This is a genomic window from Anaerobacillus sp. 1_MG-2023 (assembly GCF_030547345.1).
GTDB classification, from domain to species: Bacteria; Bacillota; Bacilli; order Bacillales; family Guptibacillaceae; genus Guptibacillus; species Guptibacillus hwajinpoensis_B.
In genome coordinates this window covers 169,622-284,964 of record NZ_JAUORD010000005.1, presented here as the reverse complement: position 1 = coordinate 284,964, position 115,343 = coordinate 169,622, and the positions used below count along the sequence as shown (strand labels likewise).

103 protein-coding genes, 4 tRNA genes, 1 pseudogene and 1 riboswitch (1 of these 109 cut by a window edge) are annotated in these 115,343 nt (G+C 40.1%); of the genes and pseudogenes, 83 read left to right on the top strand and 25 right to left on the bottom strand.

The genetic code is table 11. The features are described from left to right. Positions 1–123: 123 nt before the first annotated feature. The gene (dnaA, locus tag Q4550_RS11600) at positions 124–1,476 is read right to left on the bottom strand and encodes a chromosomal replication initiator protein DnaA (protein ID WP_194218140.1); all 1,353 of its coding nucleotides are present in this window, start codon (positions 1,474–1,476) and stop codon (positions 124–126) included. Between the two features lie 736 nt (positions 1,477–2,212). Between dnaA and rpmH the strand changes: the two genes are divergently transcribed. The 13 genes from rpmH to Q4550_RS11535 all read left to right on the top strand — a co-directional run bounded on the left by rpmH (position 2,213) and on the right by Q4550_RS11535 (position 13,469). Next, on the top strand, positions 2,213–2,347 hold the full coding sequence (gene rpmH / locus Q4550_RS11595; RefSeq protein ID WP_048311109.1) for a 50S ribosomal protein L34: 135 nt from the start codon (positions 2,213–2,215) through the stop codon (positions 2,345–2,347). A 68-nt stretch (positions 2,348–2,415) separates the two neighbouring features. Beyond that, positions 2,416–2,799, top strand: a complete 384-nt coding sequence (rnpA, locus tag Q4550_RS11590) for a ribonuclease P protein component (RefSeq protein WP_370314433.1) — start codon at positions 2,416–2,418, stop codon at positions 2,797–2,799. Continuing rightward, on the top strand, positions 2,796–3,017 hold the full coding sequence (gene yidD, locus Q4550_RS11585) for a membrane protein insertion efficiency factor YidD (RefSeq protein ID WP_194218142.1): 222 nt from the start codon (positions 2,796–2,798) through the stop codon (positions 3,015–3,017). The genes rnpA and yidD overlap by 4 nt, the downstream gene beginning before the upstream one ends. A 57-nt stretch (positions 3,018–3,074) precedes the next feature. Further along, positions 3,075–3,842 carry a YidC family membrane integrase SpoIIIJ gene (spoIIIJ, locus tag Q4550_RS11580; RefSeq protein ID WP_303532812.1) on the top strand — a complete coding sequence of 256 codons (768 nt, stop codon included), beginning with the start codon at positions 3,075–3,077 and terminating at the stop codon, positions 3,840–3,842. Further along, positions 3,839–4,459 carry an RNA-binding cell elongation regulator Jag/EloR gene (gene jag, locus Q4550_RS11575; RefSeq protein WP_194218144.1) on the top strand — a complete coding sequence of 207 codons (621 nt, stop codon included), beginning with the start codon at positions 3,839–3,841 and terminating at the stop codon, positions 4,457–4,459. The genes spoIIIJ and jag overlap by 4 nt, the downstream gene beginning before the upstream one ends. Positions 4,460–4,746: 287 nt before the next feature. Then, a complete protein-coding gene (mnmE, locus tag Q4550_RS11570) occupies positions 4,747–6,123 on the top strand; it encodes a tRNA uridine-5-carboxymethylaminomethyl(34) synthesis GTPase MnmE (protein WP_303532811.1) in 1,377 nt (458 codons plus the stop codon). Positions 6,124–6,147: 24 nt separating this feature from the next. Further along, positions 6,148–8,031, top strand: coding sequence for a tRNA uridine-5-carboxymethylaminomethyl(34) synthesis enzyme MnmG (gene mnmG / locus Q4550_RS11565; RefSeq protein WP_303532810.1), 1,884 nt, complete (start codon positions 6,148–6,150; stop codon positions 8,029–8,031). Positions 8,032–8,049: 18 nt separating this feature from the next. Next, a complete protein-coding gene (gene rsmG, locus Q4550_RS11560; RefSeq protein ID WP_303532809.1) occupies positions 8,050–8,763 on the top strand; it encodes a 16S rRNA (guanine(527)-N(7))-methyltransferase RsmG in 714 nt (237 codons plus the stop codon). Between the two features lie 118 nt (positions 8,764–8,881). Further along, positions 8,882–9,721, top strand: coding sequence for a nucleoid occlusion protein (noc, locus tag Q4550_RS11555; RefSeq protein WP_194218148.1), 840 nt, complete (start codon positions 8,882–8,884; stop codon positions 9,719–9,721). A gap of 169 nt (positions 9,722–9,890) precedes the next feature. After that, positions 9,891–10,676 (top strand): ParA family protein, encoded by a 786-nt coding sequence (locus Q4550_RS11550; protein ID WP_371017943.1) that lies wholly within the window; start codon positions 9,891–9,893, stop codon positions 10,674–10,676. Continuing rightward, on the top strand, positions 10,669–11,517 hold the full coding sequence (locus Q4550_RS11545; RefSeq protein WP_303532805.1) for a ParB/RepB/Spo0J family partition protein: 849 nt from the start codon (positions 10,669–10,671) through the stop codon (positions 11,515–11,517). Before Q4550_RS11550 ends, Q4550_RS11545 begins: the two co-directional genes overlap by 8 nt. Before the next feature lie 76 nt (positions 11,518–11,593). After that, complete coding sequence (locus tag Q4550_RS11540) at positions 11,594–12,742, top strand: aminotransferase class V-fold PLP-dependent enzyme (protein WP_303532804.1); 1,149 nt, start codon at positions 11,594–11,596, stop codon at positions 12,740–12,742. Between the two features lie 13 nt (positions 12,743–12,755). Beyond that, positions 12,756–13,469 carry a DUF554 domain-containing protein gene (locus Q4550_RS11535; RefSeq protein ID WP_303532803.1) on the top strand — a complete coding sequence of 238 codons (714 nt, stop codon included), beginning with the start codon at positions 12,756–12,758 and terminating at the stop codon, positions 13,467–13,469. A 135-nt stretch (positions 13,470–13,604) separates the two neighbouring features. On the opposite strand, the gene yyaC is transcribed toward Q4550_RS11535, so the two are convergent. Further along, complete coding sequence (gene yyaC, locus Q4550_RS11530) at positions 13,605–14,234, bottom strand: spore protease YyaC (protein WP_303532802.1); 630 nt, start codon at positions 14,232–14,234, stop codon at positions 13,605–13,607. A gap of 125 nt (positions 14,235–14,359) precedes the next feature. On the opposite strand from yyaC, the gene Q4550_RS11525 reads away from it, so the two are divergent. The 27 genes from Q4550_RS11525 to rlmH all read left to right on the top strand — a co-directional run bounded on the left by Q4550_RS11525 (position 14,360) and on the right by rlmH (position 37,541). Next, the gene (locus Q4550_RS11525) at positions 14,360–15,382 is read left to right on the top strand and encodes a YkvI family membrane protein (protein ID WP_303532800.1); all 1,023 of its coding nucleotides are present in this window, start codon (positions 14,360–14,362) and stop codon (positions 15,380–15,382) included. 25 nt (positions 15,383–15,407) lie between these two features. Next, on the top strand, positions 15,408–16,292 hold the full coding sequence (locus tag Q4550_RS11520) for a mechanosensitive ion channel family protein (RefSeq protein WP_371017940.1): 885 nt from the start codon (positions 15,408–15,410) through the stop codon (positions 16,290–16,292). Between the two features lie 16 nt (positions 16,293–16,308). Next, complete coding sequence (locus Q4550_RS11515) at positions 16,309–16,506, top strand: DUF951 domain-containing protein (RefSeq protein ID WP_194218156.1); 198 nt, start codon at positions 16,309–16,311, stop codon at positions 16,504–16,506. 195 nt (positions 16,507–16,701) lie between these two features. After that, positions 16,702–17,802 (top strand): redox-regulated ATPase YchF, encoded by a 1,101-nt coding sequence (gene ychF, locus Q4550_RS11510; RefSeq protein WP_303532798.1) that lies wholly within the window; start codon positions 16,702–16,704, stop codon positions 17,800–17,802. A gap of 229 nt (positions 17,803–18,031) precedes the next feature. Next, complete coding sequence (gene rpsF, locus Q4550_RS11505) at positions 18,032–18,328, top strand: 30S ribosomal protein S6 (RefSeq protein ID WP_194218158.1); 297 nt, start codon at positions 18,032–18,034, stop codon at positions 18,326–18,328. A 26-nt stretch (positions 18,329–18,354) separates the two neighbouring features. Further along, positions 18,355–18,867, top strand: a complete 513-nt coding sequence (gene ssb / locus Q4550_RS11500; RefSeq protein WP_194218159.1) for a single-stranded DNA-binding protein — start codon at positions 18,355–18,357, stop codon at positions 18,865–18,867. A gap of 63 nt (positions 18,868–18,930) precedes the next feature. Beyond that, positions 18,931–19,167 (top strand): 30S ribosomal protein S18, encoded by a 237-nt coding sequence (rpsR, locus tag Q4550_RS11495; protein WP_048311135.1) that lies wholly within the window; start codon positions 18,931–18,933, stop codon positions 19,165–19,167. Between the two features lie 155 nt (positions 19,168–19,322). Then, positions 19,323–19,622, top strand: coding sequence for an HPr family phosphocarrier protein (locus Q4550_RS11490; RefSeq protein ID WP_194218160.1), 300 nt, complete (start codon positions 19,323–19,325; stop codon positions 19,620–19,622). A gap of 603 nt (positions 19,623–20,225) precedes the next feature. Beyond that, positions 20,226–21,152 (top strand): YybS family protein, encoded by a 927-nt coding sequence (locus tag Q4550_RS11485; protein WP_303532794.1) that lies wholly within the window; start codon positions 20,226–20,228, stop codon positions 21,150–21,152. A gap of 15 nt (positions 21,153–21,167) precedes the next feature. Continuing rightward, on the top strand, positions 21,168–23,144 hold the full coding sequence (locus tag Q4550_RS11480; protein ID WP_194218162.1) for a DHH family phosphoesterase: 1,977 nt from the start codon (positions 21,168–21,170) through the stop codon (positions 23,142–23,144). Continuing rightward, positions 23,141–23,584, top strand: a complete 444-nt coding sequence (rplI, locus tag Q4550_RS11475; protein ID WP_194218163.1) for a 50S ribosomal protein L9 — start codon at positions 23,141–23,143, stop codon at positions 23,582–23,584. Before Q4550_RS11480 ends, rplI begins: the two co-directional genes overlap by 4 nt. A gap of 48 nt (positions 23,585–23,632) precedes the next feature. Beyond that, positions 23,633–24,994: a replicative DNA helicase gene (gene dnaB, locus Q4550_RS11470; RefSeq protein WP_194218164.1), complete on the top strand. Its 1,362-nt coding sequence runs from the start codon at positions 23,633–23,635 to the stop codon at positions 24,992–24,994. Between the two features lie 244 nt (positions 24,995–25,238). Continuing rightward, positions 25,239–26,525, top strand: coding sequence for an adenylosuccinate synthase (locus tag Q4550_RS11465; RefSeq protein WP_194218165.1), 1,287 nt, complete (start codon positions 25,239–25,241; stop codon positions 26,523–26,525). A gap of 128 nt (positions 26,526–26,653) precedes the next feature. Next, positions 26,654–27,091: a PilZ domain-containing protein gene (locus tag Q4550_RS11460; RefSeq protein ID WP_303532791.1), complete on the top strand. Its 438-nt coding sequence runs from the start codon at positions 26,654–26,656 to the stop codon at positions 27,089–27,091. A gap of 118 nt (positions 27,092–27,209) precedes the next feature. Further along, positions 27,210–27,285, top strand: a tRNA-Lys gene (locus Q4550_RS11455). Between the two features lie 30 nt (positions 27,286–27,315). Then, positions 27,316–27,392 (top strand) — tRNA-Met (locus Q4550_RS11450). Between the two features lie 119 nt (positions 27,393–27,511). Continuing rightward, positions 27,512–27,587 (top strand) — tRNA-Asp (locus Q4550_RS11445). A 178-nt stretch (positions 27,588–27,765) separates the two neighbouring features. After that, positions 27,766–27,841, top strand: a tRNA-Phe gene (locus tag Q4550_RS11440). A gap of 291 nt (positions 27,842–28,132) precedes the next feature. Next, the gene (locus Q4550_RS11435; RefSeq protein ID WP_303532789.1) at positions 28,133–29,539 is read left to right on the top strand and encodes a peptidoglycan DD-metalloendopeptidase family protein; all 1,407 of its coding nucleotides are present in this window, start codon (positions 28,133–28,135) and stop codon (positions 29,537–29,539) included. A gap of 268 nt (positions 29,540–29,807) precedes the next feature. Next, positions 29,808–30,515: a response regulator YycF gene (gene yycF / locus Q4550_RS11430; protein WP_098445599.1), complete on the top strand. Its 708-nt coding sequence runs from the start codon at positions 29,808–29,810 to the stop codon at positions 30,513–30,515. Between the two features lie 7 nt (positions 30,516–30,522). After that, entirely contained in the window at positions 30,523–32,325 is a 1,803-nt protein-coding gene (gene walK, locus Q4550_RS11425) for a cell wall metabolism sensor histidine kinase WalK (RefSeq protein WP_194218168.1), read from the top strand. A gap of 2 nt (positions 32,326–32,327) precedes the next feature. Continuing rightward, positions 32,328–33,713, top strand: a complete 1,386-nt coding sequence (locus Q4550_RS11420) for a YycH family regulatory protein (protein WP_303532844.1) — start codon at positions 32,328–32,330, stop codon at positions 33,711–33,713. Further along, positions 33,700–34,602 carry a two-component system regulatory protein YycI gene (locus Q4550_RS11415; protein ID WP_303532784.1) on the top strand — a complete coding sequence of 301 codons (903 nt, stop codon included), beginning with the start codon at positions 33,700–33,702 and terminating at the stop codon, positions 34,600–34,602. Before Q4550_RS11420 ends, Q4550_RS11415 begins: the two co-directional genes overlap by 14 nt. 14 nt (positions 34,603–34,616) lie before the next feature. Next, positions 34,617–35,411 (top strand): MBL fold metallo-hydrolase, encoded by a 795-nt coding sequence (locus tag Q4550_RS11410; RefSeq protein WP_303532783.1) that lies wholly within the window; start codon positions 34,617–34,619, stop codon positions 35,409–35,411. Positions 35,412–35,495: 84 nt separating this feature from the next. Next, positions 35,496–36,707 (top strand): S1C family serine protease, encoded by a 1,212-nt coding sequence (locus Q4550_RS11405; protein WP_371017936.1) that lies wholly within the window; start codon positions 35,496–35,498, stop codon positions 36,705–36,707. An 81-nt stretch (positions 36,708–36,788) separates the two neighbouring features. Continuing rightward, positions 36,789–36,953, top strand: coding sequence for a CxxH/CxxC protein (locus Q4550_RS11400; protein ID WP_226615923.1), 165 nt, complete (start codon positions 36,789–36,791; stop codon positions 36,951–36,953). A gap of 108 nt (positions 36,954–37,061) precedes the next feature. Further along, positions 37,062–37,541: a 23S rRNA (pseudouridine(1915)-N(3))-methyltransferase RlmH gene (rlmH, locus tag Q4550_RS11395; protein ID WP_303532781.1), complete on the top strand. Its 480-nt coding sequence runs from the start codon at positions 37,062–37,064 to the stop codon at positions 37,539–37,541. Between the two features lie 204 nt (positions 37,542–37,745). Here the strand turns inward: rlmH and Q4550_RS11390 are convergent, their stop codons facing one another. Further along, entirely contained in the window at positions 37,746–39,191 is a 1,446-nt protein-coding gene (locus Q4550_RS11390) for a DEAD/DEAH box helicase (RefSeq protein WP_303532778.1), read from the bottom strand. Positions 39,192–39,587: 396 nt separating this feature from the next. Continuing rightward, positions 39,588–40,586 (bottom strand): tRNA dihydrouridine synthase, encoded by a 999-nt coding sequence (locus Q4550_RS11385; RefSeq protein ID WP_303532776.1) that lies wholly within the window; start codon positions 40,584–40,586, stop codon positions 39,588–39,590. A gap of 576 nt (positions 40,587–41,162) precedes the next feature. Between Q4550_RS11385 and mqo the strand changes: the two genes are divergently transcribed. The 4 genes from mqo (at position 41,163) to Q4550_RS11365 (ending at position 45,451) form a co-directional block, all read left to right on the top strand. Further along, on the top strand, positions 41,163–42,725 hold the full coding sequence (gene mqo, locus Q4550_RS11380) for a malate dehydrogenase (quinone) (protein WP_303532775.1): 1,563 nt from the start codon (positions 41,163–41,165) through the stop codon (positions 42,723–42,725). A gap of 210 nt (positions 42,726–42,935) precedes the next feature. After that, positions 42,936–43,196 carry a DUF4190 domain-containing protein gene (locus Q4550_RS11375; protein ID WP_194218179.1) on the top strand — a complete coding sequence of 87 codons (261 nt, stop codon included), beginning with the start codon at positions 42,936–42,938 and terminating at the stop codon, positions 43,194–43,196. A gap of 491 nt (positions 43,197–43,687) precedes the next feature. Continuing rightward, a complete protein-coding gene (locus Q4550_RS11370; RefSeq protein WP_194218180.1) occupies positions 43,688–44,875 on the top strand; it encodes a ParM/StbA family protein in 1,188 nt (395 codons plus the stop codon). A 12-nt stretch (positions 44,876–44,887) separates the two neighbouring features. After that, entirely contained in the window at positions 44,888–45,451 is a 564-nt protein-coding gene (locus Q4550_RS11365) for a hypothetical protein (protein WP_303532770.1), read from the top strand. Between the two features lie 46 nt (positions 45,452–45,497). Here the strand turns inward: Q4550_RS11365 and nagE are convergent, their stop codons facing one another. Beyond that, positions 45,498–47,363 carry an N-acetylglucosamine-specific PTS transporter subunit IIBC gene (gene nagE, locus Q4550_RS11360; RefSeq protein ID WP_194218182.1) on the bottom strand — a complete coding sequence of 622 codons (1,866 nt, stop codon included), beginning with the start codon at positions 47,361–47,363 and terminating at the stop codon, positions 45,498–45,500. 185 nt (positions 47,364–47,548) lie between these two features. Between nagE and nagA the strand changes: the two genes are divergently transcribed. Genes nagA through Q4550_RS11340 form a run of 4 tightly spaced genes read left to right on the top strand, consistent with a single transcriptional unit; the run spans position 47,549 to position 50,978 of the window. Then, on the top strand, positions 47,549–48,748 hold the full coding sequence (nagA, locus tag Q4550_RS11355; protein ID WP_483298560.1) for an N-acetylglucosamine-6-phosphate deacetylase: 1,200 nt from the start codon (positions 47,549–47,551) through the stop codon (positions 48,746–48,748). Beyond that, positions 48,735–49,469, top strand: a complete 735-nt coding sequence (gene nagB, locus Q4550_RS11350; RefSeq protein WP_303532768.1) for a glucosamine-6-phosphate deaminase — start codon at positions 48,735–48,737, stop codon at positions 49,467–49,469. Before nagA ends, nagB begins: the two co-directional genes overlap by 14 nt. A gap of 15 nt (positions 49,470–49,484) precedes the next feature. After that, positions 49,485–50,207, top strand: a complete 723-nt coding sequence (locus Q4550_RS11345; RefSeq protein ID WP_303532766.1) for a GntR family transcriptional regulator — start codon at positions 49,485–49,487, stop codon at positions 50,205–50,207. A gap of 21 nt (positions 50,208–50,228) precedes the next feature. Then, the gene (locus Q4550_RS11340; protein WP_303532764.1) at positions 50,229–50,978 is read left to right on the top strand and encodes an SIS domain-containing protein; all 750 of its coding nucleotides are present in this window, start codon (positions 50,229–50,231) and stop codon (positions 50,976–50,978) included. 423 nt (positions 50,979–51,401) lie between these two features. Here Q4550_RS11340 and liaG read toward each other — a convergent pair whose 3' ends face one another. Then, entirely contained in the window at positions 51,402–52,256 is an 855-nt protein-coding gene (gene liaG / locus Q4550_RS11335; protein WP_303532763.1) for a LiaG family protein, read from the bottom strand. 138 nt (positions 52,257–52,394) lie between these two features. On the opposite strand from liaG, the gene Q4550_RS11330 reads away from it, so the two are divergent. Continuing rightward, positions 52,395–52,625, top strand: coding sequence for an excisionase family DNA-binding protein (locus tag Q4550_RS11330; RefSeq protein ID WP_303532761.1), 231 nt, complete (start codon positions 52,395–52,397; stop codon positions 52,623–52,625). 48 nt (positions 52,626–52,673) lie between these two features. On the opposite strand, the gene Q4550_RS11325 is transcribed toward Q4550_RS11330, so the two are convergent. Together Q4550_RS11325 and Q4550_RS11320 are read right to left on the bottom strand one after the other, a co-directional pair. Then, positions 52,674–53,042, bottom strand: coding sequence for a VOC family protein (locus Q4550_RS11325; protein WP_303532760.1), 369 nt, complete (start codon positions 53,040–53,042; stop codon positions 52,674–52,676). Between the two features lie 265 nt (positions 53,043–53,307). Continuing rightward, a complete protein-coding gene (locus tag Q4550_RS11320; protein WP_303532757.1) occupies positions 53,308–54,762 on the bottom strand; it encodes a phospholipase D family protein in 1,455 nt (484 codons plus the stop codon). A gap of 165 nt (positions 54,763–54,927) precedes the next feature. Here Q4550_RS11320 and Q4550_RS11315 point away from each other — a divergent pair, with 165 nt between their 5' ends. The 3 genes from Q4550_RS11315 (at position 54,928) to Q4550_RS11305 (ending at position 59,037) form a co-directional block, all read left to right on the top strand. Next, the gene (locus Q4550_RS11315; RefSeq protein WP_303532754.1) at positions 54,928–56,454 is read left to right on the top strand and encodes an RQC-minor-2 family DNA-binding protein; all 1,527 of its coding nucleotides are present in this window, start codon (positions 54,928–54,930) and stop codon (positions 56,452–56,454) included. Between the two features lie 160 nt (positions 56,455–56,614). Further along, complete coding sequence (locus Q4550_RS11310) at positions 56,615–57,409, top strand: ABC transporter ATP-binding protein (RefSeq protein WP_303532752.1); 795 nt, start codon at positions 56,615–56,617, stop codon at positions 57,407–57,409. Then, on the top strand, positions 57,406–59,037 hold the full coding sequence (locus Q4550_RS11305; RefSeq protein WP_303532750.1) for a hypothetical protein: 1,632 nt from the start codon (positions 57,406–57,408) through the stop codon (positions 59,035–59,037). Before Q4550_RS11310 ends, Q4550_RS11305 begins: the two co-directional genes overlap by 4 nt. Positions 59,038–59,118: 81 nt before the next feature. Here the strand turns inward: Q4550_RS11305 and Q4550_RS11300 are convergent, their stop codons facing one another. Both Q4550_RS11300 and Q4550_RS11295 read right to left on the bottom strand, forming a co-directional pair. Next, positions 59,119–60,453 carry an MFS transporter gene (locus Q4550_RS11300; protein ID WP_303532749.1) on the bottom strand — a complete coding sequence of 445 codons (1,335 nt, stop codon included), beginning with the start codon at positions 60,451–60,453 and terminating at the stop codon, positions 59,119–59,121. 86 nt (positions 60,454–60,539) lie between these two features. Beyond that, a complete protein-coding gene (locus tag Q4550_RS11295; RefSeq protein ID WP_303532748.1) occupies positions 60,540–60,662 on the bottom strand; it encodes a hypothetical protein in 123 nt (40 codons plus the stop codon). A gap of 134 nt (positions 60,663–60,796) precedes the next feature. On the opposite strand from Q4550_RS11295, the gene Q4550_RS11290 reads away from it, so the two are divergent. Both Q4550_RS11290 and Q4550_RS11285 read left to right on the top strand, forming a co-directional pair. Continuing rightward, positions 60,797–61,993, top strand: coding sequence for a class I SAM-dependent rRNA methyltransferase (locus Q4550_RS11290; RefSeq protein WP_303532746.1), 1,197 nt, complete (start codon positions 60,797–60,799; stop codon positions 61,991–61,993). Between the two features lie 77 nt (positions 61,994–62,070). After that, the gene (locus Q4550_RS11285; protein WP_303532744.1) at positions 62,071–62,688 is read left to right on the top strand and encodes an NAD(P)-dependent oxidoreductase; all 618 of its coding nucleotides are present in this window, start codon (positions 62,071–62,073) and stop codon (positions 62,686–62,688) included. A gap of 34 nt (positions 62,689–62,722) precedes the next feature. Here the strand turns inward: Q4550_RS11285 and Q4550_RS11280 are convergent, their stop codons facing one another. From Q4550_RS11280 to Q4550_RS11270, 3 genes are read right to left on the bottom strand one after another with little or no spacing between them, the layout of a single operon-like run. Beyond that, the gene (locus Q4550_RS11280; protein WP_303532742.1) at positions 62,723–63,937 is read right to left on the bottom strand and encodes an iron-containing alcohol dehydrogenase; all 1,215 of its coding nucleotides are present in this window, start codon (positions 63,935–63,937) and stop codon (positions 62,723–62,725) included. An 18-nt stretch (positions 63,938–63,955) separates the two neighbouring features. Beyond that, on the bottom strand, positions 63,956–65,482 hold the full coding sequence (locus tag Q4550_RS11275) for an aldehyde dehydrogenase family protein (protein WP_303532741.1): 1,527 nt from the start codon (positions 65,480–65,482) through the stop codon (positions 63,956–63,958). Positions 65,483–65,500: 18 nt separating this feature from the next. Further along, complete coding sequence (locus Q4550_RS11270) at positions 65,501–66,391, bottom strand: R2-like ligand-binding oxidase (protein WP_303532740.1); 891 nt, start codon at positions 66,389–66,391, stop codon at positions 65,501–65,503. Positions 66,392–66,526: 135 nt separating this feature from the next. On the opposite strand from Q4550_RS11270, the gene Q4550_RS11265 reads away from it, so the two are divergent. The 3 genes from Q4550_RS11265 (at position 66,527) to Q4550_RS11255 (ending at position 69,884) form a co-directional block, all read left to right on the top strand. Then, on the top strand, positions 66,527–67,222 hold the full coding sequence (locus tag Q4550_RS11265; protein ID WP_303532739.1) for a helix-turn-helix domain-containing protein: 696 nt from the start codon (positions 66,527–66,529) through the stop codon (positions 67,220–67,222). Positions 67,223–67,324: 102 nt separating this feature from the next. Then, positions 67,325–69,595, top strand: a complete 2,271-nt coding sequence (locus Q4550_RS11260) for a molybdopterin-dependent oxidoreductase (protein WP_303532738.1) — start codon at positions 67,325–67,327, stop codon at positions 69,593–69,595. Next, entirely contained in the window at positions 69,567–69,884 is a 318-nt protein-coding gene (locus Q4550_RS11255; RefSeq protein ID WP_194218201.1) for a DUF1330 domain-containing protein, read from the top strand. Before Q4550_RS11260 ends, Q4550_RS11255 begins: the two co-directional genes overlap by 29 nt. Before the next feature lie 42 nt (positions 69,885–69,926). Here Q4550_RS11255 and Q4550_RS11250 read toward each other — a convergent pair whose 3' ends face one another. Next, complete coding sequence (locus tag Q4550_RS11250) at positions 69,927–71,039, bottom strand: NADH-dependent flavin oxidoreductase (RefSeq protein ID WP_303532843.1); 1,113 nt, start codon at positions 71,037–71,039, stop codon at positions 69,927–69,929. A 153-nt stretch (positions 71,040–71,192) separates the two neighbouring features. Then, positions 71,193–72,050: a MurR/RpiR family transcriptional regulator gene (locus Q4550_RS11245; protein ID WP_194218202.1), complete on the bottom strand. Its 858-nt coding sequence runs from the start codon at positions 72,048–72,050 to the stop codon at positions 71,193–71,195. A 154-nt stretch (positions 72,051–72,204) separates the two neighbouring features. Here Q4550_RS11245 and gnd point away from each other — a divergent pair, with 154 nt between their 5' ends. Both gnd and gntK read left to right on the top strand, forming a co-directional pair. After that, positions 72,205–73,104, top strand: a complete 900-nt coding sequence (gnd, locus tag Q4550_RS11240) for a phosphogluconate dehydrogenase (NAD(+)-dependent, decarboxylating) (RefSeq protein ID WP_303532733.1) — start codon at positions 72,205–72,207, stop codon at positions 73,102–73,104. A gap of 208 nt (positions 73,105–73,312) precedes the next feature. Beyond that, positions 73,313–74,845, top strand: coding sequence for a gluconokinase (gene gntK, locus Q4550_RS11235; protein ID WP_303532841.1), 1,533 nt, complete (start codon positions 73,313–73,315; stop codon positions 74,843–74,845). Positions 74,846–75,028: 183 nt separating this feature from the next. Here gntK and Q4550_RS11230 read toward each other — a convergent pair whose 3' ends face one another. Then, entirely contained in the window at positions 75,029–75,514 is a 486-nt protein-coding gene (locus tag Q4550_RS11230; protein WP_194218204.1) for a CarD family transcriptional regulator, read from the bottom strand. Between the two features lie 172 nt (positions 75,515–75,686). On the opposite strand from Q4550_RS11230, the gene Q4550_RS11225 reads away from it, so the two are divergent. Together Q4550_RS11225 and Q4550_RS11220 are read left to right on the top strand one after the other, a co-directional pair. After that, a complete protein-coding gene (locus Q4550_RS11225) occupies positions 75,687–76,658 on the top strand; it encodes a Gfo/Idh/MocA family protein (RefSeq protein WP_303532731.1) in 972 nt (323 codons plus the stop codon). A gap of 66 nt (positions 76,659–76,724) precedes the next feature. Then, positions 76,725–77,888 (top strand): iron-containing alcohol dehydrogenase, encoded by a 1,164-nt coding sequence (locus Q4550_RS11220; protein WP_303532730.1) that lies wholly within the window; start codon positions 76,725–76,727, stop codon positions 77,886–77,888. A gap of 47 nt (positions 77,889–77,935) precedes the next feature. Here Q4550_RS11220 and ade read toward each other — a convergent pair whose 3' ends face one another. Then, complete coding sequence (gene ade / locus Q4550_RS11215) at positions 77,936–79,651, bottom strand: adenine deaminase (protein WP_303532728.1); 1,716 nt, start codon at positions 79,649–79,651, stop codon at positions 77,936–77,938. A gap of 40 nt (positions 79,652–79,691) precedes the next feature. Then, a riboswitch (purine riboswitch) is annotated at positions 79,692–79,793 on the bottom strand. A gap of 209 nt (positions 79,794–80,002) precedes the next feature. Here ade and Q4550_RS11210 point away from each other — a divergent pair. The 5 genes from Q4550_RS11210 to Q4550_RS11190 all read left to right on the top strand — a co-directional run bounded on the left by Q4550_RS11210 (position 80,003) and on the right by Q4550_RS11190 (position 87,945). Next, positions 80,003–81,664 (top strand): glycoside hydrolase family 13 protein, encoded by a 1,662-nt coding sequence (locus Q4550_RS11210; RefSeq protein ID WP_303532727.1) that lies wholly within the window; start codon positions 80,003–80,005, stop codon positions 81,662–81,664. Positions 81,665–81,880: 216 nt separating this feature from the next. Beyond that, positions 81,881–82,363: a hypothetical protein gene (locus Q4550_RS11205; protein WP_303532726.1), complete on the top strand. Its 483-nt coding sequence runs from the start codon at positions 81,881–81,883 to the stop codon at positions 82,361–82,363. Between the two features lie 105 nt (positions 82,364–82,468). After that, complete coding sequence (locus Q4550_RS11200; protein ID WP_303532725.1) at positions 82,469–83,377, top strand: HD domain-containing phosphohydrolase; 909 nt, start codon at positions 82,469–82,471, stop codon at positions 83,375–83,377. A gap of 162 nt (positions 83,378–83,539) precedes the next feature. Beyond that, positions 83,540–85,702 (top strand): DNA topoisomerase III, encoded by a 2,163-nt coding sequence (locus Q4550_RS11195; RefSeq protein WP_303532724.1) that lies wholly within the window; start codon positions 83,540–83,542, stop codon positions 85,700–85,702. 350 nt (positions 85,703–86,052) lie between these two features. After that, a complete protein-coding gene (locus tag Q4550_RS11190; RefSeq protein WP_303532723.1) occupies positions 86,053–87,945 on the top strand; it encodes a cation:proton antiporter in 1,893 nt (630 codons plus the stop codon). Positions 87,946–88,027: 82 nt separating this feature from the next. Here Q4550_RS11190 and Q4550_RS11185 read toward each other — a convergent pair whose 3' ends face one another. Then, on the bottom strand, positions 88,028–89,104 hold the full coding sequence (locus Q4550_RS11185) for a CotH kinase family protein (RefSeq protein ID WP_303532722.1): 1,077 nt from the start codon (positions 89,102–89,104) through the stop codon (positions 88,028–88,030). A 232-nt stretch (positions 89,105–89,336) separates the two neighbouring features. Between Q4550_RS11185 and Q4550_RS11180 the strand changes: the two genes are divergently transcribed. Both Q4550_RS11180 and Q4550_RS11175 read left to right on the top strand, forming a co-directional pair. After that, positions 89,337–89,693, top strand: coding sequence for a hypothetical protein (locus Q4550_RS11180; RefSeq protein ID WP_303532721.1), 357 nt, complete (start codon positions 89,337–89,339; stop codon positions 89,691–89,693). Positions 89,694–89,781: 88 nt separating this feature from the next. After that, positions 89,782–91,113, top strand: coding sequence for an NAD(P)/FAD-dependent oxidoreductase (locus tag Q4550_RS11175; RefSeq protein ID WP_303532719.1), 1,332 nt, complete (start codon positions 89,782–89,784; stop codon positions 91,111–91,113). Between the two features lie 39 nt (positions 91,114–91,152). Here Q4550_RS11175 and Q4550_RS11170 read toward each other — a convergent pair whose 3' ends face one another. Continuing rightward, positions 91,153–92,550, bottom strand: a complete 1,398-nt coding sequence (locus Q4550_RS11170) for an MFS transporter (protein WP_303532717.1) — start codon at positions 92,548–92,550, stop codon at positions 91,153–91,155. 228 nt (positions 92,551–92,778) lie between these two features. On the opposite strand from Q4550_RS11170, the gene Q4550_RS11165 reads away from it, so the two are divergent. The 3 genes from Q4550_RS11165 (at position 92,779) to Q4550_RS11155 (ending at position 96,851) form a co-directional block, all read left to right on the top strand. Beyond that, complete coding sequence (locus Q4550_RS11165; protein ID WP_303532716.1) at positions 92,779–93,768, top strand: LacI family DNA-binding transcriptional regulator; 990 nt, start codon at positions 92,779–92,781, stop codon at positions 93,766–93,768. Positions 93,769–93,944: 176 nt separating this feature from the next. Continuing rightward, positions 93,945–95,339 carry a sucrose-specific PTS transporter subunit IIBC gene (locus Q4550_RS11160; protein ID WP_303532715.1) on the top strand — a complete coding sequence of 465 codons (1,395 nt, stop codon included), beginning with the start codon at positions 93,945–93,947 and terminating at the stop codon, positions 95,337–95,339. Between the two features lie 66 nt (positions 95,340–95,405). Continuing rightward, positions 95,406–96,851 (top strand): sucrose-6-phosphate hydrolase, encoded by a 1,446-nt coding sequence (locus tag Q4550_RS11155; protein WP_303532713.1) that lies wholly within the window; start codon positions 95,406–95,408, stop codon positions 96,849–96,851. A gap of 59 nt (positions 96,852–96,910) precedes the next feature. Here the strand turns inward: Q4550_RS11155 and Q4550_RS24470 are convergent. After that, positions 96,911–97,057 (bottom strand): annotated as a pseudogene (locus Q4550_RS24470) (SDR family oxidoreductase); the annotation flags it as partial. 436 nt (positions 97,058–97,493) lie between these two features. On the opposite strand from Q4550_RS24470, the gene qoxA reads away from it, so the two are divergent. The 4 genes from qoxA to qoxD are packed head-to-tail and all read left to right on the top strand — an operon-like array spanning position 97,494 to position 101,341. Beyond that, positions 97,494–98,429 (top strand): cytochrome aa3 quinol oxidase subunit II, encoded by a 936-nt coding sequence (gene qoxA, locus Q4550_RS11150; RefSeq protein ID WP_303532839.1) that lies wholly within the window; start codon positions 97,494–97,496, stop codon positions 98,427–98,429. Between the two features lie 17 nt (positions 98,430–98,446). Beyond that, positions 98,447–100,390 (top strand): cytochrome aa3 quinol oxidase subunit I, encoded by a 1,944-nt coding sequence (gene qoxB / locus Q4550_RS11145; protein ID WP_303532711.1) that lies wholly within the window; start codon positions 98,447–98,449, stop codon positions 100,388–100,390. Between the two features lie 14 nt (positions 100,391–100,404). After that, on the top strand, positions 100,405–101,013 hold the full coding sequence (gene qoxC, locus Q4550_RS11140) for a cytochrome aa3 quinol oxidase subunit III (protein WP_303532709.1): 609 nt from the start codon (positions 100,405–100,407) through the stop codon (positions 101,011–101,013). 1 nt (position 101,014) lies between these two features. Next, the gene (gene qoxD / locus Q4550_RS11135) at positions 101,015–101,341 is read left to right on the top strand and encodes a cytochrome aa3 quinol oxidase subunit IV (protein ID WP_303532708.1); all 327 of its coding nucleotides are present in this window, start codon (positions 101,015–101,017) and stop codon (positions 101,339–101,341) included. A gap of 93 nt (positions 101,342–101,434) precedes the next feature. Here qoxD and Q4550_RS11130 read toward each other — a convergent pair whose 3' ends face one another. Continuing rightward, complete coding sequence (locus Q4550_RS11130) at positions 101,435–101,719, bottom strand: spore morphogenesis/germination protein YwcE (protein WP_303532705.1); 285 nt, start codon at positions 101,717–101,719, stop codon at positions 101,435–101,437. 180 nt (positions 101,720–101,899) lie between these two features. Between Q4550_RS11130 and Q4550_RS11125 the strand changes: the two genes are divergently transcribed. From Q4550_RS11125 to Q4550_RS11115, 3 genes are all read left to right on the top strand, one after another. Beyond that, on the top strand, positions 101,900–102,481 hold the full coding sequence (locus Q4550_RS11125) for a hypothetical protein (RefSeq protein WP_303532704.1): 582 nt from the start codon (positions 101,900–101,902) through the stop codon (positions 102,479–102,481). 15 nt (positions 102,482–102,496) lie between these two features. After that, positions 102,497–103,672, top strand: coding sequence for a GNAT family N-acetyltransferase (locus Q4550_RS11120; protein WP_303532703.1), 1,176 nt, complete (start codon positions 102,497–102,499; stop codon positions 103,670–103,672). 309 nt (positions 103,673–103,981) lie between these two features. Then, positions 103,982–105,319, top strand: a complete 1,338-nt coding sequence (locus Q4550_RS11115; protein ID WP_303532702.1) for an SGNH/GDSL hydrolase family protein — start codon at positions 103,982–103,984, stop codon at positions 105,317–105,319. A 93-nt stretch (positions 105,320–105,412) separates the two neighbouring features. Here the strand turns inward: Q4550_RS11115 and Q4550_RS11110 are convergent, their stop codons facing one another. Next, on the bottom strand, positions 105,413–106,135 hold the full coding sequence (locus Q4550_RS11110) for a 3-ketoacyl-ACP reductase (protein ID WP_303532700.1): 723 nt from the start codon (positions 106,133–106,135) through the stop codon (positions 105,413–105,415). Positions 106,136–106,335: 200 nt separating this feature from the next. Here Q4550_RS11110 and Q4550_RS11105 point away from each other — a divergent pair, with 200 nt between their 5' ends. After that, the gene (locus Q4550_RS11105) at positions 106,336–107,760 is read left to right on the top strand and encodes an aldehyde dehydrogenase family protein (protein WP_283153259.1); all 1,425 of its coding nucleotides are present in this window, start codon (positions 106,336–106,338) and stop codon (positions 107,758–107,760) included. A gap of 198 nt (positions 107,761–107,958) precedes the next feature. Next, complete coding sequence (locus tag Q4550_RS11100) at positions 107,959–108,126, top strand: hypothetical protein (RefSeq protein WP_303532697.1); 168 nt, start codon at positions 107,959–107,961, stop codon at positions 108,124–108,126. 254 nt (positions 108,127–108,380) lie between these two features. On the opposite strand, the gene Q4550_RS11095 is transcribed toward Q4550_RS11100, so the two are convergent. From Q4550_RS11095 to Q4550_RS11085, 3 genes are read right to left on the bottom strand one after another with little or no spacing between them, the layout of a single operon-like run. Then, complete coding sequence (locus Q4550_RS11095; protein WP_303532696.1) at positions 108,381–109,760, bottom strand: PTS ascorbate transporter subunit IIC; 1,380 nt, start codon at positions 109,758–109,760, stop codon at positions 108,381–108,383. A gap of 4 nt (positions 109,761–109,764) precedes the next feature. Further along, the gene (locus Q4550_RS11090) at positions 109,765–110,040 is read right to left on the bottom strand and encodes a PTS sugar transporter subunit IIB (RefSeq protein ID WP_160918338.1); all 276 of its coding nucleotides are present in this window, start codon (positions 110,038–110,040) and stop codon (positions 109,765–109,767) included. Positions 110,041–110,054: 14 nt separating this feature from the next. Beyond that, entirely contained in the window at positions 110,055–112,160 is a 2,106-nt protein-coding gene (locus Q4550_RS11085) for a BglG family transcription antiterminator (protein ID WP_303532694.1), read from the bottom strand. 365 nt (positions 112,161–112,525) lie between these two features. Between Q4550_RS11085 and Q4550_RS11080 the strand changes: the two genes are divergently transcribed. From Q4550_RS11080 to Q4550_RS11070, 3 genes are all read left to right on the top strand, one after another. Beyond that, positions 112,526–113,563, top strand: a complete 1,038-nt coding sequence (locus Q4550_RS11080; RefSeq protein WP_303532693.1) for an aldose epimerase family protein — start codon at positions 112,526–112,528, stop codon at positions 113,561–113,563. Between the two features lie 311 nt (positions 113,564–113,874). After that, positions 113,875–114,783, top strand: a complete 909-nt coding sequence (locus Q4550_RS11075) for a DUF6612 family protein (protein ID WP_303532691.1) — start codon at positions 113,875–113,877, stop codon at positions 114,781–114,783. A 72-nt stretch (positions 114,784–114,855) separates the two neighbouring features. Further along, positions 114,856–115,343 carry the 5' portion of a class D sortase gene (locus Q4550_RS11070; RefSeq protein ID WP_303532690.1) on the top strand. Its footprint extends 145 nt past the window's final position, so only the first 488 of its 633 coding nucleotides appear in the window; it begins with the start codon at positions 114,856–114,858; its stop codon lies beyond the right edge, outside the window.

Here is a 115,343-nt window from a genome sequence, read left to right as displayed (position 1 = left end):
GCTGTGAATGTGTGGATAAGTGTTGGTGAACCTATATCACGTAAGTTATCCACCTGTGGATAGTGTGTTAGTAACTCTGGATAATTGTACACACTCTATCAACTAATATCCACAAAAAGGTGACTACCCATTTTTCAGCTGCTCTACTATATCTTGAAGTTTCTTCTGAAATGCTTGATCAGAATCCACTAGTTTTGAAATCTTCTCATGAGCGTGGATCACAGTTGTGTGATCTCGACCTCCAAATTCTTCCCCAATCTTCGGAAGAGAAAAATCGGTCAGTTCTCTTGATAGATACATCGCGATTTGACGTGGAAAAGCGACTGATTTCGTTCTCTTTTTAGCCGCAAAGTCTTCTAGTTTTACTGAGAAGTGATCACCTATAACATTTTGAATATCATGGATGGTGATGACTCTAGGTTTTGATGATGGAATAATATTTTTTAGAGCTTCAGCTGCTAAGTCCGCATTCATGTCTTGATTAATTAGTGAAGAATAGGCGACCACTCGAATAAGAGCACCTTCTAGTTCGCGGATGTTCGTATCAATCTGGTTAGCGATATAGAGCATCACTTCATTTGGGATATCTAGACCTTCAGCTTTCGCTTTTTTTCTAAGAATCGCAATTCTTGTTTCAAGATCAGGAGGCGTAATATCAGTAATTAATCCCCATTCGAAACGTGATCGTAGCCTGTCCTCTAGCGTTGGTATTTCCTTAGGTGGTCGATCACTTGAAATCACAATTTGCTTACTTTCTTCATGAAGCGCATTAAATGTGTGGAAGAATTCCTCTTGGGTTTGTTCTTTACCAGCTAGAAATTGAATATCATCAATCAGTAGCACGTCTACATTTCGATATTTATTGCGAAAATTTACGGTCTTGTTATCGCGAATGGAGTTAATAAACTCATTAGTAAACTTCTCGGATGATAAATAAACCACTTTTGCATTCGGATTATGCTCAATGACATAGTGACCAATTGCATGCATCAAGTGTGTTTTTCCTAGGCCAACACCCCCGTATATAAATAAAGGATTATAAGCTTTAGCTGGCGCTTCAGCCACTGCCAGGGAAGCTGCATGAGCAAAACGGTTCCCGGATCCAATAACGAAAGTATCAAACGTATATTTGGAATTTAGCACGCTCTGTGGATGTTCTTCCTGAGCGGGATTTGCTTTTGGTTTTTTCTTCATAGATTGTTCAAGATCCAAATCAGTATCGGACTGATTCTGGGGAATAATGAACTTTGCTTTGAGTTCACTGCCTGTTAGCTCAAGTAACGTTTCCGTTATTAAACTTGAATATCTAGATTCGAGCCAGTCTCTAGCGAACTCGTTGGGGGCAGTAATGATAATGGTGTCGCCTTCCATTCTGTTAGCAGAAGTGGACTTTAACCAGGTTTCGAAACTCGGCTTACTTAATTTTTTTTCGATTTCGGATAATGCCTGTTGCCAGAGATCCGTGATGTTATCCAACGAAGTCCCTCCTTTTGTTCAAAAGTAAATAAAATTAATATCATGAGCTTAGTTCGGGCCTCTGAATGATTCTAATCATCAGACCGGGTGACATTGTAACAGACCCTTATGTTTTTTTACCAAAATAAAAACAGGCTGTATTCGCTGACGATAGTCGCCTAATGTGCCAACGTACAACCTTTGTACAATGATTTGAATATTCATGAATAATTATACTGTCCACAATATCGAAGTGGATCATATAATATAGAAGAAAGTCGAATTATTGACTGTGTTCACATGGTTGTGGACATAAAGAATAACATACCTGAATAACTGTCCACATAATTATCCACAGACTGTGGACTCTTTTAAATCCACTCTAGCTTATTCACGAGTTAAAACACAAATATCATAACAAAAGAATAGCGTGTTTGCAATGTTTTTCGGGAGGTTATCCACAGAGGACATATCTTGTGGATCAAAACTGTCCACAGCACTAGATTTTGTGTAGAACCTGTCGATAAGTGATGTGAATAAGTGAAAAGTGTCGAAATGAGTTATCCACACAGGTGTTTTTAGAGGTTTGTAAATGATTTGATCAATCTTTATTTGGTGGAGATCATCGTAGATTTAAATGATTGCTTTTAGTGAAAGTGTGTTTGATATTTTAATTAAACTTGACAATTCCCCATGTCTTTTCTTATAATTACTTGGACTGTCTTTATACAGTTTATCCTCAGGGAGGTGTAATAGAATGAAAAGAACGTTTCAACCAAACACACGTAAACGTAAAAAAGTTCACGGTTTCCGTGCACGTATGAGCTCAGCTAACGGACGTAAAGTTCTTGCTCGTCGTCGCCGTAAAGGTAGAAAAGTATTGTCTGCATAGACCACTGATCATCAGTGGTCTTTTTTTAAGATAAGGTTTATAATATGCTTATCCAAGTAACACTGGGAGTGTGCGGATTGAATAGCAACTACCGGATTAAAAAGAATTCTGAGTTTCAGAACGTTTTTAAAAATGGAAACTCAACTGCAAACAGACAATTTGTTGTGTATGTATTAAAGCGAAATGATCAGCCTCAATTTCGATTAGGTCTTTCAGTAAGTAAGAGGATCGGCAATGCTGTGACACGAAATCGTGTGAAGCGACTTGTGAAAGAATCATTCCATCAGCTGTCAGATCAAATCAAATTTCCTTACGATTTTGTCGTAATTGCAAGAAAGCCTACTTCAGAGATGAGTTTCGAGGAAGTGAAGAGCAGTTTAACTCATGTGCTTAATAGAGCACGTGTATTGAGAGGTGCGAAACAAGTTAGCAAAGGAAGGGATTCTAAATGAAGAAAGTGGCTTTGATGCTAATTCGCGTCTATCAGAAGTTTATTTCTCCATTAACTCCCCCATCTTGCCGTTTTTACCCATCCTGTTCTCATTACAGTTTCGAATCTTACCAGAAGCATGGATTTATTAAGGGCTCCTGGTTGACGGTTAAAAGAATTTCAAAGTGCCACCCCTTTCATCCTGGCGGTTTTGATCCTGTACCGGATAAAAGGGACTAGTGGTATGCTTTTACTACATAAATCATTGTCGAGATATGATTGCAAGGAGGATGAAGCGTGAGGAAAAAAATAACCCTCGCATTTCTATTGATTGGTCTCGTTGCGGTCCTTTCAGGATGTAACATTAACGAGCCGATTGATGCAGAAAGCACGGGATTTTGGAGCGAATACATTGTATATCCGCTTTCCGCAGTCTTAACATTTTTCGCTGATTTGACTGGTGATGGAAATTATGGACTGTCTATTATTATTGTTACGATTTTAATTCGACTTCTATTACTTCCATTGATGATCAAACAAACGAGAAGTTCAAAAGCGATGCAGGAACTGCAGCCAGAAATGCAGAAACTTAAAGAAAAGTACAGTAGTAAAGACCAGAAGACGCAACAGCAGCTTCAGCAAGAAACAATGCAGCTTTTTCAACAGAATGGTGTTAATCCGCTTGCAGGTTGTCTACCGATCTTAGTGCAAATGCCGATTCTTTTAGGTTTTTACCATGCTATTATGCGTACACAAGCAATCGAAACACATACTTTCCTCTGGTTTAGCCTTGGCTCTCCAGATATTATTCTGGCAGTCACTGCTGGTATTACAACCTTCATTCAGCAGAAAATCATGATGGGTAGCGGTGGAACGGTGCAGCCTCAAATGAAGATGCTTCTATACGTTATGCCAATTATGATTATTGTCTTTGCTATTAACTTCCCTGCAGCACTAGCGCTATATTGGGTTGTAGGTAATATCTTTATGATTGCGCAAACTTACTTTATTACGAAACCTACCATTAAAACCGCTGATACGAATACGGGGGGAGCGAAGAAGTGAGAAGCGTTACGGTAACGGGAAAAACGATTGAAGACGCCATTCAAAATGCGCTGAATCAAATCGGGACTGTTCAAGAGAATGTTAATATTGAAGTGTTAGAAGAGCCTAAAAAAGGATTTTTAGGTTTTGGAGGAAGGCCCGCCCGCATCAAAGTAAGCGAGAAACCTGACATCATAGAGCAAACAAGGGCTTTTTTAGAAAAAGTCATTAGCAATATGGGAGTAGAAGCCAGTATAGAAGGTAGAAGAGAGGATCGCGATCTTTATTTTACTCTATCTGGTGAAAAAATTGCGATATTGATAGGGAAACGCGGCCAAACTCTTAATTCTTTGCAATATTTGACAAATCTTGCCGCGAATCGATTTTCTGACCGATTTGTCCGGGTAGTACTCGATGCTGAGAACTACCGTGAACGACGTGAAGAGACGCTAAGAAAGTTAGCCGATCGTCTTGCAGACAAAGCGATGGTTACGAAAAAGGATATACAGCTAGAACCGATGCCGTCGTTAGAACGTAAGGTAATTCACCTTTATTTGAAAGAAAAGAAGGGGATTTCCACTCACTCAGATGGAAAAGATCCACATCGTCGTGTGGTTATTGTTCCACGTAATAAATGATATGAAACCTTCGGGCACATTGCCCGAAGGTTTTTTTGAGGAAAGATTGGGTTTTCTTTACTAGAAAGCTCCATTCTTTTCACCCTTCTTAGGCTGGTTATAGGGGAAGCAAACTTATTTCTTTTTTTATGAAAATGGGTTACACTAAAAGGTATTGTGGATTAGTCTGTAGCTTTAAGATATGAAGTTATCCACTGTGGATAATTGGTTAAACTAATACTAGCTTATATCATATAGAAAACTTAAATAAATAGAACAAAGAAGTGTGATTAGAGAGGTGAATAACTTTGGAATATGAAACGATTGCTGCGATATCGACTCCAATGGGAGAAGGGGCGATTGCGATTGTCCGACTTAGTGGTTCAGAGGCGGTTACGATAGCTGATCGGCTATATAAGGGCAAACAGGCGTTAGAATCCGTTGATTCTCATACGATTCATTATGGTCATTTGATTGATCCTGATACTGACCAGGTTGCTGAAGAAGTGATGGTTTCGATTATGAAAGGGCCCCGGACATTTACGAGAGAGGATATTGTCGAAATCAACTGTCACGGAGGACTGGTCTCTGTAAACCGTGTGCTTGAGTTGGTTTTGCGTAGTGGTGCACGCCTTGCAGAGCCAGGTGAATTCACTAAACGAGCTTTCTTGAATGGTCGAATTGACTTATCGCAAGCAGAGGCTGTTATTGATTTGATTCGAGCAAAAACGGATCGAGCAATGAATGTTGCGTTAAATCAAATGGAGGGCCGCTTATCGACGCTGATTGCTACCTTGAGACAGCAACTCCTTGAGACAGTTGCTCATGTTGAAGTGAACATTGATTACCCTGAATATGATGCAGAAGAAGTGACGCAAGATCTTTTAGCCACGCAATTGAAGCAGGTGGCTAAGGAAATTGAAGGGATTCTAATTACAGCACGCCAGGGAAAAATTTTGCGTGAAGGTTTATCTACTGTTATCGTGGGACGGCCAAACGTTGGGAAATCGTCCTTGTTGAATAGTCTTGTTCACGAAAATAAGGCAATTGTGACAGACGTTCCTGGTACAACCCGAGATGTTATTGAGGAATATGTTAATGTAAGAGGCGTGCCTTTAAGATTAGTGGATACAGCGGGAATTCGAGAAACGGAAGATCTCGTTGAGCGAATAGGTGTTGAACGTTCACGTGAACGCTTGAAACAAGCTGATCTCATCTTGCTTGTGCTTAATTATAATGATGAGTTGACGCATGAAGATGAGAAATTGTTCGAAGCGGTAAAAGGCATGGATGTTATTGTTATCGTGAATAAAACAGATCTAGAAGAGAAACTAGATTTAACTAAGGTAAGAGAATTAGCAGAAGAGCATCCAATGATTACAACTTCATTAAAACATGAACAAGGCGTTAATGAGCTTGAACAATCCATCTCTGAACTGTTCTTTGCAGGTGAAGTAGAGTCACAGGATTTAACATATGTATCTAATTCACGTCATATTGCTTTGTTAGAACAATCGCGAAGAACGCTTGATGATGCGTTAAGCGCTGTTGAAGCAGGAATGCCGGTTGATATGGTACAAATTGATATTACTCGAACGTGGGAAATTCTTGGAGAGATTATTGGTGATACGGTATCTGAGAGTTTGATCGATCAGTTATTTTCACAGTTTTGTCTTGGGAAATAAGATGATAAAAGGAGGAATACGGCAATGGGTTATAAAGCCGATTCTTATGATGTTATAGTCGTCGGAGCAGGTCATGCCGGTGTGGAAGCGGGACTCGCTTCAGCAAGAATGGGTGCGAAAACACTCATGCTTACACTTAACTTAGACTCTGTCGCTTTTATGCCATGTAACCCAAGTGTAGGAGGTCCTGCAAAGGGAATTGTTGTGCGGGAAATTGATGCACTTGGTGGAGAAATGGGACGAAATATAGATAAAACGCATATTCAAATGCGTATGTTAAATACAGGTAAGGGGCCTGCTGTACGTGCATTGCGTGCACAGGCTGATAAAGTACTATACCAAAGTGAAATGAAAAGAACCATTGAAGAACAGGATAACCTTACGCTCTTACAGGGAATGGTTGAAAAGCTAATCGTTGAGGATGGCGTCTGCAAAGGAGTTATTACGAAAACGGGTGCAGAGTTCGAGGCAAAATCTGTTGTGCTAACAACTGGTACGTTCATGCGCGGTCGCGTTATTATTGGAGATCTTTCATATGAAAGTGGCCCTAATAACATGCAGCCTTCCGTTAATTTGTCGCACCATTTGGAGGAATTGGGCTTCGAGATGGTTCGTTTTAAGACAGGAACTCCTCCGCGTGTAAATAATAAATCTATTGATTATAGTAAAACTGAAATTCAGCCCGGCGATGAAAAACCGCGTGCATTTTCATATGAAACAACAGAATTTATTACAGACCAGCTGCCGTGTTGGTTAACTTATACGGGTGAAGCAACGCATAAGCTCATCAATGATAACTTGCATCGATCTCCAATGTATTCAGGTATGATTGAAGGGACAGGCCCAAGGTATTGCCCATCAATTGAAGATAAAATTGTTCGCTTTAATGATAAGCCCCGTCACCAAATTTTCCTTGAACCAGAAGGACGCAATACGAAGGAAGTATATGTGCAGGGTCTTTCAACAAGCCTTCCAGAGGATTTGCAGCAACAAATTCTCAAAACCGTACCTGGTCTTGAAAATGTTGAAATGATGCGTGCAGGCTATGCCATCGAATATGATGTTATTGTTCCGACCCAATTGTGGCCATCACTTGAAACAAAAACAGTGAAAAACCTCTTTACTGCAGGACAATTAAACGGTACTTCAGGATATGAAGAGGCAGCAGGTCAAGGAATCATGTCTGGTATTAATGCTGCAAGGAATGCACAGGAGCGTGAAGCGGTGATTCTGGACCGTTCTCAAGGGTACATTGGCGTAATGATCGATGACCTTGTGACGAAAGGAACCAACGAGCCTTATCGTCTATTAACATCACGTGCAGAATATCGTCTTCTTCTTCGTCATGATAATGCAGATTTAAGACTAACAGAACTCGGTTATGACATCGGCATGATTCCTAAAGAACGCTATGACCGTTTCCTTGCTAAAAAAGAAATGATTGAGCAAGAAATGAAGCGTCTTGCGAAAATTGTGATTAAACCAGGCGAGCAGGTTAATGATGTTCTTCCGGAGAATAGTACTGAATTGAAGGAAGCTATTCATGCAGCTAATTTATTGAAAAGACCAGAAGTAACTTATCAAGAGATTCATCAACTAGCACCAGCAGACTTTGAAATTCCAGAAGATGTTTCAGAACAAGTTGAGATTCAGATTAAATATAGCGGCTATATTAATAAAAGTCTTCAACAAGTGGAACGTATGAAGAAAATGGATGAAAAGAAAATTCCTGAAGGCATAGATTATTATGCGATTGGTGGTATTGCGACTGAAGCGAAGCAAAAACTTGATGAGGTTCGCCCTCTTTCAATTGGTCAAGCTTCGCGTGTATCAGGAGTTAATCCAGCTGATGTATCGATCTTACTTGTGTATATCGAACAGGGGAAAATCGCTAAAATTGCAAAATAATGTACTAGTGGAGGGTCTATGAACGAGCAACAGTTTCAGGAGTTGTTAGAGGAGAAAGGGATTACTCTTTCTCCTGAACAGCTTCAACAATTTCAAACATACTATGAAATTCTAGTTGAATGGAACGAGAAAATGAATTTGACAGCTATCACTGATAAAGAGGAAGTCTACGAAAAGCACTTCTTTGATTCAATCATGGCTGCGTTCTCATTTGATTTCTCTTCTAACTATCATATTTGCGATGTGGGAGCGGGCGCGGGTTTTCCAAGTTTGCCTATTAAAATTTGCTTTCCACATTTAAGCATCACTATTGTCGATTCACTTAACAAAAGAATCGGTTTCTTAGAACACCTTTCGTCAAAACTAAAGCTAACAAATGTTTCATTTTATCATGACCGTGCTGAATTATTTGGTAAAAACAAAGATCATCGTGAAAAGTATGATGTTGTCACTGCAAGAGCCGTTGCAAGACTTTCTGTCCTTGGTGAGTTGTGTCTTCCTCTCGTTAAACCAAACGGTTATTTTGTTGCGCTAAAAGGCCCAGGTGTAGAGGATGAATTAGAGTCTGGTAAACAGGCGATTAAGCTTCTTGGTGGAGAAGTTGTGAAACGAGATACGCTAACATTACCTAAAGAAAAGAGTGAGCGTAATATCGTTACAATTAAAAAAATCAAAACAACTCCAAAAAAATATCCAAGAAAGCCAGGCACACCAAATAAAAATCCTTTATAATAAAGATGGACTGCATTTGAACGGATAGGTGTTTCACATGGAACGCTGCTACGACGGAAGGAATTCGGTTTTGAAGCAGCGAATCAGTTAAGGAGTCGATTAAAGGTGGTGTTAGGCGATGAAGCATACGTTTTCACGTCTTTTCGGTTTGAACGATGAAAAAAGCGAGACGATGGAAGCAGAACAAGAGGAAGTGAAACAGCTTCTTGTTGAGGATATTATCCCAAACCGTTTCCAGCCTCGAACAATTTTTATAGATGAGAGAATTACTGAACTATCTCAGACGATAAAGACCCATGGAGTTATTCAGCCGATCGTGGTTCGAGAACGTGAAGGTAAGTATGAAATTATTGCCGGGGAAAGACGCTGGAGAGCAGTGAAAAAGCTAGGTTGGGAGCGAATTCCTGCCATTATTAAGGAATTTAACGATTCTCAAACAGCCTCTATTGCGCTTATCGAGAACCTGCAGCGTGAAGAGCTAACTGCTGTTGAAGAAGCTATGGCATATGCCCAGCTTATTGAGCTGCATGATTTAACTCAGGAGAGCCTCGCTCAGCGACTTGGCAAAGGGCAATCTACTATTGCGAATAAGCTTAGATTACTGAAGCTCCCCGAGCCTGTTCAACGAGCGCTTCTCGAGAAAAAAATTACGGAGAGACACGCTCGTGCTTTGATTCCACTTAAGAATCCTGAGAATCAAGTAAAAGTTCTCACAGAAGTTCTTGAAAGACAATGGAATGTGAAGCAGACGGAAGAACGTGTTGTTCGTATGCTAGAAGGCACTGTACCGAAACCGAAGCCTAGAAAAAAATCGGTTAGTAAAGATATGAGGTTGGCTGTAAATACGATCCGTCAATCGCTTGATATGGTAACTGAGACTGGTCTAACGATTGATACAGATGAAGAAGACCATGACGAATACTATCAATTTACGATCCGAATACCTAAAAAGAAGTAAACTCATCCAAACTGGATGAGTTTTTTTGTACATTTAATACGTAAAATAGGTAGTACTAACTTCAAATGTGCTGAGCTGTTTTCTGTTTGTATCTCTTTCAGGGAGGAAATGGAATTTTATTGAGAATACCGTCCGGCTAATAACAAACGTGATAAACTAGAAAGAAAGAATGGTTGGAGAATGGGGTGACATCTTGGTGAATATTGTTGCTGTAGCAAATCAAAAAGGCGGAGTGGGAAAGACGACCACTTCAGTGAATGTAAGTGCCTGTCTCGCCTATCTTGGTAAAAGGGTCTTGCTTGTTGACATTGATCCTCAGGGGAATGCAACAAGTGGCGTTGGGATTGAGAAAGGCGATATTGAAAAATGTGTGTATAACATCCTCGTAGATGACCTAGATGCTGGAGACATTATTCAGGAGACGATTGTTGAGAATTTGCACGTTATTCCTTCTACAATTCAGCTTGCAGGAGCAGAGATCGAACTTGTTCCCACCATTTCCCGGGAAGTAAGATTGAAAAGGGCGCTAAATAAAGTTGAAAAAAACTATGATTATATTATAATTGATTGTCCTCCATCGTTGGGGTTATTAACAATAAATGCTCTTACAGCTGCAGATGCAGTGCTTATTCCTGTCCAATGCGAATACTATGCACTTGAAGGACTAAGTCAGTTACTTAATACAGTACGACTCGTCCAAAAGCATTTAAATACAGAATTAAAGATTGAAGGAGTACTGTTAACGATGCTTGATGCAAGGACAAACCTTGGTATTCAAGTGATTGAAGAAGTTAAAAAGTACTTCCAAGAAAAAGTCTATCGAGTGATCATACCAAGGAATGTACGTTTAAGTGAGGCACCAAGTCATGGGAAGCCAATCATTGTCTATGATCCAAAATCTCGAGGGGCTGAATGCTATTTAGAACTTGCAAAGGAAGTGTTAGTCAATGACTAATCGTGGTTTGGGTAAGGGAATTAACGCCTTTTTCCCTTCCCAAAATGAGAACGAGACTGTGAGAGATATTCCCGTTAATGAGCTTCGTCCTAACCCTTATCAACCGAGAAAGAAGTTTAGTACTGAAGCGATTGAAGAATTAAGTGCTTCGATTCAAACTTTCGGTGTCCTCCAGCCATTAATCGTTCGTCAAAGCATTAAAGGTTATGAAATTGTTGTAGGTGAGCGGAGGTATAGGGCTTCTTTAGAAGCAGGTCTTACAACCGTTCCAGCTGTTGTGAAAGATTTAACAGACCGAAAAATGATGGAAATTGCCTTAATTGAAAACTTGCAGCGTGAGAATCTAAATCCGATTGAAGAGGCGCTTGCTTACCAAAAACTGATGGAAGAAACAGATGTGACACAGGAAGAATTGTCAAAACGCTTGGGTAAAAGTAGACCGCATCTCGCTAATTTCCTTCGTCTTTTACAGTTACCTTCTGAAGTACAGGAGTATATATCAGAAGGAAAGCTCACGATGGGGCATGGGCGGGCGATACTTGGATTAAAAAATAAAGAAGCTAGAAAGCCACTTGCGGATCGAGTTCTTAAGGAGAAATTAAACGTTCGACAGCTAGAGAAGTTAATTACGGAATTGAATCAGAACGTTTCACGTGAAACAAAGAGAAAAGAGAAGTCAGATCCGTTTCTTAAGGAAAAGGAAGATCACCTTCGTGAGCGATTTGGAACGTCGGTTTCAATTAAAAGAATGAAGAAAAAAGGTAAAATAGAGATTGAGTTTTTCTCAGAAGAAGATCTAAATCGCATATTAGAAGTGTTAGAGAAAGAAGATAATAAATAAAAGCATAAACTGACATTCAGTTTATGCTTTTATTCTAGCTTAGTAGAATTTGAAACGAACTTAATGGGGTGGTAATGTGATTTATCTTGATCAAGCGGCAACGTCCTTTCCTAAGCCGCCTGAAGTTGTTCAGGCTATGACTGAGTGTATGACCGAATACGCGGCAAATCCAGGTCGTGGTGGACATGCTTTATCCAAGCGCGCTGATAACATGATTGTACAAGCACGTGAACAGCTGGCTGATTTCTTTGGCTTTGACCAACCTGAACGCGTTTGTTTTACTGCAAACGCTACAGCAGCTCTTAATCAGGCAATAAAAGGTTTTTCCTTCAATGAAGGGGATCATGTATTAACCACTTCTTATGAACACAACTCAGTACGTCGTCCTTTAGAATATATGAAGAAAACTTCAGGAATTGAAGTGGATTATATTAATCTGGAGACGACTGAGGAATTTGATGTCGAGGCATTCTGCAATGCCCTACGACCTTCTACAAAAATGATTGTTGTTTCACATGGCTCTAATCTAACTGGTACAATTATTCCTATCGATGAGATTGGAAAAATAGCCAGAGAACATGGAATCACGTTTCTCGTAGATGCCTCCCAAACAGCTGGTATTATTCCTATTCATATGGAGCAAATGAGCGTTGATCTATTGGCTTTCCCAGGCCATAAAGGTTTACTTGGTCCGCAGGGTACAGGTGTACTAATTGTTAGCAAAGCGGTTGAGCTTAATCCTATATATCATGGCGGTACGGGGAGTAGTTCTGAGTTGGTTGATCAGCCATTAAAATACCCTGAACGGCTTGAGAGCGGAACCGTCAATACACCAGGAATTTCCGGGTTATTAGCAGGTCTCAATGCAGTGAAGAAAATGGGTCTTCATAAAATAAGAATGCATGAACTGCATTTAACTAAGCATCTAATAAATGGATTAAAAGAAATTAATTATGTGAAGGTGTATGGACCTAATAAAGAACGCCTTGGAGTTATCCCTTTTACTATTGAAGGAATTGATGCTCAGGAAATTGCAATTATACTTGATCAGCATTACGAGATTGCAGTAAGAGCAGGCCTACACTGTACTCCACTTGGACATGAAACGATCGGAACGAGCACTACTGGAGCGGTACGATTAAGTGTTGGACCTTATAATACAATTGATGAAATTAATAAAACCATCCAAGCAGTAGAAGAAATTGTTGAGGGGTACTTTGGCTGAGGAGATGTAGGAAATGGTATTATTAGGAACAGTTGTGAATGGTGCAGCCATTATTGCAGGTACGTTGATTGGCACGGTTAGCAGTCGCATCCCTGAACAAACGAAAACGACAATTATGCAGGGACTAGCTTTAGTTGTTTCTGTTATCGGACTACAAATGGCCATGAAAAGCGAGCAATTCTTAATTGTTATTGGCAGTCTAGTGCTGGGCGGTATACTAGGTGAGTATTGGAATCTAGAAGGAAAGCTGAATGATTTAGGGAAGTGGATTGAGAGAAAAACTGGTGCTGCTTCGGAAGGCAGCGTAGCTCAAGCTTTTGTAACAGCTACACTCGTTTACGTTGTTGGTGCTATGGCTATTCTTGGGGCACTTGATAGCGGCCTACGAAATGATCACTCAATATTATTTACAAAGTCTTTAATAGATGGTTTTACTGCAATTATGTTTACAGCAACGCTAGGTTATGGTGTATTGTTTTCAGCAATACCCGTCATGCTGTATCAGGGAGTTCTTGCTCTCTTTGCTGCACAGATAAACCAGTTTGTCCCCCAAGCCCTTCTCGATGCGTTTATTGCCGAGGTAACTTCTGCAGGAGGCATTATGATTCTAGCAATTGGATTGAACTTGCTCGGCATTGTTAAAATTCGAGTAGCTAACTTTCTCCCAGCTTTATTAATTGCAGCTATTCTTGTCTCAAGTTTGTATCTCATGCCTTTGATGTTTTAGAGTGGGATTATTTATTCAGTTTTTGTTAAGCAGTCAAAAATCAAGAAACCACACGATCTAGTAACAGAGATCTATATTAAAAAGTCCCGTACTCTGGTTTTGTAAATGACCAGGATACGGGTCTTTTTGTCGACGTTATGGAAGTTGAAGAAGGTCATCTCCCCAATTTAAGGCATTGTTCTTCTTAAGTGACATATTTGATCCATATGCTTCAATAGATTGATGAAGACTTATAGCCATAATATCAGCCATTTTCATAACTAAATTTAATCGTGTATTTTGCAAAACAAAGTATTCCATGAATCCACTAACATTCACGATCCCTGTTAAATGAATATCCCCAACTTCTGGGAGCTCTTTTTTAACTCCCGCACCTGGCTTCACAGGGCCCTCTCCTGCCGTAATAATTCCAACAGAGTGAAGACGTCCGAGACAAGCATCAATTCCGATAATAAATGGACGAGTGTGAGTCTGTTCAATTGATGTCATCACTTCATTTAAATTCACAGCATGAACTGGTGACTCAAGCGTACCGTATACTGTTGCTTTTGGTTGAAGGTGCTGCAATTTGCTTCCAACAAGCGGGCCTAAAGCGTCTCCCGTTGAACGATCCGTTCCGATGCAAACGATCACGATTGAATCTGTTCTTTTCGTTGGCAGCAGAAGCGAAATCCTCTCACTAAGTGTTTCTATAGCAAGATCATCCTCATGATGGATTCGATATGCAGCAGGTTTTTTTTGAAAAAACTTGTCTCGAAGATTCATAGGATTCTCTCCTTTGTAATAGTAGTAACAGTATACGGAATTTTGACGTGATCTATACATACAAGATCATTTCTGCCGTGGATTTTACTTCAATCGTATATCGAGTAAGACGAGGAGGGAATGCCATGATAAGCGGTGGAATGAAATGGTTGTTTCTTATATTAGGAACGATGATTGGTGCAGGCTATGCATCCGGGAGAGAACTGTGGCAATTTTTTGGTCATGAAAGCGTACTGGCTATCATTTTATTTACGGTAATGTTTTCGATTTGTTGTTATGTGATTATGAAAATAAGTTATGAAACGAAATCGACTCATTATTTGCCGATTTTAGAACGACTTGTGGGCAAAAAGTTAACCGGAATCTATGATTTACTCATTATCCTGTATTTGTTTACAACAACGATTGTAATGTTCGCGGGTGGTGGGGCAACGATGGAAGTGGTACATCTGCCGTATTGGTTAGGTATTTGTATTCTTGCTGTATTGGTCATTATCCTTTTCTTCTGGGATATCAATGGGATGTTATCAATGAATGCCATTATTCTTCCTTTGCTTATTATTCTCTTACTTTCAGTACTTGGATTGTTCATTCACTCGAATCCGTCAGCTATGCTTTTCAATTGGACAAAACAAGCAAACTGGCCAGCGGCTTTTACGTTCACAGCGCTCAATATTTTACCACTCGTCGCAGTCCTTTCAGCCGTCGGTCATCAAATTAAGCATAAAGGAGAAATTTGGATAGCGAGCGTTGGAAGTGGATTGATTCTCGGGGGAGTGTCTTTTCTTTATAATCAATCACTCATACAGGTGGCTCATGACCTTCTTTTATACGAGATCCCATTGTTTGCGATCTTAAAAACGTATCCGTACTATATGATTTTGATTATGTCTGTCTTACTATGGTTAGCCATATACACCACAGCTGTAAGTGGAGTCTTTGGTCTTACATCGAGATTTAGAGATTTGCTTGGTCTTCCTCTATGGATAGTCGCTTTTATTATTGTCATGATTATGCTTCCGTTTACTGCGTTTGGTTTTTCTACATTAATTGCTTTTTTATACCCTCTGTACGGCGTGCTTAATCTCTATATTTTAGCATCTATCTTGATTTTCCCAGTTCTTAAACGGTATGATTTGTTATCATAGTACTAAAAACTGGGAGGTATGTGGATTGGATTGGTTCGATTCTTTGTGGACGCCTACATATGAGTATTTATCCAATCGTGAGCTTTGGGGGAATATGGTCAAAAGTGCACTTACTATTTTAGCTATTTTAATCGGTACATGGATTTTTTTGCGAATAGCAAAATCAGCATTAGGTCAGATTTTCTCCATTCGTTTAAAAAGCCCCCTCCGGTTATCGGAACGTAGAGAAGCGACTCTCATAAGGTTGATTGAGAATGTTCTAACCTATGTTACTTATTTTGTTGCACTAGTTATGATTTTGAGTGAATTTGGCGTAGACGTTCGGACACTAATTGCTGGAGCCGGAGTGGTGGGTCTTGCTGTAGGTTTCGGGGCACAGAACCTTGTTCGTGATGTTATTACAGGTTTCTTTATTATTTTCGAAAAACAGTTTTCTGTTGGTGATTATGTCCGTATCTCTAGTGTAGAAGGATTTGTTGAAGAAATTGGACTACGCGTTACGAAAATTAAAAGTTGGACAGGAGAACTTCATATCCTACCGAATGGTAACATTAATCAAGTAACGAATTATTCTATTCATAACAGTATTGCTGTTGTTGATGTGAATATTGCGTATGAAGAACATATACAAGAAGCCGAGAAAGTAATCATTGATTTAATGGACGAGCTGTATGAGCAGTTTGATGCTATGATTGTGAAACCGGAATATCTTGGAGTCCAGCATTTAGGACAATCAGAAGTAGTTCTTCGTATTATCTCAGAAGTGCATCCAATGGAGCACTGGGTCATAGGGCGAGAAATCCGAAAAGCGGTTAAACAACGTTTTGATGAAATAGGTATTGAAATTGCTCTACCACGCGTTGTCATGTATCAGCGAGATGAGCAAGGTGAAGTGAAAGAAAAAGCATAAAGGGGGGGGAATCCTTATGTCTGATAAAGAATTTGGCTTGAATGACATTGTCGAAATGAAAAAAGCGCATCCGTGTGGAGAAAATCGTTGGAAAGTAATTCGAATGGGAGCAGATATCCGAATCAAGTGTCTCGGATGTGACCATAGTGTGATGCTTCCAAGAAAAGAATTCTCTAGAAAATTGAAAAAAGTTCTTGAGCATGCAGAATCTTGACCGTCCATTTTGGGCGGTCATTTTAATTATAGAGAAAGGGGGATGCTTGTTTTTTTGCTTTGTGATCTCTATAATTGGTAAGGTATGTCGTTCGTTGAACAAGATGATCAAAAAAGTCTATTTATGGCTCATTTAGCCATCTTTATTTTTATAAAAATCGCCTTCTAAGGCAGATACTTTAAAGGAGTGACCGAGATGGCATTAACCACCGGTATTGTAGGACTTCCGAATGTTGGGAAGTCAACTTTATTTAACGCAATTACACAGGCAGGAGCAGAGTCAGCTAACTATCCGTTCTGTACAATTGATCCGAACGTTGGAATTGTAGAAGTTCCAGATGAGCGTCTTCAAAAGCTAACTGAGCTTGTAAATCCAAAGAAGACTGTACCAACAGCTTTTGAATTTACAGATATTGCTGGGATTGTTAAAGGGGCAAGTAAAGGCGAAGGCCTAGGAAACAAGTTTCTTTCTCATATTCGTCAAGTAGATGCAATTTCTCAAGTTGTTCGCTGTTTCGATGATGAGAATATTACCCACGTTTCTGGTAAAGTAGATCCCATTTCTGATATTGAAACGATTAACCTTGAGCTAGTCCTTGCAGACCTTGAATCAGTAGAAAAGCGCATCGCCCGTGTTCAGAAAATGGCGAAGCAAAAAGATAAGGAAGCGCTAGCAGAATTTAACGTTCTCACAAAGCTTAAGGAAGCATTCGAAGAAGAACAGCCTGCTCGAAGCGTAGAGCTAACGGAAGAAGAAGAGAAAATTGTTTACGGCTATCATCTATTAACGAAAAAGCCTGTTCTTTACGTAGCAAACGTTGACGAAGATGATCTTCTGGACCCAACTGATAATGAATATGTATCTAAAGTTCGTGAATATGCTGCAAAAGAAGGCGCAGAAGTTATCGTTGTTTGTGCGAAGATAGAATCCGAACTCGCTGAACTTGAAGGCGAAGAAAAAGATGCATTTCTTGAAGACATCGGAATCTCTGAGCCGGGATTGAATAAATTAATTCGCGCTTCCTATGACCTTCTTGGACTAGCTACTTACTTCACAGCTGGTGAGCAAGAAGTTCGTGCGTGGACATTCCGTCTTGGAATGAAAGCTCCACAAGCAGCTGGTATTATCCATACTGACTTCGAACGTGGTTTTATCCGCGCGGAAATTGTAGCTTATGATGACCTAGTTGAAGCTGGGACAATGGCTATCGCGAAAGAAAAAGGAAAAGTTCGTCTTGAAGGAAAAGAGTATATTGTAAAAGACGGAGACGTGATCCATTTCCGCTTTAACGTTTAAGATATAGGGTCTTTTCTAAAAGATTGTTGTTTTGAAAGGGGTTTGTATAAAAATCCATACGTAGCTGATTGAAGCGGAAATTAACCAGTCTATAGATTCAATTTCTACGGGACTTGCTAATAAAGAATTAATTTGGTATAATCTAAAGCTGTGAGTAATTATCTTTGTATACTTACTCCTTGCTCTTAATTACCATTGAGAGCCGTTAGACCAAAAGGAGGTGAACGGAATGCGTAACTACGAAATTATGTACATTATCCGTCCAAACATTGAAGAGGATGCACAGAAAGCTCTTGTTGAGCGTTTCAACGGAATCCTTACAGACAATGGTGCGGAAATTAATGAAACTAAAGAAATGGGTAAGAAGCGTCTTGCTTATGAAATCGAGAATTTCAACAGCGGGATCTACATGCTTCTTAACATTAACAGTAATACTGAAGCGATTGAAGAGTTCAGCCGTTTGATGAAAATCAACGACGATGTTCTTCGTTTCATGACGATCAACCTAGAAGAAGCTAAAAAGTAATTGTTTTATAAATAGGAGGGGTTCTGATGCTGAATCGCGTCGTATTAGTTGGACGTTTAACAAAAGACCCTGAATTGCGTTATACCCCTAGTGGCGTAGCGGTTGCGAACTTTACACTAGCTGTAAATCGCCCGTTTACGAATCAGCAGGGAGACCGCGAAGCTGATTTTATCAACATTGTTGTATGGCGCAGACAGGCAGAAAACGCAGCCAATTTCTTGAAAAAAGGCAGCCTTGCTGGTGTAGATGGACGAGTTCAGACTCGCTCTTACGATAATAGCCAGGGACAGCGTGTGTTTGTGACAGAAGTGATGGCTGAAAGCGTCCAATTTCTCGAGCCTAAAGGTGCAAACCAGGGCGGTGGCGGAAGCGGCAACAGTAGCAACTACGGTGGCGGCAACCAAAACAGAGAAACCGGCGGTTACGGGAATCAGAACCAAAATCGTGATAACAACCGTGATCACTCCAATTTTGGAGATGACCCGTTTGCGAGCGATGGCAAGCCGATCGACATTTCAGATGATGACTTGCCGTTCTAATACTCTCTGTTTCGAGCGGTGAAAACAGAGATCGAATTTTAAATGCAAAGGAGGTAACTACCCATGGCAAGACCAGGTGGACGCAGAGGTCGTCGTAAAAAGGTTTGTTTCTTCACAGTAAACAAAATCACTTACATCGACTATAAAGATACAGATCTTCTTAAGCGTTTCGTATCTGAGCGTGGAAAAATTCTTCCACGTCGTGTAACAGGTACTAGCGCTAAATATCAACGTCAATTGACTCGTGCGGTTAAACGCGCTCGTCAAATGGCTTTACTACCATACGTACTTGGTGAGTAAGTCTAAAAACAGTGGGACATTGTCCCACTGTTTTTTTCTATACAAGTTTATTCTGAAATAATGTTTTTTACATTGTTGGAGAATAAGTGGTTTATGACTTCACATATTGAGGGAATAAGAACCTTACAAGAGATCTGTAAGGAGGAACCACAATAATGAAGAATGTGGAAACAACAACAATTAATCTGACAGAGCAGCTTAGTATGAACTCCCTTATGGCATTCGTAAAAAAAGCGAAGTCGTTTAACAGTCACGTGTCACTTTATCGTAATGGTCATAGCATTAACGCAAAGAACTTAACAAGCGTAATAACGTTCAATCTTACGGTGAAAGAAAATGACTCACTTCTTCTTATTGCTGACGGTGAGGATGCTACCGAAGCATCTATGCAATTAGAAGAATGGCTTCAAAATGAAATGGATAGCGCAAAAGAAGAGACTTTATCTCTTATGTAATACATAGTAGGCTGTTGAGAAAACAGCCTTTTCTTAATGCTTACTATTCAAATTAATGAAACATTTGCTGAAACGGGCAGAAATTCTTACAATGTAGTAAGGGGATTTCGACCCGTTTTTTTGAATTTCATAAGAGGTAGTTTATTGTATTCGTGTAAATACTGGTATCGTAGGGCGTGAGACTTAATGTAGATTTATTTAGTAGTCGAACGTTATCGTTCGCTTTACTGATCTAGCTGCAGTGGCCAGTCTCTCGATCACTTCACCTTTTCCTCTGAACACAAAGACCGTGTTCAAATGAAAAGGTTCCAGTGCTTGTCGAGCCTAATCGCCCACTTCCGCTTTACTGATCTAGCTGCAGTGGGCAGGTCCTCGAGTCGCTTCAACCTTTCATCCGAACACAAAGACCGTGTTCAAATGAAAGGTCTCCAGCGCTTGTCGGACCTAATCGCCCACTTCCGCTTTATTGATCTAGCTGCGCGGGCCAAATCCTTCGGCTGTTTCGCCCAATCGAATGAGGCAAAAAGCGCCTCAGTCTCTATGGGCTCCAACAGCTTGCGGATTTTAGCAGGCCCGCTCCGCTTTACTGAAAAGGAGTTAATGATGAAGAATCGTGCTGTTGTACCGTTAGTTGAAGGGGCTGCGCTTGCGGCTGTGTTTGCTGTTTTATTTTTGGTAACGATGTATGTACCCGTTGTTGGTGTCATTACTTTATGGGCTCTTCCAGTGCCGTTCATTTTAATGGTAGTTCGGAATGGGTTGAAGAGTGGATTGGTGATGTGGGCCGTCACTATTGTTATTGGGGTATTAACAGCTGGTATACCTTCGTTTGCTTTTACCTTAGTATTTAGTCTTGGTGGTTTAACTGCAGGGTACTTATATTATCTTCGTAAATCTGCGCTTGCTGTTTTACTTGGAAGTACCATTGCTTATGTTGTTGGTTTGGTTATCATTTTCGTTTCAAGTATTTTACTTATTGGTCAAAATCCAGCAGATTTATCTATGGAAATGATGAATCAATCTTTTCAACAGGCTGAGTCAATGGCGAAAGCTTTAGGAGGGAATTCGGATCAAATTGCTCAGGCTAGGGAGCAAATTAGTTTAATTCGATATCTTATCCCAACTGTTCTTGTATTAATGGGGGCAGTTATTGCGCTTATATCTCAACTTATTTCAGTGCCGATTTTAAAGAGGGTAGGGAATTTTCATCCACCAGTCTTTCCACCAATCCGAGAATGGTCATTTCCGAAGAGTTTTTTATGGTATTATTTAGTTGTTACTATTGTTATGATGGTAGGATTAGAAGAAGGATCTGCTGTATTTGTTGCATCCATTAACGTTTACTTAATACTCAACGCACTGATATTTGTTCAGGGGCTTGCAGTCATTTACTTTTTTAGCCATCAAAAGGGATGGCCCATCGTCGTGCCAATTCTGTTAACGGTTCTTGGCTTCGCACTAACATCATTTATTGTTATTATTGGAATAATTGATCTTGGTTTCGAATTGCGAAGGAGAATGAAATCATAGGTAGGAGCTGAAAGTATGCCAAAGTTTTTAACGAAACGGTGGCATGGTTATCATGTGGTAGCCTTGTTCGTCATTTCCATCCTGTTTATCGGCATCATCACCTATTACAACTGGATATTAGGGGTTGGAAGCGTAGTGGTCATGACGCTTCTTGTTTATACAGCGATTCGAGCTGAATCTTTATTTCAAGCTGCACTCAGGGATTATGTATCAACTCTGTCTCACCGTGTGAAGAAGGTGGGAGACGAGGCTCTGATGGAAATGCCTTTTGGAATATTGCTGTATGATGAGGATTATCACATCGAATGGACCAATCCATATTTGCCTATCATGATGGAGAAAGAGCAATTGATAGGACTTTCGTTGAATGATATATCGGAGCAAATTATTCCCTTTTTGAAGTCAGAAGCGAATGAAGAAATTTTAACGATCCATGATCGTAAGTACAAAACTTATTTCAAACAAGAAGAAAGACTTCTCTATTTCTTCGATGTGAGTGAAAAGGTAGAAATACAACGTCTTTATAGCGAAGAAAAAACGGTTGTTGGGATTGTTTATCTGGATAACTATGAAGAAGTAACCCAGGGACTGGGCGATCAGGTGCGTAGTAACTTAAACAGCTCTGTTACCTCGATTCTGAATAACTGGGCTGATGAGCAGGGAATATTCTTGAAGCGAAGTTCATCTGAGAAATTCTTTGCTGTATTAAACCAAAAGATCCTTCAGGATTTGGAGAAAAATAAATTCTCTATCCTTGATGAGGTGCGTGAAGCTACTTCGAAAGAGAACATTTCCATTACATTGAGTATTGGTATTGGTAGTGGTCACAGTACACTTACGGAACTTGGTCAATTAGCTCAGTCTAGTCTTGATTTAGCGCTTGGACGTGGTGGTGACCAGGTGGCGATTAAGCAGACAACCGGGAAAGTGAAGTTCTATGGAGGAAAGACCAATCCGATTGAAAAGCGGACAAGGGTTCGAGCACGAGTTATTTCTCACGCTTTAAGAGAACTTGTACTGGATAGTGATCAAGTCATTATTATGGGGCACAAAAATCCTGATATGGATTCCATCGGTGCTTCGATAGGTATATTAAAAGTAGCACAGGCCAATGGAAAAGAAGGTTCTATCGTTTTTGATCAAAATCAGCGGACAAGTGGTGTCTCAAGATTAATGGAAGAGATTGAAGGGAATGACCAACTTTGGGCTCGCTTTATTGATCCTGAAGATGCGCTCGAGAATTGTACACCGAATACGCTTCTAGTTGTCGTCGATACCCATAAACCTTCTCTTGTAATGGAAGAGCGCCTTTTACAAAAGCTTGATCATGTGGTCGTCATTGATCATCATAGACGTGGAGAAGAGTTTATTGAAGATCCAGTTCTTGTTTATATGGAGCCATATGCATCTTCTACAGCTGAACTTGTAACGGAACTCTTTGAATACCAGCCGAAAAGGCTCAAAATGGATATTATGGAAGCAACAGCTCTTTTGGCAGGGATTATTGTGGATACAAAAAGCTTTACGCTTAGAACCGGTTCTAGAACGTTTGACGCTGCATCCTATTTAAGGGCACATGGAGCTGATACTGTTCTTGTACAGGAATTTCTACGAGAAGACATTGCACAGTATATTAGGAGAGCCAGAATTATAGAGAAATCGCACATATATCGAAGCGGTATTGCGATTGCACTCGGTGAAAGAGATCAAACTTACGATCAAGTATTGATTGCACAAGCCGCAGACACGCTCTTATCAATGAGCGGCGTAATTGCTTCTTTCGTTATTTCGAAACGAACTGATGGTAAAATTAGCATTAGCGCAAGATCGCTTGGTGATGTTAATGTTCAGATTATAATGGAAGGCCTTAATGGCGGTGGACATTTAACCAATGCTGCGACGCAAATTGATTCTGGATCAATCGAAGAAGCAGAAGAATTGCTTAAGGAAACAATTGATAACTATTTGGAAGGGAGCGAAGATGAATCATGAAAGTGATTTTCTTAGAAGATGTAAAAGGTAAAGGTAAAAAAGGCGAAGTGAAAAATGTGGCAGACGGTTATGCTCGTAACCATCTGTTGAAGAATAATCTAGCTCTAGAAGCAAATAATGCAAATATGAAAACCTTAAAAGCAAAACAGCGCAGTGATGATAAAAAGGCTCAGGAAGAGCTTGATGAGGCAAAAGCGCTGAAAGAAACAATCGAAAGCCTTGAAGTTGAATTGGAAACAAAATCTGGTGAAGGCGGCCGTTTATTTGGATCCATTACAAGTAAAAATATTGCTGAAGAACTGAAAAAGCACGACATCAAAGTGGATAAACGTAAAATCGAGCTTGATGAACCAATCCGTTCACTGGGATACACGAATGTACCCATTAAATTGCACCATGATGTAACAGCAACTGTTAAAGTACATGTGGTAGAGCAATAATAGGTGATCACGGGTGGAAAATAGCGAAATGCTCAGGGGGAAAACAACATGAGTGATTTATTTGCTGATCGTACGCCACCTCAAAATATAGAAGCTGAACAAGCGGTAATCGGTGCTGTTTTCTTAGAAATTGATGCACTCACAACAGCAACGGAAGTATTGCAGCCAGAAGACTTTTATAGAGCGGCACATCAGAAGATTTTCTCTGTCATGATTGATCTCTCCGAGAAGGGTGAGCCTGTCGATCTTGTCACGGTTACATCAGAGCTGCAGGACCTTAAAATTCTTGAAGAAATTGGTGGAGTATCTTACCTAAGTGATCTGGCTAATTCAGTTCCTACGGCTGCGAACGTTGAGTATTATTCTAAAATTGTAGAAGAGAAATCAATCTTAAGAAGACTTATTCGCGCCGCCACAGATATAGCTTCTGATGGCTATGCGAAAGAAAATGAGATTGAAAACCTTCTATCAGAAGCTGAGAAATCCATTATGGAGGTTTCTCAGCGAAAGAATACAGGAGCTTTTATATCTATTAAAGATGTTCTTGTAACTGCCTATGATAATATTGAAATGCTACAAAACAGTACTGAAGATATTACAGGCATTCCTACAGGATTTTCTGAGCTTGATCGAATGACCGCAGGCTTTCAACGAAATGACTTGATCATTGTTGCAGCAAGACCTTCTGTAGGTAAGACAGCTTTTGCTCTTAACATTGCTCAAAACGTCGCTACGAAGACGGATGAAAATGTTGCGATCTTTAGTCTTGAGATGGGTGCTGAACAGCTTGTTATGCGTATGCTCTGTGCGGAAGGGAATATTGATGCACAACGTCTTCGAACAGGTGGACTGACAGGAGATGACTGGCAGAAGCTGACGATGGCTATGGGGAGTCTTTCAAATGCCGGTATTTATATCGATGATACTCCTGGTATTCGAGTTGGTGATATTCGTGCTAAATGTCGACGCTTGAAGCAGGAGAAGGGCCTTGGCATGATTCTAATTGATTATATGCAGCTTATACGTGGTAATGGATCTGGGGAGAACAGACAACAAGAAGTTTCCGAAATATCGAGGTCCTTAAAAGGCATAGCACGTGAACTTGAAGTACCTCTCATTTCACTATCACAGCTCTCTCGTGGAGTTGAGTCGAGACAGGATAAAAGACCAATGATGTCTGATATACGTGAATCTGGAAGTATTGAGCAGGATGCTGATATTGTCGCGTTCTTATACCGAGATGATTATTATGATAAGGAATCGGAAAATAAAAACATTATTGAAATTATTATTGCAAAGCAGCGAAATGGTCCAGTTGGAACAGTAGAGCTTGCGTTTGTGAAAGAATACAATAAATTCGTTAACCTGGAAAGGCGTCATGATGAAGGTGACATGCCACCAGGTGCCTAAAAAAGCCTCTTTTATGAGGCTTTTTTATTATAGTTCACAAAAATGAGCATAATAAAAGCACTACATTTGTCTTATTTTTATTCGAAGGGAATAACTAAATAACGAACATAATTATATTTATTTATATAATTGTTCGGGTTTGTTGACTTACAACCATCAAATTGGTACACTTACCCTGGGTTTTTTAAAAAAAGAAGTATGCTTCTTGATGAATTAATCGTAGGAAGCATCTGGAGGTGCTCAAATGCCATCAGTAGTTGTGGTAGGAACACAGTGGGGCGATGAAGGTAAAGGAAAGATTACGGATTACCTCTCGGAAAATGCAGAAGTTGTCGCTCGTTATCAGGGTGGAAACAATGCAGGACATACAATTGTATTTAATGATACGAAGTACAAACTTCACTTGATTCCATCAGGAATTTTTTATGACGATAAAATTTGTGTCATTGGAAACGGAATGGTTGTTGATCCAAAAGCTGTTCTTGAAGAACTTGCCTATTTACATGAACGCAATATTAATACAGATAACCTGCGCATTAGCAATCGCGCACATGTTATTCTTCCTTACCACTTGAAGCTTGATGTCGTGGAAGAAGAGTACAAAGGCGAAAATAAAATTGGCACAACGAAAAAAGGAATTGGCCCAGCATATATGGACAAAGCTGCAAGAGTGGGAATCCGTATTTGTGATCTTCTTGACAGAGAAGTATTTGAAGAGAAGCTGGAGCGTAACCTAACTGATAAAAATCGTCTTCTAGAGAAAATGTATGAAGTTGAAGGCTTTAAAAAAGAAGATATTCTTGAAGAATACTACGAGTACGGCCAAAAGATTGCAAAGTATGTTGTAGATACTTCGGTGGTCCTTAATGATGCCATTGATGAAGGGCGTCGTGTTCTATTTGAAGGTGCACAAGGTGTCATGCTTGATATCGATCAGGGTACATACCCGTTTGTAACATCTTCAAATCCAATTGCTGGTGGGGTTACAATTGGTTCAGGTGTAGGACCTAGTAAAATCAATCACGTTGTTGGTGTTTCGAAGGCTTATACGACACGAGTAGGTGACGGCCCGTTCCCTACTGAGCTTCATGATGAAGTAGGCGACCAAATTCGTGAAGTAGGAAATGAATATGGTACAACGACTGGCAGACCGCGCAGAGTTGGCTGGTTCGACAGCGTTGTAGTACGACATGCTCGCCGCGTAAGCGGAATTACCGATCTTTCTCTAAATTCCATTGATGTACTGACTGGCATCGAAACGCTTAAAATTTGTACAGCCTATAAGTACAAAGGTGAAGTTATTGAAGAGTTCCCAGCAAGCCTTAAGGTTCTTGCTGAATGTGAACCTGTTTATGAAGAAATGCCTGGTTGGACAGAAGATATTACTGGTGTGAAAAACCTTGGTGATTTACCACCTAACGCACGTCACTACATTGAGCGTGTTTCACAATTGACAGGTATTCCATTATCAATCTTCTCAGTAGGTCCAGACCGTAATCAAACAAATATGATTCGTGGGGTTTTTGCTTAATTGATCGAGCTGGCAGCTGAGACTGCCAGCTTTTTTTAGAACATTAGAAGTTGGAAAATTCTGCGGAAAAACGATTTTTGTGGTAAACTTGGACTATCAAAATTGTTAAACTTTGATGAGGTGTTCGCATGAGTCGCAATAAAAGACAGGTCTTTCGTCAGCAGCTTGACGTTCCTTTTGCTGCAAGGATGAGAATTATTGAAAAGAACAAACCTGTCGCTACGGATTTTAACCATAAAATTTATATTCATGATATTGGACTCGAAGGTATTGGTTTTTCTGTAGATTTCGAAGCGCCAATGCATACGAATATGGAGTTTTCGATTAAGTTAAATGATGAACCATTTCGCATTACAGGTGAAGTGGTCTGGGGGAAGCCAAACAATCCTAATGATCCAAACACAAGAGCAAGTCACTTTTTTGGTGTAAAGTTTCATCTCAAAACGGATAAAGAATCCTCACTCATTTTTCAAGAGGTCAATCGTTTCGCCATTAAACGTCATCGTCGGAAACAAGAAATTCGTGAATTGATGAAAGAGCGATTAAATAAACAGGCAAAGGGGTAAATTAAGACAGGGTTAACTTACTCCATGGCTGTTTTTTTATTTTCTTTTCAAGATCTCTTGCTTTTTATGAAATCCAATGATATGATAAATCTTGTCGTCGTTACAAGATACTTATGACGAGCCATTAGCTCAGTTGGTAGAGCATCTGACTTTTAATCAGAGGGTCGAAGGTTCGAGTCCTTCATGGCTCACCATTTTCTTTAGATGAAAATGATACATATCGTCGCGGGGTGGAGCAGTTCGGTAGCTCGTTGGGCTCATAACCCAAAGGTCGCAGGTTCAAATCCTGCCCCCGCAACCAAAAATTTAACTGCGTCGATTAATCTTCCTTGTTAAATTTTTATCGGAGTCCCTTCAGGGGAAACCTAAACGCATAACTTGGTATGATTTCTCTCAAACGTAAGTGAACAATATTTGAATGGTCTCGTGGTGTAGCGGTTAACATGCCTGCCTGTCACGCAGGAGATCGCGGGTTCGATTCCCGTCGAGACCGCCATTTAATCTATTAAATGGAATTAGTAATATGGCTCTGTAGCTCAGTCGGTAGAGCAACGAGCAAAGCTTCATTGAATTTCCGACGAGTTGTCCCGACACAGCTAGCTTCAAAGCAAGGCTTGTAGAGGAAGGGACAGAGGTTTTACACAGCATAAGCTGATGGACAGTATAACTTATATGGCTCTGTAGCTCAGTCGGTAGAGCAGTGGACTGAAAATCCACGTGTCGGCGGTTCGATTCCGTCCGGAGCCACCATTATTTTTCAATTAACAACGTACATATATCGCATATCTCTCATTGAGGGGTATGCGTTTTTTTGTAGATTTTTTAAAAGCGAACTATTTACTGCAGACGTGATCCTTATTTAAAGTGTAAGACAATTGATGAAGAACCTTCCAATTTTCTGGTATGAGTTGCCACGATCGTGACGAAATGACTACATTTTTATTACAAGTTGAGTATTTGTACCCATGTGACTTCCTGTATATGATAAAGTGCGAAACATGAGTAAAAAAGATAGTTTTAGCTATAGCAGGGGGAAGTCGCATGAAAAAAATAAATGTACGTCGTTTTATACAACTTTCGGTCATAGTAACGAGTGTTAGTACACTTTTTTGGATAGAACCAGTTGGTGCATCAGTTTATAATCTCATGAAGCCTGTTTATCACGTTTATATAGATGGAGAAAACGTAGGCACTGTAGATAGTCGAGCGGTGTTGAACGAAAATATAAAGGAATTAAAAAACGAACAAAAGGCAAATGGTGTGAAGTTATCAGTTGAGAATGACGTGGAGGTTGTGACGGAACGCTTATTTAAACCTTCAGTTGATAATAAGGAAGCACTCGAGCAATTAGATAAAGAAATTACGTTTACTGGTGAAGGGTATACCCTATCTTTTGATGGAGAGCAGGTAGGGAGCTTCGTGAGTGAGGAACAAGCAAAAGATGCTCTATGGGAGTACGCTAAGTCCTTACTTACTGATGATAAAGTGAAGGAAATTGAGAAAACAAGTATGAATGTATTCGAATCAGGTGAAAAGCCTCATCCGATCGATGCTGTTGAGCTCTCACAACCGTTTACAGTTGAAAAGAATGAAGTGAATCCAGAGGATATTTTAACGGAGGAGGAAGGAGTGTCCCTCCTTAAATCAGGTTTTGAAGAAGAGGTAACATATAAAGTTACAGAAAACCAATCTCTTAAACAAGTAGCTAAAAAGTTTAAGATGGATGTTAAAGATCTAATGGAGAAAAACAACCTTTCTAGTGAGGATGAGATACAGAAGGGTGATCAATTAAACGTTCTTGAGAAGAATAAATTTGTAAACGTGATAGAAACGGTAGAAATTGAAAAAACAAAAGAAATTCCATATCAAGTTACTAAAAAGAAAAGTGATTCTCTCTTAAAGGGTGAGAAGAAAGTAACGCAAGTTGGAGAAAAGGGTAAGAAGACTGTTACTTATAAAGTAAAACGTGAAAATGGAAAAGCCGTTGAAAAGAAAGTAGTTAAAGAAGACGTATCTAAGGAACCTGTAGATGAGGTAATTAAAATTGGAACAAAGGTAATTCCATCAAAAGGAACTGGTTCATTTGCATGGCCTGCTGTAGGAGGAACAATTACAAGTAAGCAGGGCGATCGCTGGGGATCTTACCATAAAGGTATCGATATTGCTGGGGTATCGGATAAAACAATCCGTACAGTGGATAATGGAAAGGTTACAGCTGCAGGTACGCGAAGTGGTTATGGCAACCAGGTTACTGTTAATCACAATAATGGTTTAAAAACAACTTATTCTCACCTGGCGTCCATTTCTGTCTCAGTTGGCGATACGGTTCAGAAAGGTGATAAAATTGGAGTTATGGGTACTACAGGGGATTCAACAGGTATTCATCTTCATTTTGAAGTATATAAGAACGGTGATCTTGAAAATCCAATGAATTACGTGAAAAAATAACCTTCAGTGAAAACTGAAGGTTTCTTTTATGACTTCCTGGCGAAAGATGTGTTTGAATGGCGAATGTATTAGTAGGATTTCATAAGCCATTAGACAACGGTGTTATAAGACGAAAGAGAAAGGACGTAGCGTTTCTCTTATAGAAGTTAAGGGAAGAGCGGTAGGGAATCGTAATAAAACCTACATAATATGATAAAATAGACAAAAGTATGCATGTTTCATATCAACGGTAAATTGATATTGTCATATCAAAGAAGGAGCGTTCATAATGGACAAGAAAATTCTTGTTGTAGATGATGAAAAACCAATTGCAGATATTCTGCAATTTAATCTTGAGAAGGAAGGCTTTACAGTGGTTTGTGCTTACGATGGAGATGAGGCCATTGCTAAAGTTGAGGAAGAGAATCCGGATATGATTCTTCTTGATATTATGTTACCTCAACGTGACGGAATGGAAGTTTGTCGTGAAGTTCGTAAAAAGTATGAGATGCCAATTATTATGCTAACGGCAAAGGATTCTGAAATTGATAAAGTGCTAGGTCTTGAGCTTGGTGCTGATGATTATGTCACAAAGCCTTTCAGTACACGTGAGCTTATTGCGCGTGTGAAAGCTAATTTGCGCCGTCGTCAACAGGAGCCTGAGAAAGAATCTTCACCGAATTCGCTTATTAAAGTGGGTGCGCTAACGATTCATCCAGATGCTTATCTTGTTACGAAGCGTGAAGAATCAATTGAGTTAACACATAGAGAATTTGAATTGCTACATTATTTATCAAAACATATAGGTCAAGTTATGACCCGAGAGCATTTGTTACAAACTGTTTGGGGATATGATTATTTTGGCGATGTTAGAACAGTAGATGTAACAGTACGTCGATTACGCGAGAAAGTCGAAGATAATCCAAGCCATCCGACATGGATTATTACAAGACGTGGCGTTGGCTACTATATGCGTGAACCGGAACAGGAGCAGTAAACTTTAGATGGGAAAGGTCGGTTTTTTTAAATCCATTCATTTTAAGTTTGCGATTGTTTATGTTCTTCTTATTCTTGTGGCCATCCAGTTTATCTCTGTTTATTTTAACGACAAGTTAGAAGAGCAGTTTCAGAGTAACTACGCTAGTTCCATTCGCGATCGTGCTGAACTTCTAGCTGATAATGTCTCTGATCAGGTGAATAGTAAGAGCGATGAAGAAGATGATACGATTAATAACTTGATTAGAAATTTTAGCCAAAATGAAATTCGTCAAATTCTAGTAGTTGATTCATTAGGTCAAGTAGTCGGTACGCTTAATGATGATGGTCTCGAAGGAACACGTGCGACGAATGATTTCGTGGATAGTGCACTAAATGGTGTAGCTGAACAAGAAATTCTTCTTGATAGTGAAGGAGAGCGGTTTTTAGCTTATGGCTATCCTATTAAAGGTGAAACGAACACCACTGTTGGAGCGGTGTATATTCAGGCAAATATGAATCAGGTATTTGAACAAGCAGATGAAGTGAATAGTTTATTGGCTCAATCTGCCTTGATTGCCCTGGTACTGACAGGCCTACTTGGTATTATTATCTCTCGTACGATAACAAGGCCAATTTCGGATATGAGAAAACAAGCACTTGTGATGGCCCGAGGCGACTTCACTCGAAAAGTGAAGGTGTACGGAGAAGATGAGATTGGACAGCTTGCGTTAGCCTTTAATGATTTAACAAGAAGGCTTCAAGAAGCTAATGCCATTACAGAAGGTGAGCGACGTAAACTTACATCTGTGCTTGCTTATATGACGGATGGTGTTATTGCTACAGACCGAGAAGGTATGATCATTCTAATGAACGATCGTGCTGAGGAAATGATGAACGTTTCACGTGAAACGGTTCTTGGAACATCACTAAACAAAATTCTTCAGTTCGCTGAAGAGAAGACGTGGGATGATGTTTACAATGGTCCTGACTCAATGATTCTAGATTTAAGTGATGATCAACAAACGTTTATTATTCGAGTTAACTTTTCTATTATCCATAAAGAAGACGGTCCAATTAATGGATTGATTGCTGTCCTTCATGATATTACAGAGCAAGAACAGCTTGAACAGGAACGACGTGAATTTGTAGTGAATGTGTCACATGAGTTACGTACGCCTCTTACAACGATGAGAAGTTACCTTGAGGCGCTTCAGGAGGGAGCATTACAGGATCCTGAAATTGCTCCGCGCTTCTTAAGCGTCACGCAAAATGAAACAGAGCGTATGATCAGGTTAGTTAATGATCTATTACAGCTTTCTAAAATGGATAAGAAAGAGTATCATCTTGAGTTTACGGAAGTCGATTTCGTTGAGATGTTTGATCATGTGCTTGATCGCTTTGAGATGTCGAAGCGAGAGAATATTGAAATTGTTAGGCAGCTTCCGCGTTTAGCGATTTACACAAAAGTGGATAAGGACAAAATGACACAGGTGCTTGATAACATTATTTCTAATGCGATTAAGTACTCCCCGGATGGAGGTACTATCACAGCAAGATGCTGGACGATTGGGAAGAAGATCCGAATCAGCATCAGTGATGAAGGTGTTGGCATACCCAAAAATAATCTTTCGAAGATCTTTGATCGGTTCTATCGTGTAGATAAAGCTCGCTCACGGCAGCTTGGAGGAACTGGACTTGGTTTGGCTATTGCCAAGGAAATGATCCATGCCCATCATGGGGATATCTGGGCAGAGAGTAAGTGGGGACATGGAACAACGATCTACTTTACTCTCCCTTATAAGCGAATAAGGGAGGTCGAAGACAAGTGAGAATGACGAAGAAACAATTTGAGAACTTTAAAACCGTTTTACTCAATGTTCTCGTTTTAACTAGCTTGTTTCTAACGTGGCAGATTTGGACATTCGAACCTGAGTACGAAAAGGAAGCTGCTCCTACAGAAGCAAGTCCTGTTGGTATTAAGGAAGTAAGTATCAATGAAGTTGTAAAACCAAATCAGCTCGTTTATCACATTGATAATCAACATTTTACTTCCTTTTATTCCAATACCATTGATTCTTTTTACAATGAATTTATCTCCGGAATGAAAATCAAGTCCTTTACGATGGAGAATGATATGAAAAGTATACGGGAGACCGGCAATAGCGTAGAGCTTATTTTTCCAACATTGCTTTCAAATGACGTTTTGAAGAAACTAGTGAGCATTTCGAAAGACGATATTCCTTTGTCGACATTCGATCGCATTATCATTCCGTCCATTGCATCAGGTAAAAACAATGAAATCATTTTCCTCAATACAGCCAATGGTGATGGAATGCGAGCTACGGTTGAAGCCTCGAATGATATAAAAGAATGGTATTCAAACGTCTTCTCTTCTTTTGAGGTTAATAGTAGTGAAGCTGAAGAAAATAAGATTTTTCGTGCCAAACCGTTTCAAGTTTCTGACGAGCTACCGACCTTTTATATTCCGATACAAGGTCCTTCTTTAACGACGTTCGGAGGAAGTTCCGATGAGCTAGCAAATGAAGAAGATTTTAAAGAAGCGCTTTTTCCTGAACAAGATCGTGTTGAGAAGAACTCATTCAACAATATTTCTGATCTTTATACTGACGGAAGCCGAGACTTAACGTTTAGTCATGAAAATGAATTTATGGTGTTTAAGAATCCACCTTCTACAACAAGTCGGTATGTATCGAATGAATCTCCTATTCTGGATGCCTATGGATTTATCAATAAGCATTTTGGTTTTCGTATCACCGATTACGATGATGATGAATATGTGCTGAACGAATGGATCAGATCTTCTGATAACAATACAGATCAAATTACCTTCCGACTATATACCGGTGGCTATCCAGTTTATAGCTCTTCAACAGAAGATCTTGATGAGATTGATGTAACCCTTGAAAATGATGATGTTAGCACGTACAAGCGAATGTTGAAGGTTATTCAATACGCTAGAGAAATTGGAGATCGTAAGCTACCGAATTATGAAGAAGTCCTTTCTCTACTAGACGAGGGAAGTTTTAAGAAAACCGAAATACAAAACATAACAATGGGTTTCACAATTGACCGGTCAGCAGAACAAAATTATGAGTTTACGCTTATTCCCCAATGGTATGTGAAGTTGAACAATTCCTGGACACCGCTACAATCCATTAGCAATGAACAGGGAGGGGAATCAGTTGGATTGGAATAGAACGAAAACGATATTAATATTAACGTTTCTTGTGTTTAATATCTTTCTAGCTAGTGATTTATTTAAGAAGCAAACCGAATTAAGTGATCTCGAGCAGTATGAGCAGGTTACGATTGAAGATCAATTAAAAAATTTAAACGTAACGTATGAGAAAAACCTTCCTGTTCAAACGGAGAAGATGTCTTTCATTAGTGGAGATGTTCATGAATTTACAGAGCAAGAAGAGAAAACGTTAGAAGAGGGAACAAGTCAGGACATTACGCTTGATGGACGAAAGTTAATCTCCACTCTTAAGAAGCCGTTCCCGATAAGCGATCCGGACGAGCCTTCTGCCTTTTCAATATTTCTAGAGACGTATGTGTATGAAGGTGGGAAGTATCAGTTTTACGCCCGTGATGAGAATAATCCAAACATTATTTATTTCGCGGAAACCTTTGAAGATCGTCCTATTTATAGCCAGGATTCAGGTATGCTAATTGTTACGCTTGAAGATGACAAGGTTGTCTCTTATACGCAAACATACTTGAACTTAAAGAAAATCGGCAAAGAACGTAAAATCGATCCAGCTTCTGAAACGATTGGGCTTCTTGTGAATCAGCAGGATATTTCTTTAAATGACAAAGTAGATGACATGTCAATTGGCTATTACACAACAGTTACGAACGAGGATGACCGCGATACATTTGTTTTCGTTCCAACGTGGCATGTTGTCGTTAAGAACGAAAACAAGGATAAACCAATTCAGAACTATTATGTCAATGCGATTGAGAAAACAGTCTTTAGTGATCCTAAAGAGGTCGAAACCAATGAGCAAGAGGATGAGGAGGATTCAGATGACAGTGAGAAACCGGATCCTTCTAAGCCTAAAACGGTAACAAGCGATAAGTAGGAGAGGAATGGAATATGTCTCTTGAATTTAGTGTGCTTGCAAGCGGAAGCACTGGTAACGCCATTTATGTTGGTACAGAGAAGCATAAGCTTCTTGTAGATGCCGGATTAAGCGGAAAAAAACTTGAAGAACTGTTCGCAAAAGCCCATCTCGATCCAAAGGATCTAGATGGGTTGCTTGTGACTCATGAACATAGCGATCATATTAAAGGTCTTGGCATATTTGCAAGAAGGTATAAGCTCCCTATATATGCAAATGCAAAAACGTGGGAAGCGATGTCAAGTCTAATTGGTGCAATACCAGTAGAACAAAAGTTTCAGTTTGATATGGATACTGTGAAAACTTTCGACGATCTTGATGTCGAATCATTTGGTGTCTCCCATGATGCAGCCGAGCCGATGTTTTATACCTTTCATCACGAAGGTAAGAAACTTAGTATCGCGACAGACCTTGGATATGTAAGTGATCGAATCAAAGGAACGATTCGCAATTCAGATATGCTTGTATTTGAGTCAAATCATGACATCAATATGCTTATGATGGGGCGCTATCCATGGAATGTGAAAAGACGAATTTTAGGTGACATGGGTCACGTTTCGAATGAAGATGCGGGAGCTGCCCTATCAGATATAATTGGTGATCAAACAAAGCGTATTTATTTAGCCCATTTAAGTAAAGATAATAACATGAAAGACCTGGCAAGACTTTCTGTCCAACAAACCCTTGAACAAAACGGCTTTGCAATCGGAGAGCAGATTGCTCTATATGATACAGATCCTGCTGCGCCAACACTTGTTACGAAGTTATGACGAGAAGCTTGAGTGAGGGCAAGTAAGATAGATTAGTCTTGATTCTGAGGTCTCCTTTTTTAACTGAAAGGATTGGTGAAGAATTTGGGCTATTATGATGGTGATGAAAACAATCGACCGATGCGACAGAAAGGTAATCGCGGCGGTGCATTTATGGCTGGACTGATTGGTGCCATTCTAGGCGCATTACTTATTCTCTTTACTGTGCCTGCTCTCTCGGATGTAGGCGTGCTGCCTGATATTCAACCTCCGCAAGATGAAGAAGCGGAAGTGAAGTCGGAACAGCGGGCGATTACTAAAGATATTAGTATTGATGTAACAAATGACATTACCTCAGCTGTTGCGAATGTAAGCGAAGCGGTTGTCGGAGTGATTAATTTACAAAAAACAGATTTCTGGGCAGAGGATTACGGAGAAGCAGGAGCAGGATCAGGCGTTATTTATAAAAAAGAAGGCGGAGAGGCATTTGTTGTTACTAACAATCACGTAGTTGAAGGTGCAGGGCAGCTTGAAGTGAGCTTAAACGCCGAAAAGCGCGTTTCTGCAGAGCTTGTAGGTACTGACCCTCTAATGGACCTTGCCGTCCTTAAAATCCCTTCTGAGGCCGTTACAATGGTTGCTGAATTTGGTGACTCGGATACCCTCAAGCCAGGTGAACCAGCTATAGCCATCGGTAATCCATTAGGCTTTCTTGAAGGGACCGTCACACAAGGTATTATTAGCAACCCTGAGCGTTCATTTCCAGTAGATACTGATCAGAATGGGACAATTGATTGGAATGCTGATGTAATTCAAACAGACGCTTCTATTAACCCAGGTAACAGTGGAGGAGCGTTAATTAACATCTCAGGTCAATTAGTAGGGATTAACTCAATGAAGATCGCTCAATCAAGCGTAGAGGGAATTGGCTTCTCGATTCCAATCAATATCGCTGAGCCTATCATTAATGATCTAGAGTCGTACGGCGAAGTCAGAAGGCCTCAAATAGGAATAGGAACAAAATCACTCTCGGAGATTCCTACCTATCACTGGAGTGAATCACTAAAGTTGCCAGATAAAGTCGATTATGGAGTCGTAGTTATGAGTGTTTTCCCTACTTCTTCAGGTGATATTGCGGGCTTAAAAGAGCTTGACGTTATAACAGCAATGGATGGAGAAAAAATTAAGAATTCAATCGACCTTCGTAAATTTCTTTACACAAAAAAAGAAATTGGAGACCGAGTGAAATTAACAGTCTATCGTGAAGGTACGAAACAAGAAGTAGAAGTGACACTTGCCGAGCAGCAAAGCTCTTAAATAGCGCAGGAGGGGGAACTCTCCTGTTTCTTTTTGGAGAAACTTATGCACAGTGGATAAGTGAAATGAAGGAGAGATAGAATGAAAATATACTGCTGTAAAGATCATGTTGAATTGGCTCTTGATGTAATTGTTGATGAAACTGAAAGTTTCCCTGTATTAGAAGAGCTTGAGAAAGAATCAAATGAGTTGTCCACAACATGTGAGTATTGCAAAAACAGCGCAACATATATGGTATCGAACTAATATTCGGTCACGACATGTGGGTGAAAAATGTGTATATGTGGATAATTTCTGTGGATAACTTGTTTATCTGCTGTGGATTTAAGAAAAAAGGATAGGTGTGGATAACTTTTGAACATAAGTATTGTTACTGTGGGGAAACTGAAAGAAAAATATTTAAAGCAGGGGATTGCGGAATATACGAAACGTCTCGGTCCTTTCGCAAAAGTAGAAGTGATCGAAGTCTCAGATGAAAAAGCTCCAGAGAACCTAAGTGACACCGAAATGCTTCAGGTGAAAAAGGCGGAAGGTGATCGCATTATGAGCAAAATTTCATCTGATGCTCACGTAATTGCCTTAGCTATTGAAGGAAAAATGAAAACTTCTGAACAGTTAGCACGCGACCTTGACCAGCTCGCAACATATGGAAAGAGTAAAATAGCTTTTGTTATTGGAGGCTCCCTTGGTTTAAGTGATGATGTTCTCAAGAGAGCAAATGACACGCTTTCCTTCTCTAAGATGACTTTTCCTCATCAGCTAATGAGGCTTATTCTAGTTGAGCAGGTTTATCGTGCGTTTAAGATTAATAGAGGCGAACCGTATCATAAGTAAATGAGGATATTAATGAAAAGAGTCAAAATCTCAAGTTTTTTAGGAAAAAACATATTACTTTGTTCGCATTGTATTCAGTACAGTAGGAGCTACACTTGGCTAGACCGAACACTGTGGTCATCATGTCTCTTTTAATTTCATATAGAAGCAAATATCCCCCTCATTTTTTAAAGTGAGGGGGATTTAAGAATTTCTATAAATATTTTATTTAATGGCTATGCTCACTTTTAACTTCTTTGCTTTGATAGTCGCATTCTCCATGGCCTGTAGAACTAGTGAGCCCTTGCCATTCAGAATATCAACATAGGACATATGATCATGGATGGTTATAATGCCGATATCCTCTGCAGTGACTCCAGAGATTTTTGCGATCGTTCCAACAAAATCAACAGCACGAATTTTCTTCTTTTTACCGCCGTTGAAATGAAGTTTCATAATATCTTGATTGATGCGGGCTGTTTTATTATTTCTTACAATGCGTCGGCTGTTAAGTTTTTCTTCGAAAGCTGCTTTTTTGCCAGCCAGTTCCAGATGGCTTGGAGCTTCTATAGCTGGTAGCTCAAAGCCGATGTATCTTTCAATTGCTTTAATGAACTTTCCTTCAAAAGGCGTCGAAAACGTAATGGCTTTTCCTTTATTTCCAGCGCGACCGGTTCTTCCTGTTCGGTGTACATAGCTTTCTTTTTCCATAGGAACGTCGTAGTTGATAACAAGTGTCACATTATCAATGTCAATACCTCTCGCAGCTACATCGGTAGCCACCAGATAGCGGAAGTTCCCCAGTTTGAAACCTTCCATAACAGAGAACCGGTCTTCTTGTTCTAGCCCCCCATGGAGCCTCTCGCAAGGGTATCCAGATTTCTCTAGTTCGCTATAAACAGAATCAACGTGTTCTTTGGTTCTGCAGAAAATGAGGCAGCTGTCTGGATTTTCTACAACCGTGATGTTTTTAAGCAGTGAGATCTTTTCTTCTTCTCTCACTTCAATTAAAGAATGTTCAATGGTATCGGCTGTCATACCGTCCGATTCAATCTCAATCTGAATCGGATCATTCATATATTTATGGCAAAGATTTTCAACATCTTTAGGCAAGGTAGCAGAAAAAACCATTGTTACTCGGTTTGAAGGCAACTCTTTAATAATCGCTTCTACTTTATCGATAAAACCTCGATTAAGCATCTCATCAGCTTCGTCTATGATAAGATATTTTATTTGATCCAAAGCTAGAGTTTCTCGTTCAATATGGTCCATGACCCGTCCAGGAGTACCAACGACGCAATGAGTTTTTTGTTTCAATTCATCCTTTTGTTTCGTAAAAGGTTCTTTGCCATAAACGGACACTGCTTTAATGCGTTTAAACCTTCCGATATTCGTAATGTCTTCGCGGACTTGAACCGCAAGCTCCCTCGTTGGAGTAAGAATTAAGGCCTGTGGTTTTTTTTCTTCCCATTCAATCATATCGGAAACAGGAATACCAAAGGAAGCAGTCTTTCCACTTCCAGTTTGAGCTTTTACGACAAGATCTTGATTTTCTAATGCTAATGGAATAACTTCACTTTGAACTTCTGTTGGCGTTTCGTATTTTAGCACATCTAGTGCTCTTTTTATTTCTTCGCTAAGATGATATTCTGCAAAACTTTTTTTAGTCATTTTTCAACCTCGTTTTTGGTTTTTCGTCATATGTATAGAATTCTCTCCAAGAAATATTATATGCATTATCAGAATATGGTCCATTATACTTGAAAAGTGCGGGAGAAACCGGCTTTTATATTAAATTTTTAAAAGTAACAGATATAAGTTGTCTGACATCACATTTGATAATCCTTTAAAGAAATAGGGTCAAGCCTCCATATTGAAGCCAGACCAGTTTTCTTCTGTTGATTCTCCGTTTTTGCTCAATGCGATTGGTCATCACAGAGTTTCAATGAGGCAAAAATCAAAATGGATTATTTAAATAGTCTTATAAAAAAAGAGAGAAAAGCACGAATGGCTCTCCTCTCCTGTAACAATCTAAGATCGATTTGGTTCAAATGACTCAAACTTTACTCAAGAAACAGAAAAATTTTCACTTTCATTTGATCTTTCTTTTTCTTTAAACTCATCAAGAAGAGCACGCACTTCATCAGTGGATTCAGTGCTCATAAGCTGATTCCTTAATTCACTTGCGCCACGGAATCCTTTTACATAGATCTTAAAAAAGCGGCGAAGTGTTATAAACTGACGTGTTTCTAGTTCTGCTGAATATTTATCATGTAAATCGAGCTGCAATCTAAGAAGATCAAGCAATTCTTCACTCGTATGCTCTTTCTTCTCTGTTTCAAAAGCAAACGGATTATGGAAAATCCCACGGCCGATCATAACGCCATCCACGTCATACTTCTCAACAAGTTCAAGTCCCTTTTGACGGTCTGGAATATCGCCGTTAATCGTCAGAAGCGTATTTGGTGCAACTTCATCTCGAAGTTTCTTGATCTCCGGAATCAGCTCCCAATGCGCATCAACATTACTCATTTCCTTTTTCGTACGAAGATGGATGGAAAGATTAACAATATCCTGTTCTAGAAGGTGCTTCAGCCAGTGACGCCATTCTTCCACTTCCGTATAACCAAGGCGAGTCTTTACGCTGACGGGCAATCCCCCCGCTTTCGCTTCCTGGATGATTTCCGCTGCAACATCAGGACGACGAATGAGTCCGCATCCCATCCCTTTAGTGGCAACATTAGGAGCAGGACAGCCCATATTGATATCCACTCCACGATAACCCATTTCTGCCATGCCGATGCTCATTTCTCGGAAGTATTCGGGCTTGTCTCCCCAAATATGGGCAACAATTGGCTGTTCATCTTCTGTGAATGTCAATCGTCCTCTTAAGCTGTCTTTTCCTCTCGGATGGCAGTAGCTTGCAGTATTGGTGAACTCGGTAAAAAACACGTCAGGTCTCGCTGCTTCACTCACAACATGTCGAAAAACAACATCCGTCACAGCTTCCATTGGAGCAAGAACAAAAAATGGTCGAGGCAACTCGTGCCAAAAATTATCTTTCATAGTATATCTGAACCCTTTCCTTAAGGGAAAACAAGTTCCCAAAATTAAAAAGTAATAATGTTTCTATCTTATCCATTACTAGTTAGACTGAATTTAACCATTATATACTTTAAAAGCATTCAATGAAAAGTGCAAGAGGAAGAGTTGTCTTGTGTTCAAGTAAATCGACATAGAAATAAATTAAAACTCTCTAACCTCTGGATAAGAACAAACAGACTTCAAAACGGTTAATGACGGGGCTAAAAGGGAAAATGGTTAGTGGGATTTTAAATAAGAATTTGGTTTGTTAGGAATTCTATCTCGTATAATATTTAGTTTTCATGGTAGAAGTTGGTCTTTAAGCTACCTGGGATAGTAAATTTTTTTTAAAAGAATGATCCTGCCTTATTTAACATTATAGTTTCCGTTGTTAGTTTCTGTATTGTTTTTTAAGCCTCTTTTTCTTCAAATAATGTGTAAAAATTAGTAAAAATGCATCAGATTATTAGATATTTTTTCTACAATTATAACAATTGACTATGATAAGGTATAATTAAGATAGAACATGTTGTGTACCTAAGAGTCGCCTTGCTTTTTATGACATGTGAGCATGAGCGCCTATTCTTTTTATTACAAATAAATGAGACAAGGAAGGGTATCATGAGCAAGAATCAAAAAAAAGACATTATCTTAATTGGTGCTGGAGTCATGAGTGCGACTTTGGGATCATTACTGACAGAATTAGCACCTGATTGGAACGTTAAAGTATTTGAAAAACTAGGAAGTGCAGGAGAAGAAAGTTCTAATGAATGGAATAATGCAGGAACAGGCCATTCTGCACTATGTGAACTAAACTATACTTCTGAAAAGACCGATGGGTCGATAGACATTGAGAAAGCTGTCAAAATCAATGAGCAATTTCAGCTTTCAAAACAATTTTGGTCTTATTTAGTAAATAATCAATTGATTGATAAACCTCAGGACTTTATCAAGCCTCTTCCTCACATGAGCCTTGTTCATGGAGAAGATAATGTGAAATTTTTGAAAAAGAGATTGGAAGCGTTGTCAGCTAACCCATTGTTTAAAGGAATGGAATTTTCGGACGATCCTGAGAAACTGAAAGAATGGATTCCACTCATCATGGATGGAAGAACGTCAGATGAACCGATTGCTGCGACAAAAATTGATTCTGGTACAGATGTCAATTTCGGAGCGTTAACTCGGATGCTGTTTGAGCATTTAGAGGGTGAAAATGTAGAACTTCACTATAAGCATAGCGTAGAAGATATTAAACGAAATAGTGAAGGTATCTGGGAAGTAAAGGTAAAGGATATCGACAACGACAATCTTGAGTATCACACAGCTGATTTCGTCTTTATCGGCGGTGGAGGAGGTAGTCTACCACTATTACAGAAGACTGGTATTCCTGAATCAAAGCATATTGGCGGATTCCCGGTAAGCGGACTCTTCATGGTATGCAATAATCCTGAGGTGATTGAGAAACATCATGGAAAAGTGTATGGAAAAGCCAAAGTTGGCGCTCCTCCTATGTCTGTTCCTCACCTTGATACAAGATATATTGATAATAAAAAAAGCTTGTTGTTTGGACCATTTGCGGGCTTTTCACCAAAGTTCTTAAAAGGCGGGTCAAACTTAGATTTAATAGGCTCAGTTAAGCCCAATAATGTGTTAACAATGATGGCTGCTGGTTTAAAAGAGATGGGCCTTACAAAATATTTAGTGCAACAAGTCATGTTATCAGATGAAAAACGTATGGAAGAAGTACGTGAATTTATTCCAACTGCCAAAAGTGAAGATTGGGATATCGTAACGGCTGGTCAACGTGTGCAAGTAATTAAAGATACGGAAGGTGGAGGAAAAGGAACGCTTCAATTTGGAACAGAGATTGTTAGTTCCTCTGACGGTTCCATTGCTGCGCTTCTTGGCGCTTCTCCAGGTGCTTCTACTGCTGTACACGTTATGCTTGAGATATTCGAGCGATGTTTCCCAGAGATGATGGCTGATTGGGAACCCAAAATTAAAGAAATAATACCTTCATATGGCAAGTTACTAGGAGAAAATCCTGAATTATTCAATGAGATCAATGCCTCAATTGTACAGACGCTTGCTCTCAATGAAAGTGAGCCCGCTTATAGTTAATTTGTGATGAAATAAATGAGGATCTGTAGCCTTATTTGCTAGAGAAACCCTGATTATATTTGGCTTAGTGGATAAATACACAAAAAAAGCATGTAGCAATTAATTGCTACATGCTTTTTTTAATGGAATAAAATCAATGCCACTCTAATAAATTCAATTATGTAAAAAAATAGGTTTCTAAAAAGAGATGATTTTTAGGGGGGAAATGATATGGAAGGAAATGTGAATGTAGCTCCACAACCAGAGAGCAATGGTCTTGCGGTGTCTTCGATGGTGTTAGGTATTATTGGACTTGTGCTTTTTCTAGTGCCAATTATTCCTTATCCTTTGGCAATATTGGCCATCATTTTTGGAGTAATTGCGAAGAAAAACCCTCTTAAGAAAGGATTTGCCGTTACAGGGTTAGTTACGGGAATTGTTACGTTAGGTTTGAAAATATGGTTTTGGGCAGGAGTTGCCTCATTAATGTAACATGTTTGAAGGGAAGGGGAGGGATTAGTTTCTCTCATCTTCCTTTTTCTATTTCTACTTCCGAACATTTACAGAAAAGACTTAGTTTGTTTTACTCTTCCTTTCTCTAGAATTTCAATAAGTTGATTTAGTGTTTCTGCAGTTTCTGCATAAAATCTATAGATTGTAAAGAATATTAGGGCCCTTAAAAAGACGAATAGAACTTAAAAAAGTAATGTATACAGTAAACGTATACATGTAAACAAAACCGTGCACTTGTATACGTAAAATGTACACAAGTACACAAAAGTGTACGCATATTGATTTGTGGGGATGTAAACGAAATTGTATACTTGTATACGTAAAATGTACACTTGTAAACGTATTTGTATACAAGTACACAAATTTGTAAACTAGATAGAATGACTCATTGACTTCATTTGCAAATTTCTATAAATTTTAAGTTAATAGTAGAAATACTAGATTTCAAATATGAAAGGATGGATTATTTTATGAGTAATTCAAGAATTGCAGCAGTCGATGTAGGTAACGACTCGTTAAAAGGAATCTATGGAAAACTTGAATCTGATCTATACATACCAAACGTAATTGCTAGAGATATAGAAGATCGTCCTGTAATTGGAATTGAAGAGTTGGATACTAAAGATCCGCTTGATGGTATTCATATTCGTGTACACTCCCCTGCTCTACAAGATAACAACGCGATCTATCGGGTTGGCAATCTGGCGACAAAGAGTGACAACCCAACAGAATTAGATCCAGGAAGCGCAAAATCAGAAGAGGATCAAACTCTTGTAATGTTGTTTGCATCACTTGCACTAGATGCCGTTGATCCAAAAAACTCAGCAAATTTCAGAAATCAGAACGGCGTTGTGGATGCGAATTACACGCTTGGTACAGGACTTCCACTACGTGAAGTGAAAGAAGGAAAGGACGTTGGATATCGCTCAAGACTTCTAGGATCCGTTCACCAGGTAGAATTTCTTGTAACGCCTAAGTACCAAGGAAAGAAAGTTAATATTAAATTTGATGAAGTAAAGGTCTACCCTGAAGGTTTTGCTGCTTACATTAATCTTGTAATGGACAGCGATTTAAACATCATCAATAAAGACTTAATTGATAAGCGTATTTTGATTCAAGATATCGGTGGTCTTTCCACTGACATCGCGGTTATTAAGAATCGTAATGTCGACGATGATAAGGCGCAGGGCTTTAATCTAGGAGTTGCTGAGTCACTAGAAGCCATTCGTGAGGAAATTCGATCTAAGCATGGTGTGGAGCTCGACAGCCGTCGAGACGTAGTAGATATTATTACGAAGAAAAACGATCGTAATCATATTATGGTTCGCGGAAGTCGTACAAGCGTTCATGATATTACGGATCGCATTTTACTAGAACTAGCTAAGAAGCAATATCGCCATCTTCGTAACGTTTGGCAGAAGAACTCTCAATCTGAAATCTGCTATTTCGTTGGTGGTGGCTCCATTGTTCTAAAAGATTACCTTAAAACATTGAATAACAACCTTGATGGCTACAATATTGATTTCTTTGAAGATGAAAAAGAAAGCATTTGGATGATGTCGAATGCTTACTACAAGCTCATCTCTGACTTTAATCGTAAGAATAATAAAGACAAGCCCCAGGAAAAGAGAGAAGAAAAGAACAAGGTCAAAAACTAGTAGGGTGATTTGATGAAAAAGGCGGGGATGACGGGGATTCAGAGAGGACAGGCGATTACATTTCGTCTTCCCTCTGATACACCTGATCATATTCTAAAGCAGCTTCAGAAGTTAAAGGACGAAGAAAAGCGTAACTTCTCAAGCCGCGTTGCGGAGTATGTGTTAGATGGTGTCACGCAAACGATAAGGCGCGATAATGATGCTATTACGGTGCCTTTGCCTAAGGGATTAAGCAAAGCACAACGAGATTGGCTTAAGCATGAGCATTCAGAAGCGCTTCTTGGCAACATCGTTTACCAAATTTTATCTGATCCAGTGCGGGCTGCATCACTCCTTGCATCTTTTAACAGCAACTCGATTGATATTGATCAGGCGCTTTATTTGCAAGATGAGGTTTCGAAAAGAACTATGCCAAAAGACGTTTATGAACCGATTGAAGCCTCTTCCACGTCGTCTGATGATGATTTGATGAATTTTGATTGGGATCAGGCGCAACAGGAGCAAAGTTCAGCGGTGGAGGAAGAAGAAAGCGCAGATGATTTGCTCGGCGGATTTCTTGATAAAATGAATAAATAAAAAAGAAAGGCAGCGGATATCCGCTGCCTTTCTTCGTTTTTGGCGATTAATCAATCGAAATGATTCCGCTATCGCCTTGATTAATATTACCGGATTTTTTGATTTTCAACTTTTGTAAATTCGTGAAAATGACTGGAGTTGCAACTGAAGGTACTGAACGTCTGACGCTACTTAAATCGACCGTCATAAGCTTATCGCCTCTCTTAACTGTATCCCCTTCGTTTACAAGTGTTGTAAAGCCTTCTCCCTTTAAGTTGACGGTATCAATTCCTACATGGATCAATATCTCAACGCCGCTATTCGACTTAATACCGATTGCATGCTTTGTAGGGAAGATGCTTATAATCTCACCATCAACAGGTGAAACGAAATGACCGTCTTCAGGAAGAATTGCGAAGCCATCCCCCATCATACCTGCAGAAAACACTTCGTCTGGAACCTCCTGCAGTGGAATAATTTTCCCTTTGACTGGCATGACGAAATCTTGCTCAGCTAGCGTTTTTGTAAGATTGATAGTTGTATCGTTGCTCTCTTTAGAAGCATGTGAATTTGTTCCGCGCATTGCATCTGCAACAAATTCCACATCAGTTCCTACGATGATCTGCAAGTTGCGGTTGTTAACTTTCACTACACCTCGAGCACCGTGACGCTTTAATTCTGCTTCGTCTACTTTTGCCATGTCATTCATTTGTAAGCGGAGTCTTGTTGTACAATTATCAATAGATGAGATGTTATCAATGCCACCAATGCTGCGGATAAAGTGACCTGCCATTACATCGTATTTGTCTTCTTTTGTAGCTGGTGCATTTGTTGGATATGACATGTCTTCATCTTCACGTCCAGGTGTTTTGAGATTTAATTTTTTAATAAGGAAATAGAATACAACAAAATAGATTCCTCCGTAAATGATCCCAATAACAAGGAGTAGACCTGCCTTCTGTGCCAAGCCGTAATTTAGGAAAAAGTCAATGGCTCCTGCAGAAAAACCGAAGCCGTGATGGATATCCAGCACATACGCGAGAACCATCGAACTGGCAGTTAATAGCGCGTGAATCCCATATAATAATGGTGATAAGAACATAAAGGCAAATTCAATTGGTTCAGTAATCCCTGTTAAGAAGGATGCAAATGCGATACCAATTAACATTCCGCTTACTTCTGCTCTTCTATCCTTTTTAGCAGCTGCAATCATTGCAAAACACGCTGCTGGAAGTCCGAACATCATAATTGGGAAGAAACCAGCCATAAATATGCCAGCGGTTGGATCTCCAGCAAAGAATCGATTCAAGTCCCCAGTTGCACCATTGTAATCACCAAAAACAAACCAAACTAAACTATTTAGAACGTGGTGTAGTCCGAATGGAATAAGGAGTCGGTTTAAGAATCCGAATGCACCAACACCAAGTGCTCCTGCATCGATAATCCATTGTCCGATCGAATTAATGCCCTCTTGAATTGGAGGCCAAACAAATCCAAATATCCCTGCTAGAATAACCATTGCTGTGGCTGTGACGATAGGGACAAAGCGTCGTCCACCAAAGAAACCAAGCCAGGTTGGAAGTTTAATATCATGAAATCGATTATAAAGAAGTCCCGCAACGATACCAGAAAGGATTCCTCCAAGTATCGCCATATTAATATTCTCATTAACTGCTTGAGTCCCCTGTGTAAGAACAAGGTAACCGATGGCACCGGCTAGTCCGGCCGCACCATTGCTGTCTTTAGAGAATCCAATGGCTACACCTATTGCGAAGATAAGTGCGAGATTATCAAATATGGCTCCCCCTGCTGCTGCTACAAATGGAATACCAAGTAAGTCATCCTGCCCTAACCTCAATAGCAAGGCAGCAGCCGGAAGTACAGCAATTGGTAGCATTAAGGACTTACCAATACGTTGTAAAGCTCCGAGCATTTACGTTCAACCCCTTTCGAAATTTGAAAACGTTTTATTGTCATGTTCATCATAACAGCACTAAATATAGTTGTCTATACCAATTTCCTTGTGCGTCGTGAAATCGGTTCTATACTGGTATAGACAACTGTACTTAATGGTGGTACGATTTTAATAACAAGATGAACCGAAAAAAGGAGTGTCTCATCGTGAATGAAGCGTGTTTTGTTATTGATCATGTGACAGTTTATAGCGAAGAACAAACGATCCAAAACGGCTATCTTAAAGTCGATAACGGTAAAATTATTGAAATAGGTCATACAGATGAACGTACTATAGCAGGACAAGAAAAAGTCTATTCGTTTAATGAAAGTGTATCTGTGCTTCCTGGAATGATTGATGTCCATATTCATGGCGTGAATGGAGCCGATACGATGGACGCTTCTACTGAAGCGCTTGATACTATTACGAAAGCACTTCCAGCTGAAGGAACAACGAGCTTTCTAGCAACGACTATTACTCAGGAAGCAAAGGCGATTGAGTGTGCTATTCAGAATGCAGGCGAGTACAGACAACAACCAGGACATGCGGAAGTACTTGGCATTCACTTAGAAGGTCCATTCCTTAATAGTAAGCGGGCAGGTGCACAGCCGCCACATGCCATGCAGCAACCAGATGTGGATGTATTTAAAACGTGGAATAAACTAGCAAACAACACGATTAAGCTAGTTACCCTGGCACCTGAAATAGAAGGTGGTATGGAACTTGTTCGATATTTAACAGAAAGAGGTATTGTGGCTTCAATAGGTCATTCCGATGCAACATATGAGCAGGTCATGGAGGCAGTTGAATGTGGTGCCTCTCACGTTACACACCTCTATAATGGGATGAGAGGTCTCCATCATCGTGAACCGGGTGTAGCAGGTGCTGCTCTGTTAAGTAAGCAGTTGAAAACAGAAGTGATTGCAGATGGGTATCATGTGAGACCTGAAATGATTAAGTTAGCTTATTTTCAAAAATCAGATGCTGGGATGATTTTAATCACCGATGCGATGAGAGCCAAATGTCTAAAAAATGGTCGCTATGATTTGGGTGGACAAGATGTTGAAGTGAAAGATGGTAAAGCGCTATTAGATAATGGAACTTTGGCAGGTAGTGTGCTGAAAATGAAGGATGCACTTGCTAACATCCAGGCTTTTACCGGCTGTACTCTTGAAAACGCGATAAAAATGGCATCGGAAAATCCTGCGAAACAGCTTGGTGTTTTTGATCGAAAAGGAAGCCTTGCCGTGGGAAAAGATGCAGACTTTTTCTTACGATCCATTGATGGAGAAGTGATGATGACATTTTGTAATGGACATCTTGCATATACGAATAAAGGGGATGTAGAAAATGAGAATCATTGAAGCACATGACTATGAGCATATGAGTGAACTGGCAGCGAATTATCTTATTGATAAAATCCGTACAAATCCAAGTATGGTTTTGGGACTTGCGACTGGAGGAACTCCGCAAGGGACTTATAAGCATTTAATTCAGGATCATCAACGAAATTATACTACCTACAAGGAAATTACTACTTATAACCTTGATGAATATGTCGGTTTTTCAGCTGATAATCCGAACAGCTACCATGCTTTCATGTATGAGAAACTTTTTGGGAAAATCGATATTCCAAGTGCGAATATACATCTTCCAAATGGTACGGCGATTGATCTTGATGAGGAATGTAAAACATATGAAGAAAGCATTAAAGAGTCAGGTGGAATCGATGTGCAACTACTCGGAATGGGTAGTAACGGGCATATCGGATTTAATGAGCCTGGGACTTCTTTTGAAGCTACAACACAAATAGTTCAGCTAGCTCAATCTACTAGAGAAGCCAATGCTCGTTTTTTTCAGGATATTAACGAAGTACCACATGAAGCTATTACGATGGGGATTGCAACCATCATGAAAAGCAAAGAGATTTTGCTACTTGTTGCAGGAGAAGCAAAAAATGAGGCAATGAGGAAATTGGTGGAAGGTGAAGTGGACGAATCCTTTCCTGCATCGGTGTTAAACAGGCATTCTCATGTTACAATTATTGCTGATAAAAAAGCGTTATCAGGCGTAACATTGCGCTGAAAGGAGTTATTTCCGATGATTGATAAGACGTCCCCATTACCTATTTATTATCAGTTAGTTGAGTGGATAAAAGGACTGATTGCAAGAGGCGAGTTAACCCCAGGAGATTCGCTTCCATCCGAGCGAGAATATGCAGAGCGCTTTGGCATTAGTCGCATGACAGTAAGACAGGCCATTACAGAGCTTGTTAATGAGGGTTACCTCTATCGACAAAAGGGAGTAGGTACCTTTGTTGCTGAGAAAAAAATTGAGCAACAGCTGATGGGGTTAACAAGTTTTACCGAAGATATGAAATCACGTGGCATGGAACCAAGTAGTAAACTAGTAGGCTTTGAAATTGTACCTGCTCCACCTTATATATCAGAGCAGTTAAAAATACAGGATCACGCACCTGTTTACGAAATTAAACGGATCAGGCTTGCTGATGGTATCCCAATGGCACTTGAGAAAACGTACATCTCGGCTAATCTCGTAAAAGGGTTGACGGAAGAAACTGTACAGCACTCTTTATATCATCACATTGAAAATCAGCTAGCGATCAAGATTGAGGAAGCGACCCAAGTGTTAGAGTCTTCTGTAGCAACTCAGCAGGAGGCAGAATACCTAAATATACAAAAAGGAGCACCGATACTGCTCATTCAGAGGAATACGAAACTAGCGGATAATACACCGCTTGAAGTAGTGAAGTCTTCGTACAGAGCAGATCGATATAAATTTATGATTACACTTAAGCGTTAATTTCATTGAGGAGGCGTTCATTTGTTTCATGATTACTTCAACAAAATTAGAACATCCCTTCAAGTAATTGAAGAGAAAGAAGCCGTTTCTATCGAGCGAGCAGCAGTCGCTCTAGCTGATAGCATCGAAAACGGAAAAATCATTCATGTATTTGGATGTGGACATTCTCACATGATGGCGGAAGAAGTTTTTTACCGTGCAGGTGGGCTTGTGCCAGTTCGTCCTATTTTTATTGAAGACTTAATGCTCCATAGAGGCGGAACGAGATCTTCTGCTCTAGAGCGAACGAATGGATTAGCTAGGGAATTCATGGTGGACCAGGATATTCAAAAAGGCGATGTAGTGATCGTTGTATCGACATCAGGTCGTAATCCTGTTCCAATTGATGTTGCCCTTCTTAGTAAAGAAAGAGGGGCGTACGTTATCGGCTTAACCTCACGAAAAGCTTCAAATGGACAATCATCTCGTCATAAAGAAGGAAAGTATTTATACGATGTAGTAGATCAAGTGATTGATAACCATGTTGAGGTAGGTGATGCGGTGATTCAAGATACAGAGAATCAAGTCGCATTTGGTTCAATCTCTACCGTAATTGGAATGGGGATCCTGAACGGTATTACTGTAGAAACTATTCATCAGTTGATTGCACGGGGAATAACTCCTCCTGTGTTTAAGAGCGGGAATGTAGACGGGTCAGATGAATCGAATCAGACATTGATTGAGAGATACAAATCACGTATTCCGCTCCTCGAAGGCAATCAAGGTTTTTAGCAAAACAATCTCTTATTTTTAAGACTATGTAATTGAATGTTGTTGATATTAGACTCATTTATGACCTATGATGTCCAGTCGGATTGGTCATCATAGGGCGCCCTTTCAGCAAAGCTGAAAAGTGGTTTTTTTCTTTATAGCGAGGTATTTTGTAAGCTTGCTTTTTATGCTTTGTTTCTGATTTTTGAATGAAGAGAATGCTCAAGATTCCTATAATGGTAATGAGCATTCCACCTAGTATAATTACGAAGGCAGGGCTATAACTATTACCTAGAACATATTAAGGAATATTTTCATGGAAATAATTTGGTGATGTGAAATGATAAATGCCGTTATAGTAACCGACGAGTAAACCAAATCGTTTATTTTCAATTAAAAACTCAAAAATAACCTGCCGTCCTATTGGAAAGCAGGTGTTACTATTTAATAAACGCTAGCGCTTCCACTTGAAAGGGATATCTTCACGTGATACTTCCCTGAACCATGTACTCCCGATATTTCCTTATTGCTAATCGTCTGCTCTTCTAAAGTGAATTTGGTTGAGATGTCCCCGCTGCTTGCCTCACTATCCAATGTGAAATCAGCATTGTCCGGAAGGTCCAAATCAACATCACCTGAACTAAGGTCAAACGATACATCCCCTGTTAACTGATCCATTTGAACTTTCATGTCACCTGATGACATTTCTCCTTCAAGTGGGCCAGAGTAATGGGTTAAAATCACGTCTCCAGAACTTATATCAAAGCTTCCCTTTTCGGTTGAAAGTCGATCAATGATAAGACGACCAGATGAGCCGTCATGCTCGAAGCTTTTTGTTTCCAGGTTGGAAAGTTCAACATCACCCGAACTCATATCAATATCTACTTCGTTTAAAATGGTAAGGTTTTCTTCATTATTGAAGACAACACTTCCTGAGCCAACCTCAAGCTTGAGATTGCGTTTAAAGTCTTCTGGGAGGTAAACAGTAACATCTGATCCCCCGTTAAAGTTAAAAAACTTATACCACTTTCGCTTCACTTCAACTTCAATTGCATTTCCTTTCTTTCTCACCGAAAGCTCTCCACTACCATTTAAGGTTGCTTTCACATCATCACGTGATGATGTGACTATGTTCATATCACTGCTGTGCGTCAAAATACTAACTTGATTAATTTTTTCACTTAACTCAATGCTGTTTTCATCACTTCCTCGTGCAAAAAGAGAGGTGTTTTCAAATAAAATTAATAAAACCGCCCCTACTGCAAGCAACCCAACAATGACCACAAATCCACTTCTCACTATATTTCCTCCCCGTGTTTCCTTCGTTATGCTATTCCCTATGGTAATCTTATAGTAGTTCAAGTCATCTAAACATCATCTAGAGTATTAAATTGGAATAAGACTTGAGACTTAATGACGTATATTGGAGGCAGGCGCATGTACCTCACTATTAAAGAAACGGCAGAATATTTATCTTTACCAGAATCCTATATCGAAACGCTCATTCGAGAGAAGCGCGTTCGCACTATTTTTGATGGTGAGCAATATTTGCTATATAAAGAGCAGTTTAATGCTCATTTTGAACAGTTGGAAAAAATGAAGAGACGATTAGAAGAAGAAGCCAATGAGCCGCTTCCAGAAGATCCAGATGTAAAAGATGAAGATTAAGTAAGGTTTAGAACTTAAGTAAGAAAGGATGCCACCGGCATCCTTTCTTTATTTTGTTAGCACTTCACTCATGATGGCATGTGTGTTTTGCTCACTATCTTCAAAAAACGCCATCCACGTTTCAACGTCATCTGTTTTCGCAACTAGGTGAGGTTTACTAATGAAAATCACCCCATTCTTCATTAAACGTTCGTAGCTTTTCTCAATATGACTTACTTCAAAATAAAGAACTGAGCTTGCATGTGCGAAAGTTTCTTTCTCTGGAATACTTAGTAGCAAGCGCAGCCCATTACAATCAAAAAAAGCCATCTGATTTGTTTCAAATAATAATTTAAGTTCCAAATGCTCTTTGTAGAATTGAACCGCTCGTTCCATCTTTTTGACGGGAATCGCTATTTGGCTCACCTGTTTGATCATAAGAGAAATCGTCCTCCTAATTATCTGGTTATTTTCTATTTCTCTCCAGTCCATTGAATCTCCTCTAATCTTTCGTTTAAGTAATAAGAAATCGGGAATAACGAATAGTACTAGAGGAGGGTATCCTTTTATGAGAAATTTGATTAAAAAAGCGATTAAATACGGTCCCATTATTTATCCGATTGTAAAGAAAATGCGAAATAAAAGAAGAACAAGGTAATCTAAAAATCCCCGGGAAATCTTTCCCGGGGATTTTTAATGATAGTTAATATGTGGTTACTTGGAATAATTTTTGAAGAATATACATGACATATTTATAGGGGGAAAGAGAGTTTTGATATTTTTCGTAGTCAGCTGTATAAGTTCCATCTTTATTTGACCAAATTCGCTCAAAATAGCGGTCAACATCCTGGACGACTTTAGTATCGTTAGGTGCGTTTAAATGAATATTCGTTTCCATATTGTAATCATCCAGGTTTCTAGAGGTATAGTTGCCTGATCCACCGATGATTGTGCTCTCTTTATTTCCTTTTATATACAATAGTTTTGTGTGAAATTGCTCTTTATTTGTGTCATACCAGCGGATTGTAAGATGCTCACTTCCTTGTTTCTCTAGCTCAGCTGTCACAGGAAGGTTAGGTAAGCCGATTTTTTGCTGTCCAAAGGCATTTTGATTGGGATCTAGTACTAGACGTACGTCGACCTCTCGTTCGGTTGCGTCAACAAGCGCATCAACGATATCCCGGTCGGCCAAATAAAACATTCCAATATAGATAAGCTCTCCTTTTTTGGCATCATCAATAGCTGTCACAACACTATCCTGAATTTTACTTTCTGTCACAATTTGAGCTTTAACATTAAAAGCATCCTCGGGACCCTCATCGGTCAACTTAGTGTCTGGAAATGACGATACGTTTCCTCCAGAATAGGCGGCAACTGCTTTTTCAGTTTCGATAAGGTCATTTAGAATCTCGCCCTTCACTTTAAAGGCAATGTTAGAATGAAAACCGCTCGCATCATGAGGATTTGCAGACATGATAATACCCGCATCTTCTGTAATCACCGTTTTACGATGGTTCGCTTTCACATTAAGCAACTCTAGATAAGATCGTGCAGTGACTTTTGGTGCTGAAGGAGCCATTGGGTTTGGAAGCCATCCTTTGCCTTCTTGCCCAAACCAGGTGATCCCCATTCTCCAAAGCCCTGAATAAAATAAGTTTGGATCTCGCAGCCGATCAAGATCAGTGAAAATAACTTCGGCGCCCATTTCCTTAATTTTATTTATTTGGTCAGCCTCGTGAGATCCATATGTTGTGTTCACTTCATCGCTAATGAGGATAACCTTCAGGTTAGGCTTCGCTTTCATTACTTTAACTACTGTATTCGCTAAGTCTTCACTGATTTTTGGATAATCTCTTTTCCCATCCGTGTATCCGTTAAATAAGAAAAGGTCTAAAATAAGGAAATCATCGGCTTCTTGAATCGTACTGTTGATTTCATCAAAAATACTATGATCATAAACTTCTTTCTCCTTTTTGTCGTAAGTTAAGTCAAAAAGAAACTCGATGTCTTCATCATTTATTTGATGAACTTCACCTGCGTAGGATACGCCTTCAGGTAAAGGCTTGAAGCGGTGATAAGTGATAACGCCTACATAAATAACTAAAAATATAATGAATATCATCCAACGTTTTTTGCGATACCATGATCGTTTCTTCATATGTAGTGCTCCTCAATTTCTATTTTCTCTTTATATACCCCGCGCCGTACGATTGTATCCCTCCTCTGAATGTGTTTTTTTGCATGCTATAAGGTTGTTTCCATACCAATTTCCGCCGTATACTGTTGGATAAACAGCTGAAAGACAGAAAGCGGGTTTTGCATAATGACAGTTGAACATCATACTTATCATTTTGATGCCTATCCGATGTTTGCGTTTGTTCCAATGGGAAAGAAAAATAAACGAATTAGAACGGTAGGTCAGAAAGTACAAAAAGGCATGATTCATCGTCTTCACGAAAATGTGAAACGGAAGATTGGCGCTCTTACCCAGGAAGAGAAGCAGAAGTTGCAAACGTTTCTTGAACAGGAAAACGAAGCCGTTTTACCGATTCCTTTAAATAAAGAAGATGAGCTTTACCCACATCTTATCAAACCAGAGCAATTATTGTGGCAAACCTTTTCGGCGATGCATGGCCTCCCCATCCATAACAATTCTACTTACCAAGAGTTTTATTTACAGTTATCAACGGAAGATCTTGATCGTCATCTCGATCGGGTTATTCGAGATTACCTTTTTTGCGCGGAGTTAGCTGAAAAGTCTCGTGTAGAATGGGAAGAGCGCATTATAGAGGCGTATCAACTTCATCCGTTTATTCAATTGGCTAGAGAGAAAGAAACCGTTGTAAAAGCGGTTGAAAGGATGAATCACTCGCCTCTTATCTCCCTTTTAAATTCTCCTGAAGATCTTGCTTACTGGCGACACCGAGTCGACATTGTGATGAGACCTTACCGCGAAGTTCCAGATGAATGGTTATGGACCGAAAAGGGAGTTTGTCATCATGAGAAGAAGATGAGGCTTTACCCAACTAGTAGTGATGTTGAATTTTATTGTGAGGCCTGCGGATATGCGATTTATTATGACATAGAGGAAAACCATGTCCATTTTAAAGAGGAAATTGACATGGATCGTGCTAAGAAACGTATCGGAACGATTGAACGACAATTCAATGAAATGGTAGACAATACCCCACGTTTAGTAGAAAAAATAGAGGAAGTGTCTCAAGCGATTCAAGCATTCAAGCCGTATGTACCGTTTTATGCTGAAGTGCTACAAGTTCAGCATACTTTATCAGAAGAAGAACTTGCGTTATTTGAAGCGCCATCTACGGTTACGGTTTATCAGCAGTTCAAAAGCGTGAGACTGCCAGAAGATCGATCAGGCTCACCACTTATTTGGTTTTCCCATGTATTAACCGATACCATAGCACCTTTTAAGCCTCGGACAGTTTTTCCGAATTTGAATCAAAGGGAAATCACCTTTGTTCGAGACTACCTTGAAAAAGTAAAGTCAATCAGTCAAAATGTCCCTTCGAATGAGGAAGAGTACATGAATGTAAAGCAATATACGATGACAATTGGCGAGATGAAGATCTTGCTTCACTTCATTATCAGGCATGAAAATGAGCCACTTCATGTACTCTCAAAAGTTTTTACCGGACAAGCAACAAATGCGATACGAGCACAGAGACTACATGAAAATGAGGTGTTCGGTCTTTTGCAGAATTGGCAAGAAAAACATGTTGTCAAAGGGATCAAATACATGGAGAAAGACGGCTTGCTGCTTAAGATCTCCAAAGGCTATGGGCTGACAGAGAAGGCCAATCGAATGTTAAGTAGAGAGGGCGAATAGCTGGAAAGACGATGTGAGTAGCATCGTCTTTTTTTTGACGAAATGAATTTTCGGTGGGAAAGTACCTGATTATAGTACCTAAAGGGTTTGTGGACAGGATGAAACCTTTTATTGTAAGTTTCGTAGAAATAAGTAGAAGTTTACATATGGAGGGGATTGTATGGAACACGGACCGGGAAAAGTACTTTCTTTGAAAGGATTGACGAAGTGGTACGGAGAAAAGCTCGTTCTAGATAATATTGATCTTGATGTTTATGAAGGGCAAATTATTGGTTACATTGGTCCGAATGGGGCTGGTAAGAGTACCACTGTTAAAATCATGCTCGGATTAGAAGCTACTTACGCTGGTGAAGTAGAGATATTTGGAGAAAATATTAAAAAGAATAGCGTTAATTATAAAAAGAGAATCGGGTATGTTCCAGAATCGGCGGACCTTTATGATAACTTATCTGCGCAGGAGTACCTAACGTTTACAGGTGAACTCTACGGATTAGATGCTGATACAGCGGAATATAAAGCTAGATTGCTGATGAGAGTGTTTGAGCTTGAAGACGTTTATGAATCTCGTATTTCATCCTACTCAAAAGGTATGAAGCAAAAAGTCTTACTGATTTCTAGCTTGCTTCATGACCCTGATATTCTTTTTCTCGATGAACCGATCAATGGTCTTGATGCGAATAGTGTCATGGTGTTTAAAGAAATCCTTGCTCAGCTTGCGGCTCAGGGGAAAACGATTTTCTACTCTTCGCACATTATGGAGGTCGTTCAGAAAATTAGTAGCCGTATTCTCCTTCTAAATGATGGCAAGATTGTTGCGGATGGAAGCTTTGAACAGCTTCGTCAAAAAAATAAAGAGGGCTCACTTGAGGAGATATTTAATCAATTAACAGGTTTTAATGAGCATCAAAATCTTGCGGAGGATTTTGTGCAGATCGTGCAGCGTGAAGATGTATGAAGAACTTTCCAACACTAAAGATTCTTGACCTCTTTCGGTTCTTATTTGAGCGGCTGGATATTGATTATCCTACCTTGCGTCGAATACTTCAGGTAAAGCTAACGATGGATGGGAGACGTCCTACTACGATAATGAGTCAGAACATGAGTGGGAACAAAAAGAAAGATTCCAACCAGTTTTTGAAATCACTCTGGTTTTATGCTTTTATTGGCCTAACGTTGATTCCGATTCTGTTTTTTGGTGACAATTTTATGTTTCAGATGAGCTTGATTTTCGGTGTTTTAATGTTTTTAATTATGACGGCGATGATCTCAGATTTCTCTTCTGTTCTTTTAGACGTACGAGACCAAACGGTTATTGGCACAAGACCTGTCGATCGTCGAACGATCAGTGCAGCACGGGCGGTCCACGTTACGATATATTTATTTTTCTTAACGGCTGCGATTGTTGCGGTTCCACTTATTGTAGGAACTGTGCAGTATGGAATTTTATTCGGAGTGTTATTTGTCGTTACAGTGTTTTTTAGTGATTTGTTAATTGTGGCGCTGACAGCTTTGCTTTATTACATCATCTTAAAATTTTTTGGCGGAGAACGCTTAAGGGATGTCATTAATTATGTGCAAATTGGCCTATCGATCACCATCGTAGTCGGTTATCAAGTACTTGCTCGTGCTTTTGAATTTGCAGGATTAGAGGTAGGCTTTTCACCAACATGGTGGAATCTCCTTTTACCGCCAGTTTGGTTTGGCGCACCGTTTGCTGTAGTGTTGAATGGGGCTAACGAAGCTTATTACTATATCTTTATCGCATTAGCTATATTGATACCACTAATCGCTCTGTGGCTATATTCATCATTGTTACCTACGTTTGAGAAGAACCTTCTTAAGCTCATCGATCAGACTGGTCCATCGAAAAAGAAGACATTTAAGGGAATGGAACGTTTGGCTTCATTTATCACGCGAAGCAGAGAAGAGCATGCGTTTTATCAATTTGCGGGGAGAATGCTAAAGAATGAACGTGATTTAAAACTAAAGATCTATCCTTCTCTCGGGTTTGCTATGATCTTTCCTTTTGTTTTTCTATATAATAGCTATTCTGCTGGGCAGTCATTTGAAGCCCTTACTTCAGGTAACTCCTATTTAACGATTTATGCGAGCATGATGATGGTTCCGGGAATAGTGATCATGCTTCAATATTCGAGTAAAAGTAAAGGGTCATGGATTTATCATGTCACACCTATACAAAATTCTGGCGTGATTATTAAGGGTACGTTAAAGGCTTTTCTACTTCGCCTATTTGCACCTGTGTTTGTGGCTATCAGTGCGATTTATACCTTTTTATTCGGTGTTCGAATCATTCCAGATTTGATCATTGTATGCTTAATCGCTCTTATTTATAGTGTCATTTGTTTTCGAATATTGAAAGGCACGCTTCCTTTTTCAGAGCCTTTTGAATCAGCCGGGCAAAGTGATGGTTGGAAGACTATCCCATTTGCGTTATTAATTCCTGTATTCTGGGGAGTGCACTTCATTCTAACAAAAGTTCCATTCGGTACGTGGGCGTATCTCCTTGTTCTCGCGCTTATCTTACCGCTTATTTGGAATCGGGGATTGAAACATAGCGAGTGACAGGCACTCCCCGATTCCTGTCGAATCAAAAACCCACCTCATCATGAGGTGGGTTATTTAGTTTTCTAGTGCTTATATGATCTATACTGAGGTTTTCAATTTGCGGGCGTATACCCACATGATGATGGCTGATAGTGCCATTAGGATCAATAAGAAGATATACGTTAGCTGGAATGATTGTGTGCTATACGTTAATCCGTTAAGTTCAAGCATGATCCCACCAGCTACAGATCCTGAGGCGCTCCCGACAAATTGTATGAGCTGTTTCATACCAATGCCAGTGGCGATTTCTTCAGAAGGAAGAATGCGTGACACCTCGTTTGTGGTACTAGATGAAAGGCTTGAGAAGCCAAAGCTTGTGAACATATAGCCAATCATAATCATGTACTCATTTAGAGGTGATAGGAAATAGAAAATCACGGTGGAGATGAGAAGCAGACCGTGAGCAAGATAAATCACTTTCATGTTTCCGTATCGATCAAGTAGTCTACCAACATAAATAGCGGCAACTGCGGAAAGCATGGCGCCTGGAAAAATAATATACCCTACGACAGAAGGTCCTTTTTCATAAACGTTCTGAAGCATGAGTGGCATAAGAAGTAAAATGGCAAAGTGGGTCGTGAACCCAAGGTAGCTCATATACAATAGCTTTCGATATCCCTTGTTTTTAAAAAGAGACGGTTGAATAAAAGGGATATCTGTTCTTGTAATTCGAAGCCAGAGGAGTCCGCCTATGATAATGCCCAGAGCTAAAAACAGCCAATTAAAAGTTGAAATATAGAGTAGAAAGCTTGTAACAGTAGCCCCTGTCAATAGTCCTCCTATAATGTCAAAGCTTCCTTTACGAACCTCCTCTTCCGGAAGACGACGAAAGAGAATTGGTATGAGTAAAACTACAAATAAAGTTACAGTGAAAAGATAATTCCAATCAAGATACTCCGTTACGACTCCCCCAACGACAGGGCCAAGTCCGAACCCGAGCGATGATGCTGAAGCAATCATGGCCATCGCCCGTCCGCGACTTGAGAATGGAATAAATCGTCCCGCAAAAACCATAGATAGTCCAGGTATTGCAGCTGCTCCGGTTGCTTGTAAAAGACGTGCAGCTAATAGTAGTGGAAATGTCTCTGAAAAGAAGCCAAGAACTGATCCGAGTCCAAATATGACAATCCCTGCAATTAAGAGGCGTCTGATCGGTAGATAATCTGATAGACGAGTATACGTAATCGTGAAAATTGCGAGGATAATGGAGTATCCAGACACAATCCAGGCGCCATCTGCAGGGGAAAGGTTAAATTCAGTTAATACATTTGGTAAAGCAACATTAAACATTGTTGTATTCATGACAACAAGCCAGACCGCCACACTTAAAAGAAGAATGGTTTTGAAATAGCTTGAAGTTGTTTTCTCGTTCATTAAAACCCTCCTGATGCGTTAGTAAAGCACCAGCTTATTGTAAACGATAAGCGCATGATTCGTCTCATTTCACGGTTTCAATGAAATTAACTCTTTTCTTTCAGCATCTTTTTAGCCAACATTTCTTTTGCCTGGTTATAGGTGAGCCCTGAATTTGCATTGAGACGTTTCACTGTCTCAATATCCGTTCCTGTTTTCGTTTTCACCATTCCTCACCACCTTTCATCCTTAGTTTCTGAATGAATCAATTCAATTATCCAGAGGGAAGTTCGGTTTATGGAGCAGGTAGGATACGTGATATAATGCAAGCAGATTAAAAAACTCGAAAAGTTAGGATGACACGATGAGGAACGAACGAAGCGTGCAGGTGCAAGTAAAGCATCAAAAGAAATTTTATAAAGGATATCCCCTTATATTCAAGGAAGCGATTGTGAATGCAGACGTCTTGAAAGAAGAAGGGACGATTCTAAGATTAGAAGATGAGAAAGGTCAGTTTATTGCTAGAGGCTATTATGGAAGGCAAAACAAGGGGTATGGCTGGGTGCTCTCACAAAATGAACAAGAAGCAATTGATCAGGACTTTTTTGTGAGGAAAATCCAGCAAGCCCTTCGTCATCGTACTTCGTTCTTTGAAGATCCAACAACAACGGCATTTCGCGTGGTGAATGGGGAAGGAGATGGCCTGGGAGGCGTAACCATCGATTATTTCGACGGTTATTACCTTATTAACTGGTACAGTGAAGGGATTTATTCGTTTAAAAATGTTGTGGTAGAGGCGTTAAAACAGCTTGTGGATTTTAAAGGTATCTATGAGAAGAAACGCTTTGATGCGAAAGGTCAGTATGTAGAAGATGATGATTTTGTTGAAGGAGAACGCGGCGAATTTCCGCTAATTGTGAAAGAAAATGGCGTGAACTTTGCAGTGTATTTAAATGAAGGTGCCATGGTTGGAGTATTTCTTGATCAGCGCCCTGTTCGAAAGCTAATCCGTGATCAATACGCGAAGGGAAAAACAGTATTAAATACGTTCTCCTACACAGGTGCTTTCTCGGTATTTGCGGTTGAAGGTGGTGCGACGGGTACAACAAGCGTTGATCTTGCTAATCGAAGCTTGAATAAGACGATCGAGCAGTTTAGCGTCAATGGCATTGATTATGAAGAGCAAAACATCCTCGTGATAGATGTATTTAAATACTTCAAGTACGCCGTTAAAAAGAATTTATCTTTTGATATGGTGATTCTTGACCCTCCAAGTTTTGCGCGTTCTAAGAAACATACATTTAGTGCTGCTAAAGATTATAAAGATCTGTTGAAAGACGCAATTTCAATTACGGAAGATAATGGTGTGATTGTCGCTTCAACGAACTATAGCGGCTATGATATGAAGAAGTTTAAAGGGTTTATTGATCAGGCATTTAAAGAAACGAACGGCAAATATGAGCTGCTTGAAGAATTTACACTACCTGAAGATTTTCGTACAATCAAAGAGTTTCGTGAAGGAAACTATCTTAAGGTTGTTTTCATAAAGAAAATAAAATAGGTTATTCGCGTTTCACTGATAACTATTAACGGGGATAAAAAAGGAAAGATCGTTGAATAGAGGGAGAGGTGGTACTCATGAAACTAATTGTTTTCGGAGCTACAGGCGGTACAGGAAATGCTTTTGTGAAACAGGCCATTGCAGCGGGCCATACCGTCACTGCATTTGTTCGAACACCTTCAAAACTTGAAACGACTCACAAAAATTTATCAGTTGAAATTGGCGATGCGATGCAGTCTGCTGATGTGAAGCAGGCGATAACTTCTGACGTTGATGCCGTTATTTCATGTTTGGGTGCTAAAGGTCTTGGAAAAACAACAGATCTTTCTACAATGATGGCAAATATCCTCGATGCGATGAGTATTCATGATGTAAAGCGGATCGTTTATATGGCTTCTGCTGGGATTAATAAAGAGATTCCTGGAGTGACAGGGTTTATTGCAGGCAAGCTGTTGCAGAACGTCCTTGCTGATCATCGAAGAGCAGTCGACCTTCTTGCTGCAAGTGAAGCAGAGTGGACAGTGGCTCGTCCAATGGGATTAGCGAATGATGATCGGACTGGAGAGTATCGGAAAGCGCGAAGTGGCATTCCAAAAGGCGGACGTCGCATCGCTCGATCAGATGTAGCTGATTTTATGCTTCATACCGTAACAGATCATCTCTACATTCGAGAATCGATCGGACTTGCATACTAAGAACCGTGAAGCTTAAGCTTCACGGTTCTTTCGGTTATACGGATACCTTCTGGGAATGAATGACGCGCTCGCCAACTGCGCGAATTAATTCTGGTGGAAGTGGATAATTGAGAGCAGCAGGATCCATTTTTACCGCTGCGATTGTAGCGTCAAGTGCATCAGGCTTAATGTCATAATCTTTGAAATTAGCTGGAAGACCAACGTTCTGCTGCATTTCTTTTAGTTTATGAATGACAACTTGTAGCAACGTGTCATTATTCTTGCCGGTTGTCTCTAAATGAAGGGCACTAGCAAGTTCCTTTATTTTTGGAAGATAGAGATTAGGGAGCATTTCCATCACAACTGGAAGAAAAACGGCATTCGCAAGGCCGTGTGGAATGCGGAAAAGAGCTCCGTACGCATGCGCAAAATTATGCACAGGAATGGCATTAAGGGCGAAGCTAAATGCCGTTATACCCATCATACTCGCTTGGAGCATTTCCATACGTGCTGTGAGGTTATCTCCCTGGTTGACGGCAGTTGAGAGATGTGACTCAATCAAGCGAATAGACTGGAGGGCATAAGCATCAGTTAGCGATGTGGCTGATGGTGAGGCGAATGCTTCAATTGCGTGAGTTAACGCATCAAATCCAGTAAAAGCCGTAATGATAGGTGGTAATTCCGTTGTCAATTCTGGATCCAATATAGCCATATCGGCATTAATAAATGGATGAATAATGTTTGTCTTCATCTTGATTTCTTCGTTATAAATCACGGCAATAGGAGATACCTCTGATCCTGTACCAGCGGTTGTAGGGATCGAGATGTGGGGAATTGGTATATGAGTGGCCTCTGGCCAGGATAAATAGAGAAGTCCTCCTGGAATAGCTTCTTTAATATCAGTTAATCCGTTGTGAAGGGCGTATTTCACCCCTTTCACGGTGTCCATCACGCTGCCACCGCCAACAGCGAGTAGCCCATCCGCACTTACTTCCCTGGCAAATTGAAGCGCTGCATTAACATCATGACTCCCTGCATCTTGATTGATATCAAGATAAACCCCTGCAAGTTCAGGGCCAGTCCCATGTGGTGTCAGCTCGAATATCTCTTTGATCTTTTCAACGACACCAGCTTTTTCAAGTCCGTGGTCACTAAAGAGAACCACACGCTTTGCTTGAAGTCCTCTGAACAGATCGGGTACAAGTGCCCGAGTTCCTGCCCCGCTATGAATGGCCGTTCGAAGCATATATTGAGAATATGTTAATGTCATACAGTTTTACCTCCTTTATTAAGATTGGTTAGACAAGAGAAGACTGTACCAATTTCTCCGTTCGATTTCTGGCACCATGGAGGTGTGCACATGCTTCACCTGAGTATATGCGTCAAGAGAATGCTTGCCCATTTCTCTACCAATACCACTTTGTTTGTATCCGCCAAACGGTGCATCATTTCTGAGCATATGCCAATCATTTATCCAAACAACACCGGCACGCAGTTTTCTTACCACCTTATAGGCTTTATTCACATCAGTTGACCAAACACCTGCTGCTAGTCCGTAAATCGTATCGTTCGCCATACGGATGGCATCATCAACATCGCTATACCGGATAACAGAAAGCACAGGCCCGAAGATTTCTTCTTTGGCGATCGTCATGTCGTTCGTGACATCGGCAAAAATTGTTGGAGCAATAAAATGTCCTTTCTCACAGCCCTTCACGTTAACTACATTCCCGCCACAAATAAGACGAGCCCCTTCCCGCTTACCTTTCTCAATATATGATAAGATCGCTTCTTTTTGCGTAGCAGAAACCACCGGACCCATATCTGTCGCCTGATCAATTGGATTCCCAATCACAAGCTTCTCAGAAAGCTCTTTGAGTCCATTGATTACCTGATCATACAGTTTATCTGGAACAAAGAGTCTCGTTCCGGATTCGCACAATTGACCAGAGTGAAGGAAGACGCCGAACAGACTGCCAGGAAGGGCGATTGAAAGATCTGCATCATCCAGGATAATGGAAGGTGATTTCCCACCAAGTTCAAGCGTTGTGTTCTTCACTGTTTTAGAAGCTAGACTCATAATGTGACGTCCCACTTCAGTAGAACCAGTGAAAGCTATCTTATCGACTTTAGGGTGCGTAGCGAGTGGTTCACCAACGTCTTTTCCACTACCTGTGACAACATTTATTACTCCTCTGGGAACTATTTCAGAAATAATTTCAGCGAGGCGGAGGGTTGTAAGTGGTGTATAACTCGCTGGTTTAATAACGATGGTGTTCCCCATGGCAAGGGCAGGTGCGATCTTCCACGTTGCAATAAGCATAGGCATGTTCCATGGCGTTATGGCGGCACAGACCCCGATTGGCTCACGCCAGATAAAGTTATGAGCTGGTCCTGGAAAGGGAGGAGAGGGCAGTGTTTCTGAATAGGTGTAATCGAGCACAAATTTACCGAGAGTCTGGAATAGATCCACCATCTGAATGATGTCATTGGATCCAAGTCTTCTAACTGTGCCACCTGAAGAGAGCGCTTCTAAGGCAACAAGTTCTTCTGCATTTTCCATGATTTTCTGAGCGATGGAATAAAGGACTTTCGATCGCTCTTTTGGAGGCATCTCACGCCATTCTTCATTATTGAATGCTTTGGATGCTGCCTCTACAGCTCGGTCAACATCTTTAGCGTTACCGCTCGTTACTTTTGCGATTACATCTCCAGTAGCAGGATTCATCACCTCGAACAGTTGACCACTTTCTGAAGGAGACCATTCTCCATTAATAAAAAGCGGAAATGACTTTATTTCTACGTTTACTGACATAGCTCTTCCTCCTTTACTTTAAAGAACGCCAACATCGGATTCAGAAGTACGGTAAATCTCGTTGATGTCTTTTCCTTTTGCGCGTGCAAGGATGTCCATCCTTACCGATAACTGTTTCATAGAAAAGGCCATTGTGGCATCAAGTGTATTTCCGAATGCGCTATGTGTTTTTTCTCCTATTCCTTCCTGTGTTAACTGCTCTGCAAGTGGGGCGAGCTGATTCATCTTATTTTGCACAATCTCAAAGAGGTGGGGGTGTTCAGCAATCAGGCGCTGTAACAAGAAGGTTCCATAGCCGATATGACGTGATTCATCTTTTTTAAGCAATCCAACGCCTTTCATTAATCCTGGCATAACCTTGGCTTTATCAAGAGATTCGTAGAAAGAAAAATAGCCTGTTTCAGCAAGAACCCCTTCCACAAACATATTGTAGACAGTAGAAGCTTCAGCTAGCGCTTCAGGAGAATGGTCCTGGTGGAGTTTCCCCATTGCTTCCGGTAATATAGAATAAAAAATTTTACGATAGGTGTCGGAGTGAAAACGGGACAGGTCCCCGGTTTGACCAATCTTATTTAGAAACAAACGAAAGAATTCCGTGTGCTTTGCTTCCTCAAAAAGAAAAGTTGTTAAGTACATCTCTTCTTCTAATCTTCCTTCTTGTGCGATCACCATGATTAATGGCAGAAGGTCCAATGTGACTGCTTCTTCACCAGCCTGAAATTGAGAAATAAGTCTCAGTATCTCTTCTTGTTGATCCCCGGTTAGAAACTGCCAATCTTTTACGTCTTGTGTAAAATCAATCTCTCTTGGGTCCCATCCGCCAAATTTCTTCGCTTTTTGATAAAGACGAAATGGTAAGGAATCTTCCTGAAGTCCGCGGTTGCTTGTCGTTATCATTTCTTTCCGCATCTTTGACCACCTTTCAATACTTGCGATTTATTCTAGCAAATTTTATAATGAAGGAGCTATCGGAGAAAACGCTTACATATACAGTTTAACGATTTTTGTACGGCAGTTCGATTCCTGAAAAGATAGGGGTGAATCATGTCGATGCATGAGGAAACGTGGATGCGATCTTTTCATCGGATGTTAGAGATGAAAGATCCGATCCAACGTTGCGAAGTAATGATGAAACAATGTCTTGCCCATTTTCCATTCATGCGTGCCAGTCTCTTTACTTTTTCCTATTTTACAGGTGTTGGAGAAGGCATTCTTCGCGTTGATCGTAGTGGAGTGTTTTCTATGAGCGCTATACGTGAGGATATACGGCGCATCCCACCCATTCAACGAGTCCTTCTAAGTAACAAGCCTTCTTTCCTGGTGATGGATCAGCATCATCAGCTCTTCCCCACAGAATATATCGAAGCTTATAATTTAACATCTGTCTTAATTATTCCATTAAGCATTGAGCGAATTGCTATTGGCTGTGTCCTAATTGATGAAAACGAAGAGGGTGTTACGGTTCATCAAGGGCTTATTGATGATGTGATGATTTATTTTCAACAGGCAATTGCTTATATGCTCCCACCAATCTCTCAGTCACCCAACCCCTTAAGCAAACGTGAAACAGAAGTTCTTCAATATGCAGCTGATGGCTACAGTACGAAAGAAATGGCCAGGTTATTACGAATCAGTGATTTTACAGCGAGAGATTATATAAGTACGGCGATTCGAAAGTTACAAGCTAATCATCGTGCCGAAGCAGTTGCAAAAGCATTAAGAGAAAAATGGATTCTGTAACTAACGGAATCCTTTTACTTTCCCTTGAATAGTGATGAAATTTTCAGTAAACTTTAAATACTAACCAGTTGGTATTTAAAAGAACATAAGGAGGAATATGCGATGACCACTGCGGAGGAGAAGATTCACTACCGTACTTGCCCGCTCTGTGAAGCCACATGCGGCTTAGAAATTCACACGGTGAATGGAGAAGTAACGCATATTGAGGGTGATAAGAAAGATCCTTTCAGTAAGGGATATTTGTGCCCGAAAGGATTTAGTTTAAAAGAACTTCATCATGATCCAGAGCGCATTCGAGAGCCAATGATTCGAAAAGGAACAGAGTGGTTTACAGTAAGCTACGAGGAGGCTTTTAAGGAAGTTAGGAAAGGGCTTCGTCGTGTGATTGAAAAGTATGGTCGCGATGCAGTGGGCGTCTACCTCGGTAACCCTAATGTTCATAATCTCTCAGGTTTACTTTATTTACCTCTCTTTCTTCGTGCTCTCGGTAGTCGAAATCAATATTCAGCAAGCACAGTCGATCAGATTCCAAAGCAGCTAGCAGCTGAGTTTATGTATGGTAGTGATTTCAGTATACCGATCCCTGATATCGATCGAACACAGTATTTTCTTGTGATTGGAGCGAATCCAATTGTTTCAAATGGTAGCTTAATGACAGGACCAAATATGAGAGGAAGGCTGAAGGCATTACAAGATCGCGGTGGGCGTCTTGTTGTTGTTGATCCCATTCGTACAGCCACAGCTAAAGTAGCAGATGATCATCATTTTATTAAACCAGGAACAGATGGTTATTTTTTGTTTAGTATCCTCCATACGTTGTTTGATGAAAAGTTAGCGAAGGAAACTCACCTATCGGGTCATGTGAATGGACTTGAAACAGTGAAAGAGCTCGCGAAAGATTTTCCACCTGATAAGGTTGCTTCGATATGTGGTCTCGATTCAGAAACGATTCGCACCATTGCAAGGGATATTTCTTCCGCAACGTGTGCTGCTGTGTATGGAAGAATGGGGACATGTACACAAACATTTGGCACAGTAAATAGCTGGTTGATTGATGTGATCAATGTTGTGACAGGTAATCTTGATCGCGAAGGTGGTGTTATGTTCACAACACCTGCAGCCGGTGGCAAGACATCTAAGAAAAAAGGCTACCGATTTGATCGCTTTAGAAGCAGAGTGAGCGAACTGCCAGAAGTACTCGGTGAGCTTCCAGTTGCGTGTTTAGCAGAAGAAATGGATACGCCAGGGGAAGGACAGATCCGTGCATTTGTAACTGTAGCTGGTAATCCTATCTTGTCAACACCAAATAGTAAGCGCTTACAAAACAGCATTAAAAATCTCGACTTTATGGTAAGCATTGACTGTTACCTGAATGAAACAACAAGAAATGCTAACGTGATTCTTCCAGCTCCTACACCACTTGAACGCTCACACTATGATCTTTCATTTTATCAACTGTCTGTTCGAAACATTTCTCACTACTCGCCTCCTGTTTTCGAAAAGAAAGAATCCCAGCTGGATGAGTGGGAAATCCTCCTAAAGCTTGCGACATTAGTTGGAGAAGAAGAGCCTGATGACAATGCAGCAGCGAAATTAGATGAGAAATCGATTCATTACCTCATTAAAAAAGACGTGCAAAATGAACAATCGCCACTTTTCGACCAGGATCCGAAAGAAATTATTAGCGTCCTTGAGGGCAGAATTGGTCCAGAGAGAATGCTTGATTATATGCTTAGGTCAGGTCCTTATGGAGACCATTTCAAAAAGCAAGGTGGTTTAAGCCTAAATAAACTTGAACAAAACCCGCACGGAATTGATTTAGGAGCGTTAAAGCCAAGAATTCCTGAAGTATTACTGACTCACACAGGTAAGGTTGAGTTAGCCCCTGAAGTCATTGTAAAAGACGTGGCAAGACTTAAAGAAGAATCGTCTGAACAAGTAGATATGGTATTGATCGGTCGAAGAAATTTACGATCAAACAATTCCTGGATGCATAATTTGCCTGTTCTTATGAAGGGGAAGGACCGCTGTACGTTATTGCTTCACCCAGAAGATGGCAAGCGACTTGACCTTCAAGATGGTGACCTCGCACAAGTTCTATCAGATACAGGTAGTCTTGAAGTAAATGTAGCATTAACAGAAGACATTATGCCTGGAGTAGGCAGCATCCCACATGGATATGGTCATAACCTAGATGGGATGAAAATGACGGTGGCTAAGGAAAATAAAGGCGTCAATACGAATATATTAAGTAATGAAAAAAGACTTGATGCTGTTTCAGGAACAGCTGTATTAAATGGTATACCGATTGTCGTTAGAAAAGCAAATAGTGGGAGGAATGAACATGGCTTTGTACGCTCTGAATCTATTTAACGTAAAAGATGGAGAAGAATATGCTGAATACGCAAAAAGGGCAGAGGAGCCAGTACGTAAATACGGAGGGAAGGTTGTTGCGATTGGCAAGTTACATTCATCACCAGAAGGGGATATCGAGCCGAGACAAGTGATGATGCTTGTTGAATGGGAATCCAAAGAAGGTATATACAAATATGTAAGTGATCCAGATCTTGAGGATTTGCACCCACATCGTGAGCTTGGAGTCGATGATTTTGTCTGGCATTTATTTGATAAGTTAGAGGATTTGAGCCCCGTTCTAAAATGAGCAAAGCCCCCGCACTTTAAAACGCGGGGGCTTTGCTTTTTTCTATTCTTCGATTGGGAACCAGCCTGGTACGCTAAAAATGGCATTCCAGAGTGGATCAGGTAATACAAGTTCTTGCTGAGCGTCTTTTCGTAACGTCACTCGAATGCTATCTTCGTCACCGTTTTGAACTTTCTCAACCCATTTCGGCTCCATGATCATTTCACGGCCAAGAGCAATAAGAGGTACACCAGTCTCAAGCGCTTTTTCCACTTCATCAGGAGTATGAAGTGAGCCGACACCAATGACAGGAACGTTGTGACCAATTCGTTCTTTGATCATCTCCATGCGTGGTGTAGCATCTTCTTCGCGCATTGAACCTTGATAGAAGTCAGATAGTGAAACGTGAACATAGTCCAAGTTTCGTGAAGCAAGCTCATCAACAAACTGAAGCGTATCATCCATTGTGATTCCAGGATTTTCCCGTTCTTCAGGTGAGATCCGATAGCCAAGAACGAAAGCGCCATTAGCATGCTTTTTAATTGCTTCCTGAACAGATTCTAGAACAGCTAATGGGAATTTCATACGATTTTCAAGGCTGCCACCCCATGTGTCTTCTCTGCGGTTAGAATGCGGAGAAAAGAACTGTTGAAGAAGGTACGTATTGGCACCATGAAGCTCAACACCATCAAACCCAGCTTCGATAGCTCTTCGCGTTGCTTCGCCGAAAGCACGGATTGTTTCTTGAATTTCGTCTTCTGTCATTGCACGAGGAGTTTTCGAACCTTCACGCTCAGCGGGTACAGCACTTGCGCTAAGAATTTCTTCATTCGGAACGAGCTCAGGAGGGCACATTCTACCTCCGTGGAATATTTGTAGAATCGCCTTTGCACCTTCTGCATGAATGGTGTCAGCTAATTTCTTCAAACCAGGAATCTGTTCATCACGGTTAGCGCCAATTTCACCAGCAAAGCCTTTCCCGTGTGGGAGCACATAAGCACATGCCGTAATAACTGCGCCAACTCCACCAGAACGCTTTTCATAATAAGCAAGCTCTTGTGCGGATACTGTACCATCATCATTTGATAAGAAGTTTGTCATTGGAGCAAGCATGACACGGTTTTTTAATTCTACGCCAGAAGGTAGAGTATAAGATTGAAGCATTTTTCGATTCATAGTCATTGTTGTCCTCCTTTTAATACACGTACTGTAATTACAACTCTTACAGTTTAGCATGACAGCTCTTTCCTTGTCTTTCAATGTGCTTTTATGATGTGTTAGTAAAACCTATACTAAAACCCGCCAATTATGGCGGGTTTTAGTATGAGGCTATATTCGCTTAGAAGAGATTGCCTCTCGCATAAGCTGAAGAGAGTGCTTAGATTTTTCTTTTCGTGCGATCATGACGTTCACATAAAGCGCATCAACGAGACTTAGCTGTGCAATTCTTGATGCGAGCGCTTCAGAGCGGAAATCGGTTTCTTGTGAAACAGTATAGAGAGGAATATCGACTTTTTTACTTAGCGGTGATGTCGCCAGATTTGTGATGGCGATCGTCGTTGCACCTGTTTCTTTTGCGATGTCAGCTACACGAAGCATATCTTTGTTCGTTCCAGAATGAGAAATTAAGACAGCCACATCGCTACTTGATAGCTGAGAAGCGGACATGATTTGTAAATGTGCATCACTATAAGAGGTGGAGCGTAATCCTGTTCGAATAAACTTATGCTGGGCGTCCATCGCAATAATCCCAGAACCACCATTTCCGTAGAATTCAATATGAGTTGCATTTAATAAAATCTGCACAGCTTGATCAATGGTTGCATTATCGAGTATGTGATACGTATCTTCAAGCGTTCGTATGTTGGAACGGAGGACCTTTTCTGCTACCTCTTTCGTTGAATCCGTTTCTGTGATGGTCTCATGGATATCCTGAATGGGATTCACGATTTCCGCAGCAAGGGCAATTTTCATCGCTTGAAAGCCTTTAAAGCCAATTCGCTTACAAAAGCGGAAAACAGTTGCATCTGCAACGTTTAAATCTTCTGCCACCTGATTAATGGTACTATGGATAATTTTATTAGAATGGTTCAAAATATAATCCGCCACCTGTCGTTCTTTTTCGCTAAATTGCGAATAGGAAGAGCGAATTCTTGGAAGGCAGTGACGGGTTTCCGTATCGGACATTTACATTCTCCTCTCTATCACTCCTGATTGTATAATTGTAACCGATTACAATTGAGATGAAAATAGATTCCACTCAACCAATTGAAACAAAAAATATTTAATGTATAATTAAATTACAGGAAAAAATATTTCATTCACTTAAGGAGTTTTTAATATGAACGTCGGATTAATTGGTTTAGGTAAAATGGGATACAACCTTGCTTTAAACTTACGTGATCATGGACATAACGTTGTTGTAAATGATGCTAATGATGAGCAAGTACAAAAAATGAACGAAGAAGGTTTTAATGGTAAGTCTTCTCTTAAGGATGTTGTAGAAGCACTAGAAACGCCTCGTATTCTTTGGATGATGGTTCCTGCAGGTGAGATTACTCAAGCTGTGACAACAGAATTGTCGACACTTCTTGATCGTGGTGACATTGTCATTGATGGAGGAAACTCTCACTACAAAGATTCAAAAAGCCGAGGTGAGATGCTCCTAGAAAAGGGAATTTCTTTCTTTGATGTTGGTACAAGCGGTGGTAAGTCAGGAGCTCGTAATGGCGCTTGTACAATGATTGGTGGAGATAGCGAAGTTTTCAAAACGATCGAACCACTGTTTAAAGATATTTGTGTAGAAGATGGTTACCTTTATGCGGGAGAATCAGGTAGTGGACACTTCCTAAAAATGGTTCATAACGGCGTGGAATACGGTATGATGCAGTCCATTGCAGAAGGCTTTGATCTATTAAGCAAAAGCGAATATGATTTCGACTACGAGAAAGTGGCGCGCGTATGGAACAACGGTTCTGTTATTCGCTCATGGTTAATGGAATTAACAGAGCAGGCATTCTCTAAAGATGCTAACCTTGATGAGATTCGTGGTGTTATGAACTCTTCAGGTGAAGGGAAATGGACAGTAGAAACAGCTCTTGATCTTCAGACAGCAACGCCTGTTATTGCTCTTGCATTAATGATGCGCTATCGCTCTTTAGAAGACGATACATTTACAGGTAAAGTTGTAGCCGCGCTTCGTAATGAGTTTGGCGGTCACGCAACTGAAAAAAGCAATTAATTTGGAAGATAAAGGAGGGAGCATGTTTATATAAACATGCTTCCTGATCTTTTCTTCCCAAAACATCTTGCGTTAATTGAACGCGCTTACAGGTCTTCATCATAGGCAAGTTCGTAATAAGGACTACGAAAAGCTATACTAGTCAGTGAATAGATCGATTACAATAACGATTTAGGAGGAATGGCTCATGACGATGAACAAGCAATATATGATCGGTGTAGATATCGGTACAACAAGTACAAAAGCCGTTCTATATAAAGAAAATGGGCAACCCGTTTCAAAACATAACGTGGAATATCCATTGTATACACCAACACCAGCAACAGCTGAGCAAGATCCTGAAGAAATTTTGTTAGCTGTAGTGGAGTCGATTCGAAAAGTTATTCAAGATAACTCATTAAAAGGAGAACAGGTAAAATTTGTTTCATTTAGCTCAGCGATGCACAGCTTAATTGGGGTAGGTGAAAAAGGAAAACCACTTACAAACTGCATTACATGGGCAGATAATCGAAGTGCGAAGTGGGCAGAGAAAATAAAAAATGAGATGGACGGTCATGAAATTTACCGCCGCACAGGAACGCCTATTCATCCAATGTCTCCCCTGTCCAAGCTTGTTTGGCTAAAAAATGATGAAACAGAATTGTTTCAGTCAATATCAAAGTTTATTTCCATTAAAGAATACGTTTTCTACCGCTTTTTCCAGGAGTATGTCATTGATTATTCCATTGCTTCAGCAACAGGATTATTTAATTTGGAGCAGCTCGACTGGGACGATGAAGCGTTAAAAATCGCTGGAGTGACAGCAGATCAGCTATCAAAACCCGTTTCAACTACTCATATGATGAGTGGTTTAAAAGCGCCGTATATTGAAGAGACAGGATTAACTTCTTCAACGAACTTTATAGTTGGTGCAAGTGATGGTGTGCTTTCAAACCTTGGCGTTAACGCAATTGAACCAGGTGTCGTTGCTGTCACAATTGGAACAAGCGGAGCGATTCGAGCGGTAACAGATCGCCCTGTAACAGACCCTAAAGGACGCATTTTCTGCTATGCATTAACAGAAGATAAATGGGTAGTTGGTGGACCTGTGAACAATGGAGGAATCACATTCCGCTGGGTTCGTGATCAATTCGCCGCATCCGAAACAGAAACGGCGAAACGACTTGGAATTGATACTTATGAAATCCTAACAAGAATTGCAGAGCAGGTTAACCCAGGTGCCGATGGACTTCTCTTCCATCCTTATCTTGCGGGTGAACGTGCACCACTATGGAATTCTGATGCACGCGGAAGCTTCTTTGGTCTTGCCATGCACCATAAAAAAGAACATATGATTCGAGCAGTACTAGAAGGCGTAATTTATAACTTATATAGCGTTCTTCTTGCATTAGAAGAACTAATTGGAGAGCCTAAACAAATTAAAGCAACAGGCGGCTTTGCGCGATCCGCACTATGGCGTCAGATGATGGCTGATATCTTTAACCAAGAAGTAACCGTTCCAGAAAGTTACGAAAGCTCCTGCCTAGGTGCAATCGTTCTCGGTAAAAAAGCACTTGGCGAAATCGATTCACTAAGCATCGTATCCGACCTCGTCGGAGACACATTCAGCCATCAACCAAAAAAAGAAAACGTAGAAACCTACGCCGAACTACTACCAATCTACATCAGAATCTCAAGAAAACTAACCGAAGAATACACAGCCATAGCCAACTACCAAAATAAAAAATTGGGGAAAAACTAAAGCGTATGTGCCAAGCTTAGACCCGTCAGGCACTGAAGGCCGAAGTGACCGAGGGTCTGTGGCACAGGAGCTAGCAGAAACTAAAGCGTATGTGCCAAGTTTAGACGCGGCAGACACTGGAATCCTTTCAACACCACACAAAAAGACAGCCTGATTGGGCTGTCTTTTGTTATCCATCGAGCATTAATGCTTAATGGCTTCCTTCAATATTACCGTTGCTTGATCTAACTCGACGTCTTTCGTCAAAACGATCTCGCTTATGAGAAACTGCTGGGCATTCTCCAGTAGTTTTTTATCGTCAGTTCCGAGCGGTCTTTTCTTGTTAAGGGCAACGAGCTCACGGATCACTTCCACGTGATTGTGGATGTCTCCCGTTTTAAGCTTGTTCATATTATCCCGGTAACGCTGGTTCCTATTAGCACTGGGCTCTTCTACGTCAACTTCTTCATTAAAAGAAGTTAGCACTTCGTCCATCGTACTGACATCAGACACTTCACGAATCTTCAGGTTTTCCGTCTTACCTTTTGGAATCATCACCTGAATATCACGAAAAGGCATATTAAGAATATAATAGATCTGAGTTTCGCCCAGTATTTCTTTTTCCTCAATTGCTTCGACTATACCTGCACCGTACATGGGATAAAAAATCTTATCGCCTACCTCAAACAAGCGCCCACCCCCAAATTTATAAATTATAGCACATCTACTATTATAACATAAACAATTAATTTGTACGAATGTAATATTTTTTTCGTTGTGCGGTATGTTTGATTGATCAGTGTAAACTCCATTACAATAATAGACATATATAGGTTTGACTAATAATGGAGGCGTTTACAAAATGAGGATTGGAATGATTAGTTTCTGGCACGTTCATGCAAAAGATTATGCCAAAGATGCGCAGATTCATCCTGATACAGATATAAAAGCGATCTGGGATGAGAACGAAGAACGTGGAAGAAAAGAAGCGCAGGAAAGAGCGGTGGAGTACATAAGTGATCTAGACGTCCTTCTTAATCGAGAAGATATCGATGCTGTTGTAGTGAGCACACCTACAAACATGCATAAGGAGATCATCATTCGAGCAGCGAGGGCAGGAAAGCATATCTTTACTGAAAAAGTCCTAGCGGCTAAAGAAGATGAGGCGCTGGAGATTCTAGAAGCGGTGAATGAGACTGGGGTAAAGTTATTTGTTTCATTACCCCGCGTTTATGATGGATATACGGAAGCTATTCAGCAGTTGATTGAATCAGGTGATCTTGGCGACATCACACAGACACGTGTACGCCTTGCTCATAATGGAGCGACTGCTGATTGGCTTCCACAGCACTTCTATCAGAAAGAAGAGTGTCAGGGCGGAGCATTAATCGATCTTGGCTGTCATCCAGTGTACTTAACGAGGCTATTCCAAGGAATGCCGCAACGTGTCACAGCTCAGTTCGGTTATGTAACAGAGAAAGAAGTAGAGGACCATGCTGTCGTGACATTTGGATATCAAAGCGGTTCCTACGGTATTGCAGAAACAGGGTTTGTAAATGATCACTCTCCATTTACCATTGAAATAAATGGAACTAAAGGATCAGCGGTATATGGCATGCCAGAGAAGGTTTTACTAAAGAAAGTATCTGATCAGTGGGAAGAGGTAGCGATTCCAGATGACCGCCCATCCCCATTCTTTCAGTGGATCGACCACATTCAAAAGGATATCAAAACTGATGAAAACCTAGAACTTGCCCTTGAATTAACAGTGCTGATGGAGGCTGCTTATCGTGCAGAGGAGCAAAGGCGTGAAGTCGTCATCACTAACCGATAGTTTAACGTACGTTTTTAGGAAGTGAATGTGTTACACTAACTTCGACTAACGATAATGAGGTGTCTTATGAATACATTTTTACAATACAATCCAACTCGTCTTTATTTCGGGAAAGATCAGATCACCCAATTGCAAGGTGAACTTAAATATGGTGCGAAAGTTCTTGTTGTTTATGGTGGAGGAAGTATTAAACGAAACGGCGTATATGATGCTGTCATGACAGAACTTAGAAAAGTAAATGCAGAGGTGCATGAGCTTTCTGGTGTTGAACCAAACCCACGTTTAACAACAGTTGAAAAAGGTTCTGCCATCTGTAAGAAAGAAGGAATAGACTTCCTTCTAGCCGTTGGTGGTGGCAGTGTAATTGACTGTACGAAAGCGATCGCGGCAGGTGCCCATTACGAAGGTTCTGCATGGGATTTAATCACTCAGAAGGAGCCAATTGAATCAGCACTCCCACTAGGTACGGTATTAACCCTTGCTGCAACTGGATCTGAGATGAATTCAGTTTCAGTTATTACAAATTGGGAAACGAAAGAGAAGCTCGGTTGGGGTTCTCCTCATGTATTTCCGACGTTTTCAGTACTAGATCCTACTTATACATTCTCTGTTCCGGAGAATCAAACGGTGTATGGCATTGTTGACAGTATGTCACATGCGCTAGAGCATTACTTCCATCGTACAAACAATACACCAATGATCGATGGATTTATTGAATCACTTCTTCGCACGGCAATTCAAACTGGTCCTAAGCTACTAAATGATCTTGAATCATATGAACATCGTGAAACGATGATGTACATTAGTACAACAGCTTTTAACGGAACATTAAGCAATGGTACAGATGGTGGGGACTGGGCAACACATCGAATTGAGCATGCGGTATCTGCTGTTTACGATATTCCTCACGGGGGCGGATTGGCGATTCTATTCCCGAACTGGTTAGAACATGTTCTTGAAGAAGATCCTTCCCGCGTGAAACAGCTAGCGGTAAACGTTCTTGGCGTTTCATCAGAAGGGAAAAGTGATCAAGAAGTAGCAATTGAAGGGGCGAAAGCGCTTCGTGAGTTCTGGAATTCACTTGGCGCCCCATCACGTCTTGCTGATTACGAAATTGACGAGACTGAATTTGATGGTATGGTTGAGAAAACATTTATTAAACCAGGCGTTGGCACTTATAAAGAACTGGATCGTGAGAGCGTTCGAGATATTTTACAACGTTCTCTATAATTCAAAAGCAGCATGGCGATTTTGCCATGCTGCTTTCTTCATATCGTCTATTCATCTATATTAATATGGCGAAACTCTCCTACATGGAAAAGTCCGAGGTCCGTTAATTTTAGCTCCGGAATAACAGGGAGGCTTAAAAACGAAAGGGTAAGAAAAGGATTGAAGTGATCTGGAGCACCAATTTCCTTTAATGCTTTTTCGATTTCTTTAAGTTCCTCTATGACAGTAGGGTAGTCTTTATCCGAAAGTAGTCCAGCTATTGGCAGCGGTAGCTTACCAATCACTTTCTTTCCTCGAATAACAGCCAACCCACCTTGCATTTCCTGAATGACTTCTGCAGCCTTGATCATGTCTTCATCATTCGTTCCTGCCATAATTAAGTTGTGCGAATCATGACCGACGGTTGTTGCTATTGCCCCATCATGAAATTGAAAACCTTTCACAACCCCAAGGCCAATGTTGCCTGTATGATGATGGCGCTCAATCACAGCCAGCTTCATAAGGTCTTTTCTAGAACAAGAAACAAACCCACCATTTTCATCATGATCAACTGTTAATTTTCTGGCATTTGTAACTATTTGATTAGGAATGAGTTCAATAACATTCGCTACTTCCTTCGAAACGGCTAGTTTCAGGTGATCTTTTCTTAGTGTGGGAAGATGAACAGAGCTTGTAATCCGATTCGAAGGAGTAACTTTTGATCCCATTTTTGTCTTTCCAGACTCTGCAACAAGTTCTCCAGCACGATAAACGTGAGAGATAGAAAAGGACTCAATGTCATCGAGCACAAGAAAATCAGCATCAAGGCCAGGCGCAATAGCCCCTTTCGTTGATAACCCAAAACATTCAGCCACATTTAATGATGCCATTTGAATGGCTAGAAGTGGATCTACACCTTCTTGAATAGCAAGTCGAATATTATGATCGACGCTTCCTTCATTGATCAGGTCATCGATATGTTTATCGTCTGTACAAAACATGAATCTTCTAGCATTTCGTTCAGTTACAGCAGGAATGAGTTGTTTTAAGTTTTTGGCTACGGACCCTTCGCGAATGAATACATACATCCCACGTTTTATCCGCTCGAGCGCTTCTTCAGCCGTGATGCATTCATGATCCGTCGTAATTCCTGCCGATTTATAAATGTTTAGAGCATTGGTATGGAGCCCGGCGGCATGTCCGTCTATTTTCTTGTTTCGTGCATCGAATAACTTTTGCATCATAGAAGGTGAAGTATGAGCGACTGAAGGATAGTCCATCACTTCAGCTAGGCCAAGGACGCGGCTGTGCTCATAGAAAGGTTTGAGATCTTCGGCAGAAAGGGTGGCGCCTGAATTCTCAAAGGAGGTAGAAGGCACACTTGAGGGAAGCATAAAGAATATATCCATCGGAACGTTTTCAGAATCCTGAAGCATATAAGAAATACCTTCGGATCCGCAGACATTCGCTATTTCATGGGGGTCAGTGACAATTGTCGTTACTCCACAAGGAAGAACAGCATTGGCGAATTCGGAAGGGGTGACCATTGCGGATTCGATATGAACATGAGCATCGATTAGTGATGGTACGATGTATTTCCCATCCGCATCAATAATATGATGACCTTCGAAATCTCCAAGTCCAGCAATCACACCATCAACAATAGCTACATCTGTCTTAATCAGCTCTAGGTTGTAACTATCTAATACAATTCCATTTTTAATCACAAGATCTGCAGGGCGTTTCCCCGCAGCTGCTTGAACTCTTCTGGTTAACTTCTCCATTATTATTCTCCTCTCATTTAGACAGAGGATGACATATTCACATTGCCAGAATTGTCATCGTAGTCAAACCATTTACGGTAGTTTGGTAGAAACCTTTGGACCTTATCTCCAAATTTATACGAAACCTGGTACGCATTATTAGCGTATTCTATAGATCTCTTGAACTCTCGTCAATAGCATCTGTCATCATCTCGAAAAAATACTTTCATATTCATATTGATAAATGGGTGGAATACAAGTAAACTACAAGTAAGAACATCTAAATAGACAAAAGAAAGCGTTTTTTTTATCGAAAATTAGGCAAACGTTTGCACTTTACTAACTTTAACTAAAAGATGAGGGTGTAGAGACATGAATAGAATCTGGTGGAAAGAAGCAGTAGGCTATCAAATTTATCCTCGTAGCTTCCAGGATTCAAATGGTGATGGTATAGGTGATTTACAAGGTGTTATTCAAAGACTCGATTATATAAAAAATCTTGGTATTGATGTGATTTGGATTTGTCCCATGTACAAATCTCCAAACGATGACAATGGATACGACATTTCTGATTATCAGGATATAATGGAAGATTTCGGTACAATGAAAGATTTTGATGCGCTTCTAGAGGAAGTGCATAAGCGAGATATGAAGCTGATTATTGATCTCGTATTGAATCACACAAGTGATGAGCATCAATGGTTTATCGAGTCACGGTCCTCGAAGGAAGATCCGAAGCGTGATTGGTATATTTGGCGTGACGGTAAGAATGGCAAAGAACCGAATAACTGGGAAAGTATCTTTGGCGGCTCAGCATGGGAATACGATAGGAAAACAGATCAGTACTATCTCCATGTTTTCTCAACAAAGCAGCCGGATGTAAATTGGGAAAATCCCGCTGTTCGTGGAGCGCTTTATGATGCGGTGAATTGGTGGCTTGATAAGGGGATTGATGGTTTCCGTATTGATGCCATTAGTCACATTAAAAAACGCCCAGGATTTCCGGATATGCCCAATCCTGCAAATGAAAAATACGTCTCTTCCTTTGATATGCATATGAATCAGAAGGGTATTCAAGAATTTCTTCAAGAATTTAAGGATGAAACGTATTCTAATTATGACGTGATGACGGTTGGAGAAGCCAACGGTGTAAGCATTGATGAAGCTGATCAATGGGTCGACGAAAAAAATGGGAAAATGAATATGATTTTTCAATTTGAGCATCTTGGATTATGGGATGCAGTAGATAAACCTGAACTTGATATCGTATCTCTCAAGTCGGTGCTGACACGCTGGCAGAAGGGGCTTGAAAACAAAGGGTGGAATGCATTGTTTGTTGAGAACCATGATAAGCCACGTGTAGTATCAACATGGGGGAACGACAAGGAATACTGGCGAGAAAGTGCGACTTCAATGGGAGCGATGTACTTCCTCATGCAAGGAACGCCTTTCATTTATCAGGGACAGGAAATCGGCATGACAAATGTTCAATACCCTTCTATTGAAGATTATGACGATGTTGCAGATAAAAATCGCTATCGCATCCAACGTGAAGCTGGTGTATCACACGAATCGATCATGAAAGTAATTTGGGCTTCTTCTCGTGATAATAGTCGTACACCAATGCAGTGGAACAGCGACTATAATGCTGGGTTTTCTTCAGGGACCCCTTGGCTAAAAGTCAATCCGAATTTTGTAGATATTAATGTACAAAAGCAAGAGAATGATGCCAACTCTATTCTAACTTTCTACAAAAAAATGATTCAGCTGAAGAAAGAAAACCTAGTTTTCACTTACGGGACCTATGATTTGCTTCTTGAAAAGCATCCGCAGCTTTATGCCTATACGAGAACAACAGAAGAAGATCAAGTTCTTATTGTGACGAACCTATCAATAGAGCCAGCTGTATTTGAAACAAGACTGGTTCTAGAGCAAGATCAATTGCTTCTGAATAACTATCCTGTTGTGCAAGAAGTAAATGATTCGATCAATTTAAAGCCTTATGAAGCGAGAGTTTATCGAATAAATCGCTAATACAGACAGCCGATTCAATCGGCTGTTTATTTATTTTGTAGAAATTATTTACATTTATAAGCGATAAATGTAATCTAATAATTTCCAAAAACGTCGAATAAAGAGGGTAAAAAAGAATAGATTTCTTGAAAAATTTACCGTATAGTGTTGATTAGTGGGAAGTATGACCCAATTCTATCTTTTCACAGAATACGAGTTTACTAGGGGAGGATTAAAATGAAAAAGTTAATCGTAGCTTTATTCTCAGTAGTTGCACTATTTATGTTCATGGGCACTGGAACTTTTGCAGCAGAAAATGATCATAGTGATATTTTACAGAAAATTGAAGAAACAAATGTTAAGATTGAAGAAGAGATTCAAACAGCACAGGCTAAAGGTAACAAACTATTGTCAACGCTTTCTCTTGAAACAACTAAGCTTGATGCAACACTCGCTACCGCTCGTCAGGATGGGAAATCAGACGCTGAAATTGCTAAGATTGAAAAAGAAGTAAAGACTAAGAAAGCTGAACTTACTTCTAAGTACAATCAAGAACTTGATAAACTAATTGACAATTTAATTGATAAAACAAACAAAATGACTGCAGACATGATTGCAGAAGCTGCTAAAGAGGGCATTCAGGCTGAATGTTCATGGGTATACGTACAAATTGGAGACCGCTGGGTATGGGTTGATCCGATTAAAGTTATCGGGCCATGACCAAAAAAGGTGCATCAATTTCATGATGTACCTTTTTTGTATCTTAAAAGCACTATATAATGAATACATACAAATCTATTGTTCCGCACTCGAGGAGGGTAAATGGTGAATGGTCTTGTTGTTGGAAGAAAGAATTCATATCTTGAAAGTGTAGAACAAGAATCAGCCTCCCTAAGTTTACTAGCTAAGGGAGCAGGCCTTGAATTTATGATCCATACAATAAATGAAAACACGGCTTTTTATATTTATCCTGGTAAGAACCCTGATGCATATGAGTTTTTCTATATTCTTAAAGGGCAAATAAAGTGTGAGGATCAGGATCTCGTTTTAAATGAAGGAGATTATTTTTCAGTTAAAGCTATAACAGAATTAATATTCTTTGAGGTTATAGCTGAAGCGCACCTCCTTTGGGTTATTAATGAACCTACATTTAGATTGATTAGTGAAGACATAATTAAATTGATACAAAATGTAAAGAGCGTAGGGGAAAAAGATAAATATACAAAAGAACACAGTGAACGTGTACAAAGTATGAGTATGAAAATTAGTAAAAAGATGAATCTATCCCCAGAAAATGTTGATAATTTAATTGTTGCGTCGATCCTCCACGACGTAGGCAAAATTAATGTTCCTGAAGAAATTCTCAACAAACCCGGTGGGCTAACCGATGAAGAATATGACATTATCAAAAAGCATCCAGCCGATGGAGCAGAGATGATAAAGGACACGTATTATGCTGATGTCAGCAACATTATTCACCAACATCATGAGAGACTTAATGGTTCTGGTTATCCAGATGGTTTAAAGGATGAAGAAATTACGATTGGCGCGAAGATCATCGGTGTCAGCGATTCCTATGACGCAATGACAGACGATCGTTCTTATCGAAAAGCGTATACGCCGGAATACGCCATGAATGAATTAAAGCGTCTTTCGGGTGTCTTATATGACGCTGAAGTCGTTGATGCTCTTGAAGAGGTTTTAATTGAAGATGGCATACTTAATAAGGTTTAACAAAAGGGGAGATGGGATAACATCTTCTTTTTTGTATGTTCATATATCTTCTACAAACTTTATAGCGAAAGAAACAGTATCTTATTTCCATTGTTTCACGTGTAACATCGAAGCTGGTATGATAGTAAATAGAAAAGAATCGATTTTGAGGAGATTGGTATTGTGGGTAAACAGCTTATTCTTGCGGAAAAACCCTCTGTTGGACGTGATATTGCGAGGGTATTGAATTGTACAAAAGGTGGAAATGGTTTTCTTGAAGGAGACCGTTATATCGTCACATGGGCGCTTGGTCACCTTGTGACTCTAGCTGATCCAGAAGTTTATGATGAAGCATACAAGACGTGGAAGCTAGAGGACTTACCGATGCTTCCTGCCCCACTGAAGCTAGTTGTTATTAAAAGAAGTGGGAAGCAATTTAGCGTGGTAAAAACGCAAATGAATCGGAAAGATGTTAGCGAAATTGTCATTGCCACTGATGCGGGACGAGAAGGGGAGCTTGTGGCACGATGGATTATTGAAAAAGCACGTGTCCAAAAACCGTTAAAAAGACTTTGGATTTCTTCTGTAACGGATAAAGCGATTCGTGATGGTTTTAAGAATTTGAAAGAGGCAAATCAGTACAAGAACCTATACCAAGCAGCTGCAGCTAGGTCTGAAGCGGATTGGTATGTAGGCCTTAATGCAACTCGAGCGCTTACGACAAAATACAACGCACAGCTTTCTAGTGGCAGAGTACAAACACCAACGCTTTCGATTATTGCAAAACGAGAGGAAGAAATAAAAGCCTTTGTACCTGAACGCTATTATGGGATTTCTGCTGTTGTAGATGGTTTTAAATTAACTTATCGCGATGCGAAATCGAATGATTCGCGCGTATTTGATCGAGACAGAATAGATACTTACCTAAAGAATTTATCGGGCAAACCAGTTCAGATTGAAGAAGTGAAAAAAGCAAAGAAAAAGACGTTCGCTCCAGGTTTATATGATTTAACGGAATTACAGAGAGACGCTCATAAACGCTATGGGTTTTCTGCAAAGGAAACTCTTTCAGCTACACAACGACTGTACGAGCAGCATAAGCTCGTCACATATCCTCGAACAGATTCTCGCTTTTTGTCTTCTGATATGAAGGATACGTTAAAAGAACGACTAGAAGCAGTGGCACCTTATGAGAAAACGGCTCGAAAAGTACTTGGGAACCCAATTCAAACTGGAAAGCACATTGTTGACGATCGAAAAGTTTCTGATCATCATGCCATTATTCCTACGGAGCAAACACCCATTATTCGCGAGCTTAGCGATAAGGATCGTAAGGTTTATGATCTCATAGTAAAGCGATTTGTTGCAGCACTATACTCTCCATTTGAATACGAACAAGTCACGGTTGTTGCGAAGATTGGCCAAGAGCATTTTGATGCGAAAGGCAAACGTGTTCTTTCAGCCGGTTGGAAAGAAGTTTACGATACTGAAGAAGCAGATGTTATCCTTCCAGAGCTAAAAGAAAAACAGGAACTTCGCGTTCTATCTCTTACAAGAACAGAAGGGAAAACAAACCCACCGTCTCGTTTTAACGAAGGAACTCTTTTAACTGCAATGGAGAAGCCGGCTCAATTTCTTGGTAATCAGGATAAGAAGCTAGCCCAAACACTTGGTGAGACAGGCGGGCTAGGAACCGTTGCAACGCGTGCAGATATAATTGAGAAATTATTTAATAGCTTGTTGATTGAAAAGAATGGCAAAGACTTAACAATCACGTCTAAAGGAAAGCAATTGTTAGACATCGTTCCAGACGAATTACAATCCCCGGCTCTAACGGCAGAATGGGAACAAAAGCTTGAAGCGATTGGAAAAGGCGAACTATCGAAGCAGGCATTTATTGAAGAGATGAAGGCTTACGCAAATGAAACTGTTCAGAAGATCAAATCAAGTACGAAGAAATATAAGCACGATAACGTGACGGGAACCAAATGCCCCGACTGTGGGAATTTAATGCTCGAAGTGAAAAGTAAGAAGGGGAAAATGCTCGTTTGTCAGGACCGAGAATGTGGATACCGTAAAGGTAAAAGTAAAGTAACGAATGCTAGATGCCCTAAGTGTAAGAAAAAGCTCGAGCTTCATGGCCAGGGAGATGCACAGACATTTATATGTAAGTGCGGTCATCGTGAAAAGCTATCGACGTTTAATGAACGACGAAAAAAGGAAAAGAATACCAAAGCAACAAAGAAAGACGTATCAAAATATATGAAAAATCAAGGCCAGGATGAACCGGTTAATACTGCTCTTGCTGATGCTTTAGCGAAATTAAAACTTGATCAAGATAAATAACAGGAAGCAGGGGGACCTGCTTCTTTTTTCATACCGATGTTATTCTTGTAATGAGAAAATAATAAAGTATGGAAATGGGTTCGTTTTGTAGATTGAAGGGTAATACTTCATTCACAACACATACCTTGTCATTCGGGATTGATTAGATAGAAAAGAGTAGATAGTTGCCTGAAGCAGTGATTACGTATAAAATGACGGCAGGTAATAGATGTTTCCTTCTTTTTTACTAATATCTACAAATTTGAGCATATTTTCAAACATTTCTGTTCACTTCGATTATAGTGAAGTTATGTACAAAGGACAGAATAGAAATGAAGAACTAGCAGTTGTTAAACATAAGGAGGCTATCCATGGTCGATTCGATTTTATTTAATATTATGCTTGTAGGTGCCCTTGGCATCTTTTCACAGTGGGTTGCCTGGCGTTTTCACTTCCCTGCCATTGTCGTTATGTCAATCATTGGATTGCTTGTCGGTCCGCTTTTTGGATTACTTCATCCAGAAGATGTATTTGGTGACTTATTTGACCCGTTTGTATCTATTGCAGTTGCTATTATTTTATTTGAAGGAAGTCTAAATCTTGATTTTCGTGAGATTAAAGGGCTTGGAAGACCGGTCGGAAGAATTGTAACGATAGGAGCTTTTCTAGCGTGGCTTCTTGGTTCGTTATCAGCCCACTATGTTGCAGGCCTATCTTGGGGCGTAGCATTTGTTATTGGTGGATTATTTATTGTCACTGGCCCTACTGTCATTTTGCCGTTATTGAGACAAGCCAAACTAAAACCAAGACCCGCGAAAATATTAAAGTGGGAAGGAATTATCGTTGATCCACTTGGAGCTCTTCTCGCTGTGTTTGCATTTGAAATTATTAAATTCTTAAAAGTAGAAGAAGCAACGGCAACCGTCCTTCTTGTCTTTTTCTTAGGATCCCTTTTTGCGACATTATTTGGCTTCTTATGTGGTCGCGGAGTAGGTTGGATGTTCGAGAAAGGTTATGTACCTGAATTCTTGAAATCTCCAGTCGTGTTCGCAGTGGTGATTCTTTGTTTCGCAGTGGCTGATGAAATTACGCATGAAACTGGACTGCTTGCTGTTACGGCAATGGGTATTACTCTTGCCAATATGCATATCTCTTCGATTGATGATATGAGGCATTTTAAAGAAAATATTTCAGTGCTATTGATCTCGACGATTTTCATCATGCTAACAGCTTCTTTATCAGTTGACACTTTGCTTGAAATTTTCCATTGGCAAATTCTGGTCTTCGTAATTCTGATGTTATTTGTAGTAAGACCACTATCCATTTGGTTATCAACCATTGGAACAGATTTATCATGGCAAGAAAAAACGCTTGTTGGCTGGATTGCGCCACGAGGGATTGTGGCATTAACTGTAGCGAGCTACTTTGCTAGTGTTTTACTTGATGCAGGATTTGAGGATGCAAAAATATTAATGTCACTTACGTTTGCATTAGTATTCGCTACTGTAGTGGTTCACGGCTTTTCTATTCGTTGGACTGCTGAGAAGCTTGGACTAGCGAGTGATGGTCAGCCCGGTGTTCTGATTGTTGGAGGTAGTACGTTCTCTACGGCGTTATCCAAAACGCTGAAAGAACTTAAAATCCCTGTATTAATTACAGACTCATCATGGCAAAGGCTGCTTACAACGAGAAAAGCAGGAGTACCTTTTTATAGAGGAGAAATACTTTCTGAGCAAACGGAGTATCGCCTTGATCTCACCCCTTACGAGTATATGCTTGCAGCTACGGAGCTCGATTCTTACAATGCGCTCGTTTGTACGACATTCGTTCCGGAGATTGGTCGTAATAACCTCTTCCAGTTAAGCTTACGTAACGATCGAGGAGATGACCTTGAGGAGCTTGTTCACACGATCGGTGGACGTGTAGCCTTTAAAGAAGGAGCTACATGGGAAAGCCTGAATCGTAAGGTAGAAAGTGGGTATGTTTTCCGTAAAACAAACATCACTCAGCAATATGCTTATGATCAATACCTTGAAGAAAGAGACGATGAAACGATCATGCTCTTTGTGAAAAAGCCATCTGGAAGTTTGGAGTTCTTCGCCCATGACTCTCAAACGAGAGCTGAAGCAGGTGATGTTATTGTTAGTTTGATGCCACCTAGTAAAGAATTTAATCGGATTAGAGAAAAGCTTGAGAAGCAGCGATCCGATGAGAAACTAGAAAAAGATAAAGAACAAAAGAAACAGAAGGAAGAAAATGAGTAAAAGCCCCCGTTTGGGGGCTTTTTGGTTATTTTCATTTAGTGTTTAGGCTCATTCGAGTGACAGGCACCGGCCAAAAATTATTTTAAAAATCAGTCAATTCTTCCTTTATAAAATTCACTCGGTCTTGGATATATTGAAGTATAAAGTCAGGTTCGGAATCAAAGTAGCTTAGTTTATTTTTTAGAAAAGTATCGTTAATGGCATAAGGTCTCAAAATTTTGTGAAGTTCATTGATCTCTTTTTCAAGTTCTTTGGTGGTAAAGAATGTTTCTATTGTTTGCTCAAGCTTTAATCGGTATCGAGTCCTAAAAGTAGGACAGGCTAGTAGTCTCGCTGTAAGCGTATTGTAGCCACCGATGGGGATATAGTCATGTTCCATCATTCTTCCGTTAATATCTCGCCCCCACGTAGCGTCATAATCCCATGGAATAACTTCAAACCGATTGGTTTCCCTGTTTTGATAAAGGGCGTAGTTTTGAATGAAAGCATCAAAATTTTGTGTGCACACTACGCCACATAGCCAGCTTAAATATTTTTCAACGTCTATTAAATTGTTTATTTCATTTATAAACTCTTCTTGTGTTAAAGTGTTGATTTTATATAGAAGAATTTCAACTGAATGATCGTCTGATTCTAATCCGTATTTTCTCATATATCCATCAAGCAATGATTTCTTCGGTTTGTAATCATCAGGTCGAAGGAGTGAAAAATTGGCGTCATCATTTTGAGCATAATAAATGGGCCCATCTGGTAGGTTATGATTGTTAAGATAAAATTCATCAATCGAATCCAGTTTTAAATAGATGCTTGAGAAGAGGTTATTGTGTGTGAGCATAATGTGCTCAGCATTAGGAGTTAGTACATTCAATTTATGAAATAAATTGAAAGAAAGCTTACTTCTTAATAATGAATAATCATTGAATTCGGCATTTAAGTGGAGTGTTTTTTGGTGATGAAATAAGTTCGTGTCATTAAACTCAACCATATACGATTTTTTTTTGAATTTTCGCGTGTGGGCGCCACGATAAGTTGTTTTCACCTCATAATTCGTTTGGTCTACTTGTAAAACAGCTGGTACAAGTTGATCGCTCCATTTATCTTTTTTTAGCTTTTTCATACCATTTTTATCGATCGATAAATGATAGTGTGGAATGCTCATACGTCACTTCCTTTATCCTTTTCCTACTCATAACAAGATATGAGGTTATATGAGATCATGCCACTTAAATGGGAGAGAGTGGAATTTTCCGTAGGAACTGAACAAGCTCTTCATTTCTTCATATCATATAGTAATGCTAAAGCAGAAGATAAGGGAAGGGAGCAAACAGTGTTGAAGAATATTTCAATGAATGTAGAGGTGCTATTACAACAAGCTCAGGAAGCAGGACTTGATGAGTTTCTTATTCAAAACCCGATCGAAGCTAGAGGTGGCAAGCGTAAGCCAGGGAAGAAATCTGGTCGTCGTTCAGGTAAAGGTTCGAGCGGTTGTCGTAGTCGTCGCTCAAGTGGAAAACGTAGCTCAGGGAAGCGTTCACGTTCAGGACGTCGTAGCTCAGGAAGACGTTCAGGTAGGCGCTCAAGCGGCAGACGTAGCTCAGGCAAACGCTCGTGCGGCGTGCGCTCTGGACTTTTTTCGACAGGGAGACGTAGTAACCGTCGCAGTCGACGCTCAGGTAGGCGTTCAAGCTGCAGACGTAGCTCAGGAAGACGTTCAAGTGGCAGACGTTCAAGAGGACGTCGTTAGATAATATTCGCTTTCATTTAAAGGACTGATTTTTTAGAGATCAGTCCTTTTGATGTGATATGCTTTTAAATAAAACGATTGGAGGTAGTGCCATGTACGATGTCACGATCATTGGAGCTGGAGTTAGTGGTATTTTTATGGCATATCAGTTAACGGAGCTACATCCAGAATATAAAATCATGTTAATCGATAAAGGAAAGAAGCTTTCCGACCGAAATTGTAGAGCTCGTTCACAACAAGAATGTTCTTGTAACGGTTGTGACCAATACATAGGGTTTGCAGGGCTAGGTAAATCAGAAGGTAAATTTAATTATACGAATGATTTTGGTGGTAGTCTCGGTAGAAAAATAGGTATTGCTCAGTCGGAAAAATTGATGTGGGAAGTCGACCACATTCTTTGTTCTTTTGGCGGTGACAAGGCTGAGCTTTATCATACATATAGTTTGGAGTTAGAGGAGAAAGCTAAAAACGTAGGGTTAGATGTGTTCACGACTTCAGTTAGACACCTTGGCACAAACCTATCTTTTGAAGTGTTTCAAAATTTGTATGAGTATTTGTTAGAAAGAATTGATTTAAGATTTGAAACGGATGTTTACTCGATTGAAAAAGCGGAATGCTTTGAGGTAACTAGCTCAACAGGAAACGTGAAAACAAAAAATGTTGTTATCTCGACAGGTAATAGCGGAAGTGAGTGGACGTATGCCCAATGTGAACAGTTAGGTCTAGTGCCTGGGCCTGCTCGTCTTGATTTAGGTATTCGAGTAGAAATGCGAGGTGATCAGCTCACATCCATCTTGAAGGATACGTTTGAAACGAAGCTTCATATTCAACGAGAGGGATTTGAAGGAACGACGTACTGTATGAACCCAAATGGGCGAATTATAAGGAAATATCAACACGGGCTTGTTATGCCGGATGGACAGAATAAAAGAGAAAAGAATGCGCAAGGAAACAATTTGAATTTCACTTTATTTGTTCCTTCTTTTTATTCTTCGAAAGAGGAAGCGGATAACACTGCACAGCAAATTATTGGAGGGATTAATAGAGGTGGGGAGCGAATTGTTGTCCAGCGTCTGCGGGATTTAAAAAAACAAGAAGCTACAACTTCGACAATTCTAAGTTCGAATTCAATTGTTCCTTCTCTTGATGGAGAAGCTGGGAACTTAATAGACGAAGTGCCGAACATCTATCTTCGTGCGCTTCAGGAGTTTCTTGATCGCCTCGAAAAGCTGATCGGTGAGCCAATTGATGGAGAGACATTACTATATGGTATGGATGGAAAGTTTTATGAAGCAAAGATCCAGACAAATGATCATTTTGAAGCAGAAGTAGAAGGTCTCTTTTTGATCGGAGATTGCTCTGGTGAAACGCATTCTCTATCACAGGCAGCAGCAAGCGGTTTATATGTTGCAAATTTGATGTAAGAAAAAGATCGGCTCTCTGGCCGATCTTTTGATTGCTTATTAAGACACAGATGATTCGGATAGTGCTTTTTCACGTTTTGATAGAAATTTCAACGTAAAGATGGCAAATGCGAGCAGAGCAATACAGGTTAACCCAAGGTACAAGTTACTAAAAATGAGATTACTTCCTGATCGTGAAAGTGGATTCATCGTAAACGTAACGTTTTTCATTTCAAGAAGCCTTCCGAAAATAGCTGAACTAAAAGCGCCAGCAAGGAAGTTCAATAAATTGAAAACCCCCATACCTACACCATTTTGGTTATCAGGTAGAATAGAAGACAGAAGATCAGCTGTTGAACTCTGGATGAGTGGAAACCCAAGGTAAGCTATTAATAGACACGGAGCAATAACCCATGCGTGATAACCTGAAAACGTTGAGATGAAAAATGTTCCACTTGCGATCAGAAGAAGCGCTATTTTTACAACAAGTATGGCACCACGTTGTTCGATGATTCTACCACCGATTTGGCCGATTAACCCAGCAGCCATTGCCCCGGGAAATAAGACAAGACCGATATTTAAGGTTGATAGCCCGTTAAGCTCTCGCAACATAATCGGGATGACGAATATCAATCCGAAGAGCGCGGAAGTTCCAAGGAAACTAGTTAACACAGTGATCGTGTATTTAGTATTTTTCAATATAACGGGATCGATAAACGGGTGTGTAATCGTAAACGTTCGCCATAAGAATAGAATGAAAAAGACGGTAAAGAGGACGAGTAAATACCAAAGGAACGTTGTAATATAGAACAACAGTGATGCTACCGATACGGCCATAAGCGCAGCACCTGGTAAATCAATGGACCCTGAACGCTTTTCTTCATTCGGTAGCCATTTTCTAAAGAGCGGAATGGCAAATACAGTCGCAACAGAGAAAAGGAAAAGGAAGCGCCAATTCAGCGTACCTCCTACAACACCACCGATTATAGGACCGACACCTGAAGCAAAGGCAACGGTGGAAGAGATCAATCCAAACACTCTTCCTTTTTCTTTAGGGAGAAACCGAATTGGAACAATAAAGGCAAGCGCTGGAATTGTTGCTCCACCAATTGCTTGAAGTATTCGTGCTGCTAGAAGAGTAGGATAGTTGGGAGAAAGAAAACCAATAAAGGCCCCTGTAGCAAAAATACTAATCCCTATAGTAAAAAGAGTTTTGATTGGATAGATATCAGCTAGCTTACCGTACATAAGAGAGCCAATGGCAAATACAAGAATATATCCAGTTAACACCCAGCTTACTTCTGATGGACTGAGATTAAAAGATGCAGCAATATCGGGAATGGCAACGTTGAACATTGTTCCATTCATAACGGCAAAAGCTAGAATCGTACATACAAGAATAATTAGCTTTTTCCGCGCTGATGCATCTAAATTTTCATGTTCATAGTGGTCTGTCATAGCAGCCCTCCTTTAAATAAAGTTATTTTTTGGAGTATCTATTAACGCTATTTATTTAGTATCACGAAATAACACACACTCTTCTACATCATAGAGGGCATTACATTAGAAGTAAACTGAGGAGACTTACAAAATCGGTCCCCCCTACACATATTTCCAGTTATAGACAACAGCAGTGAGATCGATTATGATGAATGAAGGAAAGACTGTCATGATGGAGGAACGGTTATGCCAACAATTAAGGATGTAGCAAAACGAGCAGGTGTTTCACGAACAACAGTCTCGCGAGTGCTGAATGACAATGGTTATGTTAGTCATGAAGCAAGGCAGCGCGTTGTTGAAGCAGTGGAAGAGATGGGATATATTCCGAGTGCACATGCGAAAACAATGCGTACGAAGCGTTCGGGCGTTATAGGCGTTATCCTGCCAAGAATCAGTACTGAAACAGCCAGTCGTGTTGTTAATGGGATCGAAAATGAGCTTGCGGCCAACGGTTATCAGATTCTTCTAACCAATACCCAATTACAGCCTGAGAAAGAAATACAAAATATAAAGCTATTAAAAAGTCGTCAGGTGGACGGTATTATTTTGCTTGCCACAAATCGGAACCAAGAATTACTTGATACCATTTCAGATGCTTCTATTCCTTTTGTTGCAATTGGACAGGAATTAAATGGCGTCATGTCTGTCGTATACGATGACTATCATTCTTCATATAGTGTGACAGAGTCACTTATAGAAAAAGGTCACCGCCACATTGGTTTTATTGGTGTACCAGAAACAGACCATGCTGTTGGGATCGTAAGGAAACAGGGTTACCTTGATGCAATGAAAAAGCACGGTATAACAGTGGAAAAAGGTTGGATTCAATATGGGAACTTTACATTTGAGTCCGGATATGAAGCTGCCAAACAATTAGTGAAGCAATCCGAATTAAAACCAACCGCTATTTTTGCCGTAACGGATCGCATGGCGATTGGAGCGCTTGGCTTGTTGAAAGAGCAGGGGATTCGCATTCCAGAAGATATGGCATTATTCGGTATCGGTGCTTCTGACTTATCCCGCCACGTGACGCCAGCATTATCAACTGTGGACTATTTTAATGAAGATGCTGGACAGAAAACGGCTCAGCTTATTTTAGAGCAGCTATCAGGGAAAGTTTTGGAAAAGAAAAAGCTTAAACTTAACTATAGACTTATTGAAAGGGATAGTGTATAGTAACTAGTGAAAGCGATGTCAATTTCTTTTTAACCAATGTGGAATCGTTCACATATTACTTATTATGTAATTACTTAACGATAGACTAATAAGAGCGAGGAAATGAAAACGCTCTTATTTTGCCGAATGTGGAATCGATACCATGCGCAACATATAATGGGAAGGGAGTTAATGTTTTGGCTACAAACCGTGAGATTGCTCAGGAAGTCATTGATGCTATAGGTGGACAGGAGAATATTCAATCTGTTGCCCATTGTGCTACAAGACTAAGAATTATGGTACACGACAAAGAAAAAATTGATCAAGAAAGAGTAGAAGGGGTAGAGAAAGTAAAAGGTGCCTTCTATAATTCTGGACAATATCAGGTTATTTTTGGAACTGGGACTGTTAACCGAATTTATGATGAGGTGACAGCGCTAGGAGCAACTGGTTCTACTAAGTCTGAAATTAAAGAAGAATCATCGAAGCAAGGAAATGCGTTCCAACGTGCAATCCGCTCATTTGGTGATGTGTTCGTTCCAATCATTCCAGCGCTTGTAGCAACAGGCTTATTTATGGGACTACGCGGTCTTGTGCTTCAAGAAGAGATACTTGCTCTATTCGGCTTAACACCAGGGGATATCTCAGATAACTTTATTCTATTTACACAAGTTCTAACGGATACAGCGTTTATCTTCCTACCAGCGCTTGTAGCATGGTCAACCTTCCGAGTGTTTGGAGGAAATCCGACGATCGGTCTCGTACTCGGATTGATGCTTGTTACGCCTGCTCTTCCAAACGCATGGGAAGTAGCGGCAGGAAATGCAGAGCCACTTAAGTTTCTAGGGTTTATTCCAGTAGTAGGCTATCAAGGTTCGGTTATTCCCGCTTTTGTTGCAGGTTTACTCGGAGCAAAGTTAGAAAAACGAATTCGTAAAATAGTACCAGAAGCACTAGATCTTATTTTAACTCCGTTCCTAGTATTGTTAATTATGATTACTTTGTCGCTATTTGCGATCGGCCCTATTTTCCATACGGTAGAAGAGTACATCATGGATGGTACGATTTATATTCTTGATCTTCCATTTGGTCTAAGTGGTTTAATCATTGGATTCTTCCATCAAATTATTGTTATTACAGGTGTTCATCACATTTTCAACTTCCTTGAAATTCAGTTGTTTGAAAACCTTGGTTACAATCCATTTAACCCAATTATTTCTGCAGCAATCGCAGCTCAGGGTGGGGCAGCACTTGCTGTTGGCCTGAAAACAAAGTCTAAGAAATTGAAAGCATTAGCCCTTCCATCTTCTTTATCTGCTTTTCTTGGAATTACAGAGCCGGCTATCTTTGGTGTCAATCTCCGGTATATGAAGCCATTTATCATGGGATTAATCGGTGGTGCAGTCGGCGGATTCCTCGCATCACTCTTTAAGTTAAAAGCGACGGGCCTTGCAGTTACTGTTATCCCAGGTACATTACTATTCTTGAATAGTCAGATTGTCTTGTATCTACTTGTTAACATTATTTCGATTGGGGTTGCCTTTGGTCTTACATGGGCATTTGGCTACAAAGACGGTATGCTAGATAAATAATAGTGAAGGGGATCCTCAATAAAGCGGATCCCCTTTTTCAAAATTTCAATGAACTAGGTGATTTTTATGACGGATCGAAACGAGCAGCTAAAAGATCTTGCAATGAAAGAAATAGAGGCACAACGTGAAACAGTTGAAAGTGACTACCGCCGCTCAGCATTTCACTTAATGCCACCTGCAGGGTTATTAAATGATCCAAATGGTTTTATACAATGGAAGGGCGTTTATCACGTTTTCTTTCAATGGATGCCTTTTAAAACGGATCATGGCGCTAAATTCTGGGGACATTATACGTCTACAGACCTCATTAACTGGGAGCTTGCCCCAATTGCATTAGCCCCTGGGGACTGGTACGACAAGAATGGCTGCTATTCGGGAAGTGCGGTCGTCTCTGAAGATAAATTGATGCTTTTCTATACTGGGAATGTAAAAGATGAGCAGGGACATCGTGAAACCTATCAGTGTCTGGCTGAATCAGAAGATGGAATTCACTTTGATAAAAAGGGCGTAGTATTAAACTTGCCTGAAGGATATACTCCTCATTTTCGAGATCCAAAAGTGTGGCAGCATTTAGATAAATGGTACATGGTGGTTGGTACGCAGAACCTAAATGAGGAAGGGCGAGTCGCCTTGTTTGAATCAACCAATTTAAAGGACTGGACGTTGAAAGGGGACGTTACAGCTTCTGGGGAAGAACCGATTGGCGATTTAGGATTCATGTGGGAATGCCCTGACTTATTTGAATTAGATGGGAAGGATATTCTTCTCTTTTCCCCACAAGGGCTAAAGCCTACAGGATACTTGTACCAAAATGTCTATCAAACCGGGTACCTTTCTGGAGAAATAAATTATGTGAGTGGAAAGATGAATCACGGATCATTTACAGAGCTTGATCGAGGTTTTGAATTTTATGCACCACAAACGACACTTGATGAGAACGGAAGAAGGCTGATGATTGGTTGGATGGGTGTGCCTGAGCAAGGAGAAGAGTATCATCCAACAATCGAACACAATTGGATACACATGCTAACCATCCCACGAGAGCTTTCTTACGAAGGGGATAAACTTATCCAACGTCCTGTGAAGGAATTAGAAGCCATGCGACAGAATGAAATGAAAAAAGAAATCACGCTTTCTAATGAAGAAAAGGAATGGGAGGAGTTTCACGGAACCACATATGAATTACTTCTTCATGTGCAGAAAGTGGAAAACTCGTTTGCTGTTAACTTCCGAAACAATGCCGAAATGATTTATGATGCGGATAAAGGAATATTAACGTTTAAACGAAAGAGTTTTGTTGATGGAAAGGATGAGTCGCGAAGCTGCTCCATTGATGAAGTATATAACCTTCGATTCTATGTCGATTCATCCTCGATTGAAATGTTTGTAAATGATGGTGAGGAAGTGTTCACATCAAGGTTTTTCCCTGATGAACATGATGTAAGTCTTACCTTTAAAAGTAACGGCTATGTAGATGTGCAAGCGACAAAGTGGCTACTTGAAGCAAAATAGCCGAACCCCCCTCTGACCCCCTCTGACCAAGTCAGAGGGGGGTTTCATATTGGGTAGTACTAATAAACGGAGCGAATAATTCCGTCCTCTACACGCTGAGCTGATCCATTTATCGCTGATGATAATGGTGACGCGAGAAAGGCTACTGTGTTTGCCACTTCTTCGACTCGTGCAAAACGTTGAATTAACGATGTTGGTCCGTTAATAATAACTTCTGCACCTTTTTTTAATAGTACTTCCGCAATTCCTTTACCTATTCTGGAAGTTGACCCTGTAATAAGTGCTAGTTTGTCAGTTCATGATAACCTCATGATAACCTCATTTCAAAATACAGTCATACTTTATCAATTAGTCTATTGAATAGACAACGACCGCGTCTAAAGAAAAAAAGAGACAAATAAAGCAAGCGCTGTTATATCCATTAAAGTTAAATCATTCCACAAATTTGAACAAAATATGTATGAGATGTGACAAAAAAGTGATAAATACATGAGCAACTTTTGACATCTTGTGACACCTGTCACATTTATGAAAGGAACCTGCTACAATAGCCAATGGTAACAGTTGTTTCTGTCATTTTTTGTTTAAAATCTACTTAACTAATATATAGGAAGAAAGGAAGGTGGCCTGGCGGTGAAGCGAATGAAATCATTTTTTGCGCTCAGTATGTTTCTTGCAGTGATGGTATTGAGTGGCTGTAGTAACTTAACCGTTCTTGATCCAAAAGGACCTGTAGCAGAACAACAAGCGAATTTAATTCTTTTCTCTATTGGCTTTATGCTGTTTATTGTTTTGGTCGTGTTCGTGCTATTTACACTCATCCTTGTTAAATATCGTGAGCGTAAGAGTGGTCCTGAATACGAACCTCCACATATCGAGGGGAATGTATTCCTTGAAATTGTTTGGACTGTAATTCCGGTAATTATTCTTATTGTACTTGCAGTGCCGACTGTACAAACGATTTTTGCACTAGAAGAGGCACCGGAAGCGACGTCTCATAAAGATCCAATTGTAATTCATGCGACGTCAGTCGATTGGAAATGGGTGTTTAGCTATCCAGAAGAAAATATTGAAACGGTGAACTATCTTCATATCCCTGAAGATCACCCAATTCTATTTAAATTAGCATCGGCAGATTCAATGGGATCATTTTGGATTCCGTCACTTGGTGGGCAGGAATACACAATGTCTGGCATGATGACTGAACTTTATTTGCAAGCTGATGAAATTGGTGAGTATCGCGGACGTAATGCCAACTTCACTGGTGAAGGATTTACTGAGCAGGTATTTACTGTAACAGCTGAATCTCAAGAAGATTACGAAGAGTGGGTAGAAGAGGCGCAAGACGCACCTGAACTTACTCAAGAGAAATACAATGAGTTGATGCTTAAAGGTCATACAGAAGAGCAGACATTCTCAGAAACTCACCTTCAGTGGGTTGATCATGGAATGGACGCTGAATACGCAACAAAGGTCCGTAATGGCGAATCAACTGATGAAGATGAGTCCTCAGAAATGGATCATTCAGAAATGAACCATGAAGACTCTGAAAAAGATTCCGAGGAGCACTCGCATTAAGAGAGGAGGAAGACACCATGAAATTGGATGAATTTTTTGTCACCGGGGATCCGCTGATCTATGGGGCGGATGTATCAATTGCACTAACATTGATTGGCGCAATCTTCGCCTTAACGTATTTCAAAAAATGGAAATGGTTATGGACGGAGTGGCTAACCACTGTTGACCATAAAAAACTCGGTATCATGTATATCATCGCAGCAGTTCTTATGCTTTTCCGCGGTGGTGTAGATGCCATGCTCATGAGGGCGCAATTAACGGTTCCAGATTCAAGCTTTTTGGATGCGAACCACTATAATGAAATATTTACAACGCACGGAACAATCATGATTATTTTCATGGCTATGCCGTTCTTAATTGGTTTAATAAACGTTGTTGTACCATTGCAAATTGGTGCACGGGACGTTGCTTATCCGTTTCTAAACGCAGTAAGTTTCTGGACTTTCTTCATGGGGGCTATGCTATTTAACATTTCATTTGTTATTGGTGGATCTCCATCTGCTGGTTGGACAAGTTATGTTCCATTAGCTGGTCTTGAACTAAGCCCAGGAGTAGGGCAGAACTATTACTTACTCGGCTTACAAATTGCAGGTATCGGTACATTATTAACGGGTATTAACTTCCTCGTTACGATTTTGAAAATGAGAGTACCATCTATGAAGCTTATGCAAATGCCTATGTTTACATGGTCTTCATTAATTACGATGGTTATCATCATCTTTGCATTCCCGGTTCTCACCGTGGCACTTGCACTTATGACGTTTGATCGTCTGTTTGGAAGTCACTTCTTTACAATGATGGATGGCGGTATGCCAATGCTTTGGGCAAACCTCTTCTGGATTTGGGGTCACCCTGAAGTGTACATTGTTATTCTTCCAGCGTTTGGTATGTTCTCAGAAATTATTAGTACATTTGCACGTAAGACACTTTTCGGTTATAAAGCAATGGTTTATTCCATGGTCGTTATTGCCGGACTAAGCTTCCTAGTATGGGTTCACCACTTCTTTACGATGGGAGCAGGTGGAGCAGTTAACTCATTCTTCTCCATCACAACGATGTTAATCGCTGTTCCGACAGGTGTGAAGATCTTTAACTGGCTTTTCACTCTGTACAAAGGGCGAATACGATTTACGACAGCGATGCTTTGGTCGCTTGCCTTTATCCCGAACTTCGTTATCGGTGGGGTAACAGGTGTTATGCTAGCGATGGCAGCTGCTGACTATCAGTACCACAATACGTACTTCCTAGTTGCTCACTTCCACTACGTGCTCATCTCGGGTACTGTGTATGCTTGTTTCGCAGGTCTATACTTCTGGTATCCAAAAATGTTCAATCACCGTTTGAACGAGCGTCTTGGTAAATGGAGTTTCTGGATTTTCGTTGCAGGATTTAACCTATGTTTCTTCCCGATGTATTTCCTAGGTCTTGCAGGAATGCCTCGTCGTATTTACACATATGGAATTGGAGACGGATGGATGAGCTTAAACGTACTTGCTACGTTCGGTGGTATGCTAATGGGAATCGGATTCTTGATTCTTGTTTATAACATCTACTATAGCTTCCGTTACTCTCCACGTGAAACAACTGGTGACCCTTGGGATGCTAGAACACTTGAATGGTCAACACCAGCTCCAGTACCGCATTATAACTTCGCTCATCTTCCTGAAGCGAAAGGACATGATGCATTCTGGATTATGAAAGAAGAGAAGAAACAAGGAAAAACACCTGAGAAGAAACCTTATAAACCAATTCATATGCCTAGTTACTCAGGCGTGCCGATTGTGATGAGTGTATTCTTCTTTATTGCAGGATTTGGTATGGTATTCTCTTGGAATTGGATGTCTATTCTTGGACTAATTGGTGTCCTTGCAACAATGGTGATTCGTTCATTTGATTATGATAAAGGTTTCTACGTTAGCGTAGAAGAAATAGAAGAAGATGAGAAAAAAACTACTTTATAAAGGAGGCGTGAAGCATGGAATCAGTCGAATATTCTCCTAACACGCCTTTAGAATATCAGTCGGAAACTGGCCGACTGAATATTCTAGGCTTCTGGATTTTCCTCGGTGCCGAAATCGCTTTGTTCTCAACACTGTTTGCCACTTATCTAGTATTAGTTGGTCGTACAGCTGGCGGTCCAGGACCAGAAGAGCTTTTTGAAATTAGTGGTGTGTTAATTGAAACATTTTTGCTACTAACAAGTAGTTTCACATGCGGACTTGCTATTCACTATATGAGAAATCACTCTCTTAAAGGATTGTTTCTCTGGTTAGGTATTACACTCGCATTAGGTTTAGGATTCCTAGGATTTGAAATCTATGAATTTGTTCATTACATTCATGAAGGTGCTGCACTAACAACGAGTGCATACTGGTCTGCCTTTTTCGTATTAGTCGGAACGCACGGTGCCCACGTTACTATGGGTATTGCGTGGATCATTCTTATCTTGATTCAGTTAAAACAGCGCGGATTAACACCTGACACAACAAGGAAGGTCTTTATTTCAAGTTTATACTGGCACTTCCTTGACGTTGTGTGGATCTTTATCTTCACAGCAGTCTACTTGTATGGGATGGTGATGTAAGATGGCCTCAAACAACGAGCAGACAAATAGTCATAGCCATTTCCCATGGAGCCACGTTGTTGGTTTCGGTCTATCGATCGTTTTAACACTACTTGCTTTATGGGTCGGATTCGCTTCAGACTTTAGTTTTAGAACGATTATGATTATTGTTGTCATCCTGGCATTGATTCAGGCAGGGATTCAGCTCTTAATGTTTATGCACATTACTGAGAGTGATAGTAGCCGAATTCAGATCGGAACGATTCTTTACGCAGTTTTCATTGCAGTTGCAGTCGTTGCAGGTACAATCTGGGTTATGTCATTCGGTATGCACAATATGAATATGTGATTCAAAAAAAGCTGTTCACCTTAAGAGGTGAACAGCTTTTTGTTTGAAGTTTTTGATAGTGAAAGGTGATCCTTTAGTGACCCTATAGTATTCTTATTCTTCAATTTGTGGCATTTTCTTTGCAAGTGACCGTTCCTTAAGGAATGGGCGAGCAAAGATGAGATAAGCCGCTAAATGAGCGAAAAGAACATTAATTGCGAAAAGAGTAATAAAGAGTGTATGTGCTACTGGAGTCATACCGCCACCAATGTAGAAAATAAGTAGCGCCCAGATTGCCACAATAAACGGTGTGTGTAAGAAAGCAAGCTTCTTATAATCCTGCCACAGAAACAACGGTGTAGCCGTGATAACGAAAAGATAGACCATATAGACATCCATAGTTAACAACTCCTTTTTATGATACCGCTTACAAACTAAACTTATGTCGAAATAAAGAATAATTTGTGAATGTTTTGTTACAATTAGTATACCACAATTGTTCGAAAATTCTACACATATTTGAGATTTTTTCAGGATAACTTTATGATTTAGAAAGATAAAGTGGAAAGAAGGTGCATGATGAAGAGATTCATCTTACTTATTCTATGGCTTGGGTTTATATTGTATTCAGTTTTTCTAGCGCCAGAAGGAAATGGTCCTTATCTTTCTGAATTATTAACGATGAATCAACCCGATCCCAGTTTGCTTGCCATGTTTTCTCTACTCGGAGTATTTCCTGCTGTTTTTGCTGTATTGCTGTTACGGAGCGACCGAGGTTCAATACCAGCATGGCCATTTGTACTTGGTTCATTTGTAGCTGGGGCATTTAGCTTAATGCCATATTTTATTTTAAATAAGAAGAAGGATGCCCCCAATCGAACGCCAGATAAGTTGAGGATATTACTTCAATCTCGTGGTCTTTCCCTTGTCCTTATTATGATAGCTCTTGGTTTAATGATTTACGGACTAGTGGCTGGAGATGCTTCTATTTATCACAAAGCTTTTCTAGAATCGAATTTTGTTCATGTGATGACGATCGATTTTCTAGTATTAACAGGACTCTCTATTCTGGCTTTACGTGAACGCGACCGTGTGTCAGGGATACATGGTCTTCTACCGATTGTTGGTCCACTCATGATTGTAATAAAAGGAAAACGTTAAATTAGGAGGCTTAACATGCGAAGATTAGAAAAAAGCGAAGTAATTGATGCCGTACGACTTTCAGAATATGCTTTTCAATATAAAGTTCCTGATAAAGATTTACAAGAAAAAATTAGGGGCTATAGTCAACATGAAATATGGGGAGATTTTGAAGGCGACGAGCTTGCCGCTAAGCTTCATTTAATTGATTTAGAAACATGGATTGCTGGGAAAAAGTTCGCTATGGGCGGTATTGCGTCGGTTGCAACATACCCTGAGCATAGAAGAGGTGGGAGAGTAGCACGTTTACTACAAAACGCCCTATCGGAAATGAAGAATAGAGGACAAACTATCTCTTTTCTCCATCCTTTTCAAATTCCCTTTTACCGTAAGTTTGGTTTTGAAGTTCTGAATGACTGGAAAAAGTTAAATTTAAAGAAGGAAGATTTCAAACTGTTACCAAGTGTAAATGGTAAAGTTCGACGAATTGTACTAGAACACGTCTACGAAACGCTTAATCCAGTATATGAAGAATTTTCTAATCGATTTAATGGCATGCTTGTTCGAACGGAAAGCTGGTGGCGGGAACGGGTATATTCAGAAGGATTTCAGTTTGCGGGATATCGAAACGAAGAAGGCAGATTAACAGGGTATGTGTACTACCAAGTAAAAGATCGTTCGATTGAGGTAGAGGAATTGGTTTGTTTGGATGGTGAGGCGAGACGAGGGCTTTGGAATTATATCTGTCAGCATGATTCTATGATTGATGATGGAACACTGCTGACGAATGTAGCCGATCCACTCCCTTTCTTGCTGAACAACCCTAAAGTGAAAACAATAGTTGAAGCCTATTTCATGGCACGAATCGTAGATGTAGAGAACTTTCTAAAACAGTATCCATTCAAGTTAGATAAGAATGAATCATTCTTTCTACATATTACAGATGCACATGCACAATGGAATAATAGGAGCTATCATATTAGCGCTGAGGGAGTTAATGTGTACAAGGGAGATAAAGAAAATGCTTCTTGTATGCATCCACCTAAACGTGGACTACGATGTAATATTAATACGTTGACAGCCCTTCTAACTGGCTATCAGAAGGCGGAATTGCTTTATGAAGCAGGTTTACTGCAAGGGCCAGAGAAGGAAGTAGCCATTCTGCAAAAAGTAATACCGAACAGAGAATCGAATTTTATGGATTTCTTCTAATAAGTTCACCTTGGCCAGCTGCTTTCTCAATTGTTAAGGTAAATGAATTAATAATCGCTTTTGTTTTATTGAATCGTTTTTCATTAAAAAATCGCCTCTTTCAAATGATGAAAGTGGCGATTTTTTTGTTCATCTTCCTATGGACCGGATTTTTAAATTGATATTGTGCGAATCTTATCAGCTTCTTTCCGTTTTAACTGTTCGTAATCTATATATCAGTTTGTTTGCAAGTTATTTACGTTAAAGCTCAAACGGCTTCATTCTATAGGAATAAGGGTATGCTTCTTAATTAAGAATAGGAAACAAAGAATGGTCGACCAACTGAGATTATTGGAAGTATGCGAAGGCTTTTTTATCAGAAGCGCTTTGGAAGTCACAAGTGCAATAGAAAACAACATGAGAGGCGAGAAAACAATGACGCGAATAGGAATTGGCTTTATCATCATTGCACTCATTGGATCAATCAGTTTGGTAAGTGCTAAAGGATGGCCTTCATCAAATAATAGTGCATCAGAAGAGAGTGAGTGGGTCGGATCTTGGACAGCAAGCATGCAGGCGCCTGCTCAGGATGGAAACTCGCATGAAGGTTTTAAGGATCAAACAATCCGGTTAATACTTCGTCCCCATATGGATGGAGATCAAATGCGTATTCGACTGTCTAATGAATTTGGTTCATTACCTTTATCTATGAAAGAAGTAAGGGTTGCTGTCTCAAAAGAAGGTGCGAGCGTAGACGGCGAGACAGATCAAGTTATCACGTTTAACGGAGAGAAATCCGTTACAATTCCTCCAGGTGAAAAGCAGTATAGCGATTCGATTGAATTCCCTATTAGCGCGGATCAGAATCTTGCTGTCAGTTTATCAGTAGATGGTGAGACTGGACCTACAACATGGCATCAGCGTTCAAACCAAACGGTGTACATGTCTGAGGAAGGAAATCATGCTGGGGATGTGGAAGGAACATCATACACTTCAAAAGAAGAAGCCTGGTTCTGGTTAGATAGATTAGAGGTGGTTCCAAATCATTCAGTAGATGGTGCACTCGTCATAATAGGGAGTTCAATAGCGAATGGCAATTATTCAACTATGAATGCGAATAACAGATGGCCAGACTATCTTGCCAATCGAATGAATGAAGAAGAAGCTCATGTGAATATGTCTGTCTTGAATGCAGGGGTATCTGCGAATCATTTAATTAATAGTGAAGAAGGAAAAGGCGAGAACGCATTAGCTAGATTAGATCGAGATGTTTTAAGTCAGGAAGGAATAAAAGCGGTTCTATTACACGAAGGTATAAATGATTTAAGACATTATCCTGAATATGATTCAGAGAAAATCATTGATCGTATGAAAGCGATTATTAAAGCAACTCATGAAAAGGGTCTCGATATTTATGGAGGAACGTTAACACCATATAAGAATTCCGATATGTATACAGAAGAAGGGGAGAAAACACGTCAGGAAGTTAACGACTGGATCCGGACAAGTGGAGCCTTCGATGATGTAATTGATTTTGATAAAGCATTGAGAGATCCTGACGATCCTGCGAAATATCTCCCGAAGTACGATTCTGGAGATCATTTGCACCCAAATGATGAAGGATACGAGAAGATGGCAGATACGGTTGATCTATCGATATTTGAATGAGGGAGGGCAACATTTAATTATTATGTAGGAAAGCGTTTTAAACAAACCAGGGGGCTCATTGCAAATGAGCCCCCTGGTTTGTTTGTTTATGATTTAAAACGGATTTGTCGCCCACTGCAATGACTGCTTGATGAAAATGCGAGGGTGCAATTTCAACTGGCCAACCATATATTCAGCGAGATCTTCAGGTTGCATATACTTTTCCTTATCCTGTTCGTCGAGCTTGTCGCCGAAGACGAGTTCAGTAGCAACAAGGCTTGGGTTTAGTGTGAAGACGCGAATATTATTTCTGCGAACTTCTTGCATGAGAGCTTCGGTCATGCCCTGGATGGCAAACTTAGAAGCACTATAAGATGTTGAGCCAGCTGTGCCTTTTAGACCGCTACTTGACGAGATTGTGATAATATCACCGCTATCTTTATCGATCATTTGTGGAAGTACAGCCCGCGTTACATGATACGTCCCGTAAACATTTACTTCGAGAGTTTCTTTCCAGTCATCGGGCGCCATTTCTAAGAATGAGCCATATCGCCCCATACCAGCATTATTGATCAGAATATCTGCCGAGCCGAGGTCGTTTTTTAAGTGATCAATGGCTTTATTAACTTCATCAATCTCTGCAATGTTAGCAGGCGCAACAACGGCTTTAACACCGTAAGATTCTGCTTCCACAGCGACTTCTTTTAGCTTGCTTTCTGTTCTGGCAATCAAGCCAATATGAACCCCTTCACTTGCAAGCTGAAGAGCCGTCGCACGTCCGATACCGCTACTTGCCCCAGTAATATAAGCGATTTTACCTTTAATGGATTGTCCCATTATTGATCATCCTTTCTTCACGTCTCTATCTAATAGTCTAAAGCTAGCATACCCAGAATTCAAAAATAAGCAATCGCTTACTAAACTTCATAAAAGCATTCGTATGTTTAACTATAGTCCTTATCGGTTACAGTTACTGTGGAAGCAAAGATAAGCTAAATGATATAAATCGATTAAACATAAAAAGGAGTTTTTACATCATGCGTAACCAATTAAAACATTACATTAACGGCGAATGGGTTGAATCTACAGGTTCAGAAACACATGACGTAATCAATCCAGCGACAGAAGAAGTCATCGGCAAGATTAGTTTGGGAACGAAAGAAGATTTGGATAAAGCAGTTAAAGCAGCTCGTGCGGCATTCCCTTCTTTCTCTCAAACAAGTCGAGAAGAACGTGTGAAAATGCTCGAAGATATCGCGGCAGAATACGCGAACCGTAAAGAAGAAATCATTGACGTGATTACACAAGAACTTGGTTCTCCTCGATCCATTTCAGAGAAAGTTCATTACAACATGGGCTATCAACACTTCTCTGAAGCAGCGAAAGCACTGAAAGAGTATTCTTTCTCAGAAGATCGTGGCGATCATACGATCTTTAAAGAAGCAGTTGGTGTAAGTGGCCTTATTACACCTTGGAATTTCCCGACAAACCAATCGTCTACTAAGATTGCGAGTGCATTTGCAGCAGGTAGTCCAGTTGTCTTAAAGCCAGCTGAAATCACACCATTTGCTGCAATTATCTTAACAGAAATCTTTGATAAAGTTGGCGTACCTAAAGGCGTATTTAACCTTGTGAACGGTACAGGCGAAACGATCGGTGACGGCATTAGCTCACACCCTGATATCGATTTTGTTTCGTTTACAGGATCAGCAGGCGTTGGTGAAAAAGTAATGAAAAACGCGGCAGAAACAATCAAGACAGTTGCACTTGAACTTGGAGGGAAATCTCCATTTGTCATGCTTGAAGATGCAGACATTACAAAAGCTGCTAAAGCTGCTGTAAGCCACATTGCAACAAACTCTGGTCAAGTATGTTCCGCTGGGACTAGAATGATTGTTCCTGCTTCTAGAAAAGAAGAATTTGAAGAAGCGGTAAAAAATGTTCTTCCAGAATTCCCAGTTGGCGATCCGAATGGAAATAACTATGTAGGACCACTCGTTTCTGAAAAGCAGTGGAATACCGTGCAGTCTTATATTCAAAAAGGAATTGACGAAGGCGCGACACTTATCGCAGGTGGAACTGGTAAGCCAGAAGGTCTTGAAAAGGGCTATTACGCACAACCAACTATCTTTACAGACGTGAAGAATGACATGGTTATTGCGCAAGAAGAGATCTTTGGACCAGTTATGTCGATCATCACATATGAAACAATTGATGAAGCGATCGAAATCGCAAATGACGTTGTATATGGCCTGGCAGGTTATGTCTTTGGTGAAGATAAAGAAACGCTTCGCAAAGTTGCAACAAGCATCCGTGCTGGAAGAATTAAAGTGAACAATGCAGACATGGATTTTGCAGCACCGTTTGGTGGTTACAAGCAATCCGGTATCGGACGCGAGTGGGGAGATTTCGGAATTGAAGAGTACCTTGAAACGAAAGCCGTACTAGGATTCCCTTCTTAAGTGAATTTGATAAATTATGAAAGAGAGCAGTTGCCATAATGGCAGCTGCTCTTTTTATTGTTGGGTTGTAGATAAAAGTAGCAGAAATCACTGGTTAAGGTCTGTAAAGAAACAAAAATACTTATTAATTTTGCTCATAACCCCATGTTTGACGTAAGAAATGATAGATTAGTTTTGTATGAATTTAGGAGGTGCGAGATGTTTCTCTTTTTTCTTATCGTAGCGAGCAGTGTGGTTGGACTTATATTGTTGCCATTGAACGAAATCGGACTCATCATTGGATTTGGGATTATCGTAGGTTGTTTGCTTCGAGGGCTTTATTTGCTTCATGAAATTAATCATAAGCTTGATCGAGAAAAGATGTGATAGTCTGTAAACTATTCTTTTTAAATGGAATTGACTATAAAGATGCTAAGTTTTTATTAATCCAAGAGTTAGATGTGTTCATTAGAAAGAGTTTAATCTTTGGCGCGCATATTACAATGATTGATTTTTCAACGTTAGCGAGAATGTATTTCCAATGACTTGGATCAGCTAGTTTATATGGTAACTGTGGAAAAGTATTTGGCGTAGTATAAAAGAGACCATCCCTTTAACCAGGGATGGTCTCTTTCAATCACCTACATAGCTTCATGCTTTTCTTCTAATTTATTCTTCGTTGAAGAACGTTTAATTAAGCTAGTCCCTACAAATACAGCAATTAGTATCGCAGCAACGATCACAAGGAATAGGATGTTAGAAGATAGAAGTTCAATCAAGCCTCCGAGAAGGAGTCCGACTACGCCGAAATCTGAATCTCCGAATGTTGTTCCTTGAAAGCCTAATGAGCCAAGCACTGGAAGAAGAAGAGCTGGCAAGAAGCTAATAATTACCCCGTTAGCCATAGAGCCAAATACCGCTCCTTTACGCCCGCCAGTTGCATTACCGAATACGCCAGCTGCGGCTCCGGTAAAGAAGTGAGGGACAAGCCCAGGAACAATTACTTTTAGGCCTAAGATCGGTAGAAGGAACATGCTGAGAAGTCCAGCGACAAAGCTAAAGAAGAAACCGATGATTACCGCGTTGTTTGCGAATGGGAACACAGACGGGGCATCAAGTGCTGGAATCGCATTTGGTACGATTTTATCAGCAATTCCTTTAAAAGCTGGTACAATCTCAGATAGGAGCATTCTTACACCCGCTAAAATGATGTACACTCCAGCTGCAAACGTTAACGCTTGCATAAACGAGAAGACTAAGAAGTTTGTTCCACCGCTTAGCTCGGATTCGATGAATGCAGGCCCTGTGAAAAGAGCGACTACGAAGAAGAGAATCGCCATCGTAAGAGAAACGGATACAGATGTGTCTCGCAAGAAGTTAAAAGACTTCGGTACTTTAATTTCCTCAGTAGATTTAGAGTTTTTACCAACTGCTTTTCCGACAGCAGCTGCGATTAGATAACCGAACGAGCCAAAGTGGCCGATCGCGAAATCATCGCTACCTGTAATTTTTCTTGTGTAAGGTTGTAGTAGGGCAGGTAAGAGGACCATCAGAGAACCAAGAATAATTGAACCAGTGACGATCATTGTTACACCGCTAAAGCCACCAGTTGAAAGAATAACAGCAATCAGACATGCCATGAACATGGTGTGATGACCAGTTAAGAAGATATACTTAAAAGGGGTAATGCGTGCTAGAAGAATGTTTGCTACCATTCCGAAAAGCATAATCATCGCTGTTTCTGCGCCGAACGCATCCTGCGCTAATGCTACAATCGCTTCATTATTCGGAATGATTCCTTGAATTTCAAAAGCGTGATCAAACATACTACTAAAGTTATCAAGGGAGGCGACAAGCACGCCAGCGCCTGCCCCCAGAATGACAAATCCCATGATCGTTTTTAATGTACCTGATATAACATTTGCGACATCTTTCTTTTGAAGAAGGAGACCAATAAGAGCAAATAACCCTACAAGAATCGCCGGTGTTCCTAGAATATCTTTCATTATAAGATCGACCATGATGTTATGCCCCTTTCAAATTTGCTTCAATCGCCGTCCTTAGTTCCTTTTTATCCATTAAATTATTTAGCTTAATGACATTTCGCTTGCCGTCTTCTAGATTTTCAACAATCTCTGTTGAGCCTAAGAAGTAATCAGCATTCTCAGATTTACTAGTTGTAAGATCTGTATGATCAACCTCAGCTTCAATTCCAAGCTCGTTTAGAATACTTTTCACGTTCATTTCTACGATAAAGCTGCTTCCTAGTCCATTACCACATACAACAAGAATTTTTTTCATTTTTATTCTCTCCCTTAGTTTGAGTATTTTGATACGAGTTTAATAATTTCTTCTTTTTCCTCTGCACCATAAATCATTTCTAGGTTTTCTTCTTCTGACAGCAGCTCCGAAAGTTGAGCAAGAGCTTTTAGGTGCGTTTCGTTATCTACTGCAGCGAGTACGATTAACAACTTTACCTGATGCTTTTCTTTCGATGAAAAGGGAACCTCTTGATCTAATCGAAGCAAGCTCATACCAACCGTATTCACACCTTCTTCTGGACGGGCATGAGGAATAGCGATTCCTGGAGCGATGACTACATAAGGCCCCAAATCTTCTACATTTTTGATCATGGCATCGATATAAGAAGAGGTGATTTGCTCTGTCGCAAGGAGCGGCAGAGCTGCTGTTTTGATCGCTTCTTTCCAATCTGCTGTCTGCGTAGCAAATTGAATGGTTTCTTCATGTAGTAAGTCATTTAACATAGGTCGTTCAAACCTTTCTATTGATAAGCTGGTTGGTGATGGAGCAAATAACTGATGTAATTCATTTCTTAGTTCCTTCTCATTCGTAATCGTTCCATGTTTTTTCATGATTTCAACGATCACATCTGGGTTCAAGTCAGTTTCTTCATGAGAAGTTGTTTGTACTTCCTCCATCCAATGAAGGATTTTCTCTTTTCCCTGCTGTGTCAAAATGGGATTCACCGTTAACACAGGTAACGTGTCATGTTCCAATGGTGATGTAGAGAAGACATAATCCACATCGTAGTGGTTTTGTATAAATTGTCTTCTTGATACTGTCCCAATGACTTCCACATTTGTGAGAAGCTTTTCAAGCTGTCCTCTTAAAATATTTGATGTGCCAATGCCTTTTTCACAAACGATAATTGCTTTTCCGAACGTCACTTCCGGAAGCTCTTCCTTCTGCATCCAAGCTCCAAAGTGCATCGCTAGATAAGCGAGCTCATCATCGGGTAGCTTTTGAGACATCATCAATTCGATCGGCCAAACAGCGCGTTTCGTAATGGAAAAGACATCTGGATATTCCTGTTGTACCGACTCTGTTAGTTCGTTTGTAATCGGAACATGATATTTCAAGCGGTAGTACGTTGGTTTAAGGTGAAGAAAAAGAGCTTCTTCTAGTTCATCGCGCTGATCGAATAAGACACAAGCGTAAACTTGAAATTCATTAACAATCTCTCTAACAACGTTTCTCAGCTTGTTACTTTCAAGACTACCAACAGTGCCCACTTCAGAATAATTGACCCTTGAGCCAAGAAGGTGCATCGTGATAAAACCTATCTCATCCATTGATAGTGAGAGTTTGAATTGAACTTCTAATTCTTTTGCAATGCTCTTTGCTGCTTCAAATTCTCTCGTTGAACAAACAGCGTGTTTTTCATCTGGATCAAGCAGGATGCGATGCTCGCCTTTCAAACGTTGAAGAAGAACGACAAGCTGAATGGCTAGAACATGTATCGTATCGTCCGTTAGCTCTACTTTTAGAATTGGCTCAGCATTCATGATGATTTGCTTCATCGGAATGAGGTGTGAATAGGTGTGTTCATCACCGTTCTTTAAGAGAGGATAAAGAAAATTCGTCATTTCGGTTAATTGTCCATTTGTGAGAACCTCGGACAGAAAACGACTCAATATTCTCCTCTTATTTTCCTCTTTACCTTCCACTACATAGCCGGTTGTTCTTTCAAATTGTAAAGTTAATGTTTCCTCGGCCAGAACTTTTTTAACAAGTTTTAAATCCTTAGCGACTGTGCCGCGACTTACTTGAGTACGTTCCATAAAGTTCTGCATAAAGACTGGCTTATCGTTTGTTAAGAGTTCAACGCCAATTAAAGTGATGCGTTCCGGTTGAGAATAGTGGTACTGCCATTCTTTTAGTTCCTTCATCAATTTAGGAACGGTTTGTTTGGTCTCTTCAGAGAGATAGTACCCCATTCCTTGTTTTGTTTGGATAATGGGTAGCTTGTTCTCATCTAGCCAATCGTTAATTTTTTGTAGGTCATAATGAACAGTTCGTTTTGATATTCCTAATTGGTCAATGACATGATCAACCGTAACTAACTCTGTTGCATTCACGAGCTTTGTTAGTAAAAATGTGCTTCTTTCATCAAGTGACATGGAGATCTCCAACTCCCTTACAATTGCAAAATGATACGGATGAAACAAATCATGATTTGATATTGCTAAGTATATAGGCGATAAGATTAATATGAAAGGGTTTGCAATGTGTTGTTTTTGTATTTCGTCAATTTGCAAAAGTGAACAGATGTGAAATTGGAACGTGTTTGAAGAGAGAAATTCGAATCAGATTCTAGAAAGAACCGTATATGTATGGAGTCAGTAGATTAACAAATATGTAGGTGATATACTAACCAAAGTATTAAAAGAATCGATTCATTCTTTGGTTTTTCCACCCCCAATTTTACTAGAACCTTTTTAGATAATAGTCTAATAACTTCGTTTTATAAGGAGATGGAATACTTATGAACATATCTCAAGAAAACTTTGGAACGTTAAATGGTCAGGATGTAACATTATTTAAGTTGCAAACGAAAAGTGGTTTTGAAATTTCTTGTATTGATTATGGTTGCATTATTACTCGCATTCTCAGCCCAAATAGGAATGGACAACTTGAAAATATAGTACTGGGTTATGACACCCTGGAAGAGTATCTAACTTGTTCCAATTATTTTGGGGCCGTTATTGGGAGAGTAGCTGGAAGAATTGAAGGCGGTTCCTTTGAATTAGGTGGAAAAGAATTTCACTTACATAAAAACGATGCTAACAACCATATTCATGGAGGCAGTAGGGGGTTTAATAGCGTAATTTGGGATGCCAAAGTCATTCAAAATCACCAGGATGAGGGGACTATTGAATTTAAATATCATAGTGCTGATGGAGAAGAAGGTTATCCGGGCAATGTAGAAGTTGTTGTACGTTATACTTTGAACAATCAAGATGAATTAACGATTCATTACAGTGCTACTTCTGACAAAGATACGATCATGAATTTGACAAACCATACTTATTTTAATTTAAGTGGGGATTTGAAGGAAGATGTGTTGAGTCATTCTTTAAAGTTGAAAAGCAATTACTATTTAGAGTTAAACCGTGACATGATACCGACTGGAAAGCTATTAAATGTGCAGGGAACGTCTTTTGATTTTCGAGACGGGAACAAATTGAGTGAGGGTGTGAATCATCCTCATGAGCAGAATTTAATAGTAGGTGAAGGGTATGACCATCCATTTATCCTTGAAGATCATCAAGAAATTGTATTAAGTTCTTCAGGACGGAAGCTGACCGTTGCTACGAGCGAGCCCTGCGTTGTGCTATATACAGGCAACAGCATATGTGAAGGTTTCAAGATAAGAGAGGTTCCTTCAAAAAAATATCTAGGGGTATGTCTTGAGACGCAAAAACATCCAAATGCTATTAATCAACCAGAATTTCCATCTGTTGTGCTAAGTGAAAACACACCATACGAATCAAAAACACGCTATAAATTTCAAACGAGGTAACCATAAATCCTCATCAAGTCCTTTTATATACAATGGTGTTAAAAGTACTATTTGTATCTCATATAGGATCTACCTTGATGTTATTGGATTCTTTTCTGATTCGTAATAGTTTGTCTCTCAAAACCAAGAAGCCTTTTATTCGGAGGCTCCTTGGTTTTTTATATAAAAATGTTTCGATTTATACAAAAATGGGAAATTAAGGCATATGTGAAAGAAACTGGTGATTACGAAAACCATCAGGTAGTTCCATACATAATGTAACGTCAGATCCCTAGCCTTCTCTTGCCAAAAAAATGAATTGGAGTGTTTGGATGTTAAAGAAGTTAGCCCCACTATCGTTAGCAGCAGTTGTTTTTGTAGGTGCCCCGTTTCACACCTCTGCAAAGGAAATGAGTGCGACGGACATTCTAAAGCAGTCGAATGAAGCAATGACTGAAATCGAGAGCTATTCTACAAAAACAAATATGGAACAATCGATTCCTCTTAAAGGTGAAACGATGTCCATTTCTAGCGAATCTGAAGCGGACATAACGCTGAAGCCTTTCGCAATGCATCAGGTTGTGACAACACAATCGCCTGAGGAAGGTGAAGTCTCACTAGAGTCTTATTGGACAGAGGAAGGTTTCTACCAGGAAGATCCTGAAAAGGGCTGGATTAAGATGCCTGAAGAACTGACGCAAGGTTTAGAAGAGCTTCAAAGCATGACGATGGTGGAAGGCCAGATGTCGCAAGCCGAAGAACTTGGTGAAGAGATGAGCGTTGAAGAAACTGGCGAAGGATTCGTTTTAACATATGAGGGCGACGGCAAGACGTTAATGGAAGCATCTATGAAAATGTTTGAAGAGAGTATGTCAGGTGAAGACTCCGGGTCAATGAAAGGACTTATGGAGCAGATGACGATTAATGATTTTAACTATGAAGTGACGATCGATAAAAAGACTTATTACATGAAGCAATTATCAATGGACATTGATATGGATATGGAAATCGAGGGAGAAAGCATGAATATGACTCAATCGATGGAAATGTCGGTAGACAACTATAACGGTGTTGATGAAATTACCGTTCCAGCTAATGTGATTGATTCGGCGAAGCCATTGGAGGGCGGACAAATGCCTGAAACGGCTACTGCCAATCCTATGCTTGCCTTAGGTGGAGCGTCACTAGCTTTAATAGCAGGTGGCCTATTGGTTTTTAGAAGGAAAACACGTACTCAATAATCTATTGTGAAGAACCGCCAAGCATGATGCGTTTTTTTCCCTTTCTATAGGACGAGCAATTGAGGTGGAGAAATGAACAAAGTTTATGTTGTTTTGATGTGTGCAGGTCTATTTATAGCAGCCTTCTATGGCTATGAGTGGTGGCAGTCCACGCAAGCAGTTGAGCAAGTAGATGCTGAAGAGACTGAGAGGTGGAATACCGAAGAAGCAAGCGAAGTTCAGGAAATAGAAACGGCTAGTAGTCATTCAAAAGAGCAAGCGGCGGTAATGAGTGATGAAATAAATGCTTATGAGAAGGGCGAGGAAGTAGGTCGATTAATTATTCCTGCAATTGAAAAGGGATTTACTACTTATTGGGGAACAGATGAAGAAACGTTAAGTCAAGGTGTTGGGATGTACGTAAGTCAGTATACAACGACACCTGATCAAGGCCGTCATACCGTATTAAGTGGACATCGGGACACCGTTTTCACTGGATTGAATAATGTTCAGAAAGATGATCCAATCTTTTTTGAATTCGATGGAAAACGATATGAGTACATCGTTGTCGGAATAAAGGT

Coding starts and splice junctions, on each gene's coding strand:
- rpmH (WP_048311109.1), top strand. CDS start 2,213: ATGAAAAGAACGTTTCAACCAAACACACGTAAACGTAAAAAAGTTCAC.
- yidD (WP_194218142.1), top strand. CDS start 2,796: ATGAAGAAAGTGGCTTTGATGCTAATTCGCGTCTATCAGAAGTTTATT.
- mnmG (WP_303532810.1), top strand. CDS start 6,148: ATGGGTTATAAAGCCGATTCTTATGATGTTATAGTCGTCGGAGCAGGT.
- rsmG (WP_303532809.1), top strand. CDS start 8,050: ATGAACGAGCAACAGTTTCAGGAGTTGTTAGAGGAGAAAGGGATTACT.
- noc (WP_194218148.1), top strand. CDS start 8,882: ATGAAGCATACGTTTTCACGTCTTTTCGGTTTGAACGATGAAAAAAGC.
- Q4550_RS11550 (WP_371017943.1), top strand. CDS start 9,891: ATGGTTGGAGAATGGGGTGACATCTTGGTGAATATTGTTGCTGTAGCA.
- Q4550_RS11545 (WP_303532805.1), top strand. CDS start 10,669: ATGACTAATCGTGGTTTGGGTAAGGGAATTAACGCCTTTTTCCCTTCC.
- Q4550_RS11535 (WP_303532803.1), top strand. CDS start 12,756: ATGGTATTATTAGGAACAGTTGTGAATGGTGCAGCCATTATTGCAGGT.
- yyaC (WP_303532802.1), bottom strand. CDS start 14,234: ATGAATCTTCGAGACAAGTTTTTTCAAAAAAAACCTGCTGCATATCGA.
- Q4550_RS11525 (WP_303532800.1), top strand. CDS start 14,360: ATGATAAGCGGTGGAATGAAATGGTTGTTTCTTATATTAGGAACGATG.
- Q4550_RS11515 (WP_194218156.1), top strand. CDS start 16,309: ATGTCTGATAAAGAATTTGGCTTGAATGACATTGTCGAAATGAAAAAA.
- ychF (WP_303532798.1), top strand. CDS start 16,702: ATGGCATTAACCACCGGTATTGTAGGACTTCCGAATGTTGGGAAGTCA.
- rpsF (WP_194218158.1), top strand. CDS start 18,032: ATGCGTAACTACGAAATTATGTACATTATCCGTCCAAACATTGAAGAG.
- ssb (WP_194218159.1), top strand. CDS start 18,355: ATGCTGAATCGCGTCGTATTAGTTGGACGTTTAACAAAAGACCCTGAA.
- rpsR (WP_048311135.1), top strand. CDS start 18,931: ATGGCAAGACCAGGTGGACGCAGAGGTCGTCGTAAAAAGGTTTGTTTC.
- Q4550_RS11490 (WP_194218160.1), top strand. CDS start 19,323: ATGAAGAATGTGGAAACAACAACAATTAATCTGACAGAGCAGCTTAGT.
- Q4550_RS11485 (WP_303532794.1), top strand. CDS start 20,226: ATGAAGAATCGTGCTGTTGTACCGTTAGTTGAAGGGGCTGCGCTTGCG.
- Q4550_RS11480 (WP_194218162.1), top strand. CDS start 21,168: ATGCCAAAGTTTTTAACGAAACGGTGGCATGGTTATCATGTGGTAGCC.
- rplI (WP_194218163.1), top strand. CDS start 23,141: ATGAAAGTGATTTTCTTAGAAGATGTAAAAGGTAAAGGTAAAAAAGGC.
- dnaB (WP_194218164.1), top strand. CDS start 23,633: ATGAGTGATTTATTTGCTGATCGTACGCCACCTCAAAATATAGAAGCT.
- Q4550_RS11465 (WP_194218165.1), top strand. CDS start 25,239: ATGCCATCAGTAGTTGTGGTAGGAACACAGTGGGGCGATGAAGGTAAA.
- Q4550_RS11460 (WP_303532791.1), top strand. CDS start 26,654: ATGAGTCGCAATAAAAGACAGGTCTTTCGTCAGCAGCTTGACGTTCCT.
- Q4550_RS11435 (WP_303532789.1), top strand. CDS start 28,133: ATGAAAAAAATAAATGTACGTCGTTTTATACAACTTTCGGTCATAGTA.
- yycF (WP_098445599.1), top strand. CDS start 29,808: ATGGACAAGAAAATTCTTGTTGTAGATGATGAAAAACCAATTGCAGAT.
- walK (WP_194218168.1), top strand. CDS start 30,523: ATGGGAAAGGTCGGTTTTTTTAAATCCATTCATTTTAAGTTTGCGATT.
- Q4550_RS11420 (WP_303532844.1), top strand. CDS start 32,328: ATGACGAAGAAACAATTTGAGAACTTTAAAACCGTTTTACTCAATGTT.
- Q4550_RS11410 (WP_303532783.1), top strand. CDS start 34,617: ATGTCTCTTGAATTTAGTGTGCTTGCAAGCGGAAGCACTGGTAACGCC.
- Q4550_RS11400 (WP_226615923.1), top strand. CDS start 36,789: ATGAAAATATACTGCTGTAAAGATCATGTTGAATTGGCTCTTGATGTA.
- Q4550_RS11390 (WP_303532778.1), bottom strand. CDS start 39,191: ATGACTAAAAAAAGTTTTGCAGAATATCATCTTAGCGAAGAAATAAAA.
- Q4550_RS11385 (WP_303532776.1), bottom strand. CDS start 40,586: ATGAAAGATAATTTTTGGCACGAGTTGCCTCGACCATTTTTTGTTCTT.
- mqo (WP_303532775.1), top strand. CDS start 41,163: ATGACATGTGAGCATGAGCGCCTATTCTTTTTATTACAAATAAATGAG.
- Q4550_RS11375 (WP_194218179.1), top strand. CDS start 42,936: ATGGAAGGAAATGTGAATGTAGCTCCACAACCAGAGAGCAATGGTCTT.
- Q4550_RS11370 (WP_194218180.1), top strand. CDS start 43,688: ATGAGTAATTCAAGAATTGCAGCAGTCGATGTAGGTAACGACTCGTTA.
- Q4550_RS11365 (WP_303532770.1), top strand. CDS start 44,888: ATGAAAAAGGCGGGGATGACGGGGATTCAGAGAGGACAGGCGATTACA.
- nagE (WP_194218182.1), bottom strand. CDS start 47,363: ATGCTCGGAGCTTTACAACGTATTGGTAAGTCCTTAATGCTACCAATT.
- nagB (WP_303532768.1), top strand. CDS start 48,735: ATGAGAATCATTGAAGCACATGACTATGAGCATATGAGTGAACTGGCA.
- Q4550_RS11345 (WP_303532766.1), top strand. CDS start 49,485: ATGATTGATAAGACGTCCCCATTACCTATTTATTATCAGTTAGTTGAG.
- Q4550_RS11330 (WP_303532761.1), top strand. CDS start 52,395: ATGTACCTCACTATTAAAGAAACGGCAGAATATTTATCTTTACCAGAA.
- Q4550_RS11325 (WP_303532760.1), bottom strand. CDS start 53,042: ATGATCAAACAGGTGAGCCAAATAGCGATTCCCGTCAAAAAGATGGAA.
- Q4550_RS11320 (WP_303532757.1), bottom strand. CDS start 54,762: ATGAAGAAACGATCATGGTATCGCAAAAAACGTTGGATGATATTCATT.
- Q4550_RS11315 (WP_303532754.1), top strand. CDS start 54,928: ATGACAGTTGAACATCATACTTATCATTTTGATGCCTATCCGATGTTT.
- Q4550_RS11310 (WP_303532752.1), top strand. CDS start 56,615: ATGGAACACGGACCGGGAAAAGTACTTTCTTTGAAAGGATTGACGAAG.
- Q4550_RS11305 (WP_303532750.1), top strand. CDS start 57,406: ATGAAGAACTTTCCAACACTAAAGATTCTTGACCTCTTTCGGTTCTTA.
- Q4550_RS11300 (WP_303532749.1), bottom strand. CDS start 60,453: ATGAACGAGAAAACAACTTCAAGCTATTTCAAAACCATTCTTCTTTTA.
- Q4550_RS11295 (WP_303532748.1), bottom strand. CDS start 60,662: ATGGTGAAAACGAAAACAGGAACGGATATTGAGACAGTGAAACGTCTC.
- Q4550_RS11290 (WP_303532746.1), top strand. CDS start 60,797: ATGAGGAACGAACGAAGCGTGCAGGTGCAAGTAAAGCATCAAAAGAAA.
- Q4550_RS11285 (WP_303532744.1), top strand. CDS start 62,071: ATGAAACTAATTGTTTTCGGAGCTACAGGCGGTACAGGAAATGCTTTT.
- Q4550_RS11280 (WP_303532742.1), bottom strand. CDS start 63,937: ATGACATTAACATATTCTCAATATATGCTTCGAACGGCCATTCATAGC.
- Q4550_RS11275 (WP_303532741.1), bottom strand. CDS start 65,482: ATGTCAGTAAACGTAGAAATAAAGTCATTTCCGCTTTTTATTAATGGA.
- Q4550_RS11270 (WP_303532740.1), bottom strand. CDS start 66,391: ATGCGGAAAGAAATGATAACGACAAGCAACCGCGGACTTCAGGAAGAT.
- Q4550_RS11265 (WP_303532739.1), top strand. CDS start 66,527: ATGTCGATGCATGAGGAAACGTGGATGCGATCTTTTCATCGGATGTTA.
- Q4550_RS11260 (WP_303532738.1), top strand. CDS start 67,325: ATGACCACTGCGGAGGAGAAGATTCACTACCGTACTTGCCCGCTCTGT.
- Q4550_RS11255 (WP_194218201.1), top strand. CDS start 69,567: ATGGCTTTGTACGCTCTGAATCTATTTAACGTAAAAGATGGAGAAGAA.
- Q4550_RS11250 (WP_303532843.1), bottom strand. CDS start 71,039: ATGAATCGAAAAATGCTTCAATCTTATACTCTACCTTCTGGCGTAGAA.
- Q4550_RS11245 (WP_194218202.1), bottom strand. CDS start 72,050: ATGTCCGATACGGAAACCCGTCACTGCCTTCCAAGAATTCGCTCTTCC.
- gnd (WP_303532733.1), top strand. CDS start 72,205: ATGAACGTCGGATTAATTGGTTTAGGTAAAATGGGATACAACCTTGCT.
- gntK (WP_303532841.1), top strand. CDS start 73,313: ATGATCGGTGTAGATATCGGTACAACAAGTACAAAAGCCGTTCTATAT.
- Q4550_RS11225 (WP_303532731.1), top strand. CDS start 75,687: ATGAGGATTGGAATGATTAGTTTCTGGCACGTTCATGCAAAAGATTAT.
- Q4550_RS11220 (WP_303532730.1), top strand. CDS start 76,725: ATGAATACATTTTTACAATACAATCCAACTCGTCTTTATTTCGGGAAA.
- ade (WP_303532728.1), bottom strand. CDS start 79,651: ATGGAGAAGTTAACCAGAAGAGTTCAAGCAGCTGCGGGGAAACGCCCT.
- Q4550_RS11210 (WP_303532727.1), top strand. CDS start 80,003: ATGAATAGAATCTGGTGGAAAGAAGCAGTAGGCTATCAAATTTATCCT.
- Q4550_RS11205 (WP_303532726.1), top strand. CDS start 81,881: ATGAAAAAGTTAATCGTAGCTTTATTCTCAGTAGTTGCACTATTTATG.
- Q4550_RS11190 (WP_303532723.1), top strand. CDS start 86,053: ATGGTCGATTCGATTTTATTTAATATTATGCTTGTAGGTGCCCTTGGC.
- Q4550_RS11185 (WP_303532722.1), bottom strand. CDS start 89,104: ATGAGCATTCCACACTATCATTTATCGATCGATAAAAATGGTATGAAA.
- Q4550_RS11180 (WP_303532721.1), top strand. CDS start 89,337: ATGAGTTTCTTATTCAAAACCCGATCGAAGCTAGAGGTGGCAAGCGTA.
- Q4550_RS11175 (WP_303532719.1), top strand. CDS start 89,782: ATGTACGATGTCACGATCATTGGAGCTGGAGTTAGTGGTATTTTTATG.
- Q4550_RS11170 (WP_303532717.1), bottom strand. CDS start 92,550: ATGACAGACCACTATGAACATGAAAATTTAGATGCATCAGCGCGGAAA.
- Q4550_RS11165 (WP_303532716.1), top strand. CDS start 92,779: ATGCCAACAATTAAGGATGTAGCAAAACGAGCAGGTGTTTCACGAACA.
- Q4550_RS11155 (WP_303532713.1), top strand. CDS start 95,406: ATGACGGATCGAAACGAGCAGCTAAAAGATCTTGCAATGAAAGAAATA.
- qoxA (WP_303532839.1), top strand. CDS start 97,494: ATGAAATCATTTTTTGCGCTCAGTATGTTTCTTGCAGTGATGGTATTG.
- qoxB (WP_303532711.1), top strand. CDS start 98,447: ATGAAATTGGATGAATTTTTTGTCACCGGGGATCCGCTGATCTATGGG.
- qoxC (WP_303532709.1), top strand. CDS start 100,405: ATGGAATCAGTCGAATATTCTCCTAACACGCCTTTAGAATATCAGTCG.
- qoxD (WP_303532708.1), top strand. CDS start 101,015: ATGGCCTCAAACAACGAGCAGACAAATAGTCATAGCCATTTCCCATGG.
- Q4550_RS11130 (WP_303532705.1), bottom strand. CDS start 101,719: ATGGATGTCTATATGGTCTATCTTTTCGTTATCACGGCTACACCGTTG.
- Q4550_RS11125 (WP_303532704.1), top strand. CDS start 101,900: ATGAAGAGATTCATCTTACTTATTCTATGGCTTGGGTTTATATTGTAT.
- Q4550_RS11120 (WP_303532703.1), top strand. CDS start 102,497: ATGCGAAGATTAGAAAAAAGCGAAGTAATTGATGCCGTACGACTTTCA.
- Q4550_RS11115 (WP_303532702.1), top strand. CDS start 103,982: ATGGTCGACCAACTGAGATTATTGGAAGTATGCGAAGGCTTTTTTATC.
- Q4550_RS11110 (WP_303532700.1), bottom strand. CDS start 106,135: ATGGGACAATCCATTAAAGGTAAAATCGCTTATATTACTGGGGCAAGT.
- Q4550_RS11105 (WP_283153259.1), top strand. CDS start 106,336: ATGCGTAACCAATTAAAACATTACATTAACGGCGAATGGGTTGAATCT.
- Q4550_RS11100 (WP_303532697.1), top strand. CDS start 107,959: ATGTTTCTCTTTTTTCTTATCGTAGCGAGCAGTGTGGTTGGACTTATA.
- Q4550_RS11095 (WP_303532696.1), bottom strand. CDS start 109,760: ATGGTCGATCTTATAATGAAAGATATTCTAGGAACACCGGCGATTCTT.
- Q4550_RS11090 (WP_160918338.1), bottom strand. CDS start 110,040: ATGAAAAAAATTCTTGTTGTATGTGGTAATGGACTAGGAAGCAGCTTT.
- Q4550_RS11085 (WP_303532694.1), bottom strand. CDS start 112,160: ATGTCACTTGATGAAAGAAGCACATTTTTACTAACAAAGCTCGTGAAT.
- Q4550_RS11080 (WP_303532693.1), top strand. CDS start 112,526: ATGAACATATCTCAAGAAAACTTTGGAACGTTAAATGGTCAGGATGTA.
- Q4550_RS11075 (WP_303532691.1), top strand. CDS start 113,875: ATGTTAAAGAAGTTAGCCCCACTATCGTTAGCAGCAGTTGTTTTTGTA.